Raw genomic sequence first — 113665 nt, 5'->3', positions numbered from 1 at the left:
TTTGTTTTAATGACTTCGCTGATTTTCGCCCAACATTCTGCAGAAACACCTGGTAATTTCCACCAATCTGGTTTGATACCCATGCTGTAGAAGTGGCTAAGCATATCAACGTAATAGCTTTCTTTTTGTTCCATATCCGCAGGTAAAATGATTTCGAGTAGTAATTCATGTCCTGTACGGCAGCAAGCCTGGTAAACTTCAAGGAGTTTAGCATCTTGGTCTGCTTTAAGCTCGGCTTTATCCTGTGGATGATAGAAGGCTAAGCATTTAACCACATGCTCTTGAGGCCAATTAATTAACTGGCTGCCTAGGTCGCCATGTTCTAAACGTAATGGACGTGAAGATGGCATTTCAATTGGGCGGCCAATCCACCATTTTTTGCCCGTAATTTCATTCAATGCTTCTTGACCGAAAGTGGTATCGGCAAGAATACCCGCGTGACCATTGTAAATACCTTCTTGTTCTGCAGTTTGTTCTGCTGCTTTTAACAACAATGTTTTTAATTTTGGAATTCTATTGATATCTGCACCGCACTTTTCAGCCATATCAACAAGTTGTTTACGATGGTCGAAGGCAAAAATGCAAAGATCGTCCCATTGTGCTTTACGTGTTGTTACTCGGTGTAAATGATTTAACTTATTATCTAAATCTGGGCGAGGAACAGATTGTGCGCGAGATAAATAATCGTCTAGTTCTTGTTTTGTTGGCATCGCTGGGGCGCAGCCATGGCGAGAAACTACCAATGCACCACAAGCATTTGCATAGCGGCAAGACTGTTCCCAACCTTCATTGTTGATGTAGCCGCGAATTAAGCCTGACATAAAGGCATCGCCTGCACCTAAAACGTTTAGTACTTCAACGCGTACACCATAAACGTTTAATCCGCCGTCTAAGTCATCTGGGATCGGCCCTTCAAATACAGAGCAACCTAAAGCCCCACGTTTACAAACAAGCGTTGCGTTACTGAATTTGCGTACATTTTTTAATGCGGTTAAGGTATCTGTTGAACCGCCAGCAATGTGGAATTCTTCTTCTGTACCAACAAGGACATCAAAATAATGTAATACTTCTTGTAATGATTTTGTCACCGCTTCTGAATCAATAAAACGGGTTTCGCCGTCGCCTAAAGATGTTAACCCCCATAACACTGGGCGATAGTCAATATCAAGTAAGCGTTTCGTATTATTTTTTGTGGCATATTCTAATGCAGTGATAACGGCATTACGGGTTTTTGGATGGGATAAATGTGTACCTGTAATTGCTAAGGCTTTTGCAGATGCAATATATTCTTCATCAAAATCATCTGCTGTAATTGCCATATCTGCACAGTTTTCACGATAGAAAATCAATGGGAAGGTATCCTGATCTTTAATCCCTAAAATAACTAATCCCGTTAATCTTTCTTTATCTGTAATTAAATGGCTGGTATCCACACCAACACGTTGTAATTCTTCTCTTAAAAAGCGTCCCATGTGTTCATCGCCTACGCGTGCGAGCATCGATGATTTCACGCCTTGAACCGCTGTACCATAGGCAACATTGCCTGACGAGCCCCCTAGGTATTTGGAAAATGATGAAACATCTTCTAAACGAGAACCAATTTGTTGAGCATATAAATCAACAGCAACACGACCAAGGCAAATCAAATCTAATGTTTTTTCTGTTGTTTTCATAGTTGTTTCCCTCTTGTACTTATAAAGCTATAAAACATGATGACCTTATTATAATAACAAAAAATCATTTTGAAATATTTATTTCATATTTTTTGAATTTAAAAATTATATTTGGGAGATTGATCACAAAATTAAGGGTGTTTCAGCGAATTTATGTGATATGTGAACATATTGAAGTCAATATATTTTGCTTGGCCTAATTGGGTTTTTATGTTGTAAAGATAAGAAATTTTGATCTATGTCGCAAAAATGAAATTTTTATTTCAATAAGCTTGAAATGAAAAAGGGATGGGCTATACTGCAACCATATATTCATCCCTTTGATTTGGAGTATTAATATGAAAACAGTTCGATTAACCGTTGCGCAAGCATTAGTTAAATTTCTTGATAACCAATATGTTGAATTTGATGGAAAGGTAACGAAGTTTGTTGAGGGCATTTTTGGTATTTTTGGTCATGGTAATGTATTAGGCTTAGGACAAGCGCTTGAACAAGATTCGGGCGATTTAGTTGTACGACAAGGGCGTAATGAGCAAGGTATGGCTCATGTTGCGATGGGCTTTGCAAAGCAAAAATTACGTAAACAAATTATGGCTTGTACTTCTTCTGTTGGTCCAGGTGCTGCCAATATGATTACTGCAGCTGCGACTGCCACAGCAAATCGTATTCCACTTCTTTTATTACCGGGCGATGTCTTTGCTACTCGTCAACCGGATCCTGTTTTACAACAAATAGAACAAACCTATGATTTAAGCATTAGTACTAATGATGCATTCAAAGCGGTTAGTAAATATTGGGATCGTGTTTCTCGTCCAGAACAATTAATGACAGCTTGTATTAATGCAATGCGAGTTTTAACCGATCCTGCGGAAACAGGTGCGGTGACTTTAGCATTACCACAAGATGTGCAAGGTGAAGCCTATGATTTCCCTGAATATTTCTTACAAAAACGTATTCATCGCATTGAGCGTACGCCGCCAACAGAAGCGATGTTAAAACAAGCGATTGAGTTAATTCAACGTAAGAAAAAACCATTAATTATTTGTGGTGGTGGTGTTCGATATTCAGAAGCTGCAGAGCAATTAAAAGCCTTTGCCGAAGCATTTGATATTCCATTTGCGGAAACGCAAGCAGGTAAAAGTGCGGTGGTTTCTGATTATCCTTTCAATGTTGGTGGTGTCGGTGAAACAGGTTGCTTAAGTGCAAATTTATTAGCAAAAGAAGCAGATTTAGTGATTGGTGTGGGTACGCGTTATACCGACTTTACTACTTCATCTAAATGGATTTTCCAAAATCCTGATGTGAGTTTCTTAAATATTAATATTGCGCGCTTTGATGCTTATAAATTAGATGGTGTTCAGGTTACCGCTGATGCGAAAGAAACATTGTTAAAATTAACCGCACTTTTAGCACCAACAAATTATAAAGCGCAATGGGGCAATCGTATTGCAGAAGCTAAACAGCAATTTGCCGACGAATTAGCTCGCGTATATAACGTAACTTACACTGGAAAAGACTTTGTACCAGAAGTAAACGACAATTTAAATCGTGAGAAAGTCTATGAAGAATTCATTAATTTAACCAAATCTTATTTAACGCAAAGTCGCGTATTGGGTATTTTAAATGAAACCTTAGGGGAAAATGACGTTATTGTCGGTGCGGCGGGCAGTTTGCCGGGTGATTTACAGCGCACATGGCAATCTAAAGGCGAAAATACCTACCATTTAGAATATGGTTATTCTTGTATGGGTTATGAAGTCAATGCGTCTTTAGGGGTGAAAATTGCGGAACCTCATCGTAACGTTTATACCTTATTAGGCGATGGTTCTTACATGATGCTTCATTCTGAATTAGTGACATCTATTCAAGAGAACAAAAAAATTAATGTAGTGTTGTTCGATAATATGACGAATGGCTGTATTAATAATTTACAAATTGGTCATGGTATGGATAGTTTTGCTACTGAATTCCGTTTCAGAAATGAAACAACAGGTCAACTTGATGGTGGTTTTGTACCTGTTGATTTTGCTATGAATGCAGCGTCTTACGGTTGCAAAACTTATAAAGTTACTAATGAACAAGAACTTCGTGCTGCGTTGGAAGATGCGAAGAAACAAACGGTTTCTACATTAATTGATATCAAAGTTTTACCAAAAACAATGGTACATGGTTATGGTAGCTGGTGGCACGTTGGTGTGGCAGAAGTGTCCGAAAAAGAATCTATCCAAAAAGTGTATGAAAATGCGGTAAAACGTATTGATGAAGCAAGACGTTATTAATGATTTATTAAATTAAGGTAGGAAAATATTTCCTACCACCTTCAATTGAGTCATTCTTTTTAAGAGGAAAATATTATGAAAGCTGAAAATGTAAAATTAGGTATTGCGCCAATTGGTTGGACTAATGATGATATGCCAGATTTGGGCAAAGAAAATACCTTTGAACAATGCGTGAGTGAGATGGCGTTAGCAGGCTTTACTGGAAGTGAAGTTGGTAATAAATATCCTCGTGATGTTGAGGTACTAAAACGTAAATTGGATGTACGTGGTATTCAAATTTGTAATGCATGGTTCAGTACATTCTTCGTTGATGGTAAAAAAGAACAAACAATTAAAGAATTTATTGCGCATCGTGACTTTTTACATGCAATGGGTGCTAAAGTTATTGGTTGTTCAGAGCAAAGCCGTAGTATTCAAGGCACAACTAAATCTGTATTTAATGAAAAACCTGTTTTCTCAGAAGAAGATTGGAAATTATTAGCAGAAGGTTACAATGAATTAGCTAAATTAGCGGCTGAAAAAGGAATGAAAGTGAGTTTGCACCACCATATGGGAACAGGGGTACAAACACCAGCAGAAATCGATAAATACATGGCAATTACAAATGATGATGTGTATTTATTATTCGATTCAGGTCATTTGTACTATTCAGAAGGCTGTCAAAAAGCGATGTTAGCTGTATTAGAAAAATACATTGATCGTATTTGCCATGTTCATTTAAAAGATGTGCGCGATGAAGTGGTTGCTGAAGTCAAAGCAAATAATTTAAGTTTCTTAGAAGGTGTACGTAAAGGGACATTTACTGTGCCTGGTGATGGTGTGATTGATTTCAAACCTATTTTTGACATTTTAGAAAAACATGACTACAAGGGCTGGATGGTTGTTGAAGCTGAACAAGATCCCGCAATTGCAAATCCGTTAGAATATGCAATTAAAGGTCGTAAATATATTAAAGATGTTGCTGGAATTTAAGGAGAACGAAAATGATTAAAGTCGGTATTATTGGCGCAGGTCGTATCGGTCGCGTTCATTCAGAAAGTATTACTAAATATGTGAAAGGTGCTGAAATTAAAGCTATTTCAGATGTGAGAGTAACAGAAGAATTAAAAGAATGGGCAAAAGGCATGGGGATTCCTAATGTTTATGAAGATTATCGCCAAATTTTACAAGATCCAGAAATTGATGCGGTATTAGTTTGTTCTTCAACAAATACACACGCGCCAATTTCTATTGAAGCTGCGCAAGCAGGAAAACATGTGTTCTGCGAAAAACCAGTTGATGCAGATCCTGTAAAAATTCGTGAAGTTTTAACCGCGGTTGAGAAAGCTGGCGTGAAATTCCAAGTCGGATTTAACCGTCGATTTGACCATAACTTTAAAGCAATTAAAGATCGTGTTGTGGCAGGTGATATTGGTGAGCCACATATTATTCGTGTGACTTCTCGTGACCCAGATGCGCCACCAATTGAATATGTAAAAGTATCTGGTGGTATGTTCTTTGATATGACAATCCATGACTTTGATATGATTCGCTATTTATCTGGTAGCGAAGTGGAAGAAGTGTATGCTGCAGGTGGTGTATTAGTGAATCCTGAAATTGGTAAAGCTGGTGACATTGATACCGCAATTATCACGTTAAAACTCAAAAATGGCGCGATTGGTGTCATTGATAATAGCCGTAAAGCGGTTTATGGCTATGACCAACGTGCAGAAGTGTTTGGTTCTAAAGGCGCTGTACAAACAAAAAATGATACAGATTCTACCGCAGTTTATTCTTGTGCTTCAGGTGTGATTGCAGAAAAACCAAAATATTTCTTCCTAGAAAGATATATGCAGTCATTTGCAGACGAAATTGCTTGTTTCGTTGATTCAATTGTGAATGATAAACCAACATTGGTAAATGGTAATGATGGTTTACAACCAGTTCTAATTGCTTTAGCTGCGAAGAAATCTTTAGATGAAGGTCGTCCTGTAAAAATCAGCGAAGTCATCTAATTTTGTGATAGGCATTCCAAAATCTGGAATGCCTTATATACCACGCAATTTTTTTATGGTTTATTAAACGACAGGAGGTCGATCTTAAATGGAAATGAGGCAGTAACTCTATTTACGATAATCGTCAATAAGTTATTGCCTTTTATGGTAGCTATGCTATGTCAGTATTTGCTTTTTATATAGGGAAAATTGATATAAGGAAGTAATTATGAATATAACCAATTTATATGAAAAATTAACGTCTTTATTAGGCGAAGTTAAGGCTCAGAGATTGTTTTCTGGTATTGGCATTTTCCATAATAATCATATGTTTGCAATTTGTAAGAAGGGATGTTTTTACCTTCGTGCAAAAGGAAAGCTAGCAAATGATGTTGAAAAAATTGGCGCTATTCGATGGGATCGGGATGGTATCCCCAGTAATTTAAAAATAAAGGATTATTATCAAATTCCTAGCGAGTATATTATTGATGAGGATAAAAATCATATTTTACTCGAAATGATGCACGCATCTTTACGTCAAATAGAAGATGAAAAGTTGCAAGAAGCATTAGAAAAAGCAGAACTTATTAGAAGATTGCCTAATTTGTCACTTAAATATGAGCGTTTATTGGCAAAGGTCGGTATTACAACAATATCTCAACTGCGTGAAGTTGGTGCTGCAGATGCGTATGTCTTGATTAAATCAAAAGGGATTTTTGTAACAAGTCATATGTTTTGGAAAACATTTGCTGCATTAAAGAATAAATATGTGGAATTATTAACTGAGGTTGAGAAGGATGAAGGTTTTGCTGAAGTGAATAAAAAATTAGCTTTAGCGAGTCTAAGATCACTAAGATATAGACCATAAATTAATCATTTGTAAAGTTGTGTAATTTTTTAGTAAATTTTTATTAAAAAATACTTGCAAAGGTTTTTTATTTGCATATAATACGCAGCACACAACGACACGCTGTTGTGAAGATGTAAAATAAGCAGTGTGTCGTTATTTTTTGTTCTTTAAAAAGATATCAGACAATCTGTGTGGGCACTTGTTGAAGATTTGTTTAGAAGAAATTAAATAAAGACTGAATAAGTGCTTAAACTAGAAATTCATTATAGTTTCGATGTGATAAAAATTATGTTGAAACGAATGTAAACTAAGCTAAGCAGTTTATTGAGCGATTAAACTTTTTAAATTGAAGAGTTTGATCATGGCTCAGATTGAACGCTGGCGGCAGGCTTAACACATGCAAGTCGGACGGTAACAGGAGAAAGCTTGCTTTCTTGCTGACGAGTGGCGGACGGGTGAGTAATGCTTGGGAATCTGGCTTATGGAGGGGGATAACTACGGGAAACTGTAGCTAATACCGCGTAATGTCTAAGGATTAAAGACTGGGAACTTCGGTCCAGTTGCCATAAGATGAGCCCAAGTGGGATTAGGTAGTTGGTAAGGTAACGGCTTACCAAGCCCGCGATCTCTAGCTGGTCTGAGAGGATGACCAGCCACACTGGGACTGAGACACGGCCCAGACTCCTACGGGAGGCAGCAGTGGGGAATATTGCGCAATGGGGGGAACCCTGACGCAGCCATGCCGCGTGAATGAAGAAGGCCTTCGGGTTGTAAAGTTCTTTCGGTAGCGAGGAAGGCGAGTTTGTTAATAGCAAGCTTGATTGACGTTAACTACAGAAGAAGCACCGGCTAACTCCGTGCCAGCAGCCGCGGTAATACGGAGGGTGCGAGCGTTAATCGGAATAACTGGGCGTAAAGGGCACGCAGGCGGTGATTTAAGTGAGATGTGAAATCCCTGGGCTTAACCTAGGAATTGCATTTCAGACTGGGTCGCTAGAGTACTTTAGGGAGGGGTAGAATTCCACGTGTAGCGGTGAAATGCGTAGAGATGTGGAGGAATACCGAAGGCGAAGGCAGCCCCTTGGGAATGTACTGACGCTCATGTGCGAAAGCGTGGGGAGCAAACAGGATTAGATACCCTGGTAGTCCACGCTGTAAACGCTGTCGATTTGGGGATTGGACTTTAAGTTTGGTGCCCGAAGCTAACGTGATAAATCGACCGCCTGGGGAGTACGGCCGCAAGGTTAAAACTCAAATGAATTGACGGGGGCCCGCACAAGCGGTGGAGCATGTGGTTTAATTCGATGCAACGCGAAGAACCTTACCTACTCTTGACATCCAGAGAAGCTTGCAGAGATGCGAGTGTGCCTTCGGGAGCTCTGAGACAGGTGCTGCATGGCTGTCGTCAGCTCGTGTTGTGAAATGTTGGGTTAAGTCCCGCAACGAGCGCAACCCTTATCCTTTGTTGCCAGCGATTCGGTCGGGAACTCAAAGGAGACTGCCAGTGATAAACTGGAGGAAGGTGGGGATGACGTCAAGTCATCATGGCCCTTACGAGTAGGGCTACACACGTGCTACAATGGTGCATACAGAGGGCGGCGAAAGGGCGACCTGGAGCGAATCTCAGAAAGTGCATCGTAGTCCGGATTGGAGTCTGCAACTCGACTCCATGAAGTCGGAATCGCTAGTAATCGCAAATCAGAATGTTGCGGTGAATACGTTCCCGGGCCTTGTACACACCGCCCGTCACACCATGGGAGTGGGTTGTACCAGAAGTAGATAGCTTAACCTTTTGGGGGGCGTTTACCACGGTATGATTCATGACTGGGGTGAAGTCGTAACAAGGTAACCGTAGGGGAACCTGCGGTTGGATCACCTCCTTACACAAAGACAAGCTTGATAAGTGCTCACACAGATTGTTTGATATGAAATAGAAGAAACCAACTCCTTTTGGGTCTGTAGCTCAGGTGGTTAGAGCGCACCCCTGATAAGGGTGAGGTCGGTGGTTCAAGTCCACTCAGACCCACCACTCGAGAGAGTGAAAGCTAAAAGGAAGTCATGATATGGGGATATAGCTCAGCTGGGAGAGCGCCTGCCTTGCACGCAGGAGGTCAGCGGTTCGATCCCGCTTATCTCCACCAACATCATGACAAAGTAAATTATAAGCAGTTTATTTTGTCATGATGTTTTATCGAAAGATGAATATCTTGAAAATTGTTCTTTAAAAACCAGGAAACAAGCTGAAAAACTGAGAGATTTTCGAAAGAAAGTCTGAGTAGAGAAAAAATCTTAGCTGAGAAAGGCAGCTAAGTGTTTAGTGATGAGACGTCTCAAGAATAATTGAGGTTGTATAGTTAAGTGACTAAGCGTACAAGGTGGATGCCTTGGCAATCAGAGGCGAAGAAGGACGTGCTAATCTGCGAAAAGCTTGGATGAGTCGATAAGAGGCGTTTAATCCGAGATATCCGAATGGGGAAACCCAGTAGATGAAGAATCTACTATCATTAACTGAATCCATAGGTTAATGAGGCAAACCGGGAGAACTGAAACATCTAAGTACCCCGAGGAAAAGAAATCAACCGAGATTCTGTGAGTAGCGGCGAGCGAAAGTGGAAGAGCCAGTAAGTGATATCAGCGATGACAGAGGAATGTGCTGGGAAGCACAATCACAGAGGGTGATAATCCCGTACTCGAAGTCATGGTTGAAGTACTAAGCTTACGATAAGTAGGGCGGGACACGTGATATCCTGTTTGAAGATGGGGGGACCATCCTCCAAGGCTAAATACTCCTGATTGACCGATAGTGAACCAGTACTGTGAAGGAAAGGCGAAAAGAACCCCGGTGAGGGGAGTGAAATAGAACCTGAAACCTTGTACGTACAAGCAGTGGGAGCCCTTATGGGTGACTGCGTACCTTTTGTATAATGGGTCAGCGACTTATATTTTGTAGCGAGGTTAACTGAATAAGGGAGCCGAAGGGAAACCGAGTCTTAACTGGGCGATTAGTTGCAAGGTATAGACCCGAAACCCGGTGATCTAGCCATGGGCAGGTTGAAGATTGGGTAACACTAATTGGAGGACCGAACCGACTAATGTTGAAAAATTAGCGGATGACTTGTGGCTGGGGGTGAAAGGCCAATCAAACCGGGAGATAGCTGGTTCTCCCCGAAATCTATTTAGGTAGAGCCTTATGTGAATACCTTCGGGGGTAGAGCACTGTTTCGGCTAGGGGTCCATCCCGGATTACCAACCCGATGCAAACTGCGAATACCGAAGAGTAATGCATAGGAGACACACGGTGGGTGCTAACGTTCATCGTGGAGAGGGAAACAACCCAGACCGCCAGCTAAGGTCCCAAAGTACTAGTTAAGTGGGAAACGAAGTGGGAAGGCTTAGACAGCTAGGATGTTGGCTTAGAAGCAGCCATCATTTAAAGAAAGCGTAATAGCTCACTAGTCGAGTCGGCCTGCGCGGAAGATGTAACGGGGCTAAATTAGTCACCGAAGCTGCGGCATCAATGGAAACATTGTTGGGTAGGGGAGCGTTGTGTAAGCGGAAGAAGGTGAATCGAGAGGTTTGCTGGACGTATCACAAGTGCGAATGCTGACATAAGTAACGACAAAACGAGTGAAAAACTCGTTCGCCGGAAGACCAAGGGTTCCTGTCCAACGTTAATCGGGGCAGGGTGAGTCGGCCCCTAAGGCGAGGCTGAAAAGCGTAGTCGATGGGAAACGGGTTAATATTCCCGTACTTGGATAAACTGCGATGTGGGGACGGAGAAGGTTAGGTTAGCAGACTGTTGGATGTCTGTTTAAGGCGGTAGGTGGAGAGTTTAGGCAAATCCGGACTCTCTTAACACCGAGAACTGATGACGAGGTGCTACGGCACTGAAGTAACTGATACCACGCTTCCAGGAAAAGCCACTAAGCTTCAGGTTTATCTAAACCGTACTGAAAACCGACACAGGTGGTCAGGTAGAGAATACTCAGGCGCTTGAGAGAACTCGGGTGAAGGAACTAGGCAAAATAGCACCGTAACTTCGGGAGAAGGTGCGCCGGCGTAGCTTGTAGTCCCTTGCGGACGAAGGGTGAACCGGTCGAAGATACCAGCTGGCTGCAACTGTTTATTAAAAACACAGCACTCTGCAAACACGAAAGTGGACGTATAGGGTGTGATGCCTGCCCGGTGCTGGAAGGTTAATTGATGGTGTTATCGAAAGAGAAGCTCCTGATCGAAGCCCCAGTAAACGGCGGCCGTAACTATAACGGTCCTAAGGTAGCGAAATTCCTTGTCGGGTAAGTTCCGACCTGCACGAATGGCATAATGATGGCCAGGCTGTCTCCACCCGAGACTCAGTGAAATTGAAATCGCCGTGAAGATGCGGTGTACCCGCGGCTAGACGGAAAGACCCCGTGAACCTTTACTATAGCTTGACACTGAACATTGAATTTTGATGTGTAGGATAGGTGGGAGCCTAAGAAGCAGTCACGCCAGTGATTGTGGAGGCGTCCTTGAAATACCACCCTTTAACGTTTGATGTTCTAACGAAGGACGTGGAACGCGTTCTCGGACAGTGTCTGGTGGGTAGTTTGACTGGGGCGGTCTCCTCCCAAAGAGTAACGGAGGAGCACGAAGGTTTGCTAATGACGGTCGGACATCGTCAGGTTAGTGCAATGGTATAAGCAAGCTTAACTGCGAGACAGACAAGTCGAGCAGGTGCGAAAGCAGGTCATAGTGATCCGGTGGTTCTGAATGGAAGGGCCATCGCTCAACGGATAAAAGGTACTCCGGGGATAACAGGCTGATACCGCCCAAGAGTTCATATCGACGGCGGTGTTTGGCACCTCGATGTCGGCTCATCACATCCTGGGGCTGAAGTAGGTCCCAAGGGTATGGCTGTTCGCCATTTAAAGTGGTACGCGAGCTGGGTTTAGAACGTCGTGAGACAGTTCGGTCCCTATCTGCCGTGGGCGTTGGATGATTGAGAGGGGCTGCTCCTAGTACGAGAGGACCGGAGTGGACGCATCACTGGTGTTCCAGTTGTCTCGCCAGAGGCATTGCTGGGTAGCTAAATGCGGAAGAGATAAGTGCTGAAAGCATCTAAGCACGAAACTTGCCTCAAGATGAGTCATCCCCGACTTTAAGTTGGTAAGGGTTGTTGTAGACTACGACGTAGATAGGTGGGATGTGTAAGCGTTGCGAGACGTTGAGCTAACCCATACTAATTGCCCGAGAGGCTTAACTATACAACCTGAATTGTTTTTGGGTTGGACTTAGACGAGAGAGAAGAGATTGAAAGTTTGAGGCTTGTTTTTGGTTTTTGATAAAGAGTGATAGAAAAGAACGATAAATAGATAGATAAAGACATCGAAGGAATAATCTTGGCGGCGATAGTGCAGTGGACCCACCTAATCCATGCCGAACTTAGAAGTGAAACGCTGTAACGCCGATGGTAGTGTGGGGTTTCCCCATGTGAGAGTAGGACACCGCCAGGTTTTGAATAAGAGAGAAAGAGAATCCCAGTCAGAGATGGCTGGGATTTTTGTTTTTTGAAAAAAGAGAAAGCAGAAACAAAAAACAGAAAAAAGTGCGGTGGGAAAATGTGAAGTTTTAGTGGTCATTCCTTTTGAATTTGATTATTTAGTTATAATACCTCGTGATTAAAGAACAAATTTGTTAAACTATTGTTATTCTTTTCTGATCTCGGGTTATTTTCATGTATTTGACAGAGCAATTTCTTAATGCTGTACTTGCAATAACTGCTGAAGCTGGTGAGATATTAGCTGACTTTTATCTAAAATCAGTGAAAGTTTATAATAAATCGGATAACACACCAGTGACTGAAGCCGATTTATTTCTTAGTCAGTTTTTAATGCAACGATTGTCTGAATTAACCCCAACAATTCCCATCTTATCAGAAGAAAATTGTAATATTCCTCTTGAACAGCGAATGAATTGGGATACTTACTGGTTGATAGATCCCTTGGATGGTACGCAAAATTTCATTGATAGAACAGATCAATTCGCAATTCTCATTTCATTAGTACATAAAAACCGTCCAATTTTAGGTGTCATTCATGCACCTATTTTACAATCAACCTATTATGCAATGGCTGGCTTTGGTGCTTATCGTAAACAAGGTCAACAAATTACCTCTTTACCAAAACGAAAAATTGATTTGACCGAACCGTTGAAAATTGTACTGGGTTCAGCAAATAAAAAGGAAAAAGTGCGGTCAATTTTACCGAAGAATTTTGCTCATGAATTTTTGATTTATGGCTCTAGTGGGCTTAAAAGCGCACTTGTGGCGGATGGGACCGCGGATTGTTATGTGCGTTTAGGTCGAACGGGCGAATGGGATACCGCAGCTGCAGAAATCCTATTACAAGAAGTGAATGGTGTTATTTTTGATCCTCATTTTGCATCTCTTACTTATAATCAAAGAGATACTTTTGTGAATCCAGATTTTGTTATGTGTGCTGACATGACATTAAATTGGCAACATATTTTTCACTTTGAACAGCTCAAATAACCAAAGGGTTAACATTATTTACGGAACTAAATATGAATATAGAAAATTGTTGTATCGTTATTTTTGGTGCCTCAGGAGATCTTACCCATCGTAAGCTAATCCCCGCACTTTATAACTTATATAAAATCGGGCGTTTATCAGAGAATTTCGCGGTTCTAGGTGTCGCCCGTACAGCGATGAATGATGAAGAATTTCGTCTTAAGATCAGAGAAGCATTAATTGCGCATGAGGATGCAAATGGTGAAACACTGAACAAGTTTCTTTCCCATTTAGAATACCAATCGCTAAATACATCAGAAGTTCTCGATTACGGCAAACTCGTTCCCCGTTTAGATGAGTTGCACGATAAATATCACACGGGTGGCAATACCCTTTACTACCTTTCTACCCCACCAAGCCTCTATTCTGTGATTCCTGAATGCCTTGCAGCACACGGACTAAATACCGAAGAATTTGGTTGGAAACGCATCATTGTGGAAAAACCGTTCGGCTACGATATGCGAACCGCCAAAGAGCTAGATTTACAAATGCACCGCTATTTTGAAGAGCATCAAATCTACCGTATCGACCACTATTTAGGCAAAGAAACGGTGCAAAACTTGCTTGTACTACGTTTTTCTAACGGCTTGTTTGAACCGCTTTGGAACCGCAATTTTATTGATTATGTGGAAATCACAGGGGCAGAATCCATTGGCGTGGAAGAACGTGGCGGTTATTACGATGGTTCAGGGGCAATGCGTGATATGTTCCAAAACCACTTATTGCAAGTGCTCGCAATGGTCGCAATGGAGCCACCTGCGATGATTGATGCGGATTCAATGCGTTCTGAAGTGGCAAAAGTGTTGCATTGCTTGCGTCCGCTTTCTAATGAGGACATCAAAAACAACTTGGTGCTAGGGCAATACGCCACTGGCACAATCAATGGTGAAAGCGTGAAAGGCTACTTACAAGAAAAAGGCGTGCCTGCGGAATCAAACACCGAAACCTTTATGGCGGTGCGTTGTGAAATCGAGAACTGGCGTTGGGCTGGCGTGCCTTTTTATGTTCGCACAGGCAAACGATTGGCAACTCGTGTAACCGAAGTGGTGATTCACTTTAAAACTACGCCACATCCTGTATTTAGCCAAAATGCCCCTGACAACAAATTGGTTATCCGTATTCAACCAGACGAAGGCATTTCAATGCGTTTTGGCTTGAAAAAACCAGGGGCTGGATTTGAATCTAAAGAAGTCTCAATGGATTTCCGCTATGCTGATCTAGCTTCGCCAAGCCTGCTAACCGCTTACGAACGCTTGCTGTTAGATGCGATCAAAGGCGATGCCACCCTGTTTGCCCGCACCGATGCCGTTCACGCCTGCTGGAAATTCGTGCAACCGATTTTGGACTACAAAGCCGAAAATGGCAGGGTGTACGAATACGAAGCTGGCACTTGGGGTCCATCCGAAGCCGATAAACTCATTGCAAAACACGGCAGAGTATGGCGTAAACCAAGTGGATTGATGAAGAAGAAAGTGTAATGTAAAGCGGACGCCAGCGTGGCGTCCCTACCATTTTTCACGCCGATCTTAAATCACAGTATTTGTAGGGACGCCACGCTGGCGTCCAATAAAAAGGAATAGCAATGAACACCCACATTTTTGACACCGCCCAACACGCTGTTGAGCAAATCGCCCAAGAATTTATCACATACAGCCAACAAAACCGCCCTGTGCATATTTCCCTTTCAGGTGGCTCAACGCCAAAACTGCTGTTTAAAACGCTCGCTCAATCGTCTTTTGCCGAAAAAGTGCGGTGGGAAAATCTGCATTTTTGGTGGGGCGATGATCGAATGGTCGAGCCAAACGATCCCGAAAGTAACTACGGCGAAGTGCAAAAATTGTTGTTCGATCATATCCAAATCCCAGCCCAAAATATTCATCGCATTCGTGGCGAACAGCCTGTGGAACAAGAACTTGCAAGATTTTCACAAGAACTGACGGATTGTGTTCCTAACCTTGAGTTTGACTGGATCATTTTAGGAATGGGCACAGACGGGCACACGGCATCGCTTTTCCCAAACCAAACCGATTTTAACGATCCGAATGTGGCCGTGATTGCTAAACACCCCGAAACAGGGCAAATCCGCATTTCCAAAACCGCTCAACTTATCAAAAAAGCCAAACGGGTTAGTTATTTGGTCACAGGTGGTTCAAAAGCAGAAATTCTAAAAGAAATTCAAACCACACCAGCAGAAAACTTGCCTTACCCAGCCGCTAAAATCAAAGCAAAAAATGGCGTAACGGAGTGGATTTTGGATAAAGAGGCTGCGAAGTTGTTATGACAACGGGTAAGATTTCGAGAAAAATTTGTAAAACTATTAAAAATAATTTTAATATGTAATCATAATAAAGTTTTTTTAAGTTAAGGAACATATATGAAATTTAAATCTATTTTATTAACTGTCTTATTGCTATCTGCTTGCTCAAACAAAACTTTTTATAGTTCATTTAACTCGATAAAATCAAAAGTTAGAGATTTTACATCCGCTTTAAATTATAAAGTGAAAACTAATATAACCGATACTCCACAACAAATCTGCAAAAATACAGAAATAGATTATACGAATGCATTGATTACAATAACAGGAACTCCAATAAAATATGATTCTCCAGAGTTTTTAATTATAGTTAGAGAATATAGTGCCCTTTTTCCTGGTGATTATATACAAAGATCGGAATATCAAAAGAGAGCGAGAATGCTTTTAAAACTAGATGATAATACTTACGTTATTGGAGATTTTGGAAAAATTTACGACTCATTTTATTCAGAGTGGGCAAAAGAAAAAATAGAAAAACAGGAAAAAATAGAAGTTCAAGGTATTATCAGTGAAATAGAGAGAGAAAACGGGGAATGTTTCTTAATATTTCCAGATGCTATTCCTGTTATTAAATAACATTTAAACATACATTTAGGAGCAAAAAATGTCAGTAAAAGGCGATATCGGCGTTATCGGTTTAGCGGTAATGGGGCAGAATTTAATTCTGAATATGAACGACCACGGTTTTAAAGTGGTGGCGTATAACCGTACCACATCAAAAGTGGACGAGTTTTTGGAAGGGGAGGCGAAAGGCACGAACATTATCGGTGCCTATTCGTTGGAAGATTTGGCAGCTAAATTGGAAAAACCACGCAAAGTGATGTTAATGGTACGTGCGGGTGATGTGGTGGATCAATTTATTGAGGCATTGCTACCGCACTTGGAAGCCGGCGACATCATTATTGACGGCGGTAACTCGAACTATCCAGATACCAACCGCCGCGTGAAAGCCTTAGCAGAAAAAGGCTTTCGCTTTGTGGGATCTGGCGTGTCAGGCGGTGAAGAAGGGGCGCGTCACGGACCGTCCATTATGCCAGGCGGTAACGAAGAAGCGTGGCAATATGTGAAACCTATTTTACAAGCGATTTCAGCTAAAACCGACAAAGGCGAGCCTTGCTGTAACTGGGTTGGCAAAGAAGGGGCTGGGCATTTCGTGAAAATGGTGCATAACGGCATTGAGTACGGCGATATGCAGTTAATTTGTGAAGCCTATCAATTCTTAAAAGACGGTTTGGGTTTGAGTTATGATGAAATGCAACAAATTTTCGCTGAATGGAAAAAAACCGAACTAGATAGCTATCTGATTGATATTACAACGGATATTTTGGGCTATAAAGACGCAGACGGCGAACCGTTGGTGGAAAAAATCTTAGACACCGCTGGTCAAAAAGGCACAGGTAAATGGACTGGTATCAATGCGTTAGACTTTGGTATTCCATTAACACTGATCACCGAATCGGTCTTCGCTCGTTGCGTGTCATCGTTTAAAGATCAACGTGTGGCGGCATCTAAACTGTTCAATAAAACCATTGGCAAGGTGGAAGGCGACAAAAAAGTGTGGATCGAAGCGGTGCGTAAAGCGTTATTGGCGTCAAAAATCATCTCTTATGCCCAAGGTTTTATGCTGATTCGTGAAGCGTCTGAAAACTTCGGTTGGAACATCAACTACGGAGCAACAGCGTTGTTATGGCGTGAAGGTTGTATCATCCGCAGCCGTTTCTTAGGCAACATTCGTGATGCTTATGAAGCCAATCCTGATTTGGTGTTCTTGGGGTCAGACAACTACTTCAAAGGCATTTTAGAAAATGCGTTGGCAGACTGGCGTAAAGTGGTGGCGAAATCCATTGAAGTGGGTATTCCTATGCCTTGTATGGCAAGTGCGATTACCTTCTTAGACGGTTACACTTCCGAGAAAGTGCCAGCGAATTTATTGCAAGCACAGCGTGACTACTTCGGTGCGCACACCTACGAACGTACCGACAAACCACGCGGCGAATTCTTCCACACCAACTGGACTGGCCGTGGCGGAAACACCGCTTCAACGACTTATGATGTGTAACCTATCCAGTAAACATAAAGCGGACAATTGTCCGCTTTGTTATTTTAAAACTAAAGAAAAATCCACCGCACTTTTAGTGGTTTGCACCACCAGAAAAGAGGTTAATCACTAATACACCGCCGATAATCATCGCTATGCCAATACTACCAGCAAGATCGGGTTTCTGCCCAAAAGCGAAATAGGCAACAACAGTAGTCAGTATAATGCCCACGCCCGACCATACGGCATATACAATCCCAATAGGCAAGCTTTTGGTAATAATGGAAAGCAAGTAAAGAGCGATAACAAAGGCAACAATTGCTACCGTTGTGGGCAAGGGTTTTGAGAAACCTTCGCTTGCTTTAATGCAGTTTGTTCCGACAACTTCTATACAGATAGCGCAGGCGAGCAAAAACCATGGATTCATTGCTGTTCTCCCATTAATTGCTCCAAAGCTTCTTGCGCTTCAAGCCAATCTGCTTCTACTACTTCCAAAGACTTTTTGCATTGCATTTGTTGGTTTAAAAGTGCGGTTAATTTTTCTTTATTTTCTGCTTGATAGAGATCTGTATCTGCTAGCTGTTGCTCAATATCGGCTAACTGCTGAGTATGAGTCGCCATTTGTTGTTCCAATTTATCAATTTGTTTGCGTAATGGCGCAGTTTGCTGACGTAGTTCCGCTTCACGACGTTTTTGTTCTTTGCGATGCTGACTTGAATTTTCATTGTTTGATGGGGAAACTTGCTCATTTTTCACCGCACTTTCCCGTTTTTCTTGTGCGTTTACTTCATTAAGCCATTTTGCATAGTCCTCTAAATCGCCATTAAATTCTTCCACTTGTTTATCATGCACAAGATAAAATTCTTCCACTGTATTGCGTAATAAATGGCGATCGTGCGATACCACAACCAATGAACCTTGATAATCCACTAACGCCTCAGTGAGTGCTTGGCGCATATCTAAATCCAAATGGTTGGTTGGCTCATCCAGTAATAATAAATTCGGGCGTTGCCACACAATTAAGGCGAGAACTAAACGTGCTTTCTCTCCACCAGAGAAAGAACTCACTAATTCATTCACTTTATCACCATGGAAAGCAAAACTACCCAAATAATTGCGCAATTCTTGTTCGGTTTGCTGTGGCGCTAATTTTTGCAAATGCCATAGCGCGCTTTCATCCGCACGCAAGGTATCCAGTTGATGTTGCGCAAAATAACCCAGTTGTACACCTTTAGCGAGCTGAACATTGCCTGAAAGTGCAGTCAGTTCGCCTGCTAATAATTTAATTAAGGTGGATTTCCCTGCGCCGTTTTTACCCAATAAACCAATGCGTGAGCCAGGCACGAGATTGAGTTTGATTTTTTGTAAAATTTCCACCGCACTTTGATCCACAAGGTAACCTGCGCTGGCTTTTTCAATCATCACTAAAGGATTGGGTAAAGAAATGGGCTCGCGGAAATGGAAGGTGAACGGATTATCCACATGAGCTTGACTGATTCGTTCCATTCTTTCGAGCGCTTTTACGCGGCTCTGAGCTTGTTTCGCCTTAGTCGCTTTTGCTTTAAAGCGATCAATGTATTTTTGCAAATGCGCAATTTTTTCTTGTTGTTGACGATAAAGTGCGGTTTGTTGCGCTAATTTTTCTGCCCGCTGAATTTCAAAACTAGAATAATCGCCGGTATATTCATAAATTTTCTGTTGTTCAATATGCAAAATTTTATTCACGATAGGATCGAGAAAATCGCGGTCATGAGAAATTAACACCAAGGTACCTTGATATTGTTGCAGCCAACGTTCTAACCAAATTACTGCATCCAAATCCAAGTGGTTGGTGGGTTCATCTAATAACAATAAATCGGAAGGGCAAAGTAAGGCTTGTGCAAGGTTTAAGCGCATGCGCCAACCACCCGAAAAGGATTTGACCGAACGTTGCAAATCTTCTTGTGAAAAACCTAAACCATGTAATAAAGCTGATGCACGCGATTGAATAGTCCAAGCGTCAATGGTATCTAATTGCGCGTGGATATGTGCAATAGCATTGCCATCATTTTTGTCATGGGCTTCTGCTAAGGCATTTTGTAATGAACAATAAACACGATCTCCCTCAATCACATAATCCAAAGCGGACATATCCAATGCAGGCGTTTCCTGATTTACCCAAGAGACAGCCCAATTTGATGGATAATTCACATCTCCGCCTTCAGGTTGTAATTCTTTTTTTAATAATGCAAAGAGTGATGATTTTCCACAGCCGTTTTTGCCTACTAATCCGACTTTCTGTTTTGGATTAATGCTTGCATTGGCATCTTCAAGGAGTAAATTTTGACCGCGTTTTAAGGATAAGTTTGAGAATAAAATCATTATGAAACCAATAAATTGGAGGGTTGATATTGTTATTGCTAGGCGGAATTGTAATGTTTTTTCGGTTTTTTGTACATTTTTCTGCAAAATCAAATTGGAACCGATTTTAGTTTGCTAACAAATTGTTCGAATTTGATCTGCATCACAGTTTTTCATCGCTAAAATGGGTACAATAAAGCTCTTATTGTTGATGATAAGGATAGAAATATGACCTCAGCAGAACTTTTCGGAGAAGGACTTAACCTGATGTTTTCAGGGATGGGGTTTGTATTGGTTTTCTTGCTTATTTTAATTTGGGCAATTGGACTGATGTCAAAACTCATAAATCGTTATTTCCCTGAACCTGTTACCCAACCTAAAACTTCACAAAATTCAACCGCACTTTCAACCCCACCGAATGATTTAGACCGCTTGCGCCCTGTGATTGTTGCTGCAATCGCACATCATCGACGTTCTCAAGGTTTAAACTAAGGCTAAATAAAATAGAAGGATTTGATTATGACTAAGAAAATTAAAATAACTGATGTAGTACTTCGTGATGCTCACCAATCACTTTTTGCAACACGTTTGCGCTTAGATGATATGTTACCGATTGCTGCCGAGTTAGATGATATTGGTTATTGGTCTTTAGAGGCTTGGGGTGGCGCAACTTTTGATAGCTGTATTCGTTTTTTAGGTGAAGATCCTTGGGTACGTTTACGTGAATTGAAAAAAGCTTGCCCGAAAACACCATTACAAATGTTATTGCGTGGTCAAAATTTATTAGGTTATCGTCATTATGCTGATGATGTGGTGGATCGTTTTGTTGAGCGCTGTGTAGTAAATGGCATGAGCGTTTTCCGCGTATTCGATGCAATGAACGACCCGCGCAATATGAAAGCGGCATTACAGGCTGTGCGTAAACATGGCGGACATGCACAGGGTACTTTGAGCTATACCACAAGCCCAGTTCATACGTTACAAACTTGGTTAGATACCACAGAACAATTATTAGAAATTGGTGTGGATAGTTTAGTCATTAAAGATATGTCGGGTATTTTAAATCCGATGGATGCTGCACGTTTAGTAGGCGAAATTAAAAAACGTTTTGATGTTCAATTACATTTACACTGCCATGCAACGACAGGTATGTCTGAAATGGCGTTATTAAAAGCGATTGAAGCTGGTGTAGATGGTGTGGATACATCTATTTCTTCAATGTCTGGTACCTATGGTCACCCAGCGACAGAATCCATTGTGGCGACTTTACAAAATACCGAATTTGACACAGGTTTAAACATTGAAAGATTAGAAAAAATTGCGGCTTATTTCCGTAATGTGCGTAAAAAATACGCGAAATTTGAAGGTCAATTACGAGGCGTTGACAGTCGTATTTTAGTGGCGCAGGTGCCGGGTGGCATGTTGACGAACTTAGAAAGTCAGTTAAAACAACAAAATGCCTCAGATAAATTAGACAAAGTATTGGAAGAAATTCCTCGTGTTCGTAAAGATTTAGGTTACATTCCGTTAGTTACACCAACCTCACAAATTGTGGGAACACAATCGGTAATCAATGTGTTAATGGGTGAACGTTATAAAACCATTGCGAAAGAAACAGCGGGCATTTTAAAAGGCGAATATGGTCGTACACCAGCGCCAGTGAATGCGGAATTACAAGCACGCGTATTGGAAGGTGGTCAACCAATTACAGATCGCCCAGCGGATCATATTGAACCTGAAATGGCGAAAATTGAGGCGGAAGTCAAACAAACAGCACAAGAAAAAGGCATTAAATTAGCAGACAATGCAATTGATGATGCGTTAATTGTGGCGTTATTCCCTCAAATTGGTTGGAAATTTCTTGAAAATCGTGGTAATCCAGATGCCTTTGAACCAGCGCCTACAGCAGAAAGTGCGGTGCAAAAACCACAAGTTTCTACACCAGCAGCTAAACAGGCTTCAGGTTCTGCAGTCTATACAGTGGAATTAGAAGGTAAAGCCTTTGTGGTGAAAGTGAGCGAAGGCGGTGATATTACTAATATCGCACCACAAGCGGCTCCGGCGCCAGCACCGACTGCAGCTCCAGCAGCAACAGGTGGTACACCAGTAACTGCACCAATGGCAGGTAATATTTGGAAAGTGGTGGCATCGGAAGGACAAACTGTTGCAGAAGGTGATGTATTATTTATCCTTGAAGCCATGAAAATGGAAACCGAAGTGCGTGCAAGCCAAGGTGGAACAGTGCGTAATGTCAGCGTGAAAGCTGGCGATACTGTGGCTGTTGGCGACACTGTAATGACCATTGCCTAAACTTAAGGAGTTGTGATGGAAAGTATTATTGCTCTATTAAAAGGTACAGGCGTAATGCACCTTGAATGGGGGCAAGCAGTGATGATTATCGTTAGCCTTGTGTTACTTTGGCTAGCGATAGCACGTAAATTCGAGCCATTACTGTTGCTACCTATTGGCTTTGGTGGATTGCTGTCGAATATTCCTGAAGCAGGAATGGCAATGACCGCATTAGATAATCTCTTGCATAGCGGTACGACTGAACAACTTAGCATTGTCGCAGCGAAAATTGGCGCAGTTGCTGAGCCAAGTGCAATTAAAGCAGCGTTAACCAATTTGCCAATGTCAGTGCATAATGAATTAGAAGTGCTAGCGGGCGATTTAGGTTATAGCTCAGGTATTTTGGCCTTATTCTACAAGGTGGCTATTGGCTATGGCGTGGCGCCACTCATCATTTTTATGGGTGTTGGTGCAATGACGGACTTTGGTCCGCTATTAGCTAATCCACGCACCTTATTGCTGGGTGCGGCAGCACAGTTTGGTATTTTTGCCACCGTATTAGGTGCGCTAGGATTGAACTGGCTTGGTGTTATTGATTTTACCTTACCACAAGCTGCAGCAATTGGGATTATCGGTGGTGCGGATGGTCCAACAGCGATTTATCTAGCCAGTAAACTTGCCCCTGAATTATTAGGCGCAATTGCCGTAGCGGCTTATTCTTACATGGCGTTAGTGCCATTGATTCAACCGCCAATTATGCGTGCATTAACCACTCAACAAGAACGTAAAATTCGTATGACGCAAATGCGTACAGTAAGTAATAGAGAGAAAATTTTATTCCCTATTATTCTATTGTTATTAGTTGCGTTATTGTTGCCAGATGCAGCACCATTATTGGGTATGTTCTGTTTTGGTAACCTTATGAAAGTGAGTGGTGTGGTGGATCGCTTGAGTGATACTGCACAAAATGCCTTGATTAATATTGTTACTATCGTCTTAGGTTTATCTGTTGGTGCCAAATTGGTGGCAGATAAATTCTTACAACCACAAACCTTGGGTATTTTATTGCTCGGTATCGTTGCTTTTGGTATCGGTACAGGTTGTGGTGTGTTAATGGCGAAATTAATGAATAAGGTTAGCAAGCATAAAATCAACCCACTCATTGGTTCTGCTGGGGTTTCTGCGGTACCAATGGCGGCGCGTGTATCTAATAAATTAGGTTTAGAAGCCGATAATCAAAACTTCTTATTGATGCATGCCATGGGACCAAATGTGGCTGGCGTAATTGGCTCTGCGATTGCTGCAGGGGTGATGTTGAAATACGTTGGCGCTTTGCTATAGTCTGAGCTGAAAACTAAAACTTTGTTAAAATAAACCGCACTTTTAGCAAACCTAAAGTGCGGTTTTATTTGGATTATTTTTTAATGAAATATAAATCCCAAACGCCATGTCCTAAACGATGTCCTCGCTGTTCAAACTTCGTCAAAGGGCGGAAATCAGGACGCGGAATGTAATCATTCGTAGCCGAAGTATTATAAATGCCTACTTGATTTTCCATGCTTTGTAGCACCTCTAACATATGTTCTGCATAATTTTGCCAATCCGTTGCAAAATGGATAAAACCACCGCTCGCCAATTTTTGAGTGACAGTTTCTACGAAATGCGGTTGAACGATACGGCGTTTATGATGTTTTGCTTTATGCCAAGGATCAGGGAAAAACAATTGTAAGCCAGCCAATGCACCATCCGCGATACAATCACGCAAAATTTCTGTCGCATCATGACAAATCACACGTAGATTTTTCACTCCTTTCTCTAAAGCATAGGCTAAGCAAGCTCCCACACCAGGCGTATGTACTTCAATGCCTAAATAATTTTTATCTGGATTCTGCTCCGCCATTTCCACTAGCGATTTGCCCATACCAAAACCAATTTCTAAGATAACGGGATAGGAGTTTCCGTAAATCTGTTCAAAATTAAAGTGGCTTGTTTGGTGGTCTAAACCATAGTCTGCCCAGTTTTCATTCATAATATTACGCTGGAATTCACTCAAACGCCCAGTGCGTAGTACAAAACTGCGTACTTTGCGTTTATAGCGTCCATCTTCAGTAAATTCTGCGGTTTCTACGGTTTTGCGTTTTTGATCCGCAAAGCTGGTTTTTGATGTATTCATTGCTGGTTTCACATTAGTCAAAATTGCGTGGATTATACGAATTTTAGCTCCAAATGAAAAGTGCGGTGGATTTTGAAGAGGTTTTGTCATCTCAAAGCGCTGATTTATGCTAGAATTCTTCTTTCTTTTTTCACCGCACTTTGAATAGTTATGCAGGCTCAATCTTCCGTTAATGCCCCTTTTGCCCAATCCGTCTTAAATTGGTATCACCAATTCGGACGTAAACATTTGCCTTGGCAGCAAAATAAAACCCTTTATGGTGTTTGGTTGTCGGAAGTCATGTTGCAGCAAACGCAAGTCGCCACAGTGATTCCTTATTTTGAACGTTTTATGGCTCGCTTTCCGACGGTTTCCGATTTGGCAAATGCGCCTTTAGATGAAGTTTTGCATTTGTGGACAGGGCTTGGTTATTACGCAAGGGCGCGCAATTTACATAAAGCCGCACAAATTATTCGCGATCAATATCAGGGTCAATTCCCCTCTGAATTTCAACAAGTTTGGGATTTACCTGGGATTGGGCAAAGTACTGCGGGTGCCATTTTGTCCTCTGTTTTGAACCAACCTTATCCTATTTTAGATGGCAATGTGAAACGTGTATTAGCGCGTTATTTTCAAATTGAGGGCGTGCCGAGCGAAAAGAAAGTGGAAAATGCGTTTTGGCAACGAAGTGCCGAAGTTACGCCAATTGAACAGGTGGCAGATTTTAATCAAGCCATGATGGATCTCGGCGCGATGGTTTGTACAAGGACGAAACCGAAATGTGAACTTTGCCCGCTGCAGAAAAAGTGCGGTGCAAATTTAACGAATTCTTGGAAAGATTACCCCAATAAAAAAGTCAAAAAGCAATTGCCCGAACGCACGAGTTATTTTTTGATTTTAGCGGATCAAGATAAAGTTTTGTTGGAACAACGTGAGCAATCTGGCATTTGGGGTGGATTATATTGTTTTCCTCAATTTTCTTCTAAGCAAGACGTATTTAATTATCTTGCTGAACAGGGGATTTCTCATTATCAAGAATGGACGAGTTTTCGTCATACCTTTAGCCATTTTCATTTGGATATTTACCCAATTTATGCGGAACTTAATGTAAAAATATGTGACGAAGATCGTACGGATTGGAAAAAAATTCAAGAAAATGCAGCAGAATATCAATCTACTGTATGCAGTCAGGCTAAATATTGGTATGATTCCCGCAATCCTGAACCGATTGGGCTCGCTACGCCGGTCAAAAATCTATTAATTGAATTTCAAAAAGGACGATAATTATGGCAAGAAACGTATTCTGTGCGTATTTAAAACAGGAAGCTGAAGGACTTGATTTTCAGCTGTATCCCGGCGAATTGGGTAAGCGTATTTTTGATAATATTAGTAAACAAGCTTGGTCTGAATGGATCAAAAAACAGACAATGTTAGTCAATGAAAAAAAATTAAATATGATGAATTTAGAACATCGTCAATTATTAGAGCAAGAAATGGTCAACTTCTTATTTGAAGGTAAAGACGTGCATATTGAAGGCTATGTTCCACCATCACAAGAAAACTAATTCCAATGAAAATGAATTTTAAGAAATTGGCCGTTTGGCTCATTATTCCTTTTTTATATGCTTGTTCGTCGAGTGAACGTCGCGGCGATGAAACCTTCGCAAAAGATACCCATGGTTTAGATTTATTAACTGGGCAATTCTCTCAAAATATCGATCAAATTTGGGGCGTGAATGAACTGTTAGTGGCAAGCCGAAAAGACTATGTGAAATATACGGACAGTTACTATACGCGTAGCCATATTAGCTTTGAAGAAGGGCAAATTACAATTGAAACTCTCTCTGATTTGAATCGCTTGCATAGTGCGATTGTGCATACTTTGTTGATGGGTTCTGATGCAAAAGGTATCGATTTATTTGCTTCAGGTGATACTCCGATTAGTAGTCGCCCTTTCTTAGTTGGGCAGGTAGTCAACCATTTTGGTCAGTCAATTAACAACATTAATATTGCCAGTGATTTTGCGACTTATTTAATTCAAAATAAATTGCAAAAACGCCGTTTAAATAATGGGCGTACAGTGCAATTTGTTGCGATTCAGATGATTGCTAACCATGTTAATGTACGTGCAAGAAAATATTTACCATTTATCCGTAAAGCATCGCGTCAATATGGTATTGATGAAAGCCTTATCTTAGGTATTATGCAAACGGAATCGAGTTTTAACCCTTATGCAATTAGCTATGCGAATGCGATGGGATTAATGCAAGTGGTACCACATTCTGCGGGGCGTGATATTTTCAAAATGAAAGGTATCAGTGGACAGCCAAGTAAGAGCTATTTGTTTGACCCTGCGAAAAATATTGATGCTGGTGTTTCTTATTTGTGGTTGTTGAAAAATGAATACTTGCTAGGCATTGAAAATCCAACTTCGATGCGTTATGCCATGATTTCCGCTTACAATAGTGGCGCAGGCGCAGTATTACGCGTATTTGATCGTGATAAGGATGAAGCGATTTATCGTATTAATCGTATGTCACCAGAGCAAGTTTATCGCATTTTAACAACAGCACATCCATCTTCACAGGCAAGAAATTACTTGTTAAAAGTGGATAAAGCACAAAAAAGTTATCGCCGAGTAAGATAATTATAAAAAAGCGCATAGGCTGAAAACCTATGCGTTTTTTATTTAATAATCGCAAATTGCATATTAAATCGGCAACTGAAGTAAATTTTCATTTTTTTTGTAAATAACTATTGACCTCATCCCTTAAATACGGTTTAATACGCCCCGTATTGACGCAGTGAGTGTTATACGCCTCGATAGCTCAGTCGGTAGAGCAGGGGATTGAAAATCCCCGTGTCGGTGGTTCGATTCCGCCTCGAGGCACCATCTATTCCTCCTTAGTTCAGTCGGTAGAACGGTGGACTGTTAATCCATATGTCGCAGGTTCGAGTCCCGCAGGAGGAGCCATATTCAGAAGCCCTGATGAGAAATCATCAGGGTTTTCGCTTATTTATCATTCCAAAATTTAAGGTGGCAAAATGTTAAGTTATCGCCATAGTTTCCACGCAGGTAATCACGCAGATGTATTAAAACATATCGTACAAATGTTGATCATCGAAAGTTTACAACAAAAAGAAAAAGGGTTTTATTATTTAGACACCCATTCTGGTGTTGGACGCTATCGTCTTTCTAGTGAAGAATCAGAAAAAACGGCGGAGTATCAAGAGGGTATTGGGCGTTTATGGTCACAAACTGATTTACCGGAAGACATACAGCGTTATATCAATCTTATCCAGGAAATTAATGGTGGTGGCAAAGCGTTACGTTATTATGCGGGTTCGCCTTTAATCGCAGCATTGATGTTGCGTCCACAAGATCGCGCCTTATTAACAGAGCTTCATCCTACAGATTTTCCACTACTGAGAAATAATTTTAAAGAATATAAGAATTTCAGTACTAAGCGTGAAAACGGTTTTCAACAACTTAAAGCAACATTACCGCCTAAAGAACGCAGAGGCTTTGTATTAATTGATCCGCCTTATGAGCTAAAAGAAGACTATGATTTGGTCGTTCAAGCTATTGAAGAAGGCTATAAACGTTTTGCCACAGGTATTTATGCGATTTGGTATCCTGTAGTGTTACGCCAACAAACAAAACGCATCCTAAAAGGTCTTGAAGCAACAGGTATTCGTAAAATCTTGCAAATTGAATTAGCTGTGCGTCCTGATAGTGATCAACGTGGCATGACAGCAAGTGGCATGATAGTGATTAATCCGCCTTGGCAATTAGAAACGCAAATGAAAACCATCTTACCTTATTTGGCAAAAAAACTTGTACCCGAGGGAACTGCAAGTTGGACAGTGAAATGGATCACGCCTGAGTAAGAGATGAAAGAAAAGTGCGGTGGAATACAGAACTCAGTCCTTGAATTAAATCAGTTTAACTTTTTGGGGGCAGATCACGCTGGCGTCCTTTTTTGCCAAAGCTATTCCACCTCAATCTGCCCATTCATTAACATCGGCAAGAGAAAATCTCGCAGTTGGGTGAGTTGTTGGGTTTGTTTTGCATTAGATTTTATGTTCTCAAATATAGGATTAACCAAATCATAATAATCTTTTAATACCTTTTCATTCGGCTTTATAAATCTGATATTTTCAAAATCAGTTTTATTCATATTGGCAAACGTATTTCCTGTTTTTGCTCCCGACACTGTGAAAAAATCTAAAATAGAAAAATATAAGTAATATTTGTTATACGGACTTGAGCAAATAATTGAATTTATTTGTTGGTTGGTTTGTGATAATTCTGTTGTAAATCCAACTAAGCCAACGGTAGCAATACATGTTACACAAATAGAATCTTCAGGCAAAAATTTATTTTTTTGTGTACTTGCACCTAATTCCGTTAACGTTTCATCAGTTTTTACAATAAAAGTATTCCCTCTTATATCACCAATCGTAATAAATGGAATAATTCCATTAAAATTTTCAATATTAGCTTTGGAGGGTGTTTTTCCTGTAATGATATTATTCTCTATTTCCCCCAATTTCTTCACTTCCCACCCCTTCGGTATTTCTCTTTTTAACTCAGGGTTATACACCATTTCGCCGCTTGATGATTTGTAGGGGTTACCGTTTTCATCGGGGAAATCAAATTGCACAAACCAGTAGTCGTACAGGGTTTTTGCCATTTTTTCCAGTTCGGCGTTGATTTGTTGGTTGAGGGCAATTTTGCGATCTAAGGTGGAAAGCACTTGGGCGATTTTTTGTTGGGTTTGTAAATCAAAATTTGGAAATGATATATTTTTTAAAGCTGAAATAGGCAATTGTGGCTGTGCTGAACCAGAACCATTATATTCACATTGTTTTTTAAATAATTCAGACCTAAAAAATGAATATAAGAAATAAGGATCATATTTTGAACAATTAGATCGGATTATTACCATCCCTGAATTAATACGTATATTTTTATATAATTCATTTTCTGAAACATAAGCAACATTCCCAACTGTTCCACGAGTTGTTAACACAATGTCTCGGTTAATTAATTTTCCTTTTCTTAATAATTGATCTTTTTCTTTGGTAATAAAATCTAATTTATTAAAATTGAAACCATCAGACGTAACGTTTCCAGTATTTAGAAAAACACAATAGCCTGATGAGCTAAAGTCTTTTTTCTTTGGATAATTAGCTCCCCGATCACCATCAATAAATTCAATTTCCGTATCATTAAACCTAATATAACTGACTACCATTCCGCAAACTTCCCCTAGAAACCGTAGGATGGGCTTTAGCCCATCATTGGTATTACACAATTGTTAGAATTGATGGGCTAAAGCCCATCCTACCCTTAATTTCTCACCTTTTGATCGTTAAATTTCAACGTCGCCATTTGCTGCTGAATTTGGCTTTCTAGTTCCTTGCTCTCGGCAAAAAGTGCGGTGAGATTTTGCTGAAAATCTGCCATTTTCTGTTCAAATTCGGCGGCGGTGATGTCGATATGATCGATTTTTACATCAAAATATTGTCCAGCAGACAGGCTGTGATTTTTGGCTTCAATGTCCGCATAAGACACCACCACAGAAAAATTCTCTTCCGCTTTTTTCTGATTGAACACCTCAATAATGCGTTGTTCTTCTTCGCTCGAGAGCACCGTTTTTTGGTTCTTACCCTCTTTGATTTTTTCGCCCAAATTGCTCGCATCAATTAGTACCACGTCCTCTTTGTTGGTGCGGTCGAGAAAGAGAATAGAAACATTCGTACCTGTGGTGGCAAAAATATTCGATGGCATTGACACCACACCCGCCAGCATTTTTTCCTTCACTAAATACTCACGGATTTTTTTATCAATGCCCGATTGTGCGGTAATAAAGCCCGTTGGCAACACCACCGCTGCTTTGCCATTAGCTTTGAGTGAGTAAATAATGTGCTGAATGAACAGCTGATAAATCGCCATTCCCTCTTTTTTGGCTTTCGGCACATTTGGTACACCAGCGAAAAAACGGGTTTTGTGGGCGGTGGCGGCTAATTCCTCTCGTAGGTCACTGAAATCCATTTTGAACGGTGGGTTGGAAACGATGTAATCAAATTGGCGGAGTTGATCGCCCAATTTGTGGTACGGGTGCGTCATTGTGTTGCCCTGCACCACGTTGGGAATACTGGCGACAAGATTGTTTAAAATCAGGTTTAATCGCAGCAAATTCGACGATTTTTGCGAAATATCTTGGGTATAAATGGTACATTTTTCTTCGCCAATCGCGTGAGCAATGTTCATCAACAAGGTGCCAGAGCCCGCCGACGGGTCGTAACAGCTCACATTCTTCAACTGCCCACGCACATTTTCAGGCACAAGAATTGCTGCCATAATGCGAGCCACGGCGTGCGGGGTGTAATATTCCGCATATTTTCCGCCCGAATTGGTGTTGTAATCTTTGATCAGATACTCAAAAATCGTGGCGTAAAAATCAAATTTCTGCTTGAAAATATGCTCAAAACTAAATTCCACCAATTTGTTGATCACCGCACGGCAAAACGCATCTCGCTTCGACGGATCGGCGATATATTGGCTGACTCGATCAAATAAATTGATTTTCGCCCCTCCTTCAGTTTTCACTGAGAAAATATCCGAATTTTGGTTGGCGATGTCTATTAAAGTTTCATCAAACAAATTGGAAAAGTTGGCAATATTTGATTGGTTGAATAAATGGCTAATAAATTGATTTGGTTGCAAAATAGCGGTATCTCCGTTCATTTGCATAGTTAAAAACTCGAAATCGTTGACAGGCATTTCACTCAACGCCAGCTCCCAGCTGTCAGATTCAGTCAATGACGGCTCAATTTGTTTGATTTCAAAGGCAAATTTATCATTGAGAAATTTATACAAAAACACTTGGGTGATGATTTTAAATTCATTGCCATCATTCCCCAGCCCATAATTCGCACAAATGGCTTTTAAGCTATCGATCAGCTCTTTTGTTTTTTGTTGAAAATGTTGTTCGGTCATTTTTATTTGCCTGTTGTTAAATGTTGTTTACCTTTTGGGGTTAAGCGATATTTTTGGTTAGGGCTCGTTGTTTTATTAGGAATCGTCATTTCTATTATCCCTTGTGTCAATGCAGGTGCAATGTAGGTTTTCCGAATATGCTTTTTATCTGTGATAGATAAATCTTCACCTAATTGTACAATGCCTTTTTCATCATTTCCCAACACCTCTACTAATCTAGCTAGGGGGGTAACTAGGGGTGTAACTAGGGGGGGGATTTGTTCATTATCTTGGTCAGTGACTAAATTATGCGAGCCACTTGCCTCGACCAATCCCTGTTGATTAAAGGCTTCATCGTGGTTTATTGTGGTATTTGTCAGAGCATAATCAGAATTTGATTTCATTCTGATTTGCTCCGCTAACAAGTAAATCCGATCTTGGCGTTTTTTACCTACCACTGTTAAAAAACCTTTCTCTTTTAACTGGGATAAAGCAAGGGTAATAGCACGCCCAGTATATTGTGGAATACCATCTGCAATTTGTTTGTGGCTGGCTTGTTGTCCATTTACCGCAATAAATAGCAAACAATCTTTCGGTACAGTTTTTAATTTGGTAAAAGTTGTACCGAAATAAGCGGTCATTTTTTCTGTCCAACTTGCAATTTCGCCATCGTGGAACGTGAGCGTAAGTTTTGTGTAATCAATTTGGCTTTCTAATTTAGGTGGCGTGAAATAACGTCCTTGCCAATGCTCGAAAATATCTCGTACACCTTGTCCTTGGCGTTCACAAAGTCCCACTCGACGCAAGATATTATGCAAGGTACCATTACGACATTCCGAACGATTGCCCAAAATAGCCTGTTTTATCTCCACCAACATTACCCCTGCATTTTCAAAACTGATTTGATTTTGAGTTTTTACAATTTTTAAATGTCGCACATCATTAAAATAATCAGCGTGAGCAATGGCATTGACTAAGGCTTCTCGCAAGGCATCAGTAATTTCATTTTCTTCCGTGCGAGTGAGATTATCCAATTTAAAATGGCTATCTTTACCCAGAGCGGTAATCAAAGGCGAGACTTTAAGATAAAATTCAAAAAGATTGCCATCATCAAGATCAAAATCGGTAATGCGTAAATCATAGCGGTCGTTTTTGTCGCTTTTTTCGTAATACTCAAAGAAAAAATGCTTCAAAACCGATTTAATTACATTACCTTTACCAAATAAGAGCAACCCTGCATAGGTAATCCCTGATTGATTGTTTGACAGGTCGTAACCAAATACGCCAATTCTTTCTATCAAATCTTGATCGGAAAGCGTTAAAAGTGGTGAATTTGAATTATGTGCTTTCAATAAATTTCGATATTTATTCAGTGTACCTAAATTGAGATGTTCTAAAGTTGCAAAAGGTAAAATCCGCCCATCTTCATCTTTTTTGGAATAGCTAGAAAGAAAAGAACGTAATTCACTGTCCGTTAATTTATGATCGCCAGTATTTAAACGAATGTAAGAGAGTCGATAATCTTGATTTAAATGCACGGGGCGTTCATTGATTTCTGCTGGGCGAACATAGGTGGCGATGATCTGCTTTCCCTGAATATCAAGCACTCTCACCTCATCATCATTGAGCAATGCCACACTGACTTTTTGGCTACGAGATTGCGAAAAAATAAGATCTTTAATTTGTTCCGCCTTGTTTACTCCCGAAATCTCAAATTTATTTGGTTCTTTCTCACTAACCCCTAACAGAATAAAACCGCCCGATTGATTAGCGAAAGCAGAATAACTTTCCCAAAAAGATTTTGGCAGATCATTTTTGGCTGCTTTATATTCCACTCCGATTTCTGCTTGCAAATCGCCAGAAAGTAGCATTTGTTCAATATCATTCCAATTTTTCATACTACACTCCCACATACTCACTGACGATCATTTTATTCAAACTCATTAAGGCTTTGTTATCGAGTGGGAGGTGGAAATCACTTTTGAGTTTTGCGACTGAACGTAAGCTTTCTTTTTCAAAATAACTTGGGGCATTTTGGATTAAATCCCCTTGATTTAGCACAAATTGGTCGTTGCTGAATTTAATACGTTGCAAGCCTTGCATAAAATCGCTGCGGTTTTGTTGCAAACCTAAATCTTGTACGCCTCGTTTAAAAATGCGGACAAATTTTGCATCGCCTGCAAATTTTAGCGACAAGCGGTCATTTTCGGCATTTAATTTACCCACTTGATTCTCTAGTTCAGCAAACGCCTTGATGTGAGTTTCCATTTCCGCTTGATTGACGGATTGTACATTGCGGTTTTCAAATAGACGTTTTAACTCATCGAGCAAGCGGACAAATTCAGGATCTTTTTGGTCAATGTTGCGAGCGAAGGCTTCACGGGTTTTCCGCATTTGTTCTTGCAAGCTATCGGCTAATTTTAATTCTGCTTCGCTTTTTTTATGAAAAGTGAAATAAATATTTTCCAAGGCTTCATTTAGAACGCCTTGTAAATCGCCAATGTCCACACGTTCTTGGATATTCACTTGGAATAAGCGATCTAATACTTGGCGATAAAGCAAGTTGTATTGTGCAAAATCAAGGTGCTCTAATCCTGCTTTTTCGTCCACCTTGAGCTGATTATACAAACTTCTTGCCAATTCCAACGTACGTTTGAGTTCGAGCAATTTTTGCTTGTCGCTAATTTCATCTAGTTGCTGGCGGAAAATTTCGGCATTTTCCGTTTCAAAATCAAATAGTACGTTTTTGATATGAGCAATGTCTTGGTCAATTTCCTCCTGTGATTTGAAAAGCTGGGAATAATGCTCAGCTTCATCACCTAGTTCTTGTTGTAATTCGGCTTGATAAGCCGCGTTGGTTTTATCAAATTCTGCTTGAATATCAGCAAAATCGACAACATAGCCAAATTCATAATCCTTATAAGTACGGTTCACTCTAGTCAGCGCTTGCAGCAAGTTATGTTCTTTGATCACTCGCCCTAAGTAGAGCTTTTTCAGATGTTTTGCGTCAAAACCTGTGAGCAACATATTGTACACGAAGAGCAAATCAGTCTTACCTGCTTTATAGTCATCTACAAGATCTTTACGATAGGTTTTGTCACCCTCATCAGACAAAATCAAACTGGCTGATTTCACTGTGCGTTTAGTAGGCTGATAAATTGCCGCTGGCTCAGCAATCTTGGGAAATTCATCAAAGAAATGAGGATCATTTTCAGCAAATTTTTCACGGTAAGCGGTAAGATCTTGTGGATTTTCTGCATATTTTTGGTTGAACAGAAAGTGCATCATACGGGCTTGATCGCTACTATCGCAAATCACCATCGCTCCAAGGGAATTATCGGCTTTTTGTCGTCTAAATGTTTCAAAATCTTGCACAATATAATCTAGCATCGGCTCTACAAAACGACGGCGACTGGTAACTTCTCGGCCTTTAATGATACCTTGCTGAATTTGTAAATCCGCCAAAATTTGGCTTAGCTCTGCTTTGTAATTACTTTCGATTTCTTCACGAATTAGACGCAGTGTGTAACCATCAGCAATAGATTGATTGTAGTAATATTTGTGAATGTAATCGCCAAAAATCGCTGTTGAGCCGACTCGGTTTTTACCACCTCCGAGCAGTGGCGTGCCAGTTAAGCCAATATGCACCGCACTTGGATCAGCTTGAATGAGACTTGCTAAAAATTGGCTAACTATTTGAGCTTGATTGCCAAAACTACGGTGTGCTTCATCAATAAAAAAGACACGCTGTACACTGATGTCGTAATCAGGGATAAATTCCGCCACATTCGCATTTTGGAATTTTTGGATATTGACTACCGTGATTTCAGGATTACCGCTATGACTGCTCAAAGCAGAGGCTTTTCGCATTTCTTGTGCAAATTCTTCACGGCTGTTAATACTATTGACTTGCAAGCCTCGATGACTAAATTCAGACATTGCTTGATTGCGTAGATCTAGCCTGTCCACAATAAAATAGAATTTAGGAATAATCTGTTGTCGTTGGTAAAAATCCGTGAGTACTCTTACATTGTAATATGCCAGGGCGGTTTTTCCGCTGCCTTGTGTGTGCCAAATAATACCCTTCTTTTTACCCGCGTCTAAATGGCGAGTAATCGCTCTCGTCGCAAACAGTTGTGGATAACGCATAATGTGCTTTTCTAGTCCACTTTGCTCTGTCACATACGCAATGCCATATTTCAATAAAAATAGAAGGCGATCTTTCTTCAACAATGCGGTACAAAGACGATGGGTAGGGGAATTAGGATCAAGATTGGTGCAAAATTCCTTATCGTTTTTCAACATTGGCTCATTAAAATCGAGCAAAATGCGGTTTAACTCTGCCTCTGGCAGATCGGCAAGATGTTCATTTAATTTCACCGCTTGTTCTTCGGCAATTTCTCCATCGTCACGGAAATAATTGAACTGCACGCCGTGAAAACCAGTGGTGGCATAAAATGCCCCTTGGGTTTTATGACGATCAGCAGTTTGATATTCCTGATTATTGGAAAAAATCATCAATTGGGTGACATTGATGTAAGGACGAAAAGCCGGCTTTTTACAGCGATATTGCATACGCTCAAATTCCGACTGCAACCCATTTGGGGCATTTGGTCTTTTCACTTCCAAAAATACTAACGGCAAACCGTTAATGAGAAGAGTAATATCGGGACGGAAATGGTCGCCATCTTTATCCCCACAAGTGAGTTCAGCAACCACATGAAATTGGTTATTCTCAATACAATCAAAATCAATAAGACGAGCACCACCTGTTTGCAGTAAACGCTCATAAAATGCTTGTCCTAAATCTTCATTTTTGAGCAATATCGCCACATCTTTTAGCTCCCGTTCAACTTCAAGAGCGGTGAGATTTGGGTTAATTTTTGCAACCGCCGATTTGAAAAGTTCTCCAAAAATATTCGTATTTATATCCCATTTCGCACTTTTCAGAGAAAGGTATTGATACCCTAAACGCACCAAATGTGCTACTGCGGGAATTTGAACTCTGGTTTTTTCATTATAGCGAGCCGTCATTACAATTTTCCTGTATTACTTAAATTGAGTATATATATTACATTAATTTCGGATTTCTTCAGTATATAAAAAGCGGGTACTTAATTTTACTAAACATTATGTTACAACACCACGCTGAAATTGATTGGAACAAGATAAAGCCACCTTTATATAATGTGGCTTTTTACAGAGTTGATGGAGGTTAGAATTTATATTCTAGTTTACCTGAAATGTTGGTTTGTTTTAATTTCGCTCGGATCACTGCATGTTTATGTCTAGCTTGAATACCCAAAGTCAACCCAGGTAAGCTGTTTTTTTGAGTAAAGTTGTTTTTTTCATAGACACTCACCTAAATGGAAGAAAGTTAATATTCGGCTATATAAATGGTAGTAACACTCCAAAAAATGCAATAAAGAAATTTGAGCTTTGAGAAGTAGATCACATAACATTTTATTATCCATATGATCTAAAAAGATTTTATTTATTTGCTCGATGAGAAATGCATTGTTATTGGAGTAAAACCCCATTCATTTCCATAATGAATAAAAAATATCTTTTTATTATTGGAAAGTAATAATGATGTTAAAAACCATATGACACTTAAAAGATTATTATTTTGGTCATCAATCCCTAAAAATATTTAACGTGATCTCGATCACATTTTTCCTTATCTATCCTGTTTTAAGGCTAAATTTATTGCCTTTTATCGCGGAAAATCAGGTAAAATACGCTGCAATTTTATTTTATGTCGTTAATCGTATTTTAGGAGTCAATAATGGCAGATCAAAAACAACTAGCCAATGCAATTCGTTTTTTAAGTATGGATGCCGTACAAAAAGCTAAATCGGGCCACCCTGGTGCCCCTATGGGTATGGCTGATATTGCAGAGGTTTTATGGCGTGGTTTCTTAAAGCACAATCCAAACAATCCAAAATGGGCTGATCGCGACCGTTTTGTCTTATCCAATGGCCATGGCTCAATGCTGATTTATAGTTTGTTACATTTAACAGGCTATGACCTTTCTATCGAAGATTTAAAAAATTTCCGTCAATTACATTCTAAAACACCAGGTCACCCTGAATATGGTTATGCACCAGGTGTCGAAACCACAACAGGCCCATTAGGTCAGGGTATTACGAATGCGGTAGGTATGGCGATTGCAGAGAAAACCTTAGCAGCGCAATTTAACCGCGAAGGTCATGATATTGTTGATCACTTTACTTATGTATTCTTAGGTGATGGTTGTTTAATGGAAGGGGTTTCGCACGAAGCTTGTTCATTAGCGGGTACATTGGGCTTAGGTAAATTAATCGCATTCTATGATGACAACAATATTTCTATTGATGGTCATGTGGATGGTTGGTTTACAGACAATACCAAAGGTCGTTTTGAAGCTTATGGTTGGCAAGTAATTGATAATATTGATGGTCACAATGCAGAACAAATCGCTGCAGCAGTGAAACTAGCGCAAGCTGAAACTGAAAAACCAACGTTAATTGTTTGTAAAACCGTGATTGGTTATGGCTCACCAAATAAATGTGGCTCACATGACAGTCATGGTGCACCATTAGGCGATGACGAAATTGCATTAACCCGTAAAGCATTAAATTGGGAATATGCACCATTTGAAATTCCAGCAGATATTTATGCTGCTTGGGATGCAAAAGAAAAAGGTGCTACTTTAGAAAAAGCATGGGATGAGAAATTTGCTGCTTATGAAAAAGCCTATCCAGAATTAGCTGCTGAATTTAAACGTCGTTTAGCGGGCGAATTACCAGCTGATTGGGCACAGCAAAGCCAAGCGTTTGTTGAAAAATTACAAGCAAACCCAGCATCTATTGCGAGCCGTAAAGCATCACAAAATGCTATCGAAGCTTATGCAAAAGTGTTACCAGAATTCTTGGGTGGTTCAGCGGATTTAGCAGGTTCTAACTTAACCCTATGGTCTGGCTCAAAACCAATTCGTGCTACTGAAAATGTAGACGGTAACTACATCAACTATGGTGTACGTGAATTTGGTATGTCTGCGATTATGAACGGTATTGCATTGCATGGCGGTTTCATCCCTTATGGCGCAACATTCTTAATGTTCTATGAATATGCTCACAATGCAATTCGTATGGCAGCGTTAATGAAACAACGCGTGTTATTTGTTTATACGCACGATTCTATTGGCTTAGGTGAAGATGGTCCAACCCACCAACCAGTAGAGCAGACAGCTGCATTACGTTTAATTCCAAACTTAGATACATGGCGACCTGCAGACCAAGTTGAGTCTGCGATTGCATGGAAACAAGCAGTAGAACGCAAAGATGGTCCAAGTGCATTGATTTTCACTCGTCAAAACTTAGCACAAATGGACCGCACTTCTGAGCAGTTAGCTAATGTGGCTCGCGGTGGCTATGTATTACGTCATTGCTGTGAAAAACAAACTTGCCCAGATTTAATCCTTATCGCAACAGGTTCTGAAGTGGAATTAGCGATGAAAGCGGCAGAGGTATTAGACGCGGAAGGCGTAAAAGTACGCGTTGTATCTATGCCAAGTACCAATGTATTTGATAAACAAGATGCCGCATATCGTGATAGCGTATTACCACCTTCAGTAACTAAACGTGTCGCTATTGAAGCACAAAGTGCAGATTTCTGGTACAAATACGTTGGATTTGAAGGTCGCATTGTTGGTATGAATAGTTTTGGTGAATCAGCACCAGCTGATCAATTATTCAAACTTTTCGGCTTCACTGTTGAAAACGTGGTGGCAAAAGCGAAAGAAATTTTATAATGCTTTTATCCGCATAAAACTTTAAAATAATAGACCGCACTTTATCAGCAAAAGTGCGGTTTATTTTATAGGGGATCATTTATATGCCAGATACTGAAAAACGAGATAGTTCTCAAGAACAAGCACTAGATTATATTTTTTCTCAAGATTGGTTTAGTCACAACATTCCTTCTTTGCAAGCGGTAATCCATTTTGTAAAACCAACTCGTATTTTAGAAATTGGCTCATTTGAAGGAAGATCTACAGTATTTTTTGCCGAGGAAAGTCTTAAATATCAAGAACGAGTACAAATTCAATGTATTGATACTTGGTTAGGTGCGAGAGAGCATGTTGGTTTGGATATGCTTTCTGTTGAGCAGCGATTTTCGCATAATGCTAAATTAGTGACTAGTAAGCTTCCTAATATTGAAATCTTGGAGAGAAAAGGAACATCTCATCAAATGATGATCAATTTATTGGCTGAGGGTTATCATAATTATTTTGATTTTATTTATGTAGATGGATCACATGAAGCGCCCGATGTTTTGTTTGACGCATTATTAGCGCATCGTTTAGTAAGAGTTGGAGGCGTAATAGCATTTGATGATTATCTGTGGTCTCCAAATGCACCTGGTGAAGATGACCATTATTTACTCGTTAAACCCGCCGTTGATCATTATATTAATACTTATCAGCGTAAAGTTCAGGTTTTACAGGGGTTACCAGCTTATCAGCTTTATGCTCATAAATTAGCAGATTGATTATGAAAAAAATTAACATTCTATTTGTGTGTTTAGGGAATATTTGTCGCTCGCCTATGGCGGAATATCTTATGCGAGATAAGATAAGCAAAGCGGGTTTGTCGGATAAAATTGCAACGGACAGTGCGGGCACTTCTGGTGAACATGATGGCGAAGGCATGCATTGTGGTACCGCTGATGTGCTAGATCGTTTGAAAATTTACAGTAATGATTTTGTCAGCCGAAAAGTGCGGTCAAAAGATTGGCAGAATTTTGATTATATCGTGGCGATGGATAACCATAACTTGCGTGATTTGCAACGCTTATTTGGTCAACATGAAAAATTGTTTGCTATTGCAAGCCTGTGTCCAGAATTAGATTATGATCATATTCCAGATCCTTGGTTTACTCGACGTTTTGATGAAACCCATCGTTTACTGGATCAATGCTGTGATGCTTTATTAAATAAGATTAGACGAGAGCACAAAATATAAATGAATTTACAAAATCAATTGTTGATTGCAATGCCAAATATTGATGATGCCTATTTTGCACGTACGGTGATTTTTATTTGCGAACATAATGATAAAGGCACCATGGGTTTAGTATTGAATCAACCGACCGATCTTAGTATTGCTGAAATGGTAGCAAAATTGCATTTTATGATGGCAAATGATCGCCACTATCCAGAAGATTGTGTGCTTGCTGGTGGCCCCGTTAATATTGAGCGTGGTTTTATTTTGCATACGCATACTGAACAGCAATTTATGCACAGCTATCGTATTAGTGATCGGTTACAATTAACTACCTCTGCTGATATTATTGATACCTTTGGTACTGCACAGGCGCCAGAAAAATATCTAGTGGGATTAGGTTGTGCCAGCTGGGTACCAGATCAATTAGAGCGAGAAATCATGGAAAATGTTTGGTTGGTCATGCCTGCGGATGAACGTCTTATTTTTGATGTACCCTATGCACAACGTTGGGAAGAAGCACAAAAAATTCTGGGATTTGATGTACATCATTTAGCACATCAAGTGGGGTATTGCTAATGGCAATGACAGTGATCGCTTTTGATTTTGGTACCAAAAGTATCGGTTGTGCGGTTGGACAAAGTATTACAGGCACAGCACAAGCTTTACCTGCATTCAGAGCACAAGATGGTATTCCTAATTGGGATGCTATTGCAAAATTATTTCAACAATGGAAACCCGATTTATTGGTTGTGGGTTTACCATTAAATATGGATGGGACAGAACAAGATCTGACCTTACGCGCTAAAAAATTCGCTAATCGTTTACATGGACGTTTCGGCTTGCCAGTGGAATTACAAGATGAACGTTTAACCACTACAGAAGCACGAACAGAAATCTTTTCACGCGGCGGTTATAGGGCTTTAGAAAAAGGGAAAGTGGATAGCATATCAGCTTGTTTAATTTTAGAAAGTTGGTTTGAGAGCCAAGAATAAAAGAAGCCATTTAAATAATGGCTTCTTTGCTTTATTTTCAATTAGAATTTGTATTTCAAATTAGCGAAATACATTCTGCCTTCTTCTGGATAACCTTCCGTATAAGCATAATTTTTATCAAATAAGTTAGATACGCCAATATCAATATTGAAGTTGTTTGTCACTTTATAATTGAATTTCACATCAGTTACACCAAAGCCTGACAGTTTTTTGGCACCGTCTTTTGTAAGTGTATAGCGTCCTTTTTCCGCAGATTGACTGAGATAGAAAGAAAGTTCTGGCGTAATTGCCCAGTCTAAATAAGCGAAGAATTTGTGAGTTGGGATATCACGAATATGATCACCATTATTATTTTTGGCTTTAATATAAGTGTAGTTCGCCCCAACAGTTAGCTGATCATTAACAAAAGCAGTGATAGCTAATTCAAGTCCTTTATACACCTCTTTGCCTTGGTTTTGGTTCATGGTTTCATAAATAGTGCGTTTTTTCCCTTTCTTAATTTCTTGTTTTGAGTTACCAGTGTAAATTTCAGTAATTGCATCTTTCACTTCAGAGTAGAATAATGCACCTTCTAACCGCACTTTATCAGCAAAGGTACGGTAATAGCTCAATTCATAATGATTTGCACGCTCTGGTTTTAAGAATGGATTTGGAGTGCGATATTTCGATAGACTGCGAGAATAGCGGTCTTTCATGGTTGGAAAACGGGTTTTGTGGGCCGCACTTATGCTTAATTCATCATTTGAGTCAAATTTATGGCTTAATTTGATTTGATAGTTAAAGGCATTTTTATCTGCGACTTGATAATCATATATGCCTTTGACATCGGATTGGTAACTTTGCGCTTTAAGTGCTTCACGACGATCGAAGCTCACCCCAGTGATTAATTTTGTGCTGTCGTTAAAAGCGTAGGTATTTTCTAGCCCCAAACTATAGGTTCGGTCTTGGCTACGCGCCTCAGGTTGACCATCATCATGGTCCTTATGCTGATCAAATTTATAAAGTGCGGTTAATTTTAAACTATTTTTATCAGTGACTTTGGCGCCAAATTCAAACCCTGCACCGTAGGAATAGTCTCGATAATGGCTATTAAATGTACTTTTCGCTTTTTGTGTTGATAGGGTTTCATCATCATAAGCGGATAGGTCATTTTTGAACGTATCAAAGAATAGTTTGCCATTGAAATAGAAGCGATTTTGATTAAATTCAGTATGGGAAAGGAAATAGATACTGTCTTTGTTCCATGTTGGCCAAATCCAATATTTATGCACTGCATCTGCATTATCACCTGCGTAGAAAGGTTGCTGTTTATAACCTTTCTGTGTTGTCAATGACAGGCTGTATTCATCAGTATTATTTGGGGTGTAAGCAAGTTTCAAACTCAGTTTTTTGTCTTCATTACGCGAGTTTTCAGCACGATTTCCATCTTCATCAGAATGGACACTTGGTTGATAATGTTTAGAAAGTTGTAATCCTTGTTTATTTAGTAGATTACCGCTTAGTTGAATATAGTATTTTTCTTGTTTCGTACCCAAATTAAAATAAAGATTGTGGCTTGCGGTTTTGTTATTACGCCCGGTTTGGAATTGGTAGCCCAGAGTACCTTCCAGTTCTTTCGTTGGTTTTTGTGTCACTAAGTTAATTGCTCCACCGAGTGCATTGGGTCCGTACAAAATTGAGCTAGAGCCTTTTGCTACGGTGATTTGTGAGAGATCAAGATGCGTGAAACGCCCCAAATCCATATTGCCATCATAAGGAACATAAACAGGAATGCCATCAATTAGTACAGGAACACGACGGGCGTCAAATCCACGCACCAACATATTTTGCTCTGCGCGTCCCCCTTTGCGCTCAAAATAGACGCCTGGTAATAATTTGGCGCTTTGTGCAATATTATTGATTTGCAGTTTTTGTAATTGTTCTTGTTCCACCGTATTGTTCATTAGCTGGCTTTCACTTGCGATAACTTCAATTTGTCCAAGTTGAAAAACATTGTCAGCATAGGCAGTGCCACAGGCGAGTGAAATAAGCGTACAGATGAGTGTTTTTTTCATAACTATCTCCTTGTGAGTATTGAGTTTATAAAGTTCATTATAAAAATATTTATATAATGCATGTTAAAAAATAAGGCTAAAAGCAGATTAATGTGATTTTTATCAGCAAGTTAGCCTAAAATTCACTGAAAAATGACCGCACTTTTATCCACAACGACGGTTAGAGGGGAACCTTAATTGCAGAATAATGGTAATTGCAGAAAATAATTTTTCATCATTGTCACCAACAAGATGGCGTAAAGGCTGATTGGATGGCAAATATGGCACTTTACCTTGTACAAGCGCTTGTTGTATTTGTGTAAGAGGTAGTTGTAATACCGTCGAAATCTCCTCTAAGGTTAAGGGTTCAAAAGTCATTAACAGGCGATCTAGGTTACAAAAAGAAGGGTAAGGATTGCCAAAATAGAGATCCTGAAATTGCGTGACGAGTTTTAAGAATTTCTTTCTTCTGTGCACAAAGTGGATGATTGCTAAGAGTATCAACACAAGCCCACAGCTGATATGAGCATATAATATCAACGGGCTAGCTAGGCCAAAATACAGGGATAAGCCAGATATACTTGCCAATAAAATGCAGCACAGTAAGAACACAATAAGAAAGAGTTTTGCGGTAATTGCCATATGAGATTCCTCTTATCTAACATTTTTCAATAATAACTTTTATATCTTCAGGCTGGGCATAATAAGGTGCGGATGTAATGAGCAAATTGACGCCTAATTTTGCGTAATCCTGCACATTATTTTTGTTAATACCACCTGCAATAGACAACGTAATATTGGGGTAGGCGCTAGCCAATTCCAACGCTACTTTAGCTTGCATTGGTGTGGCTTTATCGAGCTGAATAATATCGGGTCCTGCGCGAAGCATTTGCTCGAATTGAGTTAAATTGTCTGCTTCTAAAGTGATTTTATTTTCGGGCGCTTCTGCACGTAATGTGGCGACTAATTTTTTGTAATCTTCGGGATTTTCACATAGGTTACGGTGATTGGTGAAAACTAATAGCGTTTCACTTAACCCTTGGCGATGAATATGCCCACCACCTGCTAACACTGCGGCAGTCGCGAGTTTTCTAGTGTAAGGGATGCTTTTTCTTGTACAGGCGATAATTGCGGCAGGGTTGACGGCTTGTGCAGCTTTTACCATTTCTGCAGTATATTGCGCTACACCAGAGCTCCATTCCAACACTAATTGAATGACTTTCCAAGCTTGATGAAGTTTAGCGGCATTGCCTTGTGCGGAGATAATCGGCTGGCCAGAATTCAGAAAGTCGCCATCTTTAGCATATAAGTGCGGTGTAATTTCCAGCTTTTTTAATAATTGTTCTGCCACTGCGACACCAGCGACTACACCCGCATTTTTACGTTTAAAGCAAATTTGAGCGAACTCTGTTGCAATACCTAAAGCCCTCGTTGTTAAATCACCACGATAGCAATCCTCTAATAATAATTCATCCAATTCTTGCTGAGAGAAGTAAATCATATCGGCTCCTTATATTATTTTTCCTTGGTTGAGGTGGATACAACGATTGGCTAAGAAGTTGGCTTCTTTGGGTTCATGAGTGACTAAGATCGTTGTTATTTTAAATTCTGTGATCAATTGTTTAACTGTATGCCATAAAGATTGTTTAGTTTCCCAATCTAATGTAGAGGAGGGCTCATCTAATAGTAAAATATTGGGTTGCTTGATTAAGACCCTTGCTAGTGCTGCACGTTGTTGTTCTCCACCAGATATTTCTGTTGGATAACGATGAATTAAATGATCTATTTTTAATTTCTCTAATAAAAAATACTGTTTTTCAATGGCATTATCGGTTTTGGTCTTATTGGTTGATTGAGCTAATGTCAGGTTACCGCCGACAGTCAGATGTGGAAACAAATACAAATTTTGATTTAAGTATCGACAATTTCGTTTCCATGGTGGTAATGAATCAATAGATTTGCCATTTAATAGAATTTGACCTTGATAATGGATATAGCCTGCGATGGCATTGAGTAATGTACTTTTCCCACTGCCTGATGGACCTAAAATCGCAACAACTTCTCCTGACGATAGGGTTAAATGTATCTGTTGTAGTATGCCGGTTTGTAGTTGATGGATCTGCAACATATTAAACGCCTTTATTCAGTGAACGAAGCAGGAACAATAAGCAAGCCGAAATTAATAATAGCCAGAGTGCAGCACCAATCGCTAATTCAAAATCTCCACTGGCAATATTCAAATAGACCGCCATTGGTAAGGTTTCTGTTTGAAATCTTGTTGCGCCTGCTAACATTAAGGTTGCACCAAACTCACCTATGGCTCTCGACCAAGCAAGTACAGCTCCGCATAATAAGGGTTTCCAACAGAGCGGTAATTCTACTTTCAGCAAACTTTGCCATGGGGATAAACCTAAATTATAAGCAGCCAAGCGGTAACCAATATCCATATTGTTAAAAATCCCTTTTGCATTACGTAGCATGATTGAGCTAGCAATATAGGTTTGGGCAATAACAATACCGACAGGGCTAAAAATCCACTGACTGATTGAAGGTAACCACTGGGCAGCAACCCCTTGAGCATTAAAAAATAGCAGTAAACTTAAACCTGTTACCAAAGGCGGCAACACCATAGGCAAGTCCAATAAGGTATCAATAAATTTTTGCCCGGGTAGTTTCATTTGTGTCATTACCCAGGCAGAAGGCAAAGCGATACAAATTGCCAAAATGAGCGAAACTAAAGAAGTTGCTAATGACATAAATAATGCAAAATAAAGTTCTTTTTCATTCAAAATTTGTTGAATGAAATGCCAATTTAGTTTGCTGACTAATGCCAATATAGATCCCACTACGACAATTAATAATAATCCGAGTGGGATTAATGCAATCGCTTGGCTTAGACTTTTATTGAAGCGGTAAGAAACCTTCATCAGTAAAGTATTTTATCCCTTGTGGTGATGCGAATAAGTTTAATAATTTTTCTGCTTCAGTAGGATTTTTACTTGAGTTTAGTAATGCAATCGCGACTTTTTCTTCTGGTGTTCCAGCTGGGCTTGGCAATATTGATAGTTTTTCTCTTTCGCGCCAAGCACCTGCACGACCCACAACAGCTGCGTCAACATCGCCATTTAGGAGATATAGCATTAATTGTTGAACAGTAGCGGCACGAACAACAATTTTTTGCTCTAATTGTTGTTGATATCCTGATAATGCAAGGATTTTTTCTGCTCCTTTACCCAATGCCATCGCTTTGCTATCGCCAATACCTAAGCGTAACTGGCTGTCGGCCAAAGCTTTAAAAGAATCAATGCCGTTTGCTTTATCTTTACGTATTGCCATTACAGGAATATGTAATACTAATGGCGCTGATTTGGTTACATTGCCTGTTTCTGCTAACTTTTTCACATAGTCATCAGAACCTGGTAAAAATAAATCGCCACTTTTTACACTGTTATAGCGTGCTAATAATTGTCCTGAGCCCGCATATTCAACAATAACTTTATTCCCCGTCTGTTGCTCAAATTGTTTTACAATTTTCTCAACGGGTTTCTTTAAACCGGCACCTGCATATAAATGTAATTCTGCAGCCTGTGAAGATAGTGCCACGCCGAATGTTAAAAGTGCGGTGAAAAATGAGGTTGTTTTTTTCATATTGTTCTCCTTAACGTTTGTGATAAATGGGTTTTATTTATGCCAACTTAAGAATGCCCAAGCGCGTTGAGTTGGGCGTAAATTCAGTTGTTGTTTATTTTGTTCAAAATAATCTTTTAATTTCTTGATTTCGGTTTCTGACAAATTGCTGCCAATTGACCATTTCACTGAATGAATGAAGTCTTGCAGAGTCAATTGTTCGGGATTAACCATGCCGCAGCCGTTATTAATAAAATCAACGCTGACACGATAACCTTGTTGATACAGCATGTTGACAGCATAAATGTAATTAGGAAAACCAACGCCATCTCTGCCGATATAGCGTAGGATTTCGCGATCAATAAAATCTTTATCGACCGTCATACTCATATAAACTGCGCGTTTTGCTTTGGCATTCAGTTTATTGAGTCCAGCTTGTAAATCGCCAATCATGGAAGAACGCGATGACACACAAACATCACATTCAGGAATGTCGTCCCAATGTTGTTCCCAAGAGCGTAAAATCGGCTTGACGTGATGAATTTGCATTTCTTCTGCACGTTGTTGTAATAAGTTCAGCATGCCTTGGCTGTAATCAAGAGCATAAACCTGTTGAAAATAAGGGGCGACAGATAATGCGATAGCACCGCCGCCACAACCCACATCTAATAAGGTTCCACCTTGTTGTAAATCCATGCGCGATAAAAAATCTTGCACATAATCGTTTTGTAAATCAAAACAGCTATGTTGCATTTTTTTCGCTTTTTCATCCCAGTCGGAGGGTTGTTTGGGTTCTCTGGTCGCTAATTGAATGTGGTTTCGATATAACTGTGCGAAATCAATGTCATGAATCGTTTGCATAAGAATTCCTTAAAGATTGAAATGTAGGTTTTTGGCTAACACTTGCGGTTCAATATCATAAATTTGGCTTAAATTTTGTAGCGTTAATGTTCGTGTTGGCTCACCATGGGATAAAATCTTGCCTTGATGAAATAACACGATGTCATCAGCATAATGGAACGCATGTTCTGGCTGATGTGTGGTGAAAATAATCGTTAGTCCTTGTTGCTTTAATTTTTTGATATGTTCGAGCACGCGAATTTGGTTGCCAAAATCAAGGTTAGAGGTTGGTTCATCCATAATTAAGCAAGTTGATTGTTGTGCTAATGCCCTGGCAATGAGCACTAATTGGCGTTCTCCTCCGCTTAATTCACTGTACATTTTGCAACGGAGATGATGTATATCAAGGGTGGTTAATGCTTGTAAGCTGATTTCGGTGTCCACTTTATTTGGCATTTGATACCAAGATAAATAGGCGGTGCGCCCCATTTTGACAATATCTTCCACTTTAAAAGCAAAGTTGCCCTGATGTGCTTGGGGAACATAAGCGATAAGGCGAGCAATATCTTTTATGGATAGACAAAAGTGCGGTGTATTTTTTAATAGAACTTTTCCTTCATGCAGTTTTAGTAACCCTAAAATGCTTTTGAGTAATGTGCTTTTACCACAACCATTTCCGCCTAATATGGCGGTGATTTTATTCTCTTCTAAATGCAAATTAAGATGTTGTGCAAGAGGGGACTGATAGCCAATTGCTACATTTTCTAATCGAATCATGAGCGCCCTTCCTTAATTAGTAAGCTTAAGAAGAAAGGTGCGCCGACGGAAGCGGTAATTACGCCGAGTGGTATTTCAATAGCAAAAGTGGAACGCGCAATGGTATCGGCTAACAGTAAAAAAGCGGAGCCTAAACATAAGCTGGTGGGTAATAAATAGCGGAAATCTGCACCAATCCAAAGGCGAGCAATGTGCGGAATAATTAAACCTACCCAACCAATTAATCCTGTGATGGATACGGTTGCGGAGGTCATTAGGGTGGCAGAGAAAATGAAAATCAATCTTGTGCGATGAGGATTAATGCCTAATGCGGTTGCCTCTTCATCATCTAAACTGAGTAAATTCATGCGCCAACGTAATAAAATCAATGGGATTAGACTGAGACAAACGAGCGGCGCAACAATTTGTAAATCCGCTAAATTTGCCATATTTAGTCCGCCCAATAACCAGAATGTAATAGAACTGAGTTGATTATAGGGATCGGAAAGAATTTTCAGTAAGGATATACCAGCGCCGAGTAAAGCGGAGATTGCTACGCCTGATAACACAAGTGAAAGGATAGATTGATAATTGCGTACCGTTCTAGCGATTAAATAGACGCTGGATACCGCAAGCAAGCCCCCTGTAAATGCCATAAATTGAATCATGATGAGTGGGAAATCTAAATAAATGGCGATTACTGCGCCTAATCCTGCACCTGAAGTAACACCCAAGATATCAGGTGAAACAAGTGGATTTTTGAACATGCCTTGATAAGTTGCGCCTGCGACGGAAAGTGCTGCACCTACAATCAGCGCCGTTAAGATACGCGGCAAACGAATATTCCATAAAACAATATCAATATTATTTTGAATATTGTTATTAAACAAATGGACAATGGAGGTTAAGAGCTGATCTGCATTAATCTCCATCTGCCCTGATATACTCGCTATTACGACGCTTATGATCAAAATAAGCGGCGGTAATACTAACCTGTACATTTAGCGCTTATCCTTTAGCTACTATCTTTTTAATTTGTTGAGTAATGCGCTAATTGCTTGCTCATCATAATCGTAGAATAAACGAAGAAATTGGCTGACTTCCTGCTCAAATTGCTGTTGTGGCAGTTTTTCTGGTGCAATTAAATGAGCAAGCCATAAACAACCTAGCAAGCGGTTAATACTTGGTGGTGCATCAAACCAACCAAATGGTTCATCTGGGGCGAGAAAAAATTGTTTATTTTTCACCGCACTTAATTTTTGCCATAGCGCTGATTCAGGCAAAAGTTGATAGAAATTTTTATCCTGTGTGAGAATAACCTCTGGTTGCCATAAGAATAATTGTTCCATTGATATGCGCGTGAGCAATTTTTCACCTGTCATGGACGCTACATTTTCTGCACCCACCCAATCTAAAACTTCAGTGTGAATGGAGCCTAATAAGCCAGTTTCTAATCCGTCCGCGCTTCGTCCTACATAAATGCGCGTTTTATGTCCTCCGGCAATATGATGAGTTAAATCTAAAATATGCTTAGCATGATCTGCTAATGCTTTGGCGCGTTCTTGTACGGAGAGTAACTCGCCTACTTGCAACAACTGTTGTGGCGTATCTTTTAAGCGACCAGCCACTAAAACATAAGGAATTTGGGTTTGTTGATACACTTTTTCGGCTGTTGAAAGATAGGTTTGGCTCACATCGCCCACATCAATAATGATATCTGGTGCAAGCGCGATCAATTTTTCCATTGGCAGTGTTGAAGCTTTGCCAGAAAAACGGCCAACATAAGGAATAGTGCGGATAGTATGAGATAAATGTTGCTTACGCGGATCTTTCATATCTGTTGCGCTACCCACTAATTTTTCAGGAGCTAGCGCCATTAATAATACATCGGACACTCTGCCAGCACTTAATATGCGTTGGACGGGTTTATTAAAAGATAGTTCCTGTTGTGGTGTAAACAACAGTTTCGTTTCTTCTGCCCATAATAATGATGGCAAAGTGAGAAGTATCGTGGCGAATAAGGTATTTTTTAAGAATGAACGACGATTAAACATAGTATGTCTCCAGTCAATAAAATTCATTATATATTAATGTATATAACCGATATGAAAAATCACTTTTTGCTGAAAATTTGATTTCGGTCACAAGAAAAGGACTAATTTTGATATAAACAAAAACACCGCAGCTTAAAAGTGCGGTGTTTTTTGACGAGGTTTTTGTTAATCACTTTGTAGTGGGACAACCAACATATCAATGGTAATGGTATTCATTAATTGACGGGTTGAAGACATTAATTTGCTCCAGAAATCATGGTGGTGGCCGGTAATTAATAAATCCACCTCATATTTTTCTATTGCATCTGCAAGGACTTGCCCTAAATCGCCACTGCCACTGAGTTTCTCTGCAATCGGATAGTTTGATTTCTCCGCAAGCTGCAATAATGCTTGCTGTGTTTCACTGGAAATGCGATCTTGCATAGAAGAAATATTGACATCAATTAATCCAGTGTAGAGATCGGAAAAATTGACATCTACATGAATAATGGATAATTTTGATTGATGACGCTCTGCAATGCCTGCTGCTTTTTTCAAGAGCTGTTGGCTTTCATCAGAAAGATCGACGGCAACTAATACATGTTTATACATAATTCGCTCCTTATTTTTCCGAGATAGATACATCCTCTTTATCCTATCATTGCTCTACGAGAAAAAACTTGCAGTTGATCACATTTTACAAAAAATCACCGCACTTTATGGGTAACCTGTTACAATAAGTTTCAAGTGAATCAGTAAAAGGCGATATTTTCTGTGAGTACAACCTCTGTTTCTAAGCGTATAGCTCATTATTTGTTTGCGGTAATTATTTTCGCTGGAATTATTACTACTTTGGCTTTGGGCGTGATGATAAGTAACCGTTTCGATGCGGAAGTCATTAATATTTCAGGTTCTTTGCGTATGCAAAGTTACCGCTTAGCTTATGAGCTTGAATATATGCCTGACCAAGCGAAAAAGCATTTAATTGATTATCGCAAAAGCTTACACGCCACTTCTTTGCGTCAAATTGACGAACAATTTTTAGCTCCAATCTCGTTAAAAGCCAGTTATCGCGATTTAATTAAGTCATGGAGCAAAATGGAATATTATGCGTTAAAAGGGAATATTCTGGCGTATCGCAATGAGCTTGAAAGCTACGTTGCACAAGTGGATAAATTTGTATTTAACTTACAACAATTTGCAGAAAAAAAATTAATTATCACCACCTTAATTATCTTGTTTTCAATGTTGCTAATTGTGGGAATGGTGGCCTATGTCATTCGTTTTACCCACAAAAAAGTAGTAACGCCGTTACGCAAACTGACCAAGGCCAGTGTGCAAATTCAAATGCGCCAATTCCAACATATTCCACTTGATGTGGACCGCAATGATGAACTGGGTAATTTAGCGAAATCTTTTACTCAAATGTCAACGGAATTGCGTAAACTCTATTCCAATTTAGAAGAGAAAATTGATGAAAAAACACAAAAGTTAACGCAAACGAACCGCACTTTATCCATGTTATACCATTGTTCTCAAATGTTAACCGCCAAAGATATTGAACGAGAACATTTGCTATTTGTGTTACAAAATGTGAAAGCGACGGAGCATTTAATTGCCTTAGAACTCAATGTGTTAGGTGCAGAACATTGGCATATTTTATTAGGAGAAGAAGATTCACAGTTAAATTGGCAGAGGTTAACGCTGGCTGTAGAAGAAAATCCGTTGGGCGAATTACGTTGGCAGGCGGGATTGCCTTGCCCAGATCCTCGTACCATGGAAAATATTGCTCAGCTTTTAGGACGCACATTGTATTTTAATCAAACACAACGTCAGCAACAGCAATTATTATTAATGGAAGAACGTTCTATTATTGCGCGTGAACTGCATGATTCTTTAGCGCAAGTGCTGTCCTTTTTACAAATTCAATTAACTTTATTGAAGCATAACTTAAAAAAAGAAACAGATGAGGCAAAAGCGAAGAGCCTCAGTATTATTACGGATTTTGAGCAAGCGCTGAGCGATGGTTATACGCAATTGCGAGAGTTGTTGGCAACCTTCCGTTTAACCATTCAAGAAGCGAATTTGAAATTGGCGTTAGAACAGGTTGCAGAAAGTTTACGTAATCAAACGGAAGCACAAATATCTGTCAGTTGTACATTGCCTTCGCACGCCTTTAATGCACAACAGTTGGTGCATGCGTTGCAAATTGTGCGTGAGGCGACATTAAATGCGATCAAGCATGCTCAAGCTTCACATATTGATATTATTGCGCATATTAATGCGGACGGAGAACAAGAATTGGTTGTGCAAGATGATGGGGTAGGTATTCCAAGCCTTGATGAACCTGAAGGGCATTATGGTTTACGTATTATGAGTGAACGTAGTCAGCAATTAAATGCCAAGTTATCCATTACTAACCGTAAAACAGGCGGGACAGAAGTCAAAATTCTCCTGCAGAATTTATTGGCGTAGCCATGCCCTGATGATTTTCATGAAAAAGGCTATCTGGTTATAGACAGCCTTACATGAATTAAGCGGTTTATTTCTCTAATTTAATTTCATCTAACCAACGAGAAATAATACGTTTAGATTCTTCACTTGAACCAAATTTCTCAAAATCAAAATCGATTAATTTTAATTCCGATGGTTTTACCGCATTTGCTGGCACTTCGGCATATCTGTTGGTTGGCATTTGGTATGATACGCGTCTAATCCAGTCTAGCTCTTGTCCTTCTTTGCTTAAAGCCCAGTCCATAAATAATTTTGCATTATCTAGGTTTCTTGCGCCTTTGATAATACTTACACCACCAAGGGTGTAGCTATCGCCGTCACACACAGAAATAGATTGCAATGGCCCGCCATTTTGTTTTTCAAGCTCAAAGGTGGAAAGGAAACCAACACTAACACTACTATCGCCACGTGATAAATTGCTAGTGACTAAGCCGCTTTTTACATAATGTGAAATGTTGTGATCCAGCTTTTCCAAGAAATCAAAGGCTTTTTCTTCGCCCCATAATTGAATTAGCGTAGCGATGAAAGAATAACCCGTTCCAGAGCTTCGAGGGTCAGGAATTTGTACTTCACCTTTTAAGCGAGGATCAAGTAAATCACGCCAACATTTTGGTGTTTCAATGCCTAATTGTTTAAGTTTTTCCGTATTGACACCTAAACCTAAGACTAGCATATAGCCAAAAGAAGTGTAGTCGCCATATTTTTGGATTAGCCCTTCAAACTGCGGTAAGATTTCAGCTTGTTTTGGCGAGCGATAGCGCTCTAATAAGCCTAAGTCACGCGCTTGTAAATGGGGATCAATAGTACCGCCATACCACACATCAGCTTGTGGATTATCTTTCTCTGCTTTGATTTTGCCCAGTGTGGCACCAGTACTGCTGCGAACGAATTTAGTCTCTACGTCATACTTTTCAGAAAAACGTTTGACAACTTCTTCGCAAGCATCATTTTGCAAGGTGCAGTAAAGGGTTAAGCTACCTTCAGCATGCGCAAAAGAAGAGAAAAGAAAGGGGGAGGCCAGATAAAGTGCTTTCGATAAATAAGATTTTTTTGTTTGCATATTTGACTATTCCATTAGTAGTAAAAAATAAAATTACTTTGAGGGCATAGTCATTGATGAATTGGTTGATGCCAAATGTATTTTTACCTTTAAACAAAGGTTGGCTATGCCCTATTTATGAAGAATGCATGGAAACTCGTTAGAATTTCTCATGCATAGTGATCACAAAATTGAGCAATATAGTTTGAGCGCAAGGTCATTACATAATGAAATAGAATTCCCTATTTATATATAAATGATAGCCTTATTTTTGATTTAAGCCCAAGAAGTCACCCACTTCATGTTCAAGTTGGCTCATGGCAATCAGTGCTTCTTGTGTTTGCTTGGCTTCATGTTCATCAATAATGCTCATAGCAAATCCTACATGAACTAGCACCCATTTACCAACTAAATTTTGCGGATTTCCTTCACACACTAATGAAATATTGACTTCACGCTGCACGCCACACACATCTACAGTCGCTAATTCAAATTCATTTTCGCCAATACGAACAATCTGACCTGGAATACCTAAACACATAATAACCTCTTTACTGTTATATTTTTTGCGTCATTTTAACATGGCGCCAAACAGATTTCGACGATTGAGATCAAAGGATGATTGTTTAATGGGTAATGAAAGGATCATTGTTAAACAATCTTTGGCTAATTGTATGGCTTTTTCTGCTGAAAGTTGAGCATCTAAAGGCGAGAGTAATGAACAACTAAGATATTGTGGAATACGAGGTTCAATACCACTGGCAGTAAAGGTTAAAGTTTTGTAGGGTAACTGCACATTGATTTTTTCGCCAATTTCACGTTTTTGCCACTGTTGTTGAGGACCGGGCAAAATAACAACACTCAACATCCAAGGGGTTAATGCTACCCCAATCCATTGATTTTCAAAACAAACAAAGGGTGGACAATAGCAAGGAATCTGTGCGCGATAAAATGGTAGATCACGCATTTGTTCACTAGCTTTCTCCATTTCAGCTTGCAATAAGGCACTGGGATCGCTGTCAAACCCCATGATATCTTCATCAAGTGCGGTGGAATTTTCGATAGTTTTGTGTCGATACATAAAACGTCCTATGTTAATCCTATTGTTGGCAAACCCAATGCTTGTAATTGTTCTGCTAAAGTCGCGTAAATTTGTGGGAACGCTTGTTGCACAACCTCAGTCAAGCCAATATGTGGTTCTAAAGAATGAGGTTGAATCCCAATCAGACAAAGATGCTGTGGGTACTCATCCGTCAGTTTTAGCGCTGAAAGCACATCACAAATACCCAGCTGATGTGGCGATATTTTTTGTGAGAAAAAGGTTGGTACTTGTTCGTTATGTAGCACGACAATTTCGCCCGCTTTTTTGCCTGCCAGTACAGCGTCAATAATAATAAGGTATTCTCGATTGGCAAGGGCATCAAGTAATTCCATACCACAGGTGCCACCATCAATGATGTCAAAGTGCGGTGCAAACTTAGTGAGTTTTTCCAATGCTTGCACCACATAAACTCCCACACCTTCATCTGTGAGTAGAGTGTTACCCACGCCTAAAATCAGCGGTTTCATTACAACACCTTAACCTGCGTGACCTCACCGTTTTCCGTATTGACTATATGTACTGCACAAGACATGCAAGGGTCAAAGGAATGGATTGTGCGCACAACTTCTAATGGTTTGCTTGGATCTGCCACAGGGGTGCCAATAATCGATAGTTCGTATGGCCCAAGCTCATCATTTTGGTTGCGAGGTCCAGAGTTCCAAGTCGAAGGCACTACAGCTTGATAGTTCTCAATTTTCCCGTTTTTGATAACGATCCAATGTGAAAGCATGCCGCGCGGCACTTCGCCAAAACCAACACCTTTAAATTCGCCAGTTTCAGGAATATCGGCTTTTAGATAAGCGACGGTATCGCCATTGCCAATATTATCAATCAGTAATTGCCATTGTTCAGCTAAAATATCATTTAATACTGCACAGTGGACGGTACGACCAATAATTCGACCTAGGGTAGAATGTAATTGATCTAAGCTCAGTGTTTTACCAGTTACGGTTTCAAATAATTGTTTGATTTGCTCAAAATGTTTTGTTGTAAGCGGATTTTTCGCGGCTAAGTTGGTCATTAAATAGGCCAAAGGACCTACTTCAACCACTTTGTCATAGAAAGATGGCGCTTTTACCCAAGAATATTTGCCATCTTCTTGCCAACCCGTATATTTCGGACGTGTTAGTCCTGCCCAAGGTTCAAGGGCAGCATCATCTTCATACCAAGCGTGTTTTCCACTTTCTTTAATTCCTTTTACAACAAATTCATCTTTTTGTTGGCTAATTAAGCGGAATGTGCTCATATCACCATTTTCGATATAGCCACCTTGTAATGCAAATTTGCTGTTGTCTGCATCAAGCGGATATTCCGGTACGGAAAGGTAATTTTTCGACGTTTTACCTAAACTTAACCATTCTGGATAGTAAGCCGCAATAATGGCGGTATCCACTTTATACACTTGGTTTACAAAATCATTTAATTTATCAATGCAACTTTTTACGAACATCAGGCGTTCTAAGTTTAATACTGCTTGAGAATCCAAATTAATTGGGTTGGCTACACCACCGATGGCAAGGTTCTGAATGTGCGGTGATTTTCCGCCTAATAATGCGACGACGCGGTTTGCATCACGTTGACATTCTAATGCTTGTAAATAATGTGCCACAGCAATGAGGTTGACTTCAGGAGGTAATTTCATTGCTGGGTGGCCGAAATAACCGTTAGCAAAAATACCTAATTGCCCACTTTCTGCTAACTTCTTAATTTTATTTTGTACATTACGGAATTCATTGGCACTATTTAATGACCAAGTAGAAACGCCTTTTAGCATATCGCTGGCTTTTTCAGGATCTGCTTGTAGTGCTGAGGTAATATCCACCCAGTCCATTGCAGATAATTGATAGAAATGGACAATATGGTCATGCATACTGTGGGCAGATAAAATCATATTGCGAATATATTGTGCGTTTACTGGCACTTTAGCACCAATGGCATCTTCCACTGCACGCACACTCATAATGGCATGTACAGTGGTACATACACCACAAATACGCTGCATAATCATCCAAGCATCACGCGGATCTGCGCCTTTGACGATATTTTCCATCCCACGCCACATGGTGCCGCTTGACCATGCATTTGTTACGACGCCATTTTCAATTTCACAATCAATACGTAAATGCCCTTCAATACGCGTGATAGGATCAATAGTAATACGTTTTTTATCTGTCATAATCTTCTCCAATGTTGCCGCTATTGAGTAATAATTTGTTCGCTATGAGCGGCTTTATTCGCAATAATTTGATGTGATTTCTCGGTATTCGCTTCTTTTAATACAGGTAAAACAGGGAATAAGCGAATAATTAAAATATAGGCACAAACCTCAATGGATACGAAGCCAATTGAAATTAATAATTCCTCGGCGGAAGGGAAATATTGGTAACCATTGCCCGGATTGTACATAATCAAAGAATAATTCATGCGCCATAGGGCTGCACCTAATAACATGCTGAGTGCTGAAATAAATAACCAGCGGCTATCAGAACGTTTTTCCCCAAGGAATAAAGTGAGCAATGGCAAGGTCATTAACCAGATTTCAGCCCAAAACATCCAAGCTTCAAAAGTATGTAATTTATCCCAACCCACCACATAATGAAGCTTATCGTTGTAAATAAGTTCGCCAAAGCGACAGGCTAAAAAGATGAAAATTAGCACCGCGGTTGTTTGCGCCAGTTTTGTAAAGAGATGGCGCTCATCTGGTGTTTTACCTGCTAGTCCTGCTTTCACTAATGAACCTTCAAAAATCACGATAGAAAAGCCCATAATAAAGGCGGTAAGCAGGGATAAAATCGGCAACATTTCATAGCCTTGCCAAACAGGATGAACTTTATGGCCCGCAACTATCATTAATGAACCCATTGATGATTGGTGCATCATTGGGAGTAGCGCCCCTAAAGCAATGACAAAGAACATGATTTTGTTAAGCTTTTCAAATAATTTTTTGAAACCGAAATAGCCTAACCATACAGGTGCAAACTCCAAAGTGACTACAAAAATATAAATAGTCATACAAACTGCGGTCTCAAATAACACAGAATTTGTATTGAACTGACCTGGTAGGAAGAAGTAAGGCAAATGCCAGTAACGCCCCATATCAATAGTGATTGACAGTCCACCTAAAGAGTAACCGAATAGACTAGCTAGCAAAGCAGGACGCACAAGCGGGTGATATTTTCCATGATTAAACACGTAAACCGTCCATGCCAATGCCCAACCACCACAAGCAAATCCCGTACCAACCAAGAGGTCAAAGGCAATCCAAATACCCCAAGGGTAGCCGCCATTTAGCGCTGTTACGGAACCAATCCCTAAAAATAGACGTTTTGCAATTAATAGCAGGCAAATAATAGCAAGGGGTGCGAAAAATAAAATTGGGGCGGAAATGAGCTTGCCACCAATAGGACGAATTTTACCCATGATGTTTTTCCTCCTCTTTATCCATTGCTTCTTGCATTTCTTTACGAGCAATCTTCATTTCAGCTAATTTTGCTTTAATTTTATCGCCATGCATATTGCGGAAAGTCATAACGGACAGCCCAGCTAATGCGACAAGTGGTAATGCCATACCGCGATATAAGAAATGTTGTAAATGTGCGGCTCTTGAACCTGTTGAATGTTCATCAAGCGCGGGTAAGCCTAAATTTTCGGTAGGTACACCACTAATCACTAACACTTGCGTACCGCCCGCTTCTTCCTCACCATAAACATGGTTATAGTAACGAGGTACAGTTGCTCGATAATGGTCTTTACTATCAATGCTTTGTCGCGGGTAATTGTATTCGGTACCATACAACAAATTGAGACGTTTTCTGGCTTCTTTGAGCAATTCATCTCGTGGACCAAAAATAATGGCGCCTGTTGGGCAAACATGACAACAACCCGGTAGTTCGCCTTTATCAATGCGTTCTAGGCCTTTTTGATTGCATAATTCACATTTGGTAATTTCGCCAAATGGATTGTCATATTCATATTTTGGTACATCAAACGGGCAAGCCACCATGCAATAGCGACAACCCGTACAAATATCGGGATCGTAATTGACAATACCTGTTTTCGGATGTTTGGTTAACGCTTGCACCGGACAAACGGTGACACAGTTTGGATCAACACAGTGCATACATTGTTTTTTCACATAAGCATAGCCGTTGTTGACCTGATCTTTTCGCGTGCCTTCGCCATCTGACCAAACTTGAATAACATTGCGCGTATATGGCGATAACTTATCGTTATTAGACCAAGTTTGTTCGCCTTTAGGATTAATTGTGGTTTTGTTGATTTGCTGACATTCCGTCACACAAGCCTGACAACCGACGCAAAGTGTTGAATCATACAACATACCTAATGCATCGGGACTAACTTCCGCTTTATCGCTCGCTTGAGCAGCGCGGATTGGTACAGTGGATAATGCGCCACTTAATAAGCTTGCTTTTATAAAATTACGTCTATCCATCATTCTTTCCTATGCGTTATGAGTGCATATTTGCATCGTTGGATTTCGTTTTTTCACTAATATTTTTTTGCGCTTTACGTTGCACTGTTAATTCTTTTAGTGTCACAACGCTTACGCCAGCTAAGATTGCTGCAGCTCCACCAAGTAAAGCGATTGCGGTAGGTGAAGCATTGTCGCCTTCTGTATTGGCAACATCAGGTTTATTCACTCTTGGTGTTGGATTTTCAACGGAAGCCAATTGAAAGATACCTTTGGTAAAACCAATGCCTTTGTCATTACAACCGTAGCAAGGATGACCAATGCCCACAGGCCAGTTATTACCGCCCACATCACAAAATTCGAGGGTTGAGCAATTACCATAGGTTTCAGGTCCTTTACATCCAAGATGATATAAACACCAACCTAAACGATGTCCTTCATCGCCAAATTCTTTCGCAAAACGACCTGCGTCAAAGTGCGGTCTGCGGTAGCAGTTTTCGTGAATTAAGCGATCATAAGCAAATAATGGACGATTTAATTTATCCATTGCAGGTAATTTTTTGTAAGTAATAATGTAGGCGACGGTTGCTAAGAAATTATGTGGATTTGGCGGGCAACCTGGGATATTGATCACTTGTTTACCCGGTAAAACATCCTGTAAACTCACCGCACCTGTTGGATTTCCACCACTAGAAGGCACGCCTCCCCAAGCAGAACAGGAACCGATAGCAATAATTGCCGCAGCATCTTCTGCAGCCTCTTTAATGTGTTCCACAATAGGTTTGCCAGCGACCATACAATAAACACCGCCATCTTTAATTGGAATGGAACCGTCCACAACGAGCACATATTTGCCTTTGTATTTGTGCATCGCGTTATGTTTATTTTCTTCTGCTTGATCGCCGAAAGCAGCAGAAAGCGCTTCATGATATTCTAAGGAAATTAAATCTAAAATGAGGTTTTCTACTGTGGGATGGGTTGCCCGCAATAGTGATTCTGTACAACCTGTACATTCTTGTGCGCCAATCCAAATAACAGGCGGACGTTGTGGATTTGTTAAGGCTTCCGTCATTTCTGCGCCCGCTTTTGAGCTTAGCCCCATTGTTGCTGCAATCGCAGTACAGGCTTTCATAAAATCTCGACGGGAAACATCATTGAATACGGAAAGTAAGCCGTCATCTCGTTGCATAATATACACTCCAATTTCACGCATTATCTGTATGGTTATTGCGTATAATAGCAATTTACCCACATAAAAAATGTGACTTTGATCAAAAATTAACAAAAATTTTACAAATTAACTCTTTATGAGTAGATCGAGAAAAATACCTTAACGACTGCTTTTTATGATAGAATTTGCGCCAATTTTTACAGGGATAAATTGACATGCAAGCCTTACCGATAGAACAATATTCAGCGCTTCTCGACAAAAAACGCGAAAAATTAACCGCACTTTTAGTGCCTTTTTCCGCGCCTGAACTCAATGTGTATGATTCGCCAACTTCGCATTTCCGTATGCGTGCGGAATTTCGTGTTTGGCACGATCAGGGCGATCTTTACCATATTATGTTCGATCAAGAGAGCAAAAAACGCTATCGTGTGGATAGCTTTCCCATTGCGAGTCAACTGATTAATCGCATGATGCAATGCTTGATTCCTTTGTTGAAAGAGCAAGACATTCTATGTCGTAAATTGTTCCAAATTGATTATTTAAGCACCTTAAGCGATCAAATTGTGGTGAGTTTGCTTTACCACAAAACGCTAACAGAAGAGTGGCAACAAGCGGCGCAAGCATTAAAAGTGCGGTTAGAAAATTTAGGTTTTCAAGTGCAATTAATTGGACGCGCCACTAAACAGAAAATTTGTTTGGATCGGGATTATGTGGACGAAATCCTCTCTGTAAATGGTCAACAATATATTTACCGCCAAATTGAAAACAGTTTTACCCAGCCTAATGCGATGGTGAACAGTAAAATGTTGCAATGGGCAATTGAATGTACAAAAAATAGTCAGGGTGATTTATTAGAACTGTATTGTGGTAACGGCAATTTTTCTATCGCCTTAGCACAAAATTTCCGCAAAGTGCTGGCGACGGAAATTGCAAAACCCTCTGTGCAAGCGGCACAATTTAATATTGAAGTGAATAAAATCGATAATTTGCAAATTATTCGGATGTCAGTGGAAGAATTCACACAAGCAATGAATGGCGTTCGTGCTTTTAATCGTCTAAAAGGCATTGATTTAGCGGATTATCAATGTAACACGATTTTTGTTGATCCACCGCGCGCAGGTTTGGATGCGGAAACCATCAAATTAGTACAACAGTATCAACGCATTTTATACATTTCGTGCAATCCTTATACGCTCTGTGAGAATTTGCAAACCCTTTGTCAAACTCACCGCATTGAACGTGCGGCGTTGTTCGACCAATTCCCTTATACCGAACATATGGAAGCAGGTGTTTGGTTGGTACGAAAATCATGAATATTCAATTGCTTTGCGAAACAGAAAATAGCGAAAAATTCACCGCACTTTGTCAGCAACAAGGGGTAATTCATGATCCCAATAGCATAATAGCCTTGGTGCAAGCGAGAATGGATGAGGATTATCGCCTTGAATTACGTAAATTGGATGAACCTAAATTGGGTGCGGTATTTGTTGATTTTATCGGCGGAACTATGGCACATCGCCGTAAATTTGGTGGTGGACGAGGCGAAGCTATCGCCAAAGCTGTTGGGGTTAAAGGCAATGAATTGCCAACAGTGATTGATGCCACAGCGGGATTAGGGCGCGATGCTTTTGTGTTGGCTGCCATTGGTTGCCAAGTAAAATTAGTCGAACGCCACCCCGTTGTTCGCTTATTGTTGCAAGATGGTTTAAGACGAGCCTATGCGGATGCAGAAATTGGTGCCATGTTACAACAAAATTTGCAATTATTGACCGCAACACATATCGAACAATTAAATCCAACCCAAGATTTTGCTGACGTGGTTTATCTCGATCCCATGTACCCACACAAGCAAAAATCGGCATTAGTCAAAAAAGAAATGCGCGTGTTTCAACATTTGGTAGGTGCTGATTTAGACGCAGATAGCTTGCTTGCCCCTGCGTTACAACTAGCTAAAAAACGCGTAGTGGTGAAGCGCCCCGATTACGCCGAATTTCTTGCTCAAAAGCCACCGCACTTTAGCCGAGAAACCAAAAATCATCGTTTTGACATTTATTCGACTTGCGCAGGGTAAAAAGATTGCTATTCACTGAGATTTAAACTGAAAGTGCGGTAAAAAATACCGCACTTTTTTGTTATAATCCGCTCCATATTTGTTATTCAATAGAGCCGTTTTTTATGCAAAATTTCGAAAATCATACGCCGATGATGCGACAATATTTGACTTTAAAAGCAGAGAATCCAGATATTCTACTGTTTTATCGCATGGGCGATTTTTATGAGCTGTTTTATGATGATGCAAAGAAAGCGGCAGCGTTGTTGGATATTTCGTTGACGAAGCGCGGTGCTTCTGCGGGCGAGCCAATTCCCATGGCGGGTGTGCCTTATCATGCGGTAGAAGGCTACTTGGCGAAATTAGTTCAGTTGGGCGAAAGCGTGGCGATTTGTGAGCAAATTGGTGATCCTGCTTTGGCAAAAGGTCAACCTGTTGAGCGTAAAATTGTGCGCATTGTGACACCGGGCACAGTGAGCGACGAAAGTTTATTGTCGGAACGCGTGGATAATTTGATTGTTGCTCTTTATCAAGAAAAAGCGCGTTTTGGCTTGGCAATTTTGGATATGACCTCGGGACGTTTTCAAATTAGCGAGTTGGATAGCAAAGAAAACGTTAAAACGGAATTACAGCGTTTATCGCCAGTAGAATTGTTGTATTGCGAAGATTTTGCGGAAATGCAACTGATTGAAAATGCAAAAGGTTTACGTCGTCGTCCTATTTGGGAATTTGAATTAGGCACTGCTGTGCAATTATTAAATCGTCAATTTGGCACGCAAAGTTTAGCGGCTTTTGGCGTTGAAAAAGCAATTTTAGGGCTTTGTGCCGCAGGTTGTTTGTTGCAATATGCGAAAGAAACGCAGCGTACCGCATTGCCTCATATTCAAAGCATAAGTTTAGTCAAAGATAACGAGCATATTCAGTTAGATTCCGCCACTAGACGCAATTTGGAATTGACCACAAACCTTGCGGGTGGCACAGAAAATACCTTGGCTTCGGTGTTAGATAAATGCGTCACGCCAATGGGAAGTCGTTTATTAAAACGTTGGTTACATCAACCCATTCGCCAAATTGATAAGTTGCAGCAACGTCATAGTTACATTGAAGAAATCCTCAATTTAGATTTAGTGAACGAATTGCAAACTTGCCTAAGACAAGTGGGCGATATGGAACGTATTTTGGCGCGAGTAGCGTTGCGTACGGCACGACCACGAGATCTGACACGTTTAAGAACAGCCTTAGAGCAACTGCCTGAAATTAACCAATTACTCAAAACTTCGCCGAAATTCACCGCACTTTCGCGATCAATTCATGAATTTCCGCAATTATTAGATCTATTGCAACGTGCCATTATTGAATCACCGCCTTTGCTCATTCGTGATGGTGGTGTAATTGCGCAAGGCTATCATGCAGAATTGGATGAATGGCGCAGTTTGGCTGAGGGTGCAACGCAATATTTGGAAGAACTTGAACGTCGTGAACGTGAAACCACAGGCATTGATACGTTGAAAGTGGGCTTTAACGCGGTGCATGGTTATTACATTCAGATTAGCCAAGGACAAGCACACAAAGCACCAATGCATTATGTGCGCCGACAAACCTTGAAAAATGCGGAACGTTACATTATTCCTGAGCTGAAAACCTATGAAGACAAGGTGCTGAAAGCCAAAGGAGCGAGTTTAGCATTAGAAAAACAGCTTTATGACGAAATTTTTGAGCAAATTCTACCGCACTTAGCACAACTTCAATTAACCAGCTTAACCTTAGCAGGTCTTGATGTGATGACCAATTTAGCTGAACGAGCTGATAGTTTGCATTATGTGCGTCCACAATTTAGCGATAAGATTGGCATTCAAATTGAAAATGGTCGCCATCCCGTTGTGGAGCAAGTGTTGAAAGAGCCTTTTATTGCTAACCCATTAACCTTAAATCAACAGCAACATTTGTTGATTATTACGGGGCCAAATATGGGCGGTAAAAGCACCTATATGCGCCAAACCGCGTTGATAACCTTAATGGCTTATATGGGCAGTTTTGTGCCTGCGGATAGTGCGGTGATTGGTCCTATTGATCGTATTTTTACTCGTATCGGTGCGAGCGATGATTTGGCTTCGGGACGCTCAACCTTTATGGTGGAAATGACGGAAATGGCAAATATTCTTCATCAAGCCAGTGCGCAAAGTCTGGTGCTAATTGACGAAATTGGGCGTGGCACTTCCACTTACGATGGTTTATCTTTAGCTTGGGCTTGTGCGGAATGGTTAGCGAAAAAAATAAAATCTCTCACTTTGTTTGCTACCCATTATTTTGAATTAACAGTATTGCCAGAACAAATCGATGGCATTGCTAATGTGCATTTAGATGCCTTAGAGCATAACGGTAGTATTGCTTTTATGCATTCTGTTCAAGCGGGCGCTGCCAGTAAAAGTTATGGACTTGCGGTTGCGGCTTTGGCGGGCGTGCCACAAAATGTGATTAAGTTAGCAAAACAAAAACTCGCACAGTTGGAGAAACTATCAACGCAAAGTGCGGTGAAAAAACAACAAGATTTTACACCGCACTTACAAGGTGAATTAGCTTTAATGGATGAAAGTGCATATCCGCAACAAGTGCTGCAAATGCTAGACGAATTGGATCCTGATGAACTCAGTCCAAAACAAGCATTGGCTTATTTATATCAACTCAAGAGTTGTTATCAGGAAAATAAATAAACTCTGAGTATAAGGACGTTTGAAGGCGTCCTTTATTCATTGACTTCCATTAAAAAACCGCCACTCTGATGTTGCCACAGTTTTGCGTATAAACCATTTTGGGCGAGTAATTCATTGTGTGTGCCTTGTTCGACAATTTTGCCTTCATCAATCACAATTAATCGATCCATTGCAGCAATGGTGGATAGACGGTGGGCAATGGCGATAACGGTTTTGTTTTCCATCATTTTATCGAGGCTTTGTTGAATTGCCGCTTCCACTTCGCTATCCAATGCGCTAGTGGCTTCATCTAATAATAAAATTGGTGCATCTTTGAGCATAACACGCGCAATAGCGATACGTTGGCGTTGACCACCTGAGAGTTTGACACCTCGTTCGCCTACATAAGCATCATAGCCTGTGCGTCCACGAGCATCACTAAGTAGAGGAATAAAATCCGCAGCTTCAGCCCGTTGAGCTGCATTTAGCATATCTTGTTCACTAGCGTTTGGGCGACCATAAATAATGTTTTCGCGTACAGAACGATGTAATAATGAGGTATCCTGTGTCACTAATCCAATTTGGCTGCGTAAACTTTCTTGTTGCACATCCACAATATTTTGTCCGTCAATGGTAATGCTACCTGATTGTGCTTCATAAAAACGCAATAAAAGATTAACGATAGTGGATTTACCAGCACCAGAACGACCAATTAAACCTACTTTTTCGCCTGCTTTAATGTGAAGATTAAAATCTGTTAATACGGTTTTTTCTTTGGCATAAGCAAAGCCAACATTATTAAAACAGATTTCACCTTTCGTGACTTGTAAGGCTGAGGCGTTGTTTTTATCTACGATGGTATGTGGCTTAGACAGCGTGTGCATGCCGTCATTTACGGTGCCGATATTTTCAAATAAGCGGGCGGATTCCCACATAATCCAATGCGATAATCCATTAATGCGTAATGCCATGGCAACTGAAGTGGCAATGGCTCCCACACCAACCACGCCTTGTTGCCATAAAATCATACCTAAAACAGCAGAGCCTAAGGTTAGCAAAATATTATTGGCGTAGGTTAGCGTGTCTAATAAAGTCGCCAAGCGCATTTGATCATGTACGGTAAGCATAAATTCTTGCATGGAATGTTTGGCATAAGCCGCTTCTCTTGCACCATGAGAGAATAATTTAACCGTAGCAATATTGGCATAAGCGTCAGTGACGCGTCCTGTCATTAAGGAGCGGGCATCAGCTTGGCGTTCAGCACTTTTGGCTAATTTAGGAATGATGTAATACAAAATAATGCTAAAGGCAATTGCCCATAGAATAAAAGGCAATAGCAGCCAACTATCAAAGGCAATGAGCACCACGCCTGAGGTAATAAAGTACACGCTAACATACACCACCATATTAGCAACAGTCAGCACAGTATCTCTTACCGCAAGGGCGGTTTGCATCACTTTTGCCGATACGCGCCCCGCGAACTCATCTTGATAAAAACTAAGGCTTTGTCCTAGCATCAGGCGGTGAAAATTCCAGCGTAATCGCATAGGAAAAACACCTTGTAAGCTTTGTAAGCGAACTAGTGACGTGAGGAAAGTTAAGCCAATGCTTAAAATCAGCACCACAAACATGGTGATGAGTGGCAAACCTTTTTCTGCCCATAGCGTTGTAGGTGAATACTGACCTAACCAATCAACAATTTTGCCCATAAATTGAAACATAAGGGCTTCGACAATTCCGGTACAAAGAGTGAGAAAGGCGAATAATGCAATCCAAGCTTTTGTGCCTTCTAAGTTTGACCAAATAAATTGTAGCAATCCAGCTTTGGGCGTTTGAGGTGGTGCATCTGGATAGGCATTAATGCGATTTTCAAACCACGTAAAAATTTTATTTAACATACTGAGATAAAAGAAAAGGCGACATGGGTCGTTGTAGAAATAGACTTATTATAACTGAATTGTGTCAGTTTATATAGCCGAGCGATGCGAGCAAAACTTCGTAAAAATTAACCGCACTTTAATTGGAATAGGATAAAAAGAAAGGGCGCAGTGGTGCGCCCTGAGAGAATTATTCAACCGTTACCGCTTTAGCGAGGTTGCGTGGTTGATCCACGTCTGTTCCTTTGATTAAAGCAATATGATAAGAAAGCAATTGTAATGGTACCGTATAGAAGATTGGTGCTGTCACTTCGTCTACTTTTGGTAACACAATGGTTTTAAAGCCTGAACTCTCTTCAAAGCCAGCTTCATGATCCGCCAATACATATAATTGACCGCCACGCGCGCGTACTTCTTCAATATTAGATTTTACTTTTTCTAATAAGTCATTTTCTGGTGCCACAACAACAACTGGCATTTCGCTATCAATTAACGCCAGAGGACCATGTTTTAGTTCACCAGCTGCATAGGCTTCCGCATGAATATAGGAAATTTCTTTTAATTTCAATGCAGATTCCATTGCAATTGGATAATATTCACCACGACCTAAGAATAGGGTATGGTGTTTATCAGCAAAGTCTTCAGACAGTTTTTCAATTTGTTTATCTAAAACTAAAGCGCTTTCAATTTGTGCTGGTAAACGTTGCAGCGCTTGAACAATATGATGTTCTTGTTGTTCATTCACTTTGCCATTTAAACGGCCCAATGCCGCAGTCAATAATAATAAACAAGTCAACTGTGTTGTGAAGGCTTTGGTTGAAGCGACGCCAATTTCTACTCCGGCTTTTGTCATAAAGGCAAAGTCAGATTCTCGCACTAGCGAAGAACTTGCTACATTACAAATCGTCATTGCCGCCATATAACCAGATTCTTTCGCTAAGCGAAGTGCGGCTAACGTATCGGCTGTTTCACCTGATTGTGAAAGCGTAATTAACAAGCTATTTGGGCGAGTAACAAATTTACGATAGCGGAATTCGGAAGCGATTTCCACATCACAACTCACACCTGCAATGGCTTCAAACCAATAGCGAGCCACCATGCCTGCATTGTATGAAGTACCACAAGCAACAATTTGTACATGTTGGGTTTTGGATAAAATTTCCATTGCATTCGGTGCAATGGCTTCAATATGCACTTTACCATCTTTAATGCGACCGTCTAAGGTATTCATAATCGCAACCGGCTGTTCAAAAATCTCTTTTTGCATATAGTGGCGATATGGGCCTTTATCTGCTGCATCAGATTCAAAATTGCCTTCGTGGATTTCACGTTCTACTTGTTGACCTGAGCGATCGTAGATATTCACTTGAGTGCGCGTAATTTCCGCTACATCACCTTCTTCTAAATAAGCAAAACGGCGCGTTACACTTAATAAGGCAAGTGGATCTGAAGCTAAAAAGTTTTCGCCGATACCATAACCGATAACCAATGGCGAACCTGAACGTGCAACAATTAAATGTTCCGGCTCTTCTTCATTTAATACAACTGTACCATAGGCTCCACGTAATTGTTTGACAGCTTTTTGTACTGCTTCTAATAAGGAATTAGAACTGCGTAGTTCCCATTCCACTAAATGAGCGATAACTTCTGTATCTGTTTGTGATTGGAACACATAACCACGTTGTTGTAATTCGGCTTTTAATACTTCATAGTTTTCAATAATACCATTGTGTACCACAGCGATTTTGCCTGAACGATGCGGATGAGCATTGGTTTCTGAAGGCTCGCCATGAGTTGCCCAGCGGGTATGCGCAATACCGGTTCCACCTGGAAGAAAATTCTCTTCTAATGCATCATCTAATGCTTTGACTTTGCCTACGCGGCGTAAAACCGCCATTTTTTTATCTTGACCAAGCAAAGCAACGCCCGCAGAGTCATAACCACGATATTCTAAACGATGTAAACCGTCTACTAAGATTGGTGCTACATCACGTTGTGCTACTGCACCGACAATTCCACACATAAGTTTTCCTTTTTTAAATTAAGGGCAATGCCCATTTATTAAATTTATTTAGCAATAATCACTTTCACATGATGTTGTTCAATGATTGCTTTATCCTGTACTGACAATAAATCGTCTGTAATTAGTACGTCAATTTGTTCCCAGCCCAACTCTAAATTCGGGATTTTTCGACCAATTTTTTGGCTTTCAATCATAACGATAACTTCTCGTGCCACTTCCGCCATCACTTGACTTAAACCCACTAATTCATTGAAGGTTGTTGTTCCTCGTTCCAAGTCCAAGCCATCTGCACCGATAAATAACTGATCAAAATCGTAAGAGCGTAACACTTGTTCTGCCACTTTTCCTTGGAAGGATTCTGAACGCGTATCCCAAGTGCCACCAGTCATTAATAATGTAGGCTCATTTTCCAAAGCGTGTAATTCAGTTGCTACCGACATAGAATTGGTCATGACCACCAATCCCTGTTTACCTTCTAGTTGTTTAATGAGCGATTTGGTTGTGCTACCACTATCCACAATAATGCGGTGATGATCTTTAATGCATTGCGCCGCTGCTTTTGCAATGGCAATCTTTCGTTTCGAAACTTCAGCATCTTGTTCATCCTCAATAAAATCTTTCGGCATAAGAATGGCTCCGCCGTAACGACGCAGTAGAAACCCATTATTTTCTAGGGCGGTCAGATCTTTACGAATAGTGACTTCTGATGTTTCAAAAAGCTGGACTAATTGTTCTACGCTCACTTCACCTTGCTGTTGTAATAACTGCATAATATGGTGGCGACGTTGTTGCGTGTTACGATGACTTAAGTTTCGTTTCATTAATAAAATATGCCAATTTTGTTTTGAAGCGAAATTATATAGAGAAAAATGATAATGTAAATAGCAATGAAAGAAATTTTAGCAATAAAAAACCCTACCATGAGGTAGGGTTGGATATTAGATGAGAAATAAATTAACCATTTACTTCGTCTTTTAATGCTTTACCTGCAACGAACGCTGGTACTTTTGATGCTGGGATTTTGATTTCCGCACCAGTTTGTGGGTTACGACCTGTACGTGCTTTACGCTCGCTCACTTTGAATGTACCAAAGCCGATTAATTGCACAGGTTCGCCAGATTTTAAGCTAGAGGTAATTGCACCTAAAGTTGCTTCTAATGCTGCTTTTGCATCTTTTTTGGTTAAATTTGCAGCAGTTGCAATAGCATCAATTAAATCCGTTTTGTTCATATGAAATACCTTAAATTTTGTTCTATATAACGTTATTGGAGGGGTAAAGCAAAATTTGTTTTACCTTGATAATTTATATCTGCTGAATCAGCCTCATTAGCTTAAGCGAAGTATGGCTAAAATCAAAGCATTATTTTGTAAATTTTGTTAAAGATCACAATTATTTTTGGATTTCTACACCAATATTTGAAATTCCATTGCTGCGAAGTTCATTTTTGAGATCCAAAATGAGATCTACATCACGTTCTTCTTGTTCTTTAAGAAGGCGATAAATTTGCCATTGCACATCCAATTCTTCTTCAATTTCTACCGCACTTTTTAGCTCGGACTCGGATAAACTTTTGTCTTGCTGTGTTTCCAACATAGTGGCAATAGTTTGTAATGAAAGTTGGCTGAGTTTAATCGCTTGTTCTAAAGTCGATCCTGCAATAACGCTATGCAATAATTCGGAAAGTGCTTCGCAAGCGTCCAATGCTGGAACTACGCCAAAAAAATCGTAATCATTGACATCAGGAATAATACTTTCTAGCTTTTCTAACTGATTCTCAAAATTAATTTTTGCGCCCTTGACAGTGAGATGCTCCCACACTAAGTTCAAAATATTTTGATAAACTTTAGCGAAGTCTTCTTGTTCAGTTACTTGGCAGAACAGATGATAATTGGGATACATCCGCTCACATAAGCACGCCATAAAAGTGAGATTTTGCCAAGTTTCAAAACGTTCAAGCCGTTTATGTATTGGATTACGCATTTTGTTCTCCAAATTTATTTGTGGTAAGGTTTTGACCATTCGTGAATGGCATCAACGAAGATTTTTGGATTTTCTACTGGCACATCTAAATGAATGCCATGACCTAGATTAAATACATGACCCGAACCCTGTCCAAAGTCAGCCAAAATAGACCGCACTTCTTGTTCAATGCGTTCAGCGCTGCCATATAAAACTGAAGGATCCATGTTGCCTTGTAAAGCGACTTTATGACCAATGCGCGCTTTCGCATCCGCAATATTCACAGTCCAATCTAAACCAACCGCATCACAACCAGTGTTTGCAATCTGTTCTAACCATAAGCCACCGCCTTTAGTAAACAGGGTGACTGGTACTTTTCTGCCTTCGTTTTCACGAATTAAGCCATCGACGATTTTGTGCATATATTGTAATGAGAAATCAATATAGTCACGATGTGCCAACACGCCGCCCCAAGTGTCGAAAATCATAACCGCTTGTGCACCGGCTTTGATTTGTGCGTTTAAATAAAGGATGACTGCGTCGGCAACTTTATCTAATAGTTGATATAAAAGTTGCGGATCGGCGTACATCATTTTCTTGATTTTCGTGAAGGCTTTGCTTGAACCACCTTCAACCATATAAGTGGCAAGTGTCCAAGGACTGCCAGAAAAACCAATGAGTGGCACTTCGCCTTTTAATTCTCTGCGAATGGTTCGCACAGCATTCATGACATATTGTAGTTCGCCTTCAGGATCAGGAATTGGAAGGTTTTTCACATCTAATACGTTTTCAATAGGTTTAGCAAATTTTGGCCCTTCGCCTGCACCAAAACTTAATCCTAATCCCATGGCATCAGGAATGGTTAAAATATCAGAAAAGAGAATTGCCGCATCAAGATCGTAACGACGTAGTGGTTGTAAGGTGACCTCACAAGCTAACTCTGCGTTACGACAAAGGGACATAAAATCGCCCGCTTGTGCGCGAGTTGCTTTGTATTCCGGCAAATAACGCCCAGCTTGACGCATCATCCATACTGGCGTGTAATCCACTGGTTCACGCAATAAAGCACGCAAATAACGATCGTTTTTTAACATTGTCATGAGCAAAGTTCCTTGTAAAATTTGAATGAAAATAACCGCACTTTGCGGAAAAGTGCGGTCATTATAAAGGGAATTTTTAAATTTGACGATCTTATTATTGCGTTTTTGTCCGTTGCCAAAGTTCTGCATATTTTACAAAAGTCGAATGTGCAGAAAGGACTGCCAATAAAAAGCCTTGTTTGCCGTCTAAAAAGCCTGCTTTAAATAAATACATTTTCACAAAGCAAGCTAACGCATGAGAAACACCATCGAATAAACTGGCTGTTTTGCCTTTGTTTTGACGTTGTTCCGCCCAAGCTTTTGCGTAATTAGCGGATTTGATTAAATAATGATGAACGCTTTTGTAAGTGAAATGTAATAAGTCGCCTTTGAGTTTCTCTACTTTAGCGTTGTCGGGATAATGCACCCGTTCATGCACTAATTCATCGCCATATTGAGCAAAATGGGTAGGATATAAACGCACCACATAATCGGGATACCAACCTGAATGGCGAATTTCACGTCCAAATACAGAACTTAAACGAGGGAGTCTAAATACGGTATCTGAGGCATTTTTTGCCACAGCGACTTGAATGGATTGACGTAAATCGTCAGTGACACGTTCATCTGCATCTAACCAAAGAACATAATCGCTGGTGACATATTGCTGTGCTAATTGACGTTGTTTGCCGAATCCCTGCCAATCTGTATTTTGGTAGAATTTCGCACCATAATCACGCGCAATTTGTTCAGTATTATCAGTGCTTCCGCTATCAAGGATAATAATTTCATCCACCCAATCTTTCACTGTATCTAAACACAAAGCAAGATCTTGGCTTTCATTTTTGACAATCATAGCGACACTGAGTGTTGGCATAGTTATATCCTTAAATCATGAAAAATTTTTAGTATTCTAACCGCACTTTCTAGCAAAACCAACTAAATCTCGTTATAATCCATGTGTTTATTAACTGTTCTTATAAGAAGGAAGCCAAAATGGGTTTAGAAAGCGTACCAGCAGGTAAAGAATTACCAGATGATATTTATGTTGTGATTGAAATTCCAGCGAATTCAGATCCAATTAAATATGAAGTAGATAAAGAAACCGGTACATTATTTGTTGACCGTTTCATGGCAACAGCAATGTTCTATCCAGCCAACTATGGTTATGTCAATAACACCTTATCATCAGATGGCGATCCTGTGGATGTATTGGTGCCAACACCATATCCATTACAACCAGGTTCAGTGATCCGTTGCCGTCCAGTTGGCGTATTAAAAATGACAGACGAAGCGGGTGGTGATGCAAAAGTTATCGCTGTACCACATACAAAATTAAGCAAAGAATATGATCACATTAAAGATGTGAACGATCTTCCAGCTTTATTAAAAGCACAAATCCAACACTTCTTCGAAAGCTATAAAGCATTAGAAGCAGGTAAATGGGTGAAAGTTGAAGGATGGGGCGATGTGAATGAAGCACGTCAAGAAATCCTCGAATCTTTCGAACGCGCTAAGAAATAATTAATTGATAATATACCGCTTTGCGCCAACAAAGCGGTATTTTTTTACTTAGGAAATCGTTATGTTAAGCGTAAATAAAAAATTTGTCGTTGTTGCTTTAGGCAGTGCTGTATTAACAGGTTGTGCCACAACAGCGGAAATTAACCGAGAGTCTGAAGGTCAATATGCGCAAGTATTGGCAGAAGCTAGAGCAAAAGGCGTATTAGATACTAGCTCTACCACATCAAAACGTATTCAAAATGTATTCCATCAAATGGTGCCTTATGCAAGGCAAGAAAACCAAACTGGTGTGAAATTTAACTGGCAAATTGCAGTTGTTAAAAGTAAAGAACTGAATGCTTGGGCAATGCCAGGCGGTAAAATGATGTTCTATACTGGATTAGTGGATAATTTAAAACTGAATGATGAAGAAATTGCTACTGTAATGGGGCATGAAATGGCGCATGCGTTAAAAGAGCATGGCAAGTCTTCTCGTAATGTGGGTGTTGCAACGACCATTTTTGGTACTGTTCTTGATATTGGTGCTTCTATTGCTTTAGGTGCTGATGCGAGCGGATTGGGTAGTGGCGCAGTGGATTTAATTGCTTCCAAACCTTATTCTCGTAGTAATGAAACAGAAGCGGATGAAGTAGGTTTAATGCTGATGGCTAAATCTGGATATAATCCACAAGCTGCCCCGGGATTATGGCAAAAAATGAAACAAGCGGGTGGTGGCGAAAGTGGATTAGCCAACTTGTTCTCAACGCACCCAAGTGATAATGCGCGTCAAGCAAACTTACAACGTTTATTACCAGAAGCGATGAAGTTGTATAAACCTCGTTAGTTATAAAAAAGTGCGGTGGAATTTTTGATAATTTATGAATGCCACACAAAAGAAGAAATAATAAAAAGGGTGTTTTCATACCCCCTTTTTTATCATCTCGTGATTTAAATTAATTGCTTATTGCCGCAATCGGTGATAATAAAATCGCTAATCCAACTAAAGCCACATCGCCCACCAACATTGCAGGAGTTGCTACTACTTTTGCCACAAACCCTACAGGATCAGTTATTTTGGTTGATGTTTTTTCGGTTTTAATATGAATTGGCAATGGGGTTTCAAATTGGTAATTTCTCGCTACATCATTAGCTTTAAGGTACATCTCACCAGTTAAACGGTAACCCTTGTTATACAGTTTTGGGTTTTGTTTTGTAGGATTAAATCCCAGATTTTCTAAAATCGCCTTTTCTTTACTGTTTTGAGGTTCGTAATATAAAGTAAAGTTGGAATAAAATGATTTTGCATTTTCACTTAACACCACATTAAATGGCTGATTTTGTGCAGTTGAAAAGGCTTTGGGTAATTTCGTGTTTAGCACCTTAAACAATTCAGCACTTTCCTCAGGATTAATGAAATACCAATAGGTATCTCCCATCATCACTAATTGCTGATTCGTTTTCGTTTGCCCAAAGGCGCGTACGTTGTCTTTAGCAAAGTCTTCTCTTTTTACCGTTTCTTCCGTTACGGGATCATAATCCCATAGTAACATCGTGCAACCAGAGAGGATAACACTTAAACCAATCACACCTAATTTGATTAGTTTTTTCATATCAACCTCCAATCTTTATTTTACAAATTCACTAAAGGTAAGCTCGTAATCATCGCCATCTCGGCTATATTTTAAGTAACGAGGGAATTTCTCGCCAGCGTATTTTTTTACCGTAATATCTTTATCGCCGGTATGGAATGTATAAGTAATTTCAGTTGCGCTTGTTGCTTTATCTAATTTCACATTGCGTTCGCTTTTTTTCACAAACACATTATTCATTGGATAGAGTTTTTTGCCATTAGTGGTAATGAAATTGACTGGCAATTTATCGTAATAACTTAACTGAAATGCCATGGTAAATAAATCATAGGTTGGCACATCAATAGCTTCGGTTTTTAAGCCACTTTTAAGTTTGCCATATTCAATTTGTTTTCCATTAATTTTAGCTTGAGCATAAGTTTTGCCATTACGGGTATCTTTGTAATTGAGCATATGGAATTGGCGGTTGGCTTGGTTGCCTGATGAAATGAATTCGATTTTATAAAGTGGCACATTAATTTTGGCGTGAATGGTATATTGGCTACCAGTTTCATTAAAATTCACATAGGCCGGCATTAAGTAATTAGAACTGTATTTGATATTGTAGCTTTCTGCATAGCTCAAAGAGGCTGTTCCTAGCGCAAAAAGTGCGGTTAAAATTTTAATTGTTTTCATCTTCTTTCCCTAAAAATTAAGGCGTGCTTATCACACGCCTTAGTTAGACCATTATTTGCTTTGAAAGTTTATTTGGCAGCCACAAAACCAACCGCATCATAGACTTTCGCTAATGTTTTTGCTGCACGTTCGCGTGCTTTACGTGCGCCTTCCGCAGCAATACGATTCAGTAATGCTTCGTCATTGCGATAATGGTGGAAACGTTGTTGTAATTCTGTCAACATTTTCACCACTTCTTCAGCTACTGCACCTTTCAAATGACCATACATTTTGCCTTCAAATTCTGCTTCTAATGCTGAAATTGGCTTATCGCTGATCACAGAAAGGATTTCCAACAAGTTGGATACGCCTGCTTTATTTTCTACGTCATAGCGCACAACAGGTGGCTCGTCGCTATCCGTCATTGCACGTTTGATTTTTTTCTCAACGGATTTTGGATCTTCCAACAAGGTAATCACATTATTGCGGTTATCATCGGATTTCGACATTTTTTTCGTCGGCTCCTGTAACGCCATAATTTTAGCGCCTGCTTTTGGAATAAAAGCTTCTGGGATCACAAATTGATCTTCACCATAAAGCGCATTGAAACGATTAGCAATATCACGCGTAATTTCTAAATGTTGACGTTGATCTTCACCAACAGGCACTTGATGGGCTTGATAAAGCAAAATATCCGCTGCCATTAATACTGGATAAGTGAAAAGACCCACATTGATATTGTCCGCATGCTTACTAGATTTATCTTTAAATTGCGTCATGCGCCCCATTTCACCGAAATAGGTGTAGCAATTTAAAATCCAAGCTAATTGGCTATGCTCAGGCACATGAGATTGAATGAAAATGGTGCTTTTTTCTGGATCAATCCCGCAAGCTAAATAGAGTGCAAGTACATCTAATGTGGCTTTGCGTAAAGTTGCGGGATCTTGGCGGACAGTGATTGCATGTAAATCCACGATACAAAATAGACATTCGTAGTCATCTTGCATTTTTGTCCATTGGCGTAGTGCGCCAAGATAGTTACCAATAGTGAGTTCGCCAGAGGGCTGTACGCCACTTAATACAACAGGTTTTGTCATTTGCTTATCCTTGATAAAAGAGGTGTCGCGAGTACGCCTATAAAAAATGGAATTTTTCCACCGCAGTTTTATACAATAGTTAAAATATCGGCAAAGTCTGAGAATACCCAATCAGGCTTGCTCTCCGCAATAGGAATATTGTAGTTATAGCCATAGGTTAATCCGACCGCTGCACAGCCTGCAGAATGAGCCGCAATAATGTCATTGCGTGAGTCTCCCACAAAGAGTATTTGATGTGGGTACAGCCCAAATTTGCCACATAAATAATACAATGGAGCTGGATGAGGCTTAATCGCCGGTAAGGACTGTCCACCTAAGGTTTCACTAAATAAATGATCGATACCAAAGGCTTTCAACACAGGTTGAACATGTTGCGTTGGCTTGTTGGTCACCACTGCTAAGATAAAACCTTGCGCTTTCAACTGTTCCAGCGTGGATTTGACATTTGGGTATAACTGACTGACATTGCAAATATTTTCGCCATAATAAACATTAAAACGTTGTTTTAATTGTTGCGTTTGTTGTTCTGTCAGATTGATTTGAGATTGTTGGCTTGCCCAATTTAATGCACGACTAATCAGTACATCAGCGCCATTGCCAATCCAAGTCAAGACCAATTCTTCATCCGCTTGCGGTAAGCCGAATTCTGCTAAGGCAGAGTTAACGGATAAGGCTAAATCGGGCAGGCTGTTGACCAACGTCCCATCTAAATCAAAACCAATTAATTTAAATTGTGATGACATAGGTTTATTTTCTCACTGCAATAGCTTCAATTTCAACGCCAACATCTTTTGGTAAACGAGCTACTTCCACGCAAGAACGTGCGGGGAAATTTGGATGATTATTTTCTTTAAAGAAACGCTCATATTCCGCATTGACGGCAGCGAAATGGTTTAAATCTTTCACAAATACCGTTGTTTTTACGATATCACCCACAGTTAAACCGGCTTGTTCAATAATGGCTTTGACATTTTCCAATGATTGACGCGCTTGTGCAACGATATCCGCTGGCACTTCGCCTGTCGCAGGATTAACAGGGATTTGCCCTGAAGTGAGAACTAAATTGCCTAAATCAACTGCTTGTACATAAGGGCCAATTGCAGCAGGTGCGTTATCAGTATGAATAATTTTTGTCATAATCCTCTCCTTTTGTTATCACTAAATTGTTCTACATTCTACACAAAAATCCTTAAAAAAACACCGCACTTTTCCGCATTTGTCGGCGAATTTGCCCATATCAATGATGTTATCTTGTCCATTATTTATTATTAGTTGAAAATGTATTAACGAAATTTGCGTTTGCCATTTTTGTGGAACGCGTTAGAATGAAAATCGAAAATCTCAACATAAGAAAAAGGAAAAGAATATGGCAAAACAAATTGCAGTGCTAGTGGGTAGTAATAGCAAAACATCATTAAGTAAAATTGTTGTCAACCATTTAAAACAAATCGCACCAGAAAGTCTTCAATTAAATGTGATTGAAATTGCAGACTTACCTTTATATGATCGCGATTTAGATGAAAATAGCCCAGAACAATACAAGCGTTTCCGTTCTGAAATTGCGGCTTCTGATGGTGTGTTATTTGTTGCACCAGAACACAACAGTGGCGTACCAGCAATGATTAAAAATGCAATCGATGTTGGCTCTCGTCCAATGGGTTCAAGCTTATGGCCAGGTAAACCTGCAGGTATTGTTTCTTTAGGCGGTTCAGGCGGTATTCGCACTGCAGATCAATTACGCGTTATTGCTGCTGGTGGTTTTATCAATATGCCAACCCTTCCTTTTGCAGCTAATATCAGTGGCATTTTCAGTGGCGTATTTAATGAACAAGGCGAAATTGCTTCTGATTCAGTGAAACAATTATTAGAGAACTTTATTAAAGCTTACGCTGATTTCGTTCAAAAATTCTAAGTCAGCTAATTGATAAAAGTGCGGTGGAAAATCAATAAGTTTTCACCGCACTTTTTGTTTGAACCTTTGCAAAAAGAACACATTGCAATTAGATTAATTTTTAACTTGCGAGAGTTTTTCCTTTTCAGCTGCGAATTGTGCGCCTTTGGCGATCATGCGTAATTGTAAAACCACTCGTTCTTTTAATTCTGCTCGTTCTTTTTTATCCATATCCAGTGCTTTTGACATGGCATTAAATGTGAGGGTAACGCTAGCTTCCGCTTGTACATAGCCCACATGACGCGAGTAATTGAATTTATAGGCAATAAATTCGCCTAATTCATCGGTGAAATGTTTAATCTCGCGTGAAACTGCGGTGCGAAAAAGCAAAGATGTGCCAGAGCTTTCGCGTAATAATAGGCGAAAAACATTGGGGCTGTTTTCGATAAATTCAAAAAAGGTGTCAATGGACACTTCAATCACACTGCCTCCGTTGCGCAGGCGTTTTTGTGCTTGGCGCATGAGTTGGCGTAAGGTTAAACCTGCTTCATCCACCATAATTAACCCCAATTCTTCCATATCTTTGAAATGACGATAGAAAGAGGTTGGCGCAATGCCGGCTTCGCGAGATACTTCACGCAAGCTTAGATTAGCGAAGTTTTTTTCAGCGGTAAGTTGGTTAAAGGCTGCGTTAATTAAGGCGCGGCGTGTTTTTTCTTTTTGGAGCGCTCGAATTCCTGCCATTTTTATTTCTCAACTAATATTGGCTTGATGGTATTTGCAATAGTTTGTGCAATTCGCTCATAGCGTTGGCGTAGCGGCGATCCGGGACGATAAATTAAGCTAATTGAGCGTGTCGGCTCGGGATCAGTACAAGGAATATAAGTAACACCTTGACGGTTTGCATCATGTAACATTGCAAGTTGAGGCATTAGAGTAATGCCCGCATTGGACGCCACCATATTGCGCAAAGTTTCTAGGCTGGTTGCTTGGAAATGGGTATCTTCTTTTGCGCCAGCGGTAAAGCAATAACCTAAGGCTTGATCGCGCAGACAATGTCCGTCGTCGAGCATTAAAATGGCTTTACCTTTTAATTCGGACAGTTTGATTTGTTTTTCTTTTGCCCAATGATGATGTTCAGAAACCGCCAACAGCATTTTTTCGTTGAAAATAGGCACATTGATAAATGGATCAGCTTCTTCTGCAGCGGCGACAATGGCGCAGTCTAATCGTCCACTTTCTAGTTGATCGACTAATTGAGCGGTTTGTGCTTCATAAAGGAAAAGTTCTAAATCCGGATATTCACGCTTTAATGTCGGCATAATATAAGGCAATAAATAAGGGCTGATGGTTGGAATGACACCAATGTGTAATGGCCCACTCATTTCTTTGCTTTGATTGCTTGCCATTTCGCGCAGTAATTTGACTTCTCTTAGGATGGTTTTCGCCTGTTCAACTAAGAGCAGGCCCGATTGGGTGAAAAGCACTTTACGGCTAGTACGTTCTAATAATATGGTGCCGAGTTCATCTTCTAACTTGCGAATTTGTCCACTTAACGTTGGCTGGCTGACATGACAAACTTCAGCTGCACGACGAAAATGTTTATATTCGGACAAGGCGACAAGATATTCTAAATCTCGGATATTCATACAAATCTCTTATTAATATGACCTAATCAATCGGGAGTAACAGTTTGTAACTATATCATAAAATTCGTTATAATCTCACGTGGAAAAACAACCTTAATAAAAATGGGAGATTATTATGTCAAATATGGAAGGGAAAAAAGTCCCTCAAGTTACATTCCATACTCGCCAAGGTGATGCTTGGGTTGATCTTACTTCTGCTGATTTATTCGATAATAAGACAGTAGTGCTTTTCTCATTGCCAGGCGCTTTTACTCCAACTTGTTCTTCAACGCATTTACCTCGTTATAACGAATTAGCTTGCGAATTCAAAGCGTTAGGTGTTGATGACATTATTTGTATGTCTGTGAATGATACCTTTGTAATGAACGCGTGGAAAATGGATCAAGAGTCTGAAAACATTACTGTTATTCCAGATGGTAACGGCGAGTTCACTGAAGGCATGGGCATGTTAGTGGGCAAAGAAGACTTAGGTTTTGGTAAACGTTCTTGGCGTTATTCTATGTTGGTGAAAAATGGTGTGGTAGAAAAAATGTTTATTGAGCCACAAGAGCCAGGCGATCCATTTAAGGTTTCTGATGCTGATACCATGATCAAATATTTGAAACCAGATTGGACTGCAAAACCTTCAGTTTCTATTATTACGAAACCAGGTTGCCCATTCTGTGCTAAAGCGAAAAACCTATTAAAAGAAAAAGGTTATACTTTTGAGGAAATCGTATTAGGTCGTGACGCGTCAACTATTTCTGTGCGTGCAATCACTGGCAAAACCAGCGTGCCACAAGTCTTTATTGGTGGTCAATATATTGGCGGCAGCGACGATTTAGAAAAACATTTCGCTTAATTTCGTCAAAACTTCCTTAAAATACACCGCACTTTTATTAGTGCGGTTTTTTTATTCACTCAGTTGTAATAGGTTGTTGGAAGCATTCAGATTGGCTTTATGCTGTTGAATAATTGCCATAAAGGGCTGGGCGAAACGTTCCCATTTAATATGACCAACACCATTAATTTGCAACATTTCAATTTTGCTCGTAGGCAAGTATCGAGCCATTTCTTGTAGAGTCGCGTCGCTAAATACAATATAAGGTGGGATATTTTCTTTATCCGCAATTTGTTTACGCAAAAAGCGTAAGCGAGCAAAGAGATCCTTGTCGTAATTGGTTACTGCGGCTTTTTGTGGTACGGCAATTGTCGTCATCGCTGAAAGGCGTGGTGTAGCAAGTTGTAATGTTTGTTGTCCAAGTAAAATAGCCCTTGCACTTTCAGTTAATTGAAGCTGAACGCCTACTTCATTCATGATTTGTTGGATAAAACCTAAATGAATTAATTGGCGAATGACGGATTGCCAATATTCTTTGGTTTTGTCTTTACCAACACCATAAACGCTCAGTTGATCGTGTTGATGTTCGCGAATTTTTTGATTATTCATGCCACGCATGACGGCAATAACATATTGCACGCCAAAACGTTGACCAGTTCGGTATATGGTCGACAGAATTTTTTGTGCATCAATAAGTGCATCGTATTTTTTCGGTGGATCGAGACAAATATCGCAGTTATTACAAGGTGTTTGCCGATTTTCGCCGAAGTAATTGAGTAATACCAAACGGCGACAAGTTTGGCTTTCAGCAAATTCGCCAATGGCTTCTAATTTATGTCGTTTAATATCACGTTGATTACTTTCAGGCTCTTCCATTAGCATTTTATAAAGCCAAGCGTAATCAGAAGGCTCATAAAAAAGAACTGCTTCCGCGGGCAAGTCATCACGCCCTGCGCGTCCTGTTTCTTGATAATAGGCTTCAATGCTACGAGAAAGATCAAAATGTGCCACAAATCGCACATTGGATTTATTAATACCCATACCAAAAGCAATAGTTGCCACAACAACTTGGATGTTATCGCGCTGGAAATCACTTTGTACACGTTCACGTTGTGCAATATCCATGCCAGCGTGGTAGAAATCGGCAGCAATACCACGTTTTTTCAATGCTTCTGTGATTTTTTCCGATTTATTACGACTGTTGCAATAGACGATGCCACTTTTTCCTTTTTGTGCCGCCACAAAATGACATAATTGCTCAATTGGTTTGAATTTTTCCACTAAGGTATAGCGAATATTGGCACGATCAAAGCTACCCACATATAAGTGCGGTTGATTTAAGTGCAGATTTTGCAGGATATCTTGTCGAGTTGTGCGATCTGCCGTTGCGGTCAATGCCATAATCGGCGCATTAGGAAAAGTTTTTTTGAGGTTACCTAACTGAATATATTCAGGACGAAAATCATGCCCCCATTGCGAAATACAATGGGCTTCATCAATCGCAATAAAACTTACATGACAATGGGAAATGAAACTGAAAAAACTGTTTGTCATGATTTTTTCAGGTGAAAGATAAAGCAATTTAAGTTGTCCTGAAATCGCTTTATTTTGCACCTGTTGTTGCTGTTCATAACTTTGTGTTGAATTGAGGTAATCTGCGGCAATGCCATTGGCAAGTAGTTGATCAACTTGATCTTTCATTAAAGAAATTAAGGGCGAAATAACGAGGGTCAAACCGCTGAAGCAAAGTGCAGGAATTTGATAGCACAGAGATTTCCCATTACCCGTTGCCATGACGATTAGACTGTCTTGTCCTTGTAATGCAGCATGAATGGCTTCTTCCTGCCCTTTGCGGAAGGATTGATAACCAAAAACCTGTTGTAGAACCTGCTGTGCTTGAGAAAGTGCGGTGAAATTTTGAGGATTTTTAACCGCACTTTCAGAGGAAAGGGACATTAAGAAAAGCTCACTTCTTCGCCATGTGCGGCGCAAGCTTCAGATAAGCAATCATAAAAGCGTTTGCCTTCAGCGTTGATCCAATCTTCATTTTGCCAAGCAAAGTGTAATCCGCCCAAACGACTTGCCAACCAGAGTTCTAACATAGCTTCTTGTTTGTTGATCACAATTTGTGAACGATTGCCGAAGGTCATGGTAAAAACAGAACCTTGACGCTCAAAATCGACATCGGCATCTTGTTCGTCGCATTGTTCTTCGATGTGATCCCAAACTTGTTCAATATTTTGGTGGAATTCAGCTAAGTTCATTTTGTATCCTTTTTTCTGCATTTTGAGCCTGAATTATAGAGATTTTTTGCGGTTAAGGGTAGCGATAAAATGAAACATTGCCTATAAAATAGTGTAGAATGCAAGAAAAGGTTTTTATACAGGACAGAATGATGAAAAAATTAATTTCTTTCGCAATTTTAACCGCACTTTGTGGCATGGTAGCAGCTTGTGGCGTGAAAGGACCTTTATATTTCCCACAAGAAAACAATCAAACGGAACAAACGCAGCAAAAATAGGGTTGATAAATGGATTTTTTTCAGTATCAAGGAAATCAGCTTTTTGCTGAAGCATTGCCTGTTAAGCAATTAGCGCAACAATTTGGCACACCGCTTTATATTTATTCAAAAGCCACATTGGAACGTCATTGGCACGCTTTTGATAAAGCGTTTGGCGATTATCCTCATTTGATTTGTTTTGCAGTGAAATCTAATTCAAATATTGCTGTATTACAAACCATGGCGAGATTGGGATCGGGATTTGATATTGTTTCCCAAGGCGAATTAGAACGCGTGTTAAAAGCGGGTGGCGAACCTCATAAAATTGTTTTTTCAGGTGTGGCAAAAACAGAAGCCGAAATTGAGCGAGCATTGCAAGTGGGTATTCGTTGCTTTAACGTCGAAAGTTTGCCTGAACTCTATCGTATTAATGATGTGGCGGGGGGATTAGGAAAAGTGGCGCCTATTTCCTTACGCGTGAATCCAGATGTGGATGCTCATACGCATCCTTATATTTCAACGGGTTTGAAAGAAAACAAATTTGGTGTGAGTGTTGAATTGGCATTGGATGTTTATCGCCAAGCAGCAAAATTACCACATATTAAAATAACGGGTATGGATTGCCATATTGGTTCACAACTCACTGAGTTACAACCTTTCTTAGATGCTACTGATCGTTTAATTGTGCTGATGGAACAGTTAAAACAAGAATGTATTGTATTGCAACATTTGGATCTCGGTGGTGGCTTAGGTGTGACCTATACTGATGAAACCCCACCTCATCCGACAGAATATGCCAAAGCATTATTAGAGAAACTAAAGGATTATCAACTTGAGATTATTCTGGAGCCAGGGCGTGCAATCACTGCTAATGCGGGTATTTTGGTGACAAAAGTGGAATACATTAAACGTAATGAAGATCGCCATTTTGCCATTGTTGATGCGGGTATGAATGATATGATTCGCCCTGCCTTATATAGTGCTTATATGAATATCGTTGAAATTGACCGCACTTTAGCGCGTTCAGCAGATACTTATGATGTTGTGGGACCGATTTGTGAAACCGCTGATTTCTTAGGTAAACAGCGAACTTTAGCCATTGAAGAAGGGGATTATCTTGCGCAACGTTCTGCGGGAGCTTATGGTGCAACCATGAGTTCAAACTATAATTCTCGTCCGCGCACCGCAGAAATTATGGTTGATGGCGATCAAGCTTTTGTTATTCGTCATCGTGAAAGCTATGAAAATTTATGGCAACTTGAACAATTATTGCCTTAAGGAGTCGTATGTTCAGTTTAAAAAAATACCATACCTTTGCTATTGATGCACAAGCAAAAAATATCGTGGAAATCACCGCACTTGAGCAAATTAAACAAGCTTGGGATGAAGCAAAAGCAAATAATCAACCTTTTCTATTTTTAGGTGAAGGCAGTAATGTCCTCTTTTTGCGTGATTTTGCTGGTACAGTTTGTGTCAATAAAATGAAAGGGATTATTCATGCACAAGATGAAGACTTCCATTATTTAGATGTTGCAGGTGGCGAGAATTGGCATAATTTAGTGCAATGGTCGTTACAGCAAGGCATAAAAGGGTTAGAAAATTTGGCTTTAATCCCTGGTTGTGCAGGCACCGCACCAATTCAAAATATTGGTGCTTATGGTGTCGAATTTAAAGATGTATGCGATTACGTTGACGTGCTGGATTTGGAAAAAAACGCGGTTTTTCGTTTAACGCGTGATGAATGTCAATTTGGCTATCGCGATAGTATTTTCAAACACCAATATGCTCATGGTTTTGTGGTGACAGCTGTTGGATTGAAATTAGCTAAACAGTGGAAACCTGTGCTTAAGTATGGCAGCCTTGCTAATCTTGATGAAAATACAGTTACTGCACAACAGATTTTTGATGAAGTTTGTGCGATGCGTCAAAGTAAATTACCTAATCCAAAAGAGTGGGGAAATGCTGGCAGTTTCTTTAAAAATCCTGTGGTGACACAACGTCAATTTAGCGATTTACAAGCCGAATATCCAAGCATACCGAACTATCCTCAAGCGGATGGCTTTGTAAAATTGGCTGCCGGTTGGTTGATTGATCAATGTAACTTAAAAGGTTACAGCGTTGGTGGTGCTGCAGTTCATCAAAATCAAGCGTTAGTCATTATTAACAAAGGAAATGCCACTGCGTTAGATGTGTTAGAATTAGCACATCATATTCGTCAAGCTGTCGCTGCTAAATTTGATGTGTATTTAGCACCAGAAGTGCGTTTCATTGGTGAAATGGGCGAAGTCAATGCGGAAAACGCTATTGTCTAATTGCTTTGAGTTGAAGATAAAAAGTGCGGTGAAATACACCGCACTTTTTTATTGTTATATATTCTACATTTAGTTTGTGAAGTGGCTCACAATTATGAATTAATCTCAGTGACAAAGTAAACGAATTCGATTATGTTTGTGGTGGCATTGTTAAGTGCAGTTGAGAAACAATGTGGAAATCATAAATTATGTCACCTCTTACTTAAAGGATAAGTTTATGTTGCCAATTTTGTCACCTAATCAAGTTTGGGTGCTAGTTGACCCAAAACTCTCGTTGTATTTTCCCATAATTGCCTAATCTTGTGCGAGTTACCGCTCGCGTTCTAAATATTTAATTTATAGTTATTTCAACAATATATAATTGTTGTGTCTTTTTATACCTATTTTAGAGGATTTAATTATGGAAAACTTTAAACATTTACCAGAACCATTCCGTATTCGTGTTATTGAACCTGTAAAACGCACAACGCGTGAATATCGTGAAGAAGCGATTTTGAGAGCAGGGATGAACCCGTTTTTATTAGATAGTGAAGACATTTTTATTGATTTACTCACCGATAGTGGTACAGGTGCAGTTACGCAAGATATGCAAGCTGCAATGTTGCGTGGCGATGAAGCCTATAGTGGTAGCCGTAGCTACTATGCCTTAGCAAATGCGGTAAAAGAAATTTTTGGTTATGAATATACGATTCCAACTCACCAAGGTCGTGGTGCTGAGCAAATCTATATTCCTGTTTTAATTAAAAAACGTGAGCAAGAAAAAGGCTTAGATCGTAGCAAAATGGTAGTATTCTCTAACTATTTCTTTGATACGACTCAAGGTCATAGCCAATTAAATGGCGCAACAGTTCGTAATGTCTATATTAAAGAAGCTTTTGATACCGGCGTTGAGCATGATTTTAAAGGTAACTTTGATTTAGAAAAATTAGAACAAGGTATCCAAGAAGTCGGCGCTAATAATATCCCTTATATTGTATGTACTATTACTTGTAACTCAGCAGGTGGTCAGCCAGTTTCTCTCGCAAATATGAAAGCCATGTATGAAATTGCGCGTAAATACGATATTCCTGTTGTGATGGATTCTGCACGTTTCGCTGAAAATGCTTATTTTATCCAACAACGTGAACCAGAATATAAAGACTGGACCATTGAACAAATTACCTATGAAAGCTACAAATATGCAGATGCCTTAGCGATGTCTGCGAAGAAAGATGCCATGGTGCCAATGGGTGGTTTACTCTGTTTCAAAGATAAATCAATGGAAGATGTGTACAATGAATGCCGCACCCTTTGCGTAGTACAAGAAGGTTTCCCAACTTATGGTGGTTTGGAAGGTGGCGCAATGGAGCGTTTGGCAGTTGGTTTACGCGATGGTATGCGTCAAGATTGGTTAGCTTACCGCATCAATCAAATTGAATATTTGGTTAATGGATTAGAAAAAATTGGTGTGGTTTGTCAGCAACCAGGTGGCCATGCTGCGTTTGTTGACGCAGGTAAATTATTACCACATATCCCAGCGGATCAATTCCCAGCTCAAGCATTAGCTTGTGAACTTTATAAAGTAGCGGGTATTCGTGCGGTGGAAATTGGTTCATTCTTATTAGGACGTGATCCAAAAACAGGTAAACAATTACCTTGCCCAGCTGAATTACTGCGTTTAACTATTCCACGTGCAACTTATACACAAACGCACATGGACTTTATTATTGAAGCTTTCCAACATGTACGTGATAATGCGAAAAATATCAAAGGCTTGACATTTACGTATGAGCCGAAAGTATTGCGCCATTTCACAGCACGCTTAACGGAAGTTTAATTAATTTACACCGCACTTTTTAATTAAAGTGCGGTCTTTTTTTATGGATTTTCTGAGATAAGGAAATAAATTATGAAAAAAACACCTTCCATTTTTGGCGGCGCTTGTATTATCGCCAGTGTTTGTGTTGGTGCTGGAATGTTAGGTTTACCTGCTTCTGGTGCTGGTGCATGGACAATTTGGTCAGTTCTAACTATTTGTTTAACGATGTTTGTGATGACCTTATCTGGCGGTTTGTTATTGGAAGCTTATAAACACTATGATTTGCGTGCTTCTTTTAATACTGTTACTAAGGATATGCTAGGTAATACAGCTAATATTATCAATAATTTAGCGGTTTATTTCGTAGGTGGTATTTTGCTCTATGCTTACACTACGGCGTCTGGCGGTATTTTATCTGGGCTTGCGGGTTCTTTTATTGAATTAGACTCTCGAATTTGGTCGATTATTTTTGTTTTAGTGTTTTCCTTATTCGTATGGCATTCCACACGCATTGTTGACCGCGTTTCAGTGATTTTGATCTTATTCATGGCGCTCTCTTTTGTGTTCAGCGTATTTGGCTTAACAGCAAATATCGATCTTGCCATTTTATTTGATACCAAAGGGACTGATTCCAATTATGCTATGTATGCCATGGGGTTATTGCCTGTTGCTTTAACTTCTTTTGGCTATCATCATTCCGTTTCTACCATGCGTGCTTATTATGCGGATGAACGAAAAGCAAAATTAGCTATTATGGGTGGTACAGGTATCGCATTGGCGTTATATTTGTTATGGGTGCTATCTATTTTTGGTAATTTATCTCGCGATCAATTCGCCCCTGTATTAGCACAAGGCGGAAACCTTGATGCCTTATTAGCGGCATTAGGCAATGTGGTTGAATCAAGCTCAATTAAACAAGCGATTAATGCGTTCTCCATTGCGGCGATTCTGTCTTCTTTTATTGGTGTGGGTTTAGGCGTGTTCGACTTCTTAGCGGATTTCTTTAAATTCGATAATACCAGAGTGGGTCGAACAAAATCTTGGGCAGTCACCTTCCTTCCTCCATTAATTTTATCTGTTGCCTTCCCATTAGGTTTCTTAAAAGCCATTGGTTATGCAGGTGCGGTAGCAACTATTTGGACCTGTATTATCCCAGCTTTATTAGCGAAGAAATCCCGCTCAATGCCAAATGGCGACAAAGGTTTTACCGTTTGTGGTGGTAATTTCATTATTGTATTAAGTATTGTGTTTGGTATTGTTACCGCAGCATTCCACTTCCTTGCAATGTTCGATGTATTGCCAGTATTTAAAGGTTAATCTCATCTAAATATGATCCTCGTAATCGCTTCTGGTGGTTACGAGGATTTTTCTTAAAATTAATCACTAAAGAGAGTAAAAGTATTCGAATTTTAACCGCGCTTTTTTGCGTTTTACGAAGAAAATAAACCATTAACTTGAAAGAAATTTAATCTTTTTGATAATAATTAATTTTAGTTTAATGTGAAAAATGTGTTGCAAGTTAATAAAAAGTTTAGTATATCTTGATATGTCTATCGAATTGATAGAATTGAACACAACAACTTATATCCTTTGGGGAGAATTATAATATGAAAAAAACATTAAAACTTTCTCTTATCGCAAGCGTGGCTATGGCAGCATTTAGTGCACAAGCTGCAGAAGAACAATTCATTACTATTGGTACGGGTGGACAAACTGGTGTGTATTATGTGGTTGGAACATCAATTTGTCAGTTAGTAAATCGTGATACAGCGAAAACCCATGTGAAATGTAATGCGCCTTCAACGGGTGCTTCTGTTGCTAACTTAAATGCAATTGCAGATAAACAAATGGATATGGGGATTGCCCAGTCAGACTGGCAATATCATGCATATAATGGAACAAGTTCATTCCAAGGCAAGAAAAATGATAAATTACGTGCCGTATTTTCATTACATGCTGAGCCATTCACTTTAATGGCGCGTGATGATTCTGGCATTAAAAGTTTTGATGATCTTAAAGGTAAACGTGTAAACGTTGGTGATCCAGGTTCAGGTACCAGAGCTACAATTAATGTGATTATGGCGGCAAAAGGCTGGACAGATAAAGATTATAAAGTCGCAGCTGAATTAAAACCGGCTGAAATGGCGTCTGCAATGTGTGATAATAACTTAGATGCGATTACTTATAACGTTGGTCACCCAAATGGTGCATTAAAAGAAGCCGCGGCTTCTTGTGATTCGCATTTAGTGTCTGTAACTGGTCCAGAAATTGATAAACTTGTTGAAGAACATTCTTATTATGCAAAAGCTGTGATTCCAGGTGGTTTATATAAAGGTACAGATAATCCAGTGGAAACCTTTGGTTCTTATGCAACGTTAGTGACTTCTGAAGAGGTATCTGCAGATAAAGTGTATGCGGTTGTGAAAGCGGTATTTGATAACTTTGAACGTTTTAAACGTTTACACCCTGCGTTTGCTAATCTAAAAGAACAAGAAATGATTACGAACGCCTTATCTGCTCCTTTACATGAAGGTGCTGCACGTTACTATAAAGAACGTGGTTGGTTAAAATAATCTTATGTAACAATAAGTTAAATTAATTTATTACACCCCGCACTCGCCCTGTGGGGTGTCTGTTTTGTTATTATTTGGGAAAATTTTTTATTATGTCAGCTCAATCAAAACATATTGATTATGATGATTTACAAGATATGGTGGCTTCCAATGATGCTGGTGGACGTAATCCTTCAGGGATGACGAAAAAGCTCATTGTTGTAACTGCTATTTTGTGGTCTTTATTTCAATTGTATTATACCTCGCCATTGCCGTTTTGGTTACAAGAGGTTTTAACGCACGCGGGAATTGACTTAACCGTTGTGGTAGATGATACAAAAGCGCGGTCATTTCATTTAGCATTTGCCTTGTTTTTGGCTTTCTTGTCTTTCCCTGCTTTTGCGACGTCGCCAAAACATCGCGTGCCACCTTTAGATTGGGTGTTTGCTATTGCGGGCGCGTTTCTTGGTGCTTATTATTTATTCTTCTATCAAGGCATAGTCAATCGTGTTGGTGCGCCTAATCTGCAAGATATTATTGCGGGTTGTATTGGTGTCCTTTTATTGTTAGAAGCAACTCGTCGTAGCCTTGGTTTACCTCTGGTAATTATTGCAGTTATCTTTTTACTCTATAATTTCTTTGGACAATTCTTACCAACAGATTGGTTGATCAGTCACCGTTCAGGATCGTTGTCACAAATGGTCAACCAACAATGGATTACCACTGAAGGTGTATTTGGTGTGGCATTAGGGGTATCAACCAAATATGTTTTCTTATTTGTCTTATTTGGTGCCTTGTTAGATAAAGCGGGTGCAGGTAACTATTTTATTAAAACAGCATTTGCTTATTTAGGACATTTAAATGGAGGTCCAGCGAAAGCAGCAGTTGTTTCTTCTGCTTTAACAGGATTAGTATCTGGTTCTTCTATTGCAAATGTGGTCACAACGGGTACATTCACCATTCCAATGATGAAACGTGTTGGCTTTTCAGCGGAAAAAGCGGGGGCAGTTGAGGTCGCTTCATCGGTAAACGGACAAATTATGCCACCAGTAATGGGGGCTGCAGCATTCTTAATGATTGAATATGTGAATATGCCATATAGTCAATTAATAACGCATGCATTTTTACCCGCACTTATTTCTTATATTTCATTAGTTTATATTGTTCACTTAGAAGCTTGTAAATTAGGATTAAAAGGGTTAGAGCGCGTTGATCCTGCACGTCCATTCTTAATGGTATTAATTCGCAGCCTAGGTTTCTTTTTAACCATGTGCATTCTCTATTTTGTATTAGATTTTGCGTTAGGCTGGTTGAAAGTGGTTGCACCAAATTATTCATTTTTAATTATTTGTGCTTTATTGGGCGTCGTTTATTTAGGATTAATTCGTCGTGTCGCGAAATTCCCTGATTTAGAACCTGATGATCCAAATGCAAAAATTGTGCGATTACCTTCAGCGAAACCGACAGTTAATGCAGGCTTACATTATTTATTACCTGTTGTGGTATTGATGTGGTGTTTAATGATTGAACGTTTATCTCCGGGACTTTCTGCTTTCTGGGGCATTATGGCGTTATCTTTCATTTTGGTTACACAACATGCGTTATTAAGTTGGTTCCGCGCTGAAAAAACAGATAAATCATCATTAATCAAACAAGGTGTTATGGAATTAGTTGATGGTTTAGAAGTTGGCGCACGCAATATGATTGGTATCGGTATTGCAACCGCAACTGCAGGTATTATTGTTGGGGTAGTTGCGTTAACTGGATTTGGCGTGCAGCTTGCTAACATTATTGAATTGCTCTCAATGGGTAACATTCTGTTAATGTTAATTTTGGTTGCGATGTTCAGCTTGGTTCTAGGAATGGGCTTGCCGACAACAGCGAACTATATCGTGGTGTCTTCGTTAATGGCGTTAGTGATTGTCGAAGTCGGTAAACAAAATGGCTTAATCGTACCTTTAATCGCAGTACATTTATTCGTGTTCTATTTCGGGATTATGGCGGATGTTACACCACCGGTTGGATTGGCTTCATTTGCCGCAGCTGCAATCTCTGGTGGTAGTCCAATTAAAACGGGGATGACTGCTTTCTATTACAGCTTACGTACTGCAATTTTACCGTTCTTATTTATTTTTAATACGGACTTATTGCTCATTGATGTCGGTTGGGCGAAAGGCACATTGGTGTTTATCATTGCTACCATTGGTATTATGGTGTTTACCGCCGCAAGTATGGGATATTTCTTCACTAAGAATAAACGTTGGGAAAGTGCGGTGTTAATTTTGGCTGCTTTTATGTTATTCCGTCCAGGTTTCTTTATGGAATACATTTCGCCAACCGCTCGTCATGTTGAACCAACTTATTTGCTCCAAGAGTTAGAGCATACACCTGTTGGGCAAAATATTATGCTGAAAGTCTCAGGGTTAAATCCTTATGGCAAAGAAATTCAATTCTATTCTCAACTTGCTGTGCCAGAAGGTGCAACAGGCGAAGATAGAGTGAAAGCGCTTGGTTTAACATTATTGGATACGGGTGAACAAATTGATATTGACGGTAAATTGTTACCGAAGATTTTAATTGATAACGTAGAAATTGATTCACCAGCGGCTAAAGCAGGTCTAAATTGGGATCAAACCATTATTGAAGTGGCGTTGCCAACACATTCATTAGCAAAAGAATGGATGTTTATTCCGGCCTTATTATTAGTGTTAGGTATTGTTTGGAATCAACGTCGTCGAATAAAGAATCAATAAAATCAGGCTAGCTATAAAGCTAGCCTAACGAAAAGGATAAATTATGTACAATAAACTTTTGATCGCCATTGATTTAAATGATTTAAAAAGTGCGAAATATGTGGTGGATACTTGTTTAGATATCACTGCTCATAATCCCGATGCAGTATATCGTGTTGTGACTATTATTGAGCCGATGGACGACAGTTTTATTTCCGCTTTCTTGCCGAAAAATTTTGATAAGTCAGTGGTAGAAGAAGCCAATAAAGCTTTGCACGATTTCACGCAATCTGCTTTTCCAGCTGGGGCAAAAGTACAGCACATTGTGGCACATGGCACCATTTATGAAGAAGTGAATCGCATAGCGCAAGAAAAATCAGTGGATTTAATTGTCATGTTAGCGAGCAGTAAATCGGGTGCAAAAGGATTAAGTTCAAATACGGTTAAAGTAGCGCGTAACAGTAATAAACCGATGTTAATTTTAAGATAAGGAATAAAAATGGATTTTAAAGCAAATTTAGCGACGTTGCCGGAAGTTACGCATTTGTCTGGCTTAAACGTGTTGGATAATAACAACCTCATTCATCATATTCCTGCTATGGAAGGCAAGCTAGGTTCGCTGCGTGTTTATAACGCTTTAGCGGAAGAATTTAACGGAAAATTAGACCGCACTTCTGCACAGAAAGGCTTGCAACTTTTTGCTGAACATACGGAAGATGCAAAACAAAATGCGGGTAAACACCCAAATATTGATTTGTTATTTAAGGTGATTGATCAAGGTTTAAACTATCAATTAGTGCCAGTAAAAGCGTAAATTTTAAATTTGCGACTGAACTTTTCAGATAATTGTTTTGTCTAATTTAACATAAAATTAGGAAGGTTTTGTACTTTCCGTTTTTTGTGTGATAATAGCAAGATGAGATGTTCATCTTAATTGAGAAGGAAGATAATGAACAAAGAAGCACAAATGATGTTAGTTCCGCAAGGTAATCTTGAAGGTTATATTCGAGCTGCCAATGAATATCCAATGCTAACTGCAGAGGAAGAGAAGGAATTAGCAGAACGTTTGTACTACAAAGAAGATTTAGATGCAGCAAAAGCATTAATTCTCAGTCATTTACGTTTTGTTATCCATGTTGCACGCGGTTATTCTGGCTATGGTTTACCACAAGCTGATTTGATTCAAGAAGGTAACATTGGTTTGATGAAAGCGGTTAAACGTTTCAATCCTGAAGTGGGGGTACGTTTAGTGTCTTTCGCAGTGCATTGGATTAAAGCAGAAATTCATGAATATGTGCTACGCAACTGGCGTATTGTGAAGGTCGCAACTACAAAAGCACAACGCAAGTTATTCTTTAATTTACGTAAAACCAAACAGCGTTTAGGTTGGTTTAGCGAAAATGAAGTAGATCTTGTTGCTAATGAATTAGGCGTAAGCAAAGAAGATGTCATTGAAATGGAAAGTAGAATGACGGGTGCTGATGTGGGCTTTGATTTACCGAATGATGATCATGAAGAAGAAAGTTTTGCCCCTTCTATGTATTTAGAAGATAAAAATTCTAACTTTGCTGCGGAACTTGAAAATGAAAATTTTGAAACCCAAGCAGTTGATCAACTCACTGCAGCAATGGAAAGCTTAGATGAACGTAGCCAAGATATTATCAAAGCACGTTGGCTAGATGAGAATAAAGCCACATTGCATGATTTAGCAGCGAAGTACAATATTTCAGCAGAACGTGTGCGTCAATTGGAAACTAACGCACTGAAAAAATTGAAAAGTGCGGTGAGTTTTTAATAAGTTTTTTAAAATGGAAAGCCGAGTTTAGCTCGGCTTTTTTTGTATAAAAAGAATTGAATTTAGATCGCACTTTTAAAATCGTGATTTATTTGCATAAAAAGCTTGCAAAGTGCGGTGAAATTCTATAGAATTTGCGAGCTTTAGGTTTGAAGCCGTTTAATGTAATCATTTATTAAACGTACTATTACGATATGTAATAGATAATAATGTTTCCGATTGGGAAACTAAATAGGTCTGCTGCACTTCCCTTTATTAAGAAGTTAAAGGTGATGGTGTCAGTTTTTTATTAGCTAAAATTTATTGGAGCTCTGGTCTAATGCAGAACCAAAGAATCCGTATCCGCTTAAAAGCTTTCGATCATCGTTTGATCGATCAATCTACTGCGGAGATCGTAGAAACAGCTAAACGTACTGGTGCACAAGTTCGTGGTCCGATTCCTTTACCAACTCGTAAAGAACGTTTCACCGTCTTGATTTCTCCACACGTAAATAAAGATGCGCGTGATCAATATGAAATCCGCACTCACAAACGTTTAGTTGATATTGTTGAGCCAACAGAAAAAACTGTTGATGCATTAATGCGTTTAGATTTGGCTGCCGGCGTTGACGTGCAGATCAGCCTAGGTTAATTAAGAGGTTATTACAATGATTGGTTTAGTCGGTCGTAAAGTTGGAATGACTCGCGTTTTCAATGAAGACGGTGTTTCAGTTCCAGTTACCGTAATCGAAATCGAAGCCAACCGTGTGACTCAAGTTAAAACTCTTGAAAACGATGGCTATACTGCAGTTCAAGTTACTACTGGCTCTAAAAAAGCAAGTCGTGTAACTAAGCCTGAAGCAGGTCATTTCGTGAAAGCAGGTGTTGAAGCTGGTCGCGGTTTATGGGAATTTCGTACTGAAGGTGAAGAATTCACTTTAGGTCAAGAAATTAATGTTGACATCTTCGCTGATGTTAAAAAAGTTGATGTTACTGGTACTTCTAAAGGTAAAGGTTTTGCTGGCGGTGTTAAACGCTGGAATTTCCGTACTCAAGATGCTACTCATGGTAACTCTTTATCACATCGTGTACTTGGTTCTATTGGTCAAAACCAAACACCAGGTCGTGTGTTTAAAGGTAAAAAAATGGCTGGACACTTAGGTGCTGAGCGTGTAACCGTTCAATCACTAGAAGTTGTTCGTGTTGATGTTGAGCGTAAATTATTATTAGTTAAAGGCGCTGTTCCAGGTGCAACTAATGGTGATGTTATCGTGAAACCAGCAGTTAAAGCGTAAGTCAGGAGATAGAGATGGAATTACAAGTTGTAGGTGCAAACGCACTAACTGTTTCTGAAACTACCTTCGGACGTGAGTTTAATGAAGCGTTAATCCACCAAGTAGTTGTTGCTTATGCAGCAGGTGCTCGTCAAGGTTCTCGTGCACAAAAAACTCGTGCTGAAGTGTCTGGTTCAGGTAAAAAACCTTGGCGTCAAAAAGGTACAGGTCGTGCTCGTTCAGGTGATATCAAATCACCAATCTGGCGTTCTGGTGGTGTGACTTTCGCAGCTAAACCACAAGATCACAGCCAAAAAGTGAACAAGAAAATGTACCGTGGTGCAATCAAAAGCATTCTTTCTGAATTAGTTCGTCAAGATCGTTTAGTGGTTGTTGAGAAATTCGAAATTGATGCACCAAAAACCAAAGTTTTAGTACAAAAATTAAAAGATATGGCGTTAACTGACGCTCTTATCATTACTGCAAGCTTAGATGAAAATCTATTCTTAGCTGCACGTAACTTATATAAAGTTGATGTGCGTGATGTTCAAGGTATCGACCCAGTAAGCTTAATCGCTTTCGATAAAGTGGTTGTTACTGTTGATGCAGTAAAACAAATTGAGGAGATGTTAGCATGATTCAACAAGAACGTTTGCTAAGCGTGTTAAAAGCACCTCACGTCTCTGAGAAAGCAACAAACAACGCTGAAAGCTCAAACACTATCGTATTTAAAGTTGCATTAGATGCAAACAAAGTTGAAATTGCAAATGCAGTTGAACAACTTTTCGAAGTGAAAGTAGATTCAGTTCGTACCGTTGTTGTTAAAGGTAAAACAAAACGCCGCGGTAACAAAATGGGTCGCCGCAGTGACTGGAAAAAAGCTTATGTTACTCTTCAAGATGGTCAATCACTTGACTTCATTGAAGGTGCAGCAGAGTAATTACGGAGGAGAAGAAATAAATGGCTATCGTTAAATGTAAGCCGACCTCCGCTGGTCGTCGTCACGTTGTTAAAATCGTGAACCCTGATTTACACAAGGGTAAACCTTACGCGCCTCTTTTAGATACTAAATCTAAAACTGGTGGTCGTAATAATTTCGGACGTATTACTACTCGCCATATTGGTGGTGGTCATAAACAACATTACCGTTTAATCGATTTCAAACGTAACAAGTTAGATATCCCAGCGGTTGTTGAGCGTCTTGAATATGATCCAAATCGTTCTGCAAATATTGCTTTAGTGCTTTATAAAGATGGTGAACGCCGTTATATCTTAGCACCTAAAGGTTTATCTGTAGGCGATACAATCCAAGCTGGTGTAAACTCGCCAATTAAAGTTGGTAACTCATTACCAATGCGTAATATCCCAGTTGGTTCGACAGTACATAACGTTGAATTAAAACCAGGTAAAGGCGGTCAAATCGCTCGTTCTGCTGGTGCGTATGTACAAATCATCGCTCGTGAAGGTAACTATGTTACTTTACGTCTTCGTTCAGGCGAAATGCGTAAAGTATTAGCTGAGTGTGTTGCAACTATCGGTGAAGTTGGTAACTCTGAACACATGTTGCGTGTACTAGGTAAAGCTGGTGCAAGCCGTTGGAGAGGTATCCGTCCTACCGTTCGTGGTACTGCAATGAACCCAGTAGATCACCCACATGGTGGTGGTGAAGGTCGTAACTTTGGTAAACACCCAGTAACACCTTGGGGCGTTCAAACTAAAGGTAAGAAAACTCGTCACAACAAACGTACTGATAAATTCATCGTACGTCGTCGTGGCAAATAATTTTAATTAATAAAGAGGATAAGCCATGCCACGTTCTCTCAAGAAGGGTCCTTTCCTTGACCTACACTTGTTGAAGAAGGTAGAGAAGGCGGTGGAAAGCGGGGATAAAAAACCAATCAAAACTTGGTCCCGTCGTTCAATGATCATTCCATCAATGATCGGATTGACCATCGCAGTCCATAATGGTCGTCAGCACGTTCCAGTTTATGTTTCTGATGAAATGATCGGTCATAAATTAGGTGAATTTGCACCGACTCGTACATACCGCGGTCACGCTGCGGATAAGAAAGCTAAGAAGTAAGAGGTAAAAGATGGAAACTATCGCAAAACATCGTTACGCTCGCACTTCAGCGCAAAAAGCTCGCTTAGTTGCGGATTTAATTCGTGGTAAGAAAGTTGCTCAAGCATTAGAAATCTTAACTTACACTAACAAAAAAGCAGCAGCTTTAGTGAAGAAAGTGCTTGAATCAGCTATTGCAAATGCAGAGCATAATGACGGTGCAGATATCGATGATCTTAAAGTAGCGAAGATCTTCGTTGATGAAGGTCCAAGCATGAAACGTGTAATGCCACGTGCTAAAGGTCGTGCAGATCGTATTTTAAAACGTACAAGCCACATCACAGTGGTTGTGTCAGATCGTTAATCAGTAGAGGAATAGCAATGGGTCAAAAAGTTCATCCACATGGTATTCGCCTAGGTATTGTTAAGCCTTGGAGCTCTACTTGGTTTGCGAATACACAAGATTTCGCATCTAACTTAGATGGCGATTTCAAAGTACGTCAATTCTTGAATAAAGAATTAGCGAATGCTTCAGTTTCACGTATCACTATTGAGCGTCCAGCGAAAAGCATCCGCGTAACAATTCACACAGCTCGTCCAGGTATCGTAATTGGTAAAAAAGGCGAAGATGTTGAGAAATTACGTAACGCAGTAGCGAAAATCGCAGGCGTTCCAGCACAAATCAACATTGCTGAAGTGAAAAAACCTGAATTAGATGCAAAATTAGTTGCAGACAGCATCGCTTCTCAATTAGAACGTCGTGTAATGTTCCGTCGTGCTATGAAACGTGCGGTACAAAACGCAATGCGTTTAGGTGCTAAAGGTATCAAAGTTGAAGTAAGCGGTCGTTTAGGTGGTGCAGAAATTGCACGTTCTGAGTGGTATCGTGAAGGTCGCGTACCATTACATACACTACGTGCGGACATCGATTATAACACTGCAGAAGCACATACTACATACGGCGTAATTGGCGTAAAAGTATGGATCTTCAAAGGTGAAATTCTTGGTGGAATGGCTGCAATTGCACAACAACCAGAACAACAACCAGCTGCGCCTAAAAAGGCACCACGCGGCAAAGGTCGTAAGTAAGGAGAACTGCTAAATGTTGCAACCAAAACGTACAAAATTCCGTAAAGTCCACAAAGGACGTAACCGCGGTATTGCTGGCGGTACAGAAGTTAGCTTCGGTACATTCGGCTTAAAAGCGGTGGGTCGCGGTCGTTTAACAGCTCGTCAAATCGAGTCAGCGCGTCGTGCAATGACACGTGCGGTTAAACGTCAAGGTAAAATCTGGATTCGTGTATTCCCAGACAAACCAATTACTGAAAAACCATTAGAAGTTCGTATGGGTAAAGGTAAAGGTAACGTGGAATACTGGGTAGCTCTTATCCAACCAGGTAAAGTACTTTATGAAATGGACGGAGTTTCAGAAGAAATCGCACGCAATGCATTTGCATTAGCTGCGGCGAAACTTCCAATTAAAACAACGTTCGTAACTAAGACGGTGATGTAATGAAAGCTCAAGAACTACGTAACAAAAATGTTGAAGAGCTGAACGCTGAGTTAGTGAACCTTTTAGGTGAACAATTCAAATTGCGTATGCAAGCAGCCACCGGTCAGCTTCAACAAACCCATCAGTTAAAACAAGTGCGTCGTAGCATTGCACAAGTAAAAACTGTATTAACCGAAAAGGCGGGTGAGTAATGACTGATAAAATTCGTAGCGTACAAGGTAAAGTTGTAAGCGACAAAATGGACAAATCGTTCGTTGTTGCGATTGAACGCAAGGTTAAACACCCACTTTATGGTAAGTTTATCCGTCGTACAACAAAACTTCACGTACATGATGAAAACAACGAAGCTAAATTAGGTGATGTAGTAGAGGTGCGCGAATGTCGCCCTATCTCTAAAACAAAATCATGGACTTTAGTTCGTGTTGTTGAAAAAGCGGTAATCTAATTTTATTAGTTAAAGCTTAATCAAAATTGAAAGCCAAGGGCATTGCTCTTGGCTTTTTTGTTTTTATAAAAGTGCGGTGAAAAAAGTCAATGCTTTTGACAGCGTTTTTTCAAAGAAATATACTCTTTCTACTTGTTATTGAAATAACAAACACATGTCTAATTTAGCTATCATCTTTGACTTGGAATTTATATTTTCTTTCAATACTAATTCTCTTCAAAAAACTGTTGCTATTGATGGTTTATTTGTGCTAAACTCCGCGAACTATTTACATTGGGTAAATAGGGTCGTCCCGAAAGGGTGTTATTAATTTTAGCGGAGTACTAAGATGATCCAAGAACAGACTATGCTGGATGTTGCTGATAACTCAGGCGCTCGCAGTGTAATGTGTATCAAGGTTCTAGGTGGATCGCACCGTCGTTACGCTGCTATTGGTGATATCATCAAAATTACTGTGAAAGAAGCAATTCCTCGCGGTAAAGTTAAAAAAGGTGATGTATTAAAAGCAGTTGTTGTGCGCACCAAGAAGGGTGTTCGTCGCCCAGATGGATCAGTCATTCGCTTCGATGGTAATGCATGTGTAATTTTAAACAATAACACAGAGCAACCAATCGGTACTCGTATTTTTGGACCGGTGACTCGTGAACTTCGTTCTGAGAAGTTTATGAAAATCATCTCTTTAGCGCCAGAAGTACTGTAAGGAGAAGTGTAAATGGCTGCAAAAATTCGTCAAAATGATGAAGTAATCGTACTTGCTGGTAAAGATAAAGGCAAGCGCGGTAAGGTAACTAAAGTGTTACCAAACGGTAAAGTTGTTGTTGAAGGTGTTAAAATCATCACTAAACATGAAAAACCAGTTCCTGCATTAGGCAAGGAAGGTGGCTTAGTGAAGAAAGAAGCTGCAATTGATGTTTCAAACGTTGCAATTTTCAACCCAAAAACAAACAAAGCAGACCGTGTAGGTTTTAGATTTGAAGACGGTAAAAAAGTACGTTTCTTCAAGTCTAATAATGAAATTATTTAACAAACTGGAGTAATGCGATGGCGAAACTGCATGATTACTACAGAGATCAAGTAGTTAATGAATTAAAAAATAAATTCAACTACGCATCTGTCATGCAAGTCCCACGAATCGAAAAGATTACCCTGAATATGGGTGTGGGTGAAGCATTGACCGACAAGAAATTGCTAGATAATGCAGTAGCAGATTTAGCAGCGATCAGCGGTCAAAAACCTTTAATTACAAAAGCACGCAAATCTGTTGCAGGCTTTAAAATCCGTCAGGGATATCCAATCGGTTGTAAAGTAACACTACGTGGCGAACGTATGTGGGAGTTCTTAGAACGTTTAATTACAATTGCTGTTCCACGTATTCGTGACTTCCGCGGTTTAAGCGCGAAATCATTTGATGGTCGTGGTAACTACAGCATGGGTGTGCGTGAGCAAATCATCTTCCCTGAAATCGATTATGATAAAGTGGATCGTGTACGTGGTTTAGATATTACTATCACTACCACAGCGAAAAATGATGAAGAAGGTCAAGCACTACTCGCTGCCTTTAATTTCCCATTCCGTAAGTAAGGCAGGTTATAGATGGCTAAACAATCAATGAAAGCACGCGATGTAAAACGCGTTAAATTGGCTGAAAAATTCTATGCTAAACGTGTAGAGTTGAAAAAAATCATTTCTGACGTAAATGCTTCTGCGGAAGATCGTTGGAGTGCGGTATTAAAATTACAAACTTTACCGCGTGATTCAAGCCCAAGCCGCCAACGTAACCGTTGCCGCCAAACTGGTCGTCCTCATGGAGTTCTTCGTAAGTTTGGTTTAAGCCGTATTAAGGTACGTGAAGCTGCAATGCGTGGCGAAATCCCAGGCCTTAAAAAAGCAAGTTGGTAATTTACCACTTTAATTTGGAATCGGAGAATAAAGCACAATGAGTATGCAAGATCCTATCGCAGATATGTTGACCCGTATTCGTAACGGTCAAGCTGCGAATAAAGTTGCGATCAGTATGCCTTCATCCAAGCTAAAAGTGGCAATTGCCAATGTATTAGCTGAAGAAGGTTATGTTGAAAGCGTTAAAGTTTTAGATGGTGTTAAACCAGAATTGGAAATTACTTTAAAATATTTCCAAGGTAAACCAGTTGTAGAAAGTATTCAACGTGTGAGCCGCCCAGGTTTACGTATTTATAAACGTAAAGATGAATTACCAAAAGTAATGGGTGGTTTAGGTGTTGCTGTTGTTTCTACATCTAAAGGTGTGATGACTGACCGTAAAGCTCGTCAAGAGGGCTTAGGCGGTGAAATCATCTGTTATGTAGCTTAATAGAGAGGTAGGAAAATGTCTCGTGTTGCAAAAGCACCTGTTAATATTCCTGCCGGTGTCGAGGTTAAACTTGACGGTCAGTTATTAACAGTTAAAGGTAAGAATGGTGAGTTATCTCGTACCATTCATAACGCAGTTGAAGTTAAACAAGATAATGGTGCATTAACTTTTGCTCCTCGTGAAGGTATTGTAGGTGCAGATGCACAAGCAGGTACTGCACGTGCATTAGTAAATGCAATGGTTATCGGTGTTACTGAAGGCTTCACAAAGAAATTACAACTAGTCGGTGTTGGTTATCGTGCCCAAATGAAAGGTAACACAGTTGCTTTAAGTTTAGGTTTCTCTCACCCGATTGAACATGTATTGCCTGCAGGCGTAACTGGCGAATGCCCTTCTCAAACAGAAATTGTTCTGAAAAGTGCAGATAAACAGTTAATCGGTCAAGTAGCAGCAGACATTCGTGCATATCGTCGTCCAGAGCCTTATAAAGGTAAAGGTGTTCGTTATGCAGATGAAGTTGTACGCACTAAAGAAGCGAAGAAAAAATAATTAAGGTAACACTATGGATAAGAAATCAGCTCGTATCCGTCGTGCAGCTCGTGCTCGTCATATGATGAGAGAGCAGGGTGTAACTCGTTTAGTAGTTCACCGCACTCCGCGTCATATTTACGCACAAGTGATTGCACCGAACGGTTCAGAAGTGCTTGCCGCTGCTTCTACAGTAGAAAAAGCAATTAGTGAGCAAGTTAAGTACACCGGAAATAAAGATGCTGCTGCAGTAGTAGGTAAAGTTGTTGCTGAGCGTGCATTAGCGAAAGGCGTTAAAGACGTAGCTTTCGATCGTTCTGGTTTTAAATATCATGGTCGTGTCCAATCTTTAGCGGACGCTGCTCGTGAAGCTGGTCTACAGTTCTAATAGAGGAAATTGAGATGTCAAACATCGAGAAACAAGCTGGTGAACTGCAAGAGAAGCTAATCGCGGTAAACCGTGTATCAAAAACTGTAAAAGGTGGTCGTATTATGAGTTTCACTGCATTAACTGTAGTGGGCGATGGTAACGGTCGCGTTGGTTTTGGTTATGGTAAAGCTCGCGAGGTTCCGGCAGCAATCCAAAAAGCAATGGAAAAAGCACGTCGTAATATGATTAACGTAGCTTTAAATGAAGGTACATTACAACACCCAGTTAAAGGTACTCATACTGGTTCTCGCGTATTTATGCAACCAGCTAGCGAAGGTACAGGTATCATCGCAGGCGGTGCAATGCGTGCAGTATTAGAAGTTGCAGGTGTTCGTAACGTTCTTTCTAAAGCGTACGGTTCAACAAACCCAATTAACGTTGTTCGTGCAACTATTGATGCATTAGCAAATATGAAATCGCCAGAAATGGTTGCTGCTAAACGTGGCAAAACTGTTGATGAAATTTTGGGGTAATTGATCATGGCTAAAACTATTAAAGTAACACAAGTTCGTAGCTCAATTGCTCGTTTACCGAAGCATAAAGCTACTTTACGTGGTCTAGGTCTTCGCCGTATGCATCATACCGTTGAGTTAATCGATACTCCAGCAGTGCGCGGTATGATTAACCAAGTTTCATACATGGTTAAAGTGGAGGAGTAAGAGAATGCGTTTAAATACTCTATCTCCGGCTGAAGGTGCAAAACACAGTGCTAAGCGCCTAGGTCGTGGTATTGGTTCAGGTTTAGGCAAAACTGGTGGTCGTGGTCATAAAGGTCAAAAATCTCGTACTGGTGGCGGTGTTCGTCGTGGTTTCGAGGGTGGTCAAATGCCTTTATACCGTCGTTTACCAAAATTTGGTTTTACGTCAATGAAAGCTGCAGTAACAGCAGAAATTCGTTTAACTGATTTAGCTAAAGTTGAAGGTAATGTTGTCACTTTAGATACATTAAAAGCAGCGAACGTTATTACTAAAGAAATTCAATTTGCTAAAGTTATTTTAGCTGGCGAAGTGAAATCAGCAGTAACAGTTCGTGGTTTACGTGTAACTAAAGGTGCTAAAGCAGCGATTGAAGCTGCTGGTGGCTCAATTGAGGAATAATTAACAAATGGCTAAGCAACCAGGTTATCAAGCAAGAAGCACACAAAACGGTAAAGGTGAACTTAAAAGTAGATTACTTTTTGTATTAGGTGCACTCATCGTTTTTCGTATTGGTTCTTTCATTCCGGTTCCTGGTATTGATGCAGCCGTATTAGCTCAATTAATGGATCAACAAAAAGGCACCATCATTGAAATGTTTAATATGTTCTCTGGTGGTGCATTAAGTCGTGCGTCAATTTTTGCTTTAGGTATTATGCCTTATATTTCGGCATCTATTATCATTCAATTATTGACAACGGTTTATCCTGCTTTAAATGAATTAAAGAAAGAAGGGGAAGCTGGTCGTCGTAAAATTAGCAAGTACACGCGTTATTCCACGCTAGGTCTTGCAACATTACAAGCGATCGGTATTTCTACAAGTTTGCCAAATATGTTGCCAGGTCTTGTTCCAAATATTGGATTTGGCTTTTATTTCACCGCAGTTGTAAGCCTTGTTACAGGTACAATGTTCTTAATGTGGTTAGGAGAACAAATTACAGAGCGTGGAATTGGTAATGGTATTTCATTAATTATTTTCGCAGGTATTGTGGCAGGTCTTCCTGCTGCGATTGGTTCGACTATTGAGCAGGCTCGTCAAGGGCAAATGCATCTGTTAGTTCTCTTATTGATCGCCGTAGTTGTTTTTGCAGTAACTTATTTTGTTGTTTTCGTTGAAAGAGGACAGCGTCAAGTTAAAGTTGAATATGCTAAGCGTCAGCAAGGTCGCCAAATTTTAGGTGGGGGTACATCTCATTTGCCATTAAAAGTAAATATGGCAGGCGTTATCCCAGCAATTTTTGCTTCAAGTATTATTTTATTCCCAGCAACAATTGCATCTTGGTTTGGTGAAGGGTCAAGTCTTGAGTGGTTAACGAATTTATCGTTGATGTTACAACCTGGACAGCCAATTTACTTGATTGTTTATGCTGCAGCTATTATGTTCTTTAGCTTCTTTTATGCTGCGATGCAATTTAATCCTCGTGATACAGCCGATAATTTGAAAAAATCTGGAGCATTCATACCCGGAATTAGACCAGGTGAACAAACATCACGTTATATTGATAAAATTATGACCCGTTTAACATTAATTGGTGGTCTATATATTACGTTTGTTTGTTTAGTTCCTTACATTATGACATCAGCTTGGAATGTACAATTCTATTTTGGCGGTACATCCTTGTTAATCGTTGTAGTGGTAATTATGGATTTCATCGCTCAGATTCAGAGTCATTTAATGTCTACTAAATATGAATCTGCGTTGAAAAAAGCAAACCTTAGAGGTTTTGGACAATAATATTGTCTATTTAAAGTAAAAGGGATAAGCAATGAAAGTTCGTGCTTCCGTAAAGAAAATTTGTCGTAACTGTAAAATTGTTAAACGTGAAGGTGTTGTTCGTGTATTATGTAGCGACCCTAAACATAAACAACGTCAAGGTTAATTGATAATTTTTCTTGCAAAGAACCAGTTGAGCAGTTATACTGCTCAGCTCATTTATGTCCTTGGCACTTTGTTTGAGTATCCTGAAAACGGGCTTTTCAAGATCAAGGTGTCAAATTAGTTAAAAAATAGGAGTGCATAGTGGCCCGTATTGCAGGCATTAACATTCCTGATCATAAACACACTGTAATCGCTTTAACAGCAATTTACGGTATCGGTAAAACCAGAGCACAAGAAATCTGTGCAGCAACAGGTATTGCCGAAAGCGTTAAGATCAGCGAATTGTCTGAAGAGCAGATTGATAAACTGCGTGACGAAGTTGGTAAATTTACCGTTGAAGGTGACTTACGTCGTGAAGTAACACTTAACATCAAACGTCTATTAGACTTAGGTTGTTATCGTGGTTTACGCCATCGTCGTAGCTTACCGGTACGTGGTCAACGTACTAAAACTAACGCGCGTACCCGTAAGGGTCCACGTAAGCCGATCAAAAAATAATCGGAGTAAGGTAAAAAATGGCTAAAACACCAGTTCGTACACGTAAACGTGTAAAAAAACAAGTTGTAGATGGCGTAGCGCATATTCACGCATCTTTCAATAATACAATCGTGACTATTACTGACCGTCAAGGTAACGCTCTAGCATGGGCTACTGCTGGTGGTTCAGGTTTCCGTGGTTCTCGTAAATCAACTCCGTTTGCTGCACAAGTTGCTGCAGAACGTTGTGCTGAAATCGTAAAAGAATTCGGCTTAAAGAACTTGGAAGTTATGGTTAAAGGACCGGGTCCTGGTCGTGAATCAACAATTCGTGCATTAAATGCAGCGGGTTTCCGTATCACGAACATTACTGATGTGACTCCGATTCCACATAACGGTTGTCGTCCACCGAAAAAACGTCGTGTTTAATCTGACGTTAGGATAATTGGAGAAAGAAAATGGCAAGATATTTGGGTCCAAAACTCAAGCTAAGCCGTCGTGAAGGCACTGACTTATTCCTTAAGTCAGGTGTGCGTGCTATCGATTCTAAATGTAAAATTGATACAGCACCTGGTCAACACGGTGCTCGCAAACCACGTTTATCTGACTATGGTAGTCAGTTACGTGAAAAACAAAAAGTTCGCCGTATCTACGGTATCTTAGAACGTCAATTCCGTAATTATTATAAAGAAGCGAACCGCTTGAAAGGTAACACTGGTGAAAATTTATTAGTGTTATTAGAAGGTCGCTTGGATAACGTTGTTTATCGTATGGGATTTGCTGCAACTCGTGCAGAAGCTCGCCAATTAGTGAGCCACAAGGCGATTGTTGTAAATGGTCGTGTTGTAAATATCCCATCTTTCCAAGTTTCTGTTGATGATGTGATTGCAGTGCGTGAAAAATCTAAAAAACAAGCTCGCATCAAAGCATCATTAGAATTAGCAGAGCAAAGAGAAAAACCAACTTGGTTAGAAGTTGATGCTGCTAAAATGGAAGGTGTGTTCAAACGTGTTCCTGAACGTTCTGATTTATCAGCAGACATTAACGAACATCTGATCGTTGAGCTTTACTCTAAATAATAGTTAAAGCTTAGAAGCAAAGAGAGGATAAAATGCAGGGTTCTGTTACAGAATTTTTAAAGCCACACTTAGTTGATATTGAGCAAATTAGCCCAACTCACGCTAAAGTGATCTTAGAACCGTTAGAGCGTGGTTTCGGTCATACTCTAGGTAATGCATTACGTCGAATTCTTCTATCTTCAATGCCAGGTTGTGCTGTGACTGAAGTAGAAATCGAAGGCGTATTGCACGAGTATAGTAGTAAAGAAGGTGTTCAGGAAGACATTCTTGAAGTTCTTTTAAACTTAAAAGGCCTAGCGGTTAAAGTTCAGAATAAAGATGATGTTTTTCTGACACTAAACAAATCTGGAATTGGCCCTGTTGTTGCTGCTGACATTACTCATGATGGTGATGTTGAAATTGTAAATCCTGAGCATGTTATTTGTCACTTAACAGATGAAAACGCATCAATTAATATGCGTATTCGTGTTCAACGTGGTAGAGGTTATGTACCTGCTTCGGCTCGTGCACATGTTCAAGATGAAGATCGTCCGATTGGTCGTCTATTAGTAGATGCTTGTTATAGCCCTGTAGACCGTATTGCTTACAATGTTGAAGCAGCACGTGTTGAACAACGCACTGACTTAGATAAGTTAGTTATTGAGCTAGAAACAAATGGCACTATTGATCCGGAAGAAGCAATCCGTCGTGCAGCAACAATTTTAGCAGAGCAGCTTGATGCATTCGTTGATTTGCGAGATGTTCGTCAGCCTGAAGTCAAGGAAGAAAAACCGGAATTTGATCCGATTTTACTACGTCCTGTTGATGACTTAGAGTTGACAGTTCGTTCTGCTAACTGTTTGAAAGCAGAAACAATTCATTATATCGGTGATTTGGTTCAGCGTACTGAAGTTGAATTATTAAAAACACCTAATCTTGGTAAGAAATCACTTACTGAAATTAAGGATGTGTTAGCTTCACGCGGCCTATCATTAGGTATGCGCCTTGAAAATTGGCCTCCAGCAAGTATTGCTGAAGATTAATAGGCCATTAGGTTAAGATTTTTCTGAGAAGGATAAGGTCATGCGCCATCGTAAGAGTGGTCGTCAACTAAACCGTAATAGCAGCCATCGCCAAGCGATGTTCCGTAATATGGCAAGTTCTTTAGTTAATCACGAGATTATCAAAACAACTTTGCCTAAAGCTAAAGAATTACGTCGTGTAGTTGAACGGTTAATTACATTAGCAAAAGTTGATAGCGTTGCAAATCGCCGCTTAGCTTTCGCTCGTACACGCAACATTGAAACAGTTGCAAAATTATTTAATGAATTAGGTCCACGTTTTGCTAATCGTGCAGGTGGTTACACCCGTATTTTAAAATGTGGTTTCCGCGCAGGTGATAATGCACCAATGGCATACATTGAGTTAGTTGATCGCCCTGAAGCAACAGAGGTTGCTGCAGCGGAATAATTTAAGATCTAATAAAAAAGCTCGCTAATTTAGCGAGCTTTTCTTTTATCTATAAATCCCTATCATCAATATTTTTTAATAAGTAATTACCTTGAATATCACATAGGCTACGGAACCCAACATTAATCGTTTGATATGGGTTTTGTTTTTTTAAGGTAGCATAATCAAAGTTCTCATGGTGATGACCATGATAGAGCTGTCTTACTGACATTTTTTCTGCTAATTGATTAAGTATCGTAAAACCAGATGGATGTGGTTTTGGGGCCTCATGGCAAATAAGAATATCTGCTTGCTGACAAGATAACTCCTCTATATCTGATGGGAAAATAGATGTTCTATGTCTTAATGGCAAGCCAGAACGCCACAATTTTTCTGGTGGACAATATTGGCAATAATGGATGGGATCGAAAAATAACGGTTTTTTCGGAGGCATCCAAATCTGTCCTCGGAAGACACCGCCTAGTCCTGCAATGCGTTTCCCTTCAATTTCTACCACTCGTCCATGTAAGTTTCTTTCTTTCCATTGAGTTCCCCAAATCGCATCAAATGCATGAGGCGTTTTACTATCATGGTTGCCATGTATAAACCAAATTTCACAATGTTTAGCTAGCTCTTCAAGAGGCGATGGATCTACTAGCTGTAAGTCGCCTAGAATAATTAGGTTGACTTTATCTTCTCGTTCGATAAAGGGATATAAATGTGAGTAACTACCATGAGGATCGCCAGCAAATAAAATCATTGATTATTTAGCCTCATTATCAAATAGTGCACCATCATGAGTTAAATTCGAAATTTCTTCTTCATTTAATATTTTTTCTACAATGGCTTTTGCTTGTTCATAGCGTTCATCGTAACTCGGCGATTCAATTTCAATGTAAGGCACATGGTATTTATCTAATAATTTTTTAAGTAATTGTTGGAATCGTTGACGCTGTTTATGATCCCCTAGACTGCGTAAGCCATCATCCACCCATTTCGTATTGTTATTTAATAAAATCGTCACATCAAATGGATATTCTTTGATCATTGAATCCAAGAACGGATGGGCTTTCCCTTCATATTGAATACAAAAGGCTTGAGTAGTAATGAAGTCCGTATCAATAAACGCCACTTTATGTGCGTGTCTTAGTGCATAATCAATATAATGTTGATGGCCTAGCGCCATTTGTGGATAGTCAGAATATTGCATTGCCTGTTCATCGCCACCTAGTTTCTCAAAAACAAATTCACGACCATATTCCCAAGCAGAAGTGGTATTGAATACGGCAGCGAGTTTGTTTACTAGCACCGTTTTACCACTACTTTCACCGCCTAAAATTGCAATGGTTTTAGCAAAGAATGGACGGACTTCTTTTGGAATAAATTTCCAATAATGGAATGGATTGTTGCGAATTTTTGTGGCTGATACATTAAAGAATTCACGTTTGGGATCCACTAACACAACATCAAGTTGAAGATATTGTTCATAAGGTGCTTTGTCTTGAATTTCACTGCTGAAAACGACCGTTGGATTCACATTTTTTTCTTTAAATAATGTTTTTACTGCCTCAGACCAGCTTGCCCAGCCGTTAGGATAGCTTGGAATACCGTCTTCGACTAAATGATGAATAAATATTTGATTTTTATGATATTTAAAAATTTGTTGCATCCAACGTAGACGATCTTGCACCGTTGGCATTTTTTTCATTTTGCTATCATAAAAAAGTTTGAGATCTCGTTCTGTGTCACTACAAACGATGACGTGCAATTCATCTACTTTACTAAAAGCTTCAAAGATCATATTAATATGACCAGTATGCACAGGATAAAATTTACCAAAAATCACGCCGACTTGCTTATTATCGTGCGTATCCGTAATTTGTAATGCATTATGTAATGCGCGTAGTTTTACTGCACTTGGATTTTTGATTTTACCGCTCACTAATTGGTTGAAATAAGCTCGGGTAATATTTGCACTTTCGCACACTTCATTTACTTTTAATTTCAACTGCTTACGTTTCTGTTGTAAGTAAGAAAATTCACTGGTCATATAAAATTACCTCAAAATACACCGCGCTTTTATGTGGCATAAATGGAAAGTGCGGTGCGAATTCGCCTTGTTTTGTCTATTGTATGTAATCTGGCACAGAAAGAAAAACCTTTTTTCACTGCATAGCAATTCAATATGACAAGTGCTATACTAAGAGCACATTCTCAGGGCAGGGTGAAATTCCCTACTGGCGGTAAAGCCCGCGAGCGTTCATGTAAATGAAGTCAGCAGATTTGGTGAAATTCCAAAGCCAACAGTATAGTCTGGATGGAAGAGAATAAGCAGGTTCAATGGAACTTGTTTTTGTCATTTCTAACGCCCTGATTCTGGTATCTTATTGTTTCAAATCGATTAGGAATTTACTATGAATCAGTCATTATTATCTCCCTTTGGCACGCCAGAACAGCGTGTTGTGAAAGCGATTGAAGCTTTCAAACAAGGCAAAGGCGTACTTGTTTTAGACGATGAAAATCGTGAAAATGAAGGCGACCTTATTTTCCCTGCTCAAACCATTACCGCACAACAAATGGCAAGCTTAATTCGCTATGGTAGCGGTATTGTTTGCTTGTGTTTAAGTGAAAGCTTATGTGATCAACTTGATTTACCGCCGATGGTTGAAAATAACAATAGCGTCAACAAAACAGCTTTTACAGTGACTATTGAAGCGGCAGAAGGCGTGAGTACTGGGGTTTCTGCAGCAGATCGTGTAACGACTATTAAGGCTGCTGTGGCAGATGGTGCGAAGCCTTCAGATTTACATCGTCCTGGGCATATTTTCCCATTACGTGCAGTGAATGGTGGTGTATTAAAACGTCAGGGGCATACTGAAGCTTCTGTGGATTTAGCACGTCTTGCGGGCTACAAAGAAGCTGGTGTGATTTGTGAAATTACCAATGATGATGGCACCATGGCCCGAGCACCTGAATTAGTGGAATTTGCGAAAAAATTTGATTATGTCATTTTAACGATTGAAGATTTAATTGAATATCGTCTTAAACACAATTGTTAATGAGAACACTTTTTTGTGATAGATCCTTTCCATTTGGGAAGGATTTATCATTTTATCCCTCAAATTATGCTATAATTTGTCCTTTTAATTTTCTTGAAATAGAACGTGGATATTTTAACGCTAAGCCAACAATTAAAAGCCAATCAAGTAGTTGCCTATCCGACAGAAGCGGTTTTCGGATTGGGTTGTAATCCTTTTAGTCAAAGTGCGGTGGAAAAATTATTAGTTTTGAAGCAACGCCCTATTGAAAAAGGACTGATCCTTGTATCGCCTGATGTGCGTTTTTTTCTCCCTTTTATTGATGAAACTCGTATTAACGCAGCACAATGGCAATGTTTAACGCAAACCTACGATCATCCAATTACCTGGGTTGTGCCAGCAAAAGAAAATGTGCCAACGTTTTTAACAGGTGATTTTGATAGCATTGCGGTGCGTATTTGTCGTCATCCCGCTGTAGCTCAATTATGTGAAGCTTGTGAATTTGCACTTACATCCACTAGTGCGAACCTATCAGGATTGTCTCCTTGTCGTACAGCTGAAGAGGTGAGAGTTCAATTTGGTGCCGATTTTCCAGTGTTGGATATGCCTGTTGGTGATGCAAAAAATCCATCAGAAATTCGAGATTTGTTAACTAATCAATTATTTAGGCAAGGATAAGCTATGGATAAATACGCAGTTTGGGGAAATCCAATTGCACAAAGTAAATCGCCTCAAATTCATCGTTTGTTTGCTCAGCAAACGCAGCAATCCATGGAATATGTGGCTATGTTGGGCGATTTGACGCAGTTTGAACAACAGTTGAGCCAATTTTTTGCGCAGGGTGCGAAAGGTTGTAATATTACAGCCCCTTTTAAAGAAAGAGCATTTGCGCTAGCTGATGAACATAGTGAGCAAGCGCTTATGGCAGAAGCTTGCAAC

116 protein-coding genes, 4 tRNA genes, 3 rRNA genes and 1 riboswitch (2 of these 124 cut by a window edge) are annotated in these 113665 nt (G+C 39.8%); of the genes, 78 read left to right on the top strand and 45 right to left on the bottom strand.

All coding sequences use genetic code 11. The annotated features are described in order from the left end of the window. A protein-coding gene (locus tag ACUXZ4_RS01190) for a bifunctional 5-dehydro-2-deoxygluconokinase/5-dehydro-2-deoxyphosphogluconate aldolase (protein ID WP_464973241.1) crosses the window boundary here: on the bottom strand, positions 1-1673 show its 5' portion. The gene continues 241 nt to the left of window position 1, outside the view; 1673 of the gene's 1914 nt are visible here — the first part of the coding sequence; its start codon is at positions 1671-1673; its stop codon lies off the left edge, out of view. A 338-nt stretch (positions 1674-2011) separates the two neighbouring features. Between ACUXZ4_RS01190 and iolD the strand changes: the two genes are divergently transcribed. From iolD to gnd, 14 genes are all read left to right on the top strand, one after another. Then, positions 2012-3952 carry a 3D-(3,5/4)-trihydroxycyclohexane-1,2-dione acylhydrolase (decyclizing) gene (iolD, locus tag ACUXZ4_RS01185; RefSeq protein WP_464973240.1) on the top strand — a complete coding sequence of 647 codons (1941 nt, stop codon included), beginning with the start codon at positions 2012-2014 and terminating at the stop codon, positions 3950-3952. 75 nt (positions 3953-4027) lie between these two features. Then, positions 4028-4924 carry a myo-inosose-2 dehydratase gene (gene iolE / locus ACUXZ4_RS01180; protein WP_464973239.1) on the top strand — a complete coding sequence of 299 codons (897 nt, stop codon included), beginning with the start codon at positions 4028-4030 and terminating at the stop codon, positions 4922-4924. Positions 4925-4935: 11 nt separating this feature from the next. Continuing rightward, the gene (gene iolG, locus ACUXZ4_RS01175) at positions 4936-5946 is read left to right on the top strand and encodes an inositol 2-dehydrogenase (protein ID WP_464973238.1); all 1011 of its coding nucleotides are present in this window, start codon (positions 4936-4938) and stop codon (positions 5944-5946) included. A gap of 208 nt (positions 5947-6154) precedes the next feature. Next, entirely contained in the window at positions 6155-6793 is a 639-nt protein-coding gene (locus ACUXZ4_RS01170; RefSeq protein WP_464973237.1) for a TfoX/Sxy family DNA transformation protein, read from the top strand. A 325-nt stretch (positions 6794-7118) separates the two neighbouring features. Continuing rightward, a 16S ribosomal RNA gene (locus tag ACUXZ4_RS01165) occupies positions 7119-8658 on the top strand. 69 nt (positions 8659-8727) lie between these two features. After that, a tRNA-Ile gene (locus ACUXZ4_RS01160) sits at positions 8728-8804 on the top strand. 36 nt (positions 8805-8840) lie between these two features. Beyond that, a tRNA-Ala gene (locus ACUXZ4_RS01155) sits at positions 8841-8916 on the top strand. A gap of 211 nt (positions 8917-9127) precedes the next feature. Continuing rightward, positions 9128-12021: ribosomal RNA gene (locus ACUXZ4_RS01150) — 23S ribosomal RNA — on the top strand. 134 nt (positions 12022-12155) lie between these two features. Then, a 5S ribosomal RNA gene (rrf, locus tag ACUXZ4_RS01145) occupies positions 12156-12270 on the top strand. The 16S, 23S and 5S rRNA genes sit together here with 2 tRNA genes alongside, the layout of an rRNA operon. Positions 12271-12491: 221 nt before the next feature. Then, a complete protein-coding gene (gene cysQ / locus ACUXZ4_RS01140) occupies positions 12492-13307 on the top strand; it encodes a 3'(2'),5'-bisphosphate nucleotidase CysQ (protein ID WP_464973236.1) in 816 nt (271 codons plus the stop codon). Between the two features lie 32 nt (positions 13308-13339). Then, positions 13340-14824 carry a glucose-6-phosphate dehydrogenase gene (gene zwf, locus ACUXZ4_RS01135; RefSeq protein WP_464973235.1) on the top strand — a complete coding sequence of 495 codons (1485 nt, stop codon included), beginning with the start codon at positions 13340-13342 and terminating at the stop codon, positions 14822-14824. A gap of 104 nt (positions 14825-14928) precedes the next feature. Next, positions 14929-15627 carry a 6-phosphogluconolactonase gene (pgl, locus tag ACUXZ4_RS01130; protein WP_464973234.1) on the top strand — a complete coding sequence of 233 codons (699 nt, stop codon included), beginning with the start codon at positions 14929-14931 and terminating at the stop codon, positions 15625-15627. Positions 15628-15720: 93 nt separating this feature from the next. Continuing rightward, the gene (locus ACUXZ4_RS01125; protein WP_464973233.1) at positions 15721-16239 is read left to right on the top strand and encodes a hypothetical protein; all 519 of its coding nucleotides are present in this window, start codon (positions 15721-15723) and stop codon (positions 16237-16239) included. 28 nt (positions 16240-16267) lie between these two features. After that, positions 16268-17722, top strand: a complete 1455-nt coding sequence (gene gnd / locus ACUXZ4_RS01120) for a decarboxylating NADP(+)-dependent phosphogluconate dehydrogenase (protein WP_464973232.1) — start codon at positions 16268-16270, stop codon at positions 17720-17722. 73 nt (positions 17723-17795) lie between these two features. Here gnd and ACUXZ4_RS01115 read toward each other — a convergent pair whose 3' ends face one another. Together ACUXZ4_RS01115 and ACUXZ4_RS01110 are read right to left on the bottom strand one after the other, a co-directional pair. Beyond that, complete coding sequence (locus ACUXZ4_RS01115; protein WP_464973231.1) at positions 17796-18128, bottom strand: DMT family transporter; 333 nt, start codon at positions 18126-18128, stop codon at positions 17796-17798. Next, positions 18125-20062, bottom strand: coding sequence for an ABC transporter ATP-binding protein (locus ACUXZ4_RS01110; protein WP_464973230.1), 1938 nt, complete (start codon positions 20060-20062; stop codon positions 18125-18127). The genes ACUXZ4_RS01115 and ACUXZ4_RS01110 overlap by 4 nt, the downstream gene beginning before the upstream one ends. 207 nt (positions 20063-20269) lie before the next feature. On the opposite strand from ACUXZ4_RS01110, the gene ACUXZ4_RS01105 reads away from it, so the two are divergent. The 3 genes from ACUXZ4_RS01105 to ACUXZ4_RS01095 are packed head-to-tail and all read left to right on the top strand — an operon-like array spanning position 20270 to position 23671. Beyond that, positions 20270-20533: an oxaloacetate decarboxylase subunit gamma gene (locus tag ACUXZ4_RS01105; protein WP_464973229.1), complete on the top strand. Its 264-nt coding sequence runs from the start codon at positions 20270-20272 to the stop codon at positions 20531-20533. A gap of 27 nt (positions 20534-20560) precedes the next feature. Then, positions 20561-22351 (top strand): sodium-extruding oxaloacetate decarboxylase subunit alpha, encoded by a 1791-nt coding sequence (gene oadA / locus ACUXZ4_RS01100; protein WP_464973228.1) that lies wholly within the window; start codon positions 20561-20563, stop codon positions 22349-22351. A 15-nt stretch (positions 22352-22366) separates the two neighbouring features. Further along, a complete protein-coding gene (locus ACUXZ4_RS01095) occupies positions 22367-23671 on the top strand; it encodes a sodium ion-translocating decarboxylase subunit beta (RefSeq protein WP_464973227.1) in 1305 nt (434 codons plus the stop codon). A gap of 73 nt (positions 23672-23744) precedes the next feature. Here ACUXZ4_RS01095 and trmB read toward each other — a convergent pair whose 3' ends face one another. Beyond that, positions 23745-24503: a tRNA (guanosine(46)-N7)-methyltransferase TrmB gene (trmB, locus tag ACUXZ4_RS01090; protein ID WP_464973966.1), complete on the bottom strand. Its 759-nt coding sequence runs from the start codon at positions 24501-24503 to the stop codon at positions 23745-23747. Between the two features lie 150 nt (positions 24504-24653). Between trmB and mutY the strand changes: the two genes are divergently transcribed. The 6 genes from mutY (at position 24654) to ACUXZ4_RS01060 (ending at position 28373) form a co-directional block, all read left to right on the top strand. Then, positions 24654-25766 (top strand): A/G-specific adenine glycosylase, encoded by a 1113-nt coding sequence (mutY, locus tag ACUXZ4_RS01085; RefSeq protein ID WP_464973226.1) that lies wholly within the window; start codon positions 24654-24656, stop codon positions 25764-25766. Between the two features lie 2 nt (positions 25767-25768). Further along, the gene (locus tag ACUXZ4_RS01080) at positions 25769-26047 is read left to right on the top strand and encodes an oxidative damage protection protein (RefSeq protein WP_464973225.1); all 279 of its coding nucleotides are present in this window, start codon (positions 25769-25771) and stop codon (positions 26045-26047) included. A gap of 5 nt (positions 26048-26052) precedes the next feature. After that, on the top strand, positions 26053-27129 hold the full coding sequence (mltC, locus tag ACUXZ4_RS01075; RefSeq protein WP_464973224.1) for a membrane-bound lytic murein transglycosylase MltC: 1077 nt from the start codon (positions 26053-26055) through the stop codon (positions 27127-27129). 170 nt (positions 27130-27299) lie between these two features. Beyond that, positions 27300-27375, top strand: a tRNA-Phe gene (locus tag ACUXZ4_RS01070). 5 nt (positions 27376-27380) lie between these two features. After that, positions 27381-27456 (top strand) — tRNA-Asn (locus ACUXZ4_RS01065). A 71-nt stretch (positions 27457-27527) separates the two neighbouring features. Beyond that, positions 27528-28373, top strand: a complete 846-nt coding sequence (locus ACUXZ4_RS01060) for a 23S rRNA (adenine(2030)-N(6))-methyltransferase RlmJ (protein ID WP_464973223.1) — start codon at positions 27528-27530, stop codon at positions 28371-28373. A 101-nt stretch (positions 28374-28474) separates the two neighbouring features. On the opposite strand, the gene ACUXZ4_RS01055 is transcribed toward ACUXZ4_RS01060, so the two are convergent. The 4 genes from ACUXZ4_RS01055 to ACUXZ4_RS01040 all read right to left on the bottom strand — a co-directional run bounded on the left by ACUXZ4_RS01055 (position 28475) and on the right by ACUXZ4_RS01040 (position 36504). Then, complete coding sequence (locus ACUXZ4_RS01055) at positions 28475-29743, bottom strand: restriction endonuclease subunit S (protein ID WP_464973222.1); 1269 nt, start codon at positions 29741-29743, stop codon at positions 28475-28477. A 95-nt stretch (positions 29744-29838) separates the two neighbouring features. Continuing rightward, on the bottom strand, positions 29839-31491 hold the full coding sequence (locus ACUXZ4_RS01050) for an HsdM family class I SAM-dependent methyltransferase (RefSeq protein WP_464973221.1): 1653 nt from the start codon (positions 31489-31491) through the stop codon (positions 29839-29841). A gap of 2 nt (positions 31492-31493) precedes the next feature. Continuing rightward, on the bottom strand, positions 31494-33368 hold the full coding sequence (locus tag ACUXZ4_RS01045) for a Fic family protein (protein WP_464973220.1): 1875 nt from the start codon (positions 33366-33368) through the stop codon (positions 31494-31496). A 1-nt stretch (position 33369) separates the two neighbouring features. Beyond that, positions 33370-36504, bottom strand: a complete 3135-nt coding sequence (locus ACUXZ4_RS01040; RefSeq protein WP_464973219.1) for a type I restriction endonuclease subunit R — start codon at positions 36502-36504, stop codon at positions 33370-33372. Positions 36505-37258: 754 nt separating this feature from the next. Here ACUXZ4_RS01040 and tkt point away from each other — a divergent pair. From tkt to ruvX, 5 genes are all read left to right on the top strand, one after another. Continuing rightward, the gene (gene tkt / locus ACUXZ4_RS01035) at positions 37259-39265 is read left to right on the top strand and encodes a transketolase (protein ID WP_464973218.1); all 2007 of its coding nucleotides are present in this window, start codon (positions 37259-37261) and stop codon (positions 39263-39265) included. A gap of 83 nt (positions 39266-39348) precedes the next feature. Beyond that, positions 39349-40005: a class I SAM-dependent methyltransferase gene (locus ACUXZ4_RS01030; RefSeq protein WP_464973217.1), complete on the top strand. Its 657-nt coding sequence runs from the start codon at positions 39349-39351 to the stop codon at positions 40003-40005. Between the two features lie 2 nt (positions 40006-40007). Then, complete coding sequence (locus ACUXZ4_RS01025) at positions 40008-40478, top strand: low molecular weight protein-tyrosine-phosphatase (RefSeq protein WP_464973216.1); 471 nt, start codon at positions 40008-40010, stop codon at positions 40476-40478. Beyond that, positions 40479-41036 carry a YqgE/AlgH family protein gene (locus ACUXZ4_RS01020; protein ID WP_464973215.1) on the top strand — a complete coding sequence of 186 codons (558 nt, stop codon included), beginning with the start codon at positions 40479-40481 and terminating at the stop codon, positions 41034-41036. Beyond that, positions 41036-41452 (top strand): Holliday junction resolvase RuvX, encoded by a 417-nt coding sequence (ruvX, locus tag ACUXZ4_RS01015; RefSeq protein ID WP_464973214.1) that lies wholly within the window; start codon positions 41036-41038, stop codon positions 41450-41452. Before ACUXZ4_RS01020 ends, ruvX begins: the two co-directional genes overlap by 1 nt. Before the next feature lie 41 nt (positions 41453-41493). On the opposite strand, the gene ACUXZ4_RS01010 is transcribed toward ruvX, so the two are convergent. The 11 genes from ACUXZ4_RS01010 to uspA all read right to left on the bottom strand — a co-directional run bounded on the left by ACUXZ4_RS01010 (position 41494) and on the right by uspA (position 51353). Beyond that, complete coding sequence (locus tag ACUXZ4_RS01010) at positions 41494-43506, bottom strand: TonB-dependent receptor plug domain-containing protein (RefSeq protein WP_464973213.1); 2013 nt, start codon at positions 43504-43506, stop codon at positions 41494-41496. A gap of 144 nt (positions 43507-43650) precedes the next feature. Beyond that, entirely contained in the window at positions 43651-44127 is a 477-nt protein-coding gene (locus ACUXZ4_RS01005) for a hypothetical protein (protein WP_464973212.1), read from the bottom strand. A gap of 16 nt (positions 44128-44143) precedes the next feature. Continuing rightward, on the bottom strand, positions 44144-44986 hold the full coding sequence (gene modD / locus ACUXZ4_RS01000) for a ModD protein (RefSeq protein WP_464973211.1): 843 nt from the start codon (positions 44984-44986) through the stop codon (positions 44144-44146). A 9-nt stretch (positions 44987-44995) separates the two neighbouring features. Continuing rightward, positions 44996-45613: an ATP-binding cassette domain-containing protein gene (locus tag ACUXZ4_RS00995; protein WP_464973210.1), complete on the bottom strand. Its 618-nt coding sequence runs from the start codon at positions 45611-45613 to the stop codon at positions 44996-44998. Position 45614: 1 nt separating this feature from the next. Beyond that, positions 45615-46412, bottom strand: a complete 798-nt coding sequence (locus ACUXZ4_RS00990) for an ABC transporter permease (protein WP_464973209.1) — start codon at positions 46410-46412, stop codon at positions 45615-45617. Then, a complete protein-coding gene (gene modA / locus ACUXZ4_RS00985; RefSeq protein ID WP_464973208.1) occupies positions 46387-47133 on the bottom strand; it encodes a molybdate ABC transporter substrate-binding protein in 747 nt (248 codons plus the stop codon). Before modA ends, ACUXZ4_RS00990 begins: the two co-directional genes overlap by 26 nt. Positions 47134-47166: 33 nt before the next feature. Then, positions 47167-47973: a class I SAM-dependent methyltransferase gene (locus ACUXZ4_RS00980; protein ID WP_464973207.1), complete on the bottom strand. Its 807-nt coding sequence runs from the start codon at positions 47971-47973 to the stop codon at positions 47167-47169. 9 nt (positions 47974-47982) lie between these two features. Then, on the bottom strand, positions 47983-48729 hold the full coding sequence (locus ACUXZ4_RS00975) for an ABC transporter ATP-binding protein (RefSeq protein WP_464973206.1): 747 nt from the start codon (positions 48727-48729) through the stop codon (positions 47983-47985). Beyond that, positions 48726-49640 (bottom strand): FecCD family ABC transporter permease, encoded by a 915-nt coding sequence (locus tag ACUXZ4_RS00970; protein WP_464973205.1) that lies wholly within the window; start codon positions 49638-49640, stop codon positions 48726-48728. The genes ACUXZ4_RS00975 and ACUXZ4_RS00970 overlap by 4 nt, the downstream gene beginning before the upstream one ends. Positions 49641-49730: 90 nt before the next feature. Continuing rightward, on the bottom strand, positions 49731-50762 hold the full coding sequence (locus ACUXZ4_RS00965) for an ABC transporter substrate-binding protein (RefSeq protein WP_464973204.1): 1032 nt from the start codon (positions 50760-50762) through the stop codon (positions 49731-49733). A gap of 165 nt (positions 50763-50927) precedes the next feature. Further along, positions 50928-51353 carry a universal stress protein UspA gene (uspA, locus tag ACUXZ4_RS00960; protein ID WP_464973203.1) on the bottom strand — a complete coding sequence of 142 codons (426 nt, stop codon included), beginning with the start codon at positions 51351-51353 and terminating at the stop codon, positions 50928-50930. 162 nt (positions 51354-51515) lie between these two features. Here uspA and narQ point away from each other — a divergent pair, with 162 nt between their 5' ends. Beyond that, positions 51516-53216: a nitrate/nitrite two-component system sensor histidine kinase NarQ gene (gene narQ, locus ACUXZ4_RS00955; protein WP_464973202.1), complete on the top strand. Its 1701-nt coding sequence runs from the start codon at positions 51516-51518 to the stop codon at positions 53214-53216. A gap of 67 nt (positions 53217-53283) precedes the next feature. On the opposite strand, the gene ACUXZ4_RS00950 is transcribed toward narQ, so the two are convergent. The 8 genes from ACUXZ4_RS00950 to hybO all read right to left on the bottom strand — a co-directional run bounded on the left by ACUXZ4_RS00950 (position 53284) and on the right by hybO (position 61017). Further along, complete coding sequence (locus tag ACUXZ4_RS00950; RefSeq protein WP_464973201.1) at positions 53284-54315, bottom strand: ABC transporter substrate-binding protein; 1032 nt, start codon at positions 54313-54315, stop codon at positions 53284-53286. 244 nt (positions 54316-54559) lie between these two features. Continuing rightward, entirely contained in the window at positions 54560-54835 is a 276-nt protein-coding gene (gene hybG / locus ACUXZ4_RS00945; RefSeq protein WP_464973200.1) for a hydrogenase maturation factor HybG, read from the bottom strand. Between the two features lie 30 nt (positions 54836-54865). Next, positions 54866-55375 (bottom strand): hydrogenase-2 assembly chaperone, encoded by a 510-nt coding sequence (hybE, locus tag ACUXZ4_RS00940; protein WP_464973199.1) that lies wholly within the window; start codon positions 55373-55375, stop codon positions 54866-54868. Positions 55376-55383: 8 nt separating this feature from the next. Then, on the bottom strand, positions 55384-55863 hold the full coding sequence (locus ACUXZ4_RS00935) for a HyaD/HybD family hydrogenase maturation endopeptidase (RefSeq protein WP_464973198.1): 480 nt from the start codon (positions 55861-55863) through the stop codon (positions 55384-55386). Then, positions 55863-57572, bottom strand: a complete 1710-nt coding sequence (gene hybC / locus ACUXZ4_RS00930) for a hydrogenase 2 large subunit (RefSeq protein WP_464973197.1) — start codon at positions 57570-57572, stop codon at positions 55863-55865. The genes ACUXZ4_RS00935 and hybC overlap by 1 nt, the downstream gene beginning before the upstream one ends. Before the next feature lie 20 nt (positions 57573-57592). Then, complete coding sequence (gene hybB, locus ACUXZ4_RS00925; RefSeq protein WP_464973196.1) at positions 57593-58816, bottom strand: Ni/Fe-hydrogenase cytochrome b subunit; 1224 nt, start codon at positions 58814-58816, stop codon at positions 57593-57595. Next, positions 58809-59849 (bottom strand): hydrogenase 2 operon protein HybA, encoded by a 1041-nt coding sequence (hybA, locus tag ACUXZ4_RS00920; protein ID WP_464973965.1) that lies wholly within the window; start codon positions 59847-59849, stop codon positions 58809-58811. The genes hybB and hybA overlap by 8 nt, the downstream gene beginning before the upstream one ends. A gap of 16 nt (positions 59850-59865) precedes the next feature. Next, positions 59866-61017, bottom strand: a complete 1152-nt coding sequence (gene hybO, locus ACUXZ4_RS00915; RefSeq protein ID WP_464973964.1) for a hydrogenase 2 small subunit — start codon at positions 61015-61017, stop codon at positions 59866-59868. A 197-nt stretch (positions 61018-61214) separates the two neighbouring features. On the opposite strand from hybO, the gene trmA reads away from it, so the two are divergent. The 3 genes from trmA to mutS all read left to right on the top strand — a co-directional run bounded on the left by trmA (position 61215) and on the right by mutS (position 65760). Continuing rightward, complete coding sequence (gene trmA, locus ACUXZ4_RS00910; protein WP_464973195.1) at positions 61215-62312, top strand: tRNA (uridine(54)-C5)-methyltransferase TrmA; 1098 nt, start codon at positions 61215-61217, stop codon at positions 62310-62312. Continuing rightward, a complete protein-coding gene (locus ACUXZ4_RS00905) occupies positions 62309-63070 on the top strand; it encodes a class I SAM-dependent methyltransferase (RefSeq protein WP_464973194.1) in 762 nt (253 codons plus the stop codon). Before trmA ends, ACUXZ4_RS00905 begins: the two co-directional genes overlap by 4 nt. A 104-nt stretch (positions 63071-63174) precedes the next feature. Beyond that, on the top strand, positions 63175-65760 hold the full coding sequence (gene mutS / locus ACUXZ4_RS00900; RefSeq protein WP_464973193.1) for a DNA mismatch repair protein MutS: 2586 nt from the start codon (positions 63175-63177) through the stop codon (positions 65758-65760). Between the two features lie 32 nt (positions 65761-65792). Here mutS and ACUXZ4_RS00895 read toward each other — a convergent pair whose 3' ends face one another. The 7 genes from ACUXZ4_RS00895 to ACUXZ4_RS00865 form a co-directional block, all read right to left on the bottom strand. Then, positions 65793-67637, bottom strand: a complete 1845-nt coding sequence (locus tag ACUXZ4_RS00895; protein ID WP_464973192.1) for an ABC transporter ATP-binding protein — start codon at positions 67635-67637, stop codon at positions 65793-65795. Between the two features lie 169 nt (positions 67638-67806). Then, positions 67807-69639 (bottom strand): glutamine--fructose-6-phosphate transaminase (isomerizing), encoded by a 1833-nt coding sequence (gene glmS, locus ACUXZ4_RS00890; protein ID WP_464973191.1) that lies wholly within the window; start codon positions 69637-69639, stop codon positions 67807-67809. Positions 69640-69683: 44 nt separating this feature from the next. Then, positions 69684-70460 (bottom strand): DeoR/GlpR family DNA-binding transcription regulator, encoded by a 777-nt coding sequence (locus ACUXZ4_RS00885; RefSeq protein ID WP_464973190.1) that lies wholly within the window; start codon positions 70458-70460, stop codon positions 69684-69686. Between the two features lie 133 nt (positions 70461-70593). Next, a complete protein-coding gene (locus ACUXZ4_RS00880) occupies positions 70594-70869 on the bottom strand; it encodes an HU family DNA-binding protein (RefSeq protein WP_464973189.1) in 276 nt (91 codons plus the stop codon). A gap of 160 nt (positions 70870-71029) precedes the next feature. Next, entirely contained in the window at positions 71030-71620 is a 591-nt protein-coding gene (locus ACUXZ4_RS00875) for a YjaG family protein (protein WP_464973188.1), read from the bottom strand. Positions 71621-71634: 14 nt separating this feature from the next. After that, on the bottom strand, positions 71635-72699 hold the full coding sequence (gene hemE, locus ACUXZ4_RS00870) for a uroporphyrinogen decarboxylase (protein ID WP_464973187.1): 1065 nt from the start codon (positions 72697-72699) through the stop codon (positions 71635-71637). 94 nt (positions 72700-72793) lie between these two features. Further along, entirely contained in the window at positions 72794-73555 is a 762-nt protein-coding gene (locus ACUXZ4_RS00865; RefSeq protein WP_464973186.1) for a glycosyltransferase family 2 protein, read from the bottom strand. Between the two features lie 119 nt (positions 73556-73674). On the opposite strand from ACUXZ4_RS00865, the gene ppa reads away from it, so the two are divergent. Together ppa and ACUXZ4_RS00855 are read left to right on the top strand one after the other, a co-directional pair. Continuing rightward, on the top strand, positions 73675-74202 hold the full coding sequence (gene ppa, locus ACUXZ4_RS00860; protein WP_464973185.1) for an inorganic diphosphatase: 528 nt from the start codon (positions 73675-73677) through the stop codon (positions 74200-74202). A gap of 61 nt (positions 74203-74263) precedes the next feature. Further along, on the top strand, positions 74264-75025 hold the full coding sequence (locus ACUXZ4_RS00855; protein WP_464973184.1) for a M48 family metallopeptidase: 762 nt from the start codon (positions 74264-74266) through the stop codon (positions 75023-75025). Positions 75026-75134: 109 nt separating this feature from the next. On the opposite strand, the gene ACUXZ4_RS00850 is transcribed toward ACUXZ4_RS00855, so the two are convergent. From ACUXZ4_RS00850 to ACUXZ4_RS00830, 5 genes are all read right to left on the bottom strand, one after another. After that, positions 75135-75791, bottom strand: coding sequence for a hypothetical protein (locus ACUXZ4_RS00850; protein ID WP_464973183.1), 657 nt, complete (start codon positions 75789-75791; stop codon positions 75135-75137). A 15-nt stretch (positions 75792-75806) separates the two neighbouring features. Next, positions 75807-76445: a hypothetical protein gene (locus tag ACUXZ4_RS00845; RefSeq protein WP_464973182.1), complete on the bottom strand. Its 639-nt coding sequence runs from the start codon at positions 76443-76445 to the stop codon at positions 75807-75809. A gap of 68 nt (positions 76446-76513) precedes the next feature. Beyond that, positions 76514-77521: a tryptophan--tRNA ligase gene (gene trpS / locus ACUXZ4_RS00840; RefSeq protein WP_464973181.1), complete on the bottom strand. Its 1008-nt coding sequence runs from the start codon at positions 77519-77521 to the stop codon at positions 76514-76516. Between the two features lie 68 nt (positions 77522-77589). Continuing rightward, entirely contained in the window at positions 77590-78264 is a 675-nt protein-coding gene (locus ACUXZ4_RS00835) for a phosphoglycolate phosphatase (RefSeq protein ID WP_464973180.1), read from the bottom strand. 4 nt (positions 78265-78268) lie between these two features. Next, positions 78269-78658, bottom strand: coding sequence for a RidA family protein (locus tag ACUXZ4_RS00830; RefSeq protein ID WP_464973179.1), 390 nt, complete (start codon positions 78656-78658; stop codon positions 78269-78271). Between the two features lie 229 nt (positions 78659-78887). Here ACUXZ4_RS00830 and ACUXZ4_RS00825 point away from each other — a divergent pair, with 229 nt between their 5' ends. Further along, positions 78888-79433, top strand: coding sequence for an NADPH-dependent FMN reductase (locus ACUXZ4_RS00825; protein WP_464973178.1), 546 nt, complete (start codon positions 78888-78890; stop codon positions 79431-79433). 93 nt (positions 79434-79526) lie between these two features. Here the strand turns inward: ACUXZ4_RS00825 and fabR are convergent, their stop codons facing one another. After that, positions 79527-80156 (bottom strand): HTH-type transcriptional repressor FabR, encoded by a 630-nt coding sequence (fabR, locus tag ACUXZ4_RS00820; protein ID WP_464973177.1) that lies wholly within the window; start codon positions 80154-80156, stop codon positions 79527-79529. A gap of 2 nt (positions 80157-80158) precedes the next feature. After that, positions 80159-81061: a DNA-binding transcriptional regulator OxyR gene (gene oxyR / locus ACUXZ4_RS00815; protein ID WP_464973176.1), complete on the bottom strand. Its 903-nt coding sequence runs from the start codon at positions 81059-81061 to the stop codon at positions 80159-80161. A gap of 115 nt (positions 81062-81176) precedes the next feature. Here oxyR and ACUXZ4_RS00810 point away from each other — a divergent pair, with 115 nt between their 5' ends. Further along, positions 81177-81902 (top strand): glutathione peroxidase, encoded by a 726-nt coding sequence (locus ACUXZ4_RS00810; protein WP_464973175.1) that lies wholly within the window; start codon positions 81177-81179, stop codon positions 81900-81902. Positions 81903-81953: 51 nt separating this feature from the next. On the opposite strand, the gene recQ is transcribed toward ACUXZ4_RS00810, so the two are convergent. Together recQ and cyaY are read right to left on the bottom strand one after the other, a co-directional pair. Beyond that, positions 81954-83837, bottom strand: coding sequence for a DNA helicase RecQ (gene recQ / locus ACUXZ4_RS00805; RefSeq protein ID WP_464973174.1), 1884 nt, complete (start codon positions 83835-83837; stop codon positions 81954-81956). Beyond that, entirely contained in the window at positions 83837-84145 is a 309-nt protein-coding gene (gene cyaY / locus ACUXZ4_RS00800; RefSeq protein ID WP_464973173.1) for an iron donor protein CyaY, read from the bottom strand. Before cyaY ends, recQ begins: the two co-directional genes overlap by 1 nt. A gap of 131 nt (positions 84146-84276) precedes the next feature. Between cyaY and lptM the strand changes: the two genes are divergently transcribed. From lptM to rplQ, 39 genes are all read left to right on the top strand, one after another. Further along, positions 84277-84402: an LPS translocon maturation chaperone LptM gene (gene lptM, locus ACUXZ4_RS00795; RefSeq protein WP_464973963.1), complete on the top strand. Its 126-nt coding sequence runs from the start codon at positions 84277-84279 to the stop codon at positions 84400-84402. Between the two features lie 9 nt (positions 84403-84411). Next, a complete protein-coding gene (gene lysA / locus ACUXZ4_RS00790) occupies positions 84412-85659 on the top strand; it encodes a diaminopimelate decarboxylase (protein ID WP_464973172.1) in 1248 nt (415 codons plus the stop codon). A gap of 8 nt (positions 85660-85667) precedes the next feature. Further along, positions 85668-86693, top strand: a complete 1026-nt coding sequence (gene murB, locus ACUXZ4_RS00785; RefSeq protein ID WP_464973171.1) for a UDP-N-acetylmuramate dehydrogenase — start codon at positions 85668-85670, stop codon at positions 86691-86693. A gap of 217 nt (positions 86694-86910) precedes the next feature. Then, a complete protein-coding gene (tnaC, locus tag ACUXZ4_RS00780) occupies positions 86911-86991 on the top strand; it encodes a tryptophanase leader peptide (protein WP_464973962.1) in 81 nt (26 codons plus the stop codon). A gap of 102 nt (positions 86992-87093) precedes the next feature. Further along, positions 87094-88509, top strand: coding sequence for a tryptophanase (tnaA, locus tag ACUXZ4_RS00775; RefSeq protein ID WP_464973170.1), 1416 nt, complete (start codon positions 87094-87096; stop codon positions 88507-88509). A 72-nt stretch (positions 88510-88581) separates the two neighbouring features. Continuing rightward, positions 88582-89808: an aromatic amino acid transporter gene (locus ACUXZ4_RS00770; protein ID WP_464973169.1), complete on the top strand. Its 1227-nt coding sequence runs from the start codon at positions 88582-88584 to the stop codon at positions 89806-89808. Positions 89809-90098: 290 nt separating this feature from the next. After that, positions 90099-91064, top strand: a complete 966-nt coding sequence (locus ACUXZ4_RS00765) for a TAXI family TRAP transporter solute-binding subunit (RefSeq protein WP_464973168.1) — start codon at positions 90099-90101, stop codon at positions 91062-91064. Between the two features lie 92 nt (positions 91065-91156). Then, the gene (locus ACUXZ4_RS00760; protein ID WP_464973167.1) at positions 91157-93796 is read left to right on the top strand and encodes a TRAP transporter permease; all 2640 of its coding nucleotides are present in this window, start codon (positions 91157-91159) and stop codon (positions 93794-93796) included. 43 nt (positions 93797-93839) lie between these two features. After that, on the top strand, positions 93840-94265 hold the full coding sequence (locus tag ACUXZ4_RS00755) for a universal stress protein (protein ID WP_464973166.1): 426 nt from the start codon (positions 93840-93842) through the stop codon (positions 94263-94265). A gap of 9 nt (positions 94266-94274) precedes the next feature. Further along, entirely contained in the window at positions 94275-94589 is a 315-nt protein-coding gene (locus ACUXZ4_RS00750) for a DUF2322 family protein (RefSeq protein ID WP_464973165.1), read from the top strand. Positions 94590-94724: 135 nt separating this feature from the next. Further along, positions 94725-95570 (top strand): RNA polymerase sigma factor RpoH, encoded by an 846-nt coding sequence (gene rpoH / locus ACUXZ4_RS00745; RefSeq protein ID WP_464973164.1) that lies wholly within the window; start codon positions 94725-94727, stop codon positions 95568-95570. Between the two features lie 319 nt (positions 95571-95889). After that, positions 95890-96201: a 30S ribosomal protein S10 gene (gene rpsJ, locus ACUXZ4_RS00740; RefSeq protein ID WP_001181005.1), complete on the top strand. Its 312-nt coding sequence runs from the start codon at positions 95890-95892 to the stop codon at positions 96199-96201. A 16-nt stretch (positions 96202-96217) separates the two neighbouring features. After that, positions 96218-96844, top strand: coding sequence for a 50S ribosomal protein L3 (rplC, locus tag ACUXZ4_RS00735; RefSeq protein WP_464973163.1), 627 nt, complete (start codon positions 96218-96220; stop codon positions 96842-96844). 14 nt (positions 96845-96858) lie between these two features. Next, on the top strand, positions 96859-97461 hold the full coding sequence (rplD, locus tag ACUXZ4_RS00730; protein WP_115238911.1) for a 50S ribosomal protein L4: 603 nt from the start codon (positions 96859-96861) through the stop codon (positions 97459-97461). After that, positions 97458-97763, top strand: a complete 306-nt coding sequence (gene rplW, locus ACUXZ4_RS00725) for a 50S ribosomal protein L23 (RefSeq protein ID WP_464973162.1) — start codon at positions 97458-97460, stop codon at positions 97761-97763. Before rplD ends, rplW begins: the two co-directional genes overlap by 4 nt. Positions 97764-97783: 20 nt before the next feature. Then, positions 97784-98605 (top strand): 50S ribosomal protein L2, encoded by an 822-nt coding sequence (gene rplB / locus ACUXZ4_RS00720; protein WP_464973161.1) that lies wholly within the window; start codon positions 97784-97786, stop codon positions 98603-98605. Between the two features lie 25 nt (positions 98606-98630). Beyond that, the gene (gene rpsS, locus ACUXZ4_RS00715) at positions 98631-98906 is read left to right on the top strand and encodes a 30S ribosomal protein S19 (protein ID WP_005539416.1); all 276 of its coding nucleotides are present in this window, start codon (positions 98631-98633) and stop codon (positions 98904-98906) included. Between the two features lie 10 nt (positions 98907-98916). Continuing rightward, on the top strand, positions 98917-99249 hold the full coding sequence (rplV, locus tag ACUXZ4_RS00710) for a 50S ribosomal protein L22 (RefSeq protein ID WP_050692961.1): 333 nt from the start codon (positions 98917-98919) through the stop codon (positions 99247-99249). 17 nt (positions 99250-99266) lie between these two features. Continuing rightward, complete coding sequence (gene rpsC, locus ACUXZ4_RS00705; RefSeq protein WP_464973160.1) at positions 99267-99974, top strand: 30S ribosomal protein S3; 708 nt, start codon at positions 99267-99269, stop codon at positions 99972-99974. A gap of 13 nt (positions 99975-99987) precedes the next feature. Next, entirely contained in the window at positions 99988-100398 is a 411-nt protein-coding gene (gene rplP, locus ACUXZ4_RS00700) for a 50S ribosomal protein L16 (RefSeq protein ID WP_094946123.1), read from the top strand. After that, positions 100398-100589 (top strand): 50S ribosomal protein L29, encoded by a 192-nt coding sequence (gene rpmC / locus ACUXZ4_RS00695; protein ID WP_005706394.1) that lies wholly within the window; start codon positions 100398-100400, stop codon positions 100587-100589. Before rplP ends, rpmC begins: the two co-directional genes overlap by 1 nt. Further along, complete coding sequence (gene rpsQ / locus ACUXZ4_RS00690; protein WP_464973159.1) at positions 100589-100843, top strand: 30S ribosomal protein S17; 255 nt, start codon at positions 100589-100591, stop codon at positions 100841-100843. Before rpmC ends, rpsQ begins: the two co-directional genes overlap by 1 nt. A gap of 328 nt (positions 100844-101171) precedes the next feature. After that, positions 101172-101543 carry a 50S ribosomal protein L14 gene (rplN, locus tag ACUXZ4_RS00685; protein ID WP_005548786.1) on the top strand — a complete coding sequence of 124 codons (372 nt, stop codon included), beginning with the start codon at positions 101172-101174 and terminating at the stop codon, positions 101541-101543. Between the two features lie 12 nt (positions 101544-101555). Further along, positions 101556-101867: a 50S ribosomal protein L24 gene (rplX, locus tag ACUXZ4_RS00680; protein WP_464973158.1), complete on the top strand. Its 312-nt coding sequence runs from the start codon at positions 101556-101558 to the stop codon at positions 101865-101867. Positions 101868-101884: 17 nt separating this feature from the next. Then, on the top strand, positions 101885-102424 hold the full coding sequence (gene rplE / locus ACUXZ4_RS00675; RefSeq protein WP_464973157.1) for a 50S ribosomal protein L5: 540 nt from the start codon (positions 101885-101887) through the stop codon (positions 102422-102424). A 12-nt stretch (positions 102425-102436) separates the two neighbouring features. Further along, entirely contained in the window at positions 102437-102742 is a 306-nt protein-coding gene (rpsN, locus tag ACUXZ4_RS00670; RefSeq protein ID WP_464973156.1) for a 30S ribosomal protein S14, read from the top strand. A 37-nt stretch (positions 102743-102779) separates the two neighbouring features. Then, on the top strand, positions 102780-103172 hold the full coding sequence (gene rpsH / locus ACUXZ4_RS00665; RefSeq protein ID WP_464973155.1) for a 30S ribosomal protein S8: 393 nt from the start codon (positions 102780-102782) through the stop codon (positions 103170-103172). Positions 103173-103187: 15 nt separating this feature from the next. Next, entirely contained in the window at positions 103188-103721 is a 534-nt protein-coding gene (rplF, locus tag ACUXZ4_RS00660) for a 50S ribosomal protein L6 (RefSeq protein WP_464973154.1), read from the top strand. A 13-nt stretch (positions 103722-103734) separates the two neighbouring features. Then, positions 103735-104088 carry a 50S ribosomal protein L18 gene (gene rplR / locus ACUXZ4_RS00655; protein ID WP_115636635.1) on the top strand — a complete coding sequence of 118 codons (354 nt, stop codon included), beginning with the start codon at positions 103735-103737 and terminating at the stop codon, positions 104086-104088. Between the two features lie 14 nt (positions 104089-104102). Continuing rightward, a complete protein-coding gene (gene rpsE / locus ACUXZ4_RS00650; protein WP_464973153.1) occupies positions 104103-104603 on the top strand; it encodes a 30S ribosomal protein S5 in 501 nt (166 codons plus the stop codon). Positions 104604-104609: 6 nt separating this feature from the next. Next, the gene (gene rpmD, locus ACUXZ4_RS00645; protein WP_103854522.1) at positions 104610-104789 is read left to right on the top strand and encodes a 50S ribosomal protein L30; all 180 of its coding nucleotides are present in this window, start codon (positions 104610-104612) and stop codon (positions 104787-104789) included. A 4-nt stretch (positions 104790-104793) separates the two neighbouring features. Next, positions 104794-105228 (top strand): 50S ribosomal protein L15, encoded by a 435-nt coding sequence (gene rplO, locus ACUXZ4_RS00640; RefSeq protein ID WP_464973152.1) that lies wholly within the window; start codon positions 104794-104796, stop codon positions 105226-105228. Between the two features lie 7 nt (positions 105229-105235). Continuing rightward, positions 105236-106561: a preprotein translocase subunit SecY gene (secY, locus tag ACUXZ4_RS00635; RefSeq protein ID WP_464973151.1), complete on the top strand. Its 1326-nt coding sequence runs from the start codon at positions 105236-105238 to the stop codon at positions 106559-106561. A gap of 31 nt (positions 106562-106592) precedes the next feature. After that, positions 106593-106706 carry a 50S ribosomal protein L36 gene (gene rpmJ, locus ACUXZ4_RS00630; protein WP_011201185.1) on the top strand — a complete coding sequence of 38 codons (114 nt, stop codon included), beginning with the start codon at positions 106593-106595 and terminating at the stop codon, positions 106704-106706. A 140-nt stretch (positions 106707-106846) separates the two neighbouring features. Next, positions 106847-107203, top strand: coding sequence for a 30S ribosomal protein S13 (rpsM, locus tag ACUXZ4_RS00625; protein ID WP_464973150.1), 357 nt, complete (start codon positions 106847-106849; stop codon positions 107201-107203). 17 nt (positions 107204-107220) lie between these two features. Next, positions 107221-107610: a 30S ribosomal protein S11 gene (rpsK, locus tag ACUXZ4_RS00620; protein ID WP_077415376.1), complete on the top strand. Its 390-nt coding sequence runs from the start codon at positions 107221-107223 to the stop codon at positions 107608-107610. A 29-nt stretch (positions 107611-107639) separates the two neighbouring features. Next, positions 107640-108260: a 30S ribosomal protein S4 gene (rpsD, locus tag ACUXZ4_RS00615; protein ID WP_464973149.1), complete on the top strand. Its 621-nt coding sequence runs from the start codon at positions 107640-107642 to the stop codon at positions 108258-108260. Positions 108261-108292: 32 nt separating this feature from the next. Then, positions 108293-109282 carry a DNA-directed RNA polymerase subunit alpha gene (locus tag ACUXZ4_RS00610; protein WP_464973148.1) on the top strand — a complete coding sequence of 330 codons (990 nt, stop codon included), beginning with the start codon at positions 108293-108295 and terminating at the stop codon, positions 109280-109282. Positions 109283-109322: 40 nt separating this feature from the next. After that, positions 109323-109709 (top strand): 50S ribosomal protein L17, encoded by a 387-nt coding sequence (gene rplQ / locus ACUXZ4_RS00605; protein ID WP_464973147.1) that lies wholly within the window; start codon positions 109323-109325, stop codon positions 109707-109709. A gap of 49 nt (positions 109710-109758) precedes the next feature. Here rplQ and ACUXZ4_RS00600 read toward each other — a convergent pair whose 3' ends face one another. Both ACUXZ4_RS00600 and nadR read right to left on the bottom strand, forming a co-directional pair. Next, positions 109759-110448: a metallophosphoesterase family protein gene (locus tag ACUXZ4_RS00600; protein ID WP_464973146.1), complete on the bottom strand. Its 690-nt coding sequence runs from the start codon at positions 110446-110448 to the stop codon at positions 109759-109761. A gap of 3 nt (positions 110449-110451) precedes the next feature. Then, on the bottom strand, positions 110452-111738 hold the full coding sequence (nadR, locus tag ACUXZ4_RS00595) for a multifunctional transcriptional regulator/nicotinamide-nucleotide adenylyltransferase/ribosylnicotinamide kinase NadR (protein WP_464973145.1): 1287 nt from the start codon (positions 111736-111738) through the stop codon (positions 110452-110454). A gap of 156 nt (positions 111739-111894) precedes the next feature. Beyond that, a riboswitch (FMN riboswitch) is annotated at positions 111895-112021 on the top strand. A gap of 81 nt (positions 112022-112102) precedes the next feature. Between nadR and ribB the strand changes: the two genes are divergently transcribed. The 3 genes from ribB to aroE form a co-directional block, all read left to right on the top strand. Next, positions 112103-112747: a 3,4-dihydroxy-2-butanone-4-phosphate synthase gene (ribB, locus tag ACUXZ4_RS00590; protein WP_464973144.1), complete on the top strand. Its 645-nt coding sequence runs from the start codon at positions 112103-112105 to the stop codon at positions 112745-112747. A gap of 105 nt (positions 112748-112852) precedes the next feature. Further along, positions 112853-113404 carry an L-threonylcarbamoyladenylate synthase type 1 TsaC gene (tsaC, locus tag ACUXZ4_RS00585; protein ID WP_464973143.1) on the top strand — a complete coding sequence of 184 codons (552 nt, stop codon included), beginning with the start codon at positions 112853-112855 and terminating at the stop codon, positions 113402-113404. 3 nt (positions 113405-113407) lie between these two features. Continuing rightward, positions 113408-113665, top strand: partial view of a shikimate dehydrogenase gene (aroE, locus tag ACUXZ4_RS00580; RefSeq protein WP_464973142.1) — the start only. The gene runs 555 nt beyond the window's last position; the window shows 258 of its 813 coding nt (coding positions 1-258); its start codon is at positions 113408-113410; its stop codon lies beyond the right edge, outside the window.

The sequence above is a fragment of the Reella acinonychis genome (assembly GCF_052828705.1).
The sequence above is the reverse complement of the archived record's forward strand: the minus strand, read 5'-3'. Positions and strand labels throughout refer to the sequence as shown.

What these genes read in the sequence shown, in the direction of transcription:
- rpsC (WP_464973160.1), top strand. Translation starts at nt 99,267, where the DNA reads ATGGGTCAAAAAGTTCATCCACATGGTATTCGCCTAGGTATTGTTAAG.
- nadR (WP_464973145.1), bottom strand. Translation starts at nt 111,738, where the DNA reads ATGACCAGTGAATTTTCTTACTTACAACAGAAACGTAAGCAGTTGAAA.
- rplV (WP_050692961.1), top strand. Translation starts at nt 98,917, where the DNA reads ATGGAAACTATCGCAAAACATCGTTACGCTCGCACTTCAGCGCAAAAA.
- trpS (WP_464973181.1), bottom strand. Translation starts at nt 77,521, where the DNA reads ATGACAAAACCTGTTGTATTAAGTGGCGTACAGCCCTCTGGCGAACTC.
- recQ (WP_464973174.1), bottom strand. Translation starts at nt 83,837, where the DNA reads ATGTCCCTTTCCTCTGAAAGTGCGGTTAAAAATCCTCAAAATTTCACC.
- ACUXZ4_RS00935 (WP_464973198.1), bottom strand. Translation starts at nt 55,863, where the DNA reads ATGAAACCGCTGATTTTAGGCGTGGGTAACACTCTACTCACAGATGAA.
- rpsD (WP_464973149.1), top strand. Translation starts at nt 107,640, where the DNA reads ATGGCAAGATATTTGGGTCCAAAACTCAAGCTAAGCCGTCGTGAAGGC.
- ACUXZ4_RS01115 (WP_464973231.1), bottom strand. Translation starts at nt 18,128, where the DNA reads ATGAATCCATGGTTTTTGCTCGCCTGCGCTATCTGTATAGAAGTTGTC.
- ACUXZ4_RS00845 (WP_464973182.1), bottom strand. Translation starts at nt 76,445, where the DNA reads ATGAAAACAATTAAAATTTTAACCGCACTTTTTGCGCTAGGAACAGCC.
- zwf (WP_464973235.1), top strand. Translation starts at nt 13,340, where the DNA reads ATGAATATAGAAAATTGTTGTATCGTTATTTTTGGTGCCTCAGGAGAT.
- ACUXZ4_RS01020 (WP_464973215.1), top strand. Translation starts at nt 40,479, where the DNA reads ATGAATTTACAAAATCAATTGTTGATTGCAATGCCAAATATTGATGAT.
- tnaC (WP_464973962.1), top strand. Translation starts at nt 86,911, where the DNA reads ATGTTGCCAATTTTGTCACCTAATCAAGTTTGGGTGCTAGTTGACCCA.
- secY (WP_464973151.1), top strand. Translation starts at nt 105,236, where the DNA reads ATGGCTAAGCAACCAGGTTATCAAGCAAGAAGCACACAAAACGGTAAA.
- trmA (WP_464973195.1), top strand. Translation starts at nt 61,215, where the DNA reads ATGCAAGCCTTACCGATAGAACAATATTCAGCGCTTCTCGACAAAAAA.
- uspA (WP_464973203.1), bottom strand. Translation starts at nt 51,353, where the DNA reads ATGTATAAACATGTATTAGTTGCCGTCGATCTTTCTGATGAAAGCCAA.
- ACUXZ4_RS01055 (WP_464973222.1), bottom strand. Translation starts at nt 29,743, where the DNA reads ATGGTAGTCAGTTATATTAGGTTTAATGATACGGAAATTGAATTTATT.
- ACUXZ4_RS00880 (WP_464973189.1), bottom strand. Translation starts at nt 70,869, where the DNA reads ATGAACAAAACGGATTTAATTGATGCTATTGCAACTGCTGCAAATTTA.
- ACUXZ4_RS01125 (WP_464973233.1), top strand. Translation starts at nt 15,721, where the DNA reads ATGAAATTTAAATCTATTTTATTAACTGTCTTATTGCTATCTGCTTGC.
- rplE (WP_464973157.1), top strand. Translation starts at nt 101,885, where the DNA reads ATGGCGAAACTGCATGATTACTACAGAGATCAAGTAGTTAATGAATTA.
- ACUXZ4_RS01110 (WP_464973230.1), bottom strand. Translation starts at nt 20,062, where the DNA reads ATGATTTTATTCTCAAACTTATCCTTAAAACGCGGTCAAAATTTACTC.
- gnd (WP_464973232.1), top strand. Translation starts at nt 16,268, where the DNA reads ATGTCAGTAAAAGGCGATATCGGCGTTATCGGTTTAGCGGTAATGGGG.
- mutS (WP_464973193.1), top strand. Translation starts at nt 63,175, where the DNA reads ATGCAAAATTTCGAAAATCATACGCCGATGATGCGACAATATTTGACT.
- ACUXZ4_RS00850 (WP_464973183.1), bottom strand. Translation starts at nt 75,791, where the DNA reads ATGAAAAAACTAATCAAATTAGGTGTGATTGGTTTAAGTGTTATCCTC.
- ACUXZ4_RS00810 (WP_464973175.1), top strand. Translation starts at nt 81,177, where the DNA reads ATGTCAAATATGGAAGGGAAAAAAGTCCCTCAAGTTACATTCCATACT.
- ACUXZ4_RS01060 (WP_464973223.1), top strand. Translation starts at nt 27,528, where the DNA reads ATGTTAAGTTATCGCCATAGTTTCCACGCAGGTAATCACGCAGATGTA.
- ACUXZ4_RS00760 (WP_464973167.1), top strand. Translation starts at nt 91,157, where the DNA reads ATGTCAGCTCAATCAAAACATATTGATTATGATGATTTACAAGATATG.
- ACUXZ4_RS00825 (WP_464973178.1), top strand. Translation starts at nt 78,888, where the DNA reads ATGGCAAAACAAATTGCAGTGCTAGTGGGTAGTAATAGCAAAACATCA.
- mutY (WP_464973226.1), top strand. Translation starts at nt 24,654, where the DNA reads ATGCAGGCTCAATCTTCCGTTAATGCCCCTTTTGCCCAATCCGTCTTA.
- rpmD (WP_103854522.1), top strand. Translation starts at nt 104,610, where the DNA reads ATGGCTAAAACTATTAAAGTAACACAAGTTCGTAGCTCAATTGCTCGT.
- ACUXZ4_RS01105 (WP_464973229.1), top strand. Translation starts at nt 20,270, where the DNA reads ATGACCTCAGCAGAACTTTTCGGAGAAGGACTTAACCTGATGTTTTCA.
- ACUXZ4_RS00600 (WP_464973146.1), bottom strand. Translation starts at nt 110,448, where the DNA reads ATGATTTTATTTGCTGGCGATCCTCATGGTAGTTACTCACATTTATAT.
- ACUXZ4_RS00975 (WP_464973206.1), bottom strand. Translation starts at nt 48,729, where the DNA reads ATGATTCGATTAGAAAATGTAGCAATTGGCTATCAGTCCCCTCTTGCA.
- ACUXZ4_RS00765 (WP_464973168.1), top strand. Translation starts at nt 90,099, where the DNA reads ATGAAAAAAACATTAAAACTTTCTCTTATCGCAAGCGTGGCTATGGCA.
- ACUXZ4_RS00995 (WP_464973210.1), bottom strand. Translation starts at nt 45,613, where the DNA reads ATGTTGCAGATCCATCAACTACAAACCGGCATACTACAACAGATACAT.
- oadA (WP_464973228.1), top strand. Translation starts at nt 20,561, where the DNA reads ATGACTAAGAAAATTAAAATAACTGATGTAGTACTTCGTGATGCTCAC.
- lptM (WP_464973963.1), top strand. Translation starts at nt 84,277, where the DNA reads ATGAAAAAATTAATTTCTTTCGCAATTTTAACCGCACTTTGTGGCATG.
- rplB (WP_464973161.1), top strand. Translation starts at nt 97,784, where the DNA reads ATGGCTATCGTTAAATGTAAGCCGACCTCCGCTGGTCGTCGTCACGTT.
- ACUXZ4_RS00895 (WP_464973192.1), bottom strand. Translation starts at nt 67,637, where the DNA reads ATGTTAAATAAAATTTTTACGTGGTTTGAAAATCGCATTAATGCCTAT.
- iolG (WP_464973238.1), top strand. Translation starts at nt 4,936, where the DNA reads ATGATTAAAGTCGGTATTATTGGCGCAGGTCGTATCGGTCGCGTTCAT.
- ACUXZ4_RS00830 (WP_464973179.1), bottom strand. Translation starts at nt 78,658, where the DNA reads ATGACAAAAATTATTCATACTGATAACGCACCTGCTGCAATTGGCCCT.
- ppa (WP_464973185.1), top strand. Translation starts at nt 73,675, where the DNA reads ATGGGTTTAGAAAGCGTACCAGCAGGTAAAGAATTACCAGATGATATT.
- rpmJ (WP_011201185.1), top strand. Translation starts at nt 106,593, where the DNA reads ATGAAAGTTCGTGCTTCCGTAAAGAAAATTTGTCGTAACTGTAAAATT.
- ACUXZ4_RS01040 (WP_464973219.1), bottom strand. Translation starts at nt 36,504, where the DNA reads ATGACGGCTCGCTATAATGAAAAAACCAGAGTTCAAATTCCCGCAGTA.
- cysQ (WP_464973236.1), top strand. Translation starts at nt 12,492, where the DNA reads ATGTATTTGACAGAGCAATTTCTTAATGCTGTACTTGCAATAACTGCT.
- modA (WP_464973208.1), bottom strand. Translation starts at nt 47,133, where the DNA reads ATGAAAAAAACAACCTCATTTTTCACCGCACTTTTAACATTCGGCGTG.
- tnaA (WP_464973170.1), top strand. Translation starts at nt 87,094, where the DNA reads ATGGAAAACTTTAAACATTTACCAGAACCATTCCGTATTCGTGTTATT.
- ACUXZ4_RS01095 (WP_464973227.1), top strand. Translation starts at nt 22,367, where the DNA reads ATGGAAAGTATTATTGCTCTATTAAAAGGTACAGGCGTAATGCACCTT.
- ACUXZ4_RS00965 (WP_464973204.1), bottom strand. Translation starts at nt 50,762, where the DNA reads ATGTTTAATCGTCGTTCATTCTTAAAAAATACCTTATTCGCCACGATA.
- oxyR (WP_464973176.1), bottom strand. Translation starts at nt 81,061, where the DNA reads ATGAATATCCGAGATTTAGAATATCTTGTCGCCTTGTCCGAATATAAA.
- rpoH (WP_464973164.1), top strand. Translation starts at nt 94,725, where the DNA reads ATGAACAAAGAAGCACAAATGATGTTAGTTCCGCAAGGTAATCTTGAA.
- hybB (WP_464973196.1), bottom strand. Translation starts at nt 58,816, where the DNA reads ATGGGTAAAATTCGTCCTATTGGTGGCAAGCTCATTTCCGCCCCAATT.
- ACUXZ4_RS00970 (WP_464973205.1), bottom strand. Translation starts at nt 49,640, where the DNA reads ATGGAGATTAATGCAGATCAGCTCTTAACCTCCATTGTCCATTTGTTT.
- hybC (WP_464973197.1), bottom strand. Translation starts at nt 57,572, where the DNA reads ATGACAGATAAAAAACGTATTACTATTGATCCTATCACGCGTATTGAA.
- ACUXZ4_RS01045 (WP_464973220.1), bottom strand. Translation starts at nt 33,368, where the DNA reads ATGAAAAATTGGAATGATATTGAACAAATGCTACTTTCTGGCGATTTG.
- rplF (WP_464973154.1), top strand. Translation starts at nt 103,188, where the DNA reads ATGTCTCGTGTTGCAAAAGCACCTGTTAATATTCCTGCCGGTGTCGAG.
- trmB (WP_464973966.1), bottom strand. Translation starts at nt 24,503, where the DNA reads ATGAATACATCAAAAACCAGCTTTGCGGATCAAAAACGCAAAACCGTA.
- ACUXZ4_RS00885 (WP_464973190.1), bottom strand. Translation starts at nt 70,460, where the DNA reads ATGAAACGAAACTTAAGTCATCGTAACACGCAACAACGTCGCCACCAT.
- iolD (WP_464973240.1), top strand. Translation starts at nt 2,012, where the DNA reads ATGAAAACAGTTCGATTAACCGTTGCGCAAGCATTAGTTAAATTTCTT.
- hybG (WP_464973200.1), bottom strand. Translation starts at nt 54,835, where the DNA reads ATGTGTTTAGGTATTCCAGGTCAGATTGTTCGTATTGGCGAAAATGAA.
- rpsJ (WP_001181005.1), top strand. Translation starts at nt 95,890, where the DNA reads ATGCAGAACCAAAGAATCCGTATCCGCTTAAAAGCTTTCGATCATCGT.
- fabR (WP_464973177.1), bottom strand. Translation starts at nt 80,156, where the DNA reads ATGGCAGGAATTCGAGCGCTCCAAAAAGAAAAAACACGCCGCGCCTTA.
- rplD (WP_115238911.1), top strand. Translation starts at nt 96,859, where the DNA reads ATGGAATTACAAGTTGTAGGTGCAAACGCACTAACTGTTTCTGAAACT.
- rpsH (WP_464973155.1), top strand. Translation starts at nt 102,780, where the DNA reads ATGAGTATGCAAGATCCTATCGCAGATATGTTGACCCGTATTCGTAAC.
- hybA (WP_464973965.1), bottom strand. Translation starts at nt 59,849, where the DNA reads ATGGATAGACGTAATTTTATAAAAGCAAGCTTATTAAGTGGCGCATTA.
- mltC (WP_464973224.1), top strand. Translation starts at nt 26,053, where the DNA reads ATGAAAATGAATTTTAAGAAATTGGCCGTTTGGCTCATTATTCCTTTT.
- hemE (WP_464973187.1), bottom strand. Translation starts at nt 72,699, where the DNA reads ATGACAATGTTAAAAAACGATCGTTATTTGCGTGCTTTATTGCGTGAA.
- rpsE (WP_464973153.1), top strand. Translation starts at nt 104,103, where the DNA reads ATGTCAAACATCGAGAAACAAGCTGGTGAACTGCAAGAGAAGCTAATC.
- ACUXZ4_RS01005 (WP_464973212.1), bottom strand. Translation starts at nt 44,127, where the DNA reads ATGGCAATTACCGCAAAACTCTTTCTTATTGTGTTCTTACTGTGCTGC.
- rpsS (WP_005539416.1), top strand. Translation starts at nt 98,631, where the DNA reads ATGCCACGTTCTCTCAAGAAGGGTCCTTTCCTTGACCTACACTTGTTG.
- glmS (WP_464973191.1), bottom strand. Translation starts at nt 69,639, where the DNA reads ATGTGTGGAATTGTCGGTGCAGTAGCACAACGTGATGTAGCACCAATC.
- ACUXZ4_RS00835 (WP_464973180.1), bottom strand. Translation starts at nt 78,264, where the DNA reads ATGTCATCACAATTTAAATTAATTGGTTTTGATTTAGATGGGACGTTG.
- rplQ (WP_464973147.1), top strand. Translation starts at nt 109,323, where the DNA reads ATGCGCCATCGTAAGAGTGGTCGTCAACTAAACCGTAATAGCAGCCAT.
- rplR (WP_115636635.1), top strand. Translation starts at nt 103,735, where the DNA reads ATGGATAAGAAATCAGCTCGTATCCGTCGTGCAGCTCGTGCTCGTCAT.
- ACUXZ4_RS00950 (WP_464973201.1), bottom strand. Translation starts at nt 54,315, where the DNA reads ATGCAAACAAAAAAATCTTATTTATCGAAAGCACTTTATCTGGCCTCC.
- ACUXZ4_RS01030 (WP_464973217.1), top strand. Translation starts at nt 39,349, where the DNA reads ATGCCAGATACTGAAAAACGAGATAGTTCTCAAGAACAAGCACTAGAT.
- rplW (WP_464973162.1), top strand. Translation starts at nt 97,458, where the DNA reads ATGATTCAACAAGAACGTTTGCTAAGCGTGTTAAAAGCACCTCACGTC.
- ribB (WP_464973144.1), top strand. Translation starts at nt 112,103, where the DNA reads ATGAATCAGTCATTATTATCTCCCTTTGGCACGCCAGAACAGCGTGTT.
- rplO (WP_464973152.1), top strand. Translation starts at nt 104,794, where the DNA reads ATGCGTTTAAATACTCTATCTCCGGCTGAAGGTGCAAAACACAGTGCT.
- murB (WP_464973171.1), top strand. Translation starts at nt 85,668, where the DNA reads ATGTTCAGTTTAAAAAAATACCATACCTTTGCTATTGATGCACAAGCA.
- rplP (WP_094946123.1), top strand. Translation starts at nt 99,988, where the DNA reads ATGTTGCAACCAAAACGTACAAAATTCCGTAAAGTCCACAAAGGACGT.
- ACUXZ4_RS00875 (WP_464973188.1), bottom strand. Translation starts at nt 71,620, where the DNA reads ATGCGTAATCCAATACATAAACGGCTTGAACGTTTTGAAACTTGGCAA.
- rpsQ (WP_464973159.1), top strand. Translation starts at nt 100,589, where the DNA reads ATGACTGATAAAATTCGTAGCGTACAAGGTAAAGTTGTAAGCGACAAA.
- ruvX (WP_464973214.1), top strand. Translation starts at nt 41,036, where the DNA reads ATGGCAATGACAGTGATCGCTTTTGATTTTGGTACCAAAAGTATCGGT.
- rplX (WP_464973158.1), top strand. Translation starts at nt 101,556, where the DNA reads ATGGCTGCAAAAATTCGTCAAAATGATGAAGTAATCGTACTTGCTGGT.
- ACUXZ4_RS00980 (WP_464973207.1), bottom strand. Translation starts at nt 47,973, where the DNA reads ATGCAAACGATTCATGACATTGATTTCGCACAGTTATATCGAAACCAC.
- ACUXZ4_RS01050 (WP_464973221.1), bottom strand. Translation starts at nt 31,491, where the DNA reads ATGACCGAACAACATTTTCAACAAAAAACAAAAGAGCTGATCGATAGC.
- ACUXZ4_RS00855 (WP_464973184.1), top strand. Translation starts at nt 74,264, where the DNA reads ATGTTAAGCGTAAATAAAAAATTTGTCGTTGTTGCTTTAGGCAGTGCT.
- rplN (WP_005548786.1), top strand. Translation starts at nt 101,172, where the DNA reads ATGATCCAAGAACAGACTATGCTGGATGTTGCTGATAACTCAGGCGCT.
- rpsK (WP_077415376.1), top strand. Translation starts at nt 107,221, where the DNA reads ATGGCTAAAACACCAGTTCGTACACGTAAACGTGTAAAAAAACAAGTT.
- tkt (WP_464973218.1), top strand. Translation starts at nt 37,259, where the DNA reads ATGGCAGATCAAAAACAACTAGCCAATGCAATTCGTTTTTTAAGTATG.
- rplC (WP_464973163.1), top strand. Translation starts at nt 96,218, where the DNA reads ATGATTGGTTTAGTCGGTCGTAAAGTTGGAATGACTCGCGTTTTCAAT.
- hybO (WP_464973964.1), bottom strand. Translation starts at nt 61,017, where the DNA reads ATGCAACGAGATGACGGCTTACTTTCCGTATTCAATGATGTTTCCCGT.
- rpsN (WP_464973156.1), top strand. Translation starts at nt 102,437, where the DNA reads ATGGCTAAACAATCAATGAAAGCACGCGATGTAAAACGCGTTAAATTG.
- ACUXZ4_RS00865 (WP_464973186.1), bottom strand. Translation starts at nt 73,555, where the DNA reads ATGCCAACACTCAGTGTCGCTATGATTGTCAAAAATGAAAGCCAAGAT.
- iolE (WP_464973239.1), top strand. Translation starts at nt 4,028, where the DNA reads ATGAAAGCTGAAAATGTAAAATTAGGTATTGCGCCAATTGGTTGGACT.
- ACUXZ4_RS00990 (WP_464973209.1), bottom strand. Translation starts at nt 46,412, where the DNA reads ATGAAGGTTTCTTACCGCTTCAATAAAAGTCTAAGCCAAGCGATTGCA.
- ACUXZ4_RS00750 (WP_464973165.1), top strand. Translation starts at nt 94,275, where the DNA reads ATGGATTTTAAAGCAAATTTAGCGACGTTGCCGGAAGTTACGCATTTG.
- pgl (WP_464973234.1), top strand. Translation starts at nt 14,929, where the DNA reads ATGAACACCCACATTTTTGACACCGCCCAACACGCTGTTGAGCAAATC.
- modD (WP_464973211.1), bottom strand. Translation starts at nt 44,986, where the DNA reads ATGATTTACTTCTCTCAGCAAGAATTGGATGAATTATTATTAGAGGAT.
- ACUXZ4_RS01025 (WP_464973216.1), top strand. Translation starts at nt 40,008, where the DNA reads ATGAAAAAAATTAACATTCTATTTGTGTGTTTAGGGAATATTTGTCGC.
- ACUXZ4_RS00610 (WP_464973148.1), top strand. Translation starts at nt 108,293, where the DNA reads ATGCAGGGTTCTGTTACAGAATTTTTAAAGCCACACTTAGTTGATATT.
- hybE (WP_464973199.1), bottom strand. Translation starts at nt 55,375, where the DNA reads ATGTATCGACACAAAACTATCGAAAATTCCACCGCACTTGATGAAGAT.
- ACUXZ4_RS01010 (WP_464973213.1), bottom strand. Translation starts at nt 43,506, where the DNA reads ATGAAAAAAACACTCATCTGTACGCTTATTTCACTCGCCTGTGGCACT.
- cyaY (WP_464973173.1), bottom strand. Translation starts at nt 84,145, where the DNA reads ATGAACTTAGCTGAATTCCACCAAAATATTGAACAAGTTTGGGATCAC.
- ACUXZ4_RS00905 (WP_464973194.1), top strand. Translation starts at nt 62,309, where the DNA reads ATGAATATTCAATTGCTTTGCGAAACAGAAAATAGCGAAAAATTCACC.
- rpmC (WP_005706394.1), top strand. Translation starts at nt 100,398, where the DNA reads ATGAAAGCTCAAGAACTACGTAACAAAAATGTTGAAGAGCTGAACGCT.
- ACUXZ4_RS00755 (WP_464973166.1), top strand. Translation starts at nt 93,840, where the DNA reads ATGTACAATAAACTTTTGATCGCCATTGATTTAAATGATTTAAAAAGT.
- ACUXZ4_RS01080 (WP_464973225.1), top strand. Translation starts at nt 25,769, where the DNA reads ATGGCAAGAAACGTATTCTGTGCGTATTTAAAACAGGAAGCTGAAGGA.
- ACUXZ4_RS00770 (WP_464973169.1), top strand. Translation starts at nt 88,582, where the DNA reads ATGAAAAAAACACCTTCCATTTTTGGCGGCGCTTGTATTATCGCCAGT.
- lysA (WP_464973172.1), top strand. Translation starts at nt 84,412, where the DNA reads ATGGATTTTTTTCAGTATCAAGGAAATCAGCTTTTTGCTGAAGCATTG.
- ACUXZ4_RS01170 (WP_464973237.1), top strand. Translation starts at nt 6,155, where the DNA reads ATGAATATAACCAATTTATATGAAAAATTAACGTCTTTATTAGGCGAA.